This window comes from Corynebacterium segmentosum, assembly GCF_900637825.1.
GTDB classification, from domain to species: domain Bacteria; phylum Actinomycetota; class Actinomycetes; order Mycobacteriales; family Mycobacteriaceae; genus Corynebacterium; species Corynebacterium accolens.
In genome coordinates this window covers 2,189,507-2,304,849 of sequence record NZ_LR134408.1, presented here as the reverse complement: position 1 = coordinate 2,304,849, position 115,343 = coordinate 2,189,507, and the positions used below count along the sequence as shown (strand labels likewise).

104 protein-coding genes, 3 rRNA genes and 1 pseudogene (2 of these 108 running past the window's edge) are annotated in these 115,343 nt (G+C 58.8%); 64 read left to right on the top strand and 44 right to left on the bottom strand.

The genetic code is table 11. The features are described 5' to 3' along the window. The 7 genes from EL217_RS10865 to dnaB all read left to right on the top strand — a co-directional run. Window positions 1-1,276 carry the 3' portion of a transglycosylase domain-containing protein gene (locus EL217_RS10865; protein WP_126319962.1) on the top strand. 983 nt of this gene lie to the left of the window's left edge, so the window shows 1,276 of its 2,259 coding nt (coding positions 984-2,259); its start codon lies beyond the left edge, outside the window; it ends in the stop codon at window positions 1,274-1,276. A gap of 16 nt (window positions 1,277-1,292) precedes the next feature. After that, on the top strand, window positions 1,293-2,684 hold the full coding sequence (locus tag EL217_RS10860; protein ID WP_126319961.1) for a glycosyltransferase family 87 protein: 1,392 nt from the start codon (window positions 1,293-1,295) through the stop codon (window positions 2,682-2,684). Further along, window positions 2,681-2,869, top strand: coding sequence for a hypothetical protein (locus tag EL217_RS10855; RefSeq protein WP_005275803.1), 189 nt, complete (start codon window positions 2,681-2,683; stop codon window positions 2,867-2,869). Before EL217_RS10860 ends, EL217_RS10855 begins: the two co-directional genes overlap by 4 nt. Before the next feature lie 122 nt (window positions 2,870-2,991). Further along, window positions 2,992-3,282: a 30S ribosomal protein S6 gene (gene rpsF, locus EL217_RS10850; RefSeq protein ID WP_023016353.1), complete on the top strand. Its 291-nt coding sequence runs from the start codon at window positions 2,992-2,994 to the stop codon at window positions 3,280-3,282. 49 nt (window positions 3,283-3,331) lie between these two features. After that, window positions 3,332-3,883: a single-stranded DNA-binding protein gene (locus tag EL217_RS10845; protein WP_005275799.1), complete on the top strand. Its 552-nt coding sequence runs from the start codon at window positions 3,332-3,334 to the stop codon at window positions 3,881-3,883. A gap of 48 nt (window positions 3,884-3,931) precedes the next feature. Then, the gene (gene rplI / locus EL217_RS10840; RefSeq protein WP_005275797.1) at window positions 3,932-4,384 is read left to right on the top strand and encodes a 50S ribosomal protein L9; all 453 of its coding nucleotides are present in this window, start codon (window positions 3,932-3,934) and stop codon (window positions 4,382-4,384) included. Window positions 4,385-4,845: 461 nt separating this feature from the next. Further along, window positions 4,846-6,279, top strand: coding sequence for a replicative DNA helicase (dnaB, locus tag EL217_RS10835; protein WP_005275794.1), 1,434 nt, complete (start codon window positions 4,846-4,848; stop codon window positions 6,277-6,279). Between the two features lie 9 nt (window positions 6,280-6,288). Here the strand turns inward: dnaB and EL217_RS10830 are convergent, their stop codons facing one another. The 4 genes from EL217_RS10830 to EL217_RS10815 are packed head-to-tail and all read right to left on the bottom strand — an operon-like array spanning window position 6,289 to window position 10,486. After that, window positions 6,289-6,753 carry a VanZ family protein gene (locus EL217_RS10830; RefSeq protein ID WP_126320065.1) on the bottom strand — a complete coding sequence of 155 codons (465 nt, stop codon included), beginning with the start codon at window positions 6,751-6,753 and terminating at the stop codon, window positions 6,289-6,291. Between the two features lie 28 nt (window positions 6,754-6,781). Continuing rightward, window positions 6,782-8,083: an MFS transporter gene (locus tag EL217_RS10825; RefSeq protein ID WP_126319960.1), complete on the bottom strand. Its 1,302-nt coding sequence runs from the start codon at window positions 8,081-8,083 to the stop codon at window positions 6,782-6,784. Window positions 8,084-8,086: 3 nt separating this feature from the next. Then, a complete protein-coding gene (locus EL217_RS10820) occupies window positions 8,087-10,276 on the bottom strand; it encodes a heavy metal translocating P-type ATPase (protein WP_126319959.1) in 2,190 nt (729 codons plus the stop codon). Window positions 10,277-10,285: 9 nt separating this feature from the next. Next, window positions 10,286-10,486: a heavy-metal-associated domain-containing protein gene (locus tag EL217_RS10815; protein ID WP_005280400.1), complete on the bottom strand. Its 201-nt coding sequence runs from the start codon at window positions 10,484-10,486 to the stop codon at window positions 10,286-10,288. 119 nt (window positions 10,487-10,605) lie between these two features. Here EL217_RS10815 and trxA point away from each other — a divergent pair, with 119 nt between their 5' ends. Both trxA and EL217_RS10805 read left to right on the top strand, forming a co-directional pair. Then, complete coding sequence (gene trxA, locus EL217_RS10810; protein WP_005275779.1) at window positions 10,606-10,977, top strand: thioredoxin; 372 nt, start codon at window positions 10,606-10,608, stop codon at window positions 10,975-10,977. Between the two features lie 91 nt (window positions 10,978-11,068). Then, window positions 11,069-11,806, top strand: coding sequence for a PspA/IM30 family protein (locus EL217_RS10805; protein ID WP_126319958.1), 738 nt, complete (start codon window positions 11,069-11,071; stop codon window positions 11,804-11,806). Here EL217_RS10805 and EL217_RS10800 read toward each other — a convergent pair. Continuing rightward, window positions 11,803-12,957, bottom strand: a complete 1,155-nt coding sequence (locus tag EL217_RS10800; protein ID WP_005280398.1) for an NYN domain-containing protein — start codon at window positions 12,955-12,957, stop codon at window positions 11,803-11,805. The genes EL217_RS10805 and EL217_RS10800 overlap by 4 nt on opposite strands. Window positions 12,958-13,165: 208 nt before the next feature. On the opposite strand from EL217_RS10800, the gene EL217_RS10795 reads away from it, so the two are divergent. From EL217_RS10795 to rrf, 6 genes are all read left to right on the top strand, one after another. Continuing rightward, a complete protein-coding gene (locus tag EL217_RS10795) occupies window positions 13,166-13,540 on the top strand; it encodes a GntR family transcriptional regulator (RefSeq protein ID WP_034653268.1) in 375 nt (124 codons plus the stop codon). After that, window positions 13,537-14,340: an ATP-binding cassette domain-containing protein gene (locus EL217_RS10790; RefSeq protein ID WP_126319957.1), complete on the top strand. Its 804-nt coding sequence runs from the start codon at window positions 13,537-13,539 to the stop codon at window positions 14,338-14,340. The genes EL217_RS10795 and EL217_RS10790 overlap by 4 nt, the downstream gene beginning before the upstream one ends. Further along, on the top strand, window positions 14,337-15,317 hold the full coding sequence (locus EL217_RS10785) for a hypothetical protein (RefSeq protein WP_023016347.1): 981 nt from the start codon (window positions 14,337-14,339) through the stop codon (window positions 15,315-15,317). The genes EL217_RS10790 and EL217_RS10785 overlap by 4 nt, the downstream gene beginning before the upstream one ends. Window positions 15,318-15,902: 585 nt before the next feature. Further along, window positions 15,903-17,421, top strand: a 16S ribosomal RNA gene (locus EL217_RS10780). A 510-nt stretch (window positions 17,422-17,931) separates the two neighbouring features. Further along, window positions 17,932-21,012, top strand: a 23S ribosomal RNA gene (locus tag EL217_RS10775). Between the two features lie 147 nt (window positions 21,013-21,159). After that, window positions 21,160-21,277, top strand: a 5S ribosomal RNA gene (rrf, locus tag EL217_RS10770). The 16S, 23S and 5S rRNA genes sit together here, the layout of an rRNA operon. Before the next feature lie 243 nt (window positions 21,278-21,520). Here the strand turns inward: rrf and EL217_RS10765 are convergent. The 6 genes from EL217_RS10765 to EL217_RS10730 form a co-directional block, all read right to left on the bottom strand. Then, window positions 21,521-21,703, bottom strand: coding sequence for an integrase core domain-containing protein (locus EL217_RS10765; protein WP_420026266.1), 183 nt, complete (start codon window positions 21,701-21,703; stop codon window positions 21,521-21,523). 516 nt (window positions 21,704-22,219) lie between these two features. Next, window positions 22,220-22,660, bottom strand: coding sequence for a DDE-type integrase/transposase/recombinase (locus tag EL217_RS11500; protein WP_420026265.1), 441 nt, complete (start codon window positions 22,658-22,660; stop codon window positions 22,220-22,222). 388 nt (window positions 22,661-23,048) lie between these two features. Further along, entirely contained in the window at window positions 23,049-23,837 is a 789-nt protein-coding gene (locus EL217_RS10745) for an ABC transporter permease (RefSeq protein WP_126319956.1), read from the bottom strand. Beyond that, window positions 23,837-24,553, bottom strand: a complete 717-nt coding sequence (locus EL217_RS10740) for an ATP-binding cassette domain-containing protein (protein WP_126319955.1) — start codon at window positions 24,551-24,553, stop codon at window positions 23,837-23,839. Before EL217_RS10740 ends, EL217_RS10745 begins: the two co-directional genes overlap by 1 nt. 118 nt (window positions 24,554-24,671) lie before the next feature. Continuing rightward, window positions 24,672-25,427: a hypothetical protein gene (locus tag EL217_RS10735; RefSeq protein WP_126319954.1), complete on the bottom strand. Its 756-nt coding sequence runs from the start codon at window positions 25,425-25,427 to the stop codon at window positions 24,672-24,674. 387 nt (window positions 25,428-25,814) lie between these two features. Continuing rightward, entirely contained in the window at window positions 25,815-26,798 is a 984-nt protein-coding gene (locus tag EL217_RS10730) for a pseudouridine synthase (protein ID WP_126319953.1), read from the bottom strand. Here EL217_RS10730 and EL217_RS11270 point away from each other — a divergent pair. From EL217_RS11270 to EL217_RS10715, 4 genes are all read left to right on the top strand, one after another. Further along, the gene (locus tag EL217_RS11270) at window positions 26,797-26,934 is read left to right on the top strand and encodes a hypothetical protein (RefSeq protein WP_005285362.1); all 138 of its coding nucleotides are present in this window, start codon (window positions 26,797-26,799) and stop codon (window positions 26,932-26,934) included. The genes EL217_RS10730 and EL217_RS11270 overlap by 2 nt on opposite strands. A gap of 47 nt (window positions 26,935-26,981) precedes the next feature. Beyond that, window positions 26,982-27,881: a universal stress protein gene (locus EL217_RS10725; RefSeq protein WP_023029486.1), complete on the top strand. Its 900-nt coding sequence runs from the start codon at window positions 26,982-26,984 to the stop codon at window positions 27,879-27,881. 178 nt (window positions 27,882-28,059) lie between these two features. Next, window positions 28,060-28,311, top strand: coding sequence for a GlsB/YeaQ/YmgE family stress response membrane protein (locus tag EL217_RS10720; protein ID WP_005285357.1), 252 nt, complete (start codon window positions 28,060-28,062; stop codon window positions 28,309-28,311). 78 nt (window positions 28,312-28,389) lie between these two features. Then, window positions 28,390-28,998, top strand: a complete 609-nt coding sequence (locus EL217_RS10715; protein WP_005279669.1) for a TetR/AcrR family transcriptional regulator — start codon at window positions 28,390-28,392, stop codon at window positions 28,996-28,998. On the opposite strand, the gene yidC is transcribed toward EL217_RS10715, so the two are convergent. Beyond that, window positions 28,955-29,899: a membrane protein insertase YidC gene (gene yidC, locus EL217_RS10710; RefSeq protein WP_126319952.1), complete on the bottom strand. Its 945-nt coding sequence runs from the start codon at window positions 29,897-29,899 to the stop codon at window positions 28,955-28,957. The two genes, EL217_RS10715 and yidC, sit on opposite strands and share 44 nt — an antisense overlap. Before the next feature lie 43 nt (window positions 29,900-29,942). Between yidC and EL217_RS10705 the strand changes: the two genes are divergently transcribed. Together EL217_RS10705 and EL217_RS11265 are read left to right on the top strand one after the other, a co-directional pair. After that, on the top strand, window positions 29,943-30,605 hold the full coding sequence (locus EL217_RS10705) for a class E sortase (protein ID WP_126319951.1): 663 nt from the start codon (window positions 29,943-29,945) through the stop codon (window positions 30,603-30,605). Next, on the top strand, window positions 30,605-30,757 hold the full coding sequence (locus tag EL217_RS11265) for a hypothetical protein (RefSeq protein WP_005285347.1): 153 nt from the start codon (window positions 30,605-30,607) through the stop codon (window positions 30,755-30,757). The genes EL217_RS10705 and EL217_RS11265 overlap by 1 nt, the downstream gene beginning before the upstream one ends. Here EL217_RS11265 and EL217_RS10700 read toward each other — a convergent pair. Continuing rightward, complete coding sequence (locus EL217_RS10700) at window positions 30,754-31,284, bottom strand: DUF2020 domain-containing protein (protein ID WP_126319950.1); 531 nt, start codon at window positions 31,282-31,284, stop codon at window positions 30,754-30,756. The two genes, EL217_RS11265 and EL217_RS10700, sit on opposite strands and share 4 nt — an antisense overlap. Between EL217_RS10700 and EL217_RS10695 the strand changes: the two genes are divergently transcribed. Together EL217_RS10695 and EL217_RS10690 are read left to right on the top strand one after the other, a co-directional pair. Further along, the gene (locus EL217_RS10695) at window positions 31,283-32,446 is read left to right on the top strand and encodes a sensor histidine kinase (protein WP_126319949.1); all 1,164 of its coding nucleotides are present in this window, start codon (window positions 31,283-31,285) and stop codon (window positions 32,444-32,446) included. The two genes, EL217_RS10700 and EL217_RS10695, sit on opposite strands and share 2 nt — an antisense overlap. Before the next feature lie 37 nt (window positions 32,447-32,483). Next, complete coding sequence (locus EL217_RS10690) at window positions 32,484-33,122, top strand: response regulator (RefSeq protein WP_023018163.1); 639 nt, start codon at window positions 32,484-32,486, stop codon at window positions 33,120-33,122. Between the two features lies 1 nt (window position 33,123). Here the strand turns inward: EL217_RS10690 and EL217_RS10685 are convergent, their stop codons facing one another. Together EL217_RS10685 and EL217_RS10680 are read right to left on the bottom strand one after the other, a co-directional pair. Beyond that, entirely contained in the window at window positions 33,124-33,435 is a 312-nt protein-coding gene (locus tag EL217_RS10685) for a histone-like nucleoid-structuring protein Lsr2 (RefSeq protein ID WP_005279679.1), read from the bottom strand. A 185-nt stretch (window positions 33,436-33,620) separates the two neighbouring features. Further along, on the bottom strand, window positions 33,621-34,253 hold the full coding sequence (locus tag EL217_RS10680; RefSeq protein ID WP_126319948.1) for a DUF6474 family protein: 633 nt from the start codon (window positions 34,251-34,253) through the stop codon (window positions 33,621-33,623). Between the two features lie 68 nt (window positions 34,254-34,321). Here EL217_RS10680 and EL217_RS10675 point away from each other — a divergent pair, with 68 nt between their 5' ends. Further along, window positions 34,322-35,755 carry a TM0106 family RecB-like putative nuclease gene (locus EL217_RS10675; RefSeq protein WP_126319947.1) on the top strand — a complete coding sequence of 478 codons (1,434 nt, stop codon included), beginning with the start codon at window positions 34,322-34,324 and terminating at the stop codon, window positions 35,753-35,755. Here EL217_RS10675 and EL217_RS10670 read toward each other — a convergent pair. From EL217_RS10670 to EL217_RS10660, 3 genes are all read right to left on the bottom strand, one after another. Continuing rightward, window positions 35,752-37,050, bottom strand: coding sequence for a copper oxidase (locus EL217_RS10670; RefSeq protein WP_232018308.1), 1,299 nt, complete (start codon window positions 37,048-37,050; stop codon window positions 35,752-35,754). The genes EL217_RS10675 and EL217_RS10670 overlap by 4 nt on opposite strands. A 10-nt stretch (window positions 37,051-37,060) precedes the next feature. Continuing rightward, complete coding sequence (locus tag EL217_RS10665) at window positions 37,061-38,212, bottom strand: MFS transporter (RefSeq protein ID WP_023018159.1); 1,152 nt, start codon at window positions 38,210-38,212, stop codon at window positions 37,061-37,063. Window positions 38,213-38,337: 125 nt separating this feature from the next. Beyond that, the gene (locus EL217_RS10660; protein WP_005279684.1) at window positions 38,338-38,940 is read right to left on the bottom strand and encodes a superoxide dismutase; all 603 of its coding nucleotides are present in this window, start codon (window positions 38,938-38,940) and stop codon (window positions 38,338-38,340) included. A gap of 164 nt (window positions 38,941-39,104) precedes the next feature. Here EL217_RS10660 and msrA point away from each other — a divergent pair, with 164 nt between their 5' ends. Then, window positions 39,105-39,752, top strand: coding sequence for a peptide-methionine (S)-S-oxide reductase MsrA (msrA, locus tag EL217_RS10655; protein WP_023018158.1), 648 nt, complete (start codon window positions 39,105-39,107; stop codon window positions 39,750-39,752). On the opposite strand, the gene EL217_RS10650 is transcribed toward msrA, so the two are convergent. Continuing rightward, complete coding sequence (locus EL217_RS10650; RefSeq protein ID WP_126319946.1) at window positions 39,749-41,491, bottom strand: alpha/beta-hydrolase family protein; 1,743 nt, start codon at window positions 41,489-41,491, stop codon at window positions 39,749-39,751. The genes msrA and EL217_RS10650 overlap by 4 nt on opposite strands. Before the next feature lie 87 nt (window positions 41,492-41,578). On the opposite strand from EL217_RS10650, the gene EL217_RS10645 reads away from it, so the two are divergent. From EL217_RS10645 to EL217_RS10635, 3 genes are read left to right on the top strand one after another with little or no spacing between them, the layout of a single operon-like run. Beyond that, window positions 41,579-42,526, top strand: coding sequence for an L-lactate dehydrogenase (locus tag EL217_RS10645; RefSeq protein WP_005285324.1), 948 nt, complete (start codon window positions 41,579-41,581; stop codon window positions 42,524-42,526). Then, on the top strand, window positions 42,526-43,230 hold the full coding sequence (locus tag EL217_RS10640; RefSeq protein ID WP_126319945.1) for a glycerophosphodiester phosphodiesterase family protein: 705 nt from the start codon (window positions 42,526-42,528) through the stop codon (window positions 43,228-43,230). The genes EL217_RS10645 and EL217_RS10640 overlap by 1 nt, the downstream gene beginning before the upstream one ends. A 20-nt stretch (window positions 43,231-43,250) precedes the next feature. Further along, window positions 43,251-44,171 carry a DUF5926 family protein gene (locus tag EL217_RS10635; protein ID WP_023029696.1) on the top strand — a complete coding sequence of 307 codons (921 nt, stop codon included), beginning with the start codon at window positions 43,251-43,253 and terminating at the stop codon, window positions 44,169-44,171. Between the two features lie 283 nt (window positions 44,172-44,454). Here EL217_RS10635 and EL217_RS10630 read toward each other — a convergent pair whose 3' ends face one another. From EL217_RS10630 to EL217_RS10620, 3 genes are read right to left on the bottom strand one after another with little or no spacing between them, the layout of a single operon-like run. Beyond that, a complete protein-coding gene (locus tag EL217_RS10630) occupies window positions 44,455-45,735 on the bottom strand; it encodes an LCP family protein (protein WP_023029695.1) in 1,281 nt (426 codons plus the stop codon). 59 nt (window positions 45,736-45,794) lie between these two features. Then, on the bottom strand, window positions 45,795-46,505 hold the full coding sequence (locus EL217_RS10625) for a CPBP family intramembrane glutamic endopeptidase (RefSeq protein WP_023029694.1): 711 nt from the start codon (window positions 46,503-46,505) through the stop codon (window positions 45,795-45,797). Continuing rightward, entirely contained in the window at window positions 46,502-47,638 is a 1,137-nt protein-coding gene (locus EL217_RS10620; RefSeq protein WP_023029693.1) for an amidase, read from the bottom strand. Before EL217_RS10620 ends, EL217_RS10625 begins: the two co-directional genes overlap by 4 nt. A gap of 33 nt (window positions 47,639-47,671) precedes the next feature. On the opposite strand from EL217_RS10620, the gene pheA reads away from it, so the two are divergent. Continuing rightward, window positions 47,672-48,580: a prephenate dehydratase gene (gene pheA / locus EL217_RS10615; protein ID WP_023029692.1), complete on the top strand. Its 909-nt coding sequence runs from the start codon at window positions 47,672-47,674 to the stop codon at window positions 48,578-48,580. A 9-nt stretch (window positions 48,581-48,589) separates the two neighbouring features. Further along, entirely contained in the window at window positions 48,590-49,243 is a 654-nt protein-coding gene (locus tag EL217_RS10610) for a histidine phosphatase family protein (RefSeq protein WP_023018151.1), read from the top strand. Here EL217_RS10610 and EL217_RS10605 read toward each other — a convergent pair. From EL217_RS10605 to EL217_RS10595, 3 genes are read right to left on the bottom strand one after another with little or no spacing between them, the layout of a single operon-like run. Next, the gene (locus EL217_RS10605) at window positions 49,240-49,587 is read right to left on the bottom strand and encodes a metallopeptidase family protein (RefSeq protein WP_005279702.1); all 348 of its coding nucleotides are present in this window, start codon (window positions 49,585-49,587) and stop codon (window positions 49,240-49,242) included. The two genes, EL217_RS10610 and EL217_RS10605, sit on opposite strands and share 4 nt — an antisense overlap. Beyond that, a complete protein-coding gene (locus tag EL217_RS10600; protein ID WP_005285303.1) occupies window positions 49,588-50,637 on the bottom strand; it encodes a septum formation family protein in 1,050 nt (349 codons plus the stop codon). It lies immediately after the preceding gene. Window positions 50,638-50,664: 27 nt separating this feature from the next. Next, the gene (locus tag EL217_RS10595; RefSeq protein WP_023029691.1) at window positions 50,665-51,414 is read right to left on the bottom strand and encodes a GntR family transcriptional regulator; all 750 of its coding nucleotides are present in this window, start codon (window positions 51,412-51,414) and stop codon (window positions 50,665-50,667) included. Between the two features lie 65 nt (window positions 51,415-51,479). Between EL217_RS10595 and serS the strand changes: the two genes are divergently transcribed. The 6 genes from serS to EL217_RS10565 all read left to right on the top strand — a co-directional run bounded on the left by serS (window position 51,480) and on the right by EL217_RS10565 (window position 59,601). Beyond that, a complete protein-coding gene (gene serS / locus EL217_RS10590; RefSeq protein ID WP_005285300.1) occupies window positions 51,480-52,736 on the top strand; it encodes a serine--tRNA ligase in 1,257 nt (418 codons plus the stop codon). A gap of 27 nt (window positions 52,737-52,763) precedes the next feature. Continuing rightward, entirely contained in the window at window positions 52,764-54,395 is a 1,632-nt protein-coding gene (locus tag EL217_RS10585) for a lysophospholipid acyltransferase family protein (RefSeq protein ID WP_126319944.1), read from the top strand. Window positions 54,396-54,695: 300 nt separating this feature from the next. Next, entirely contained in the window at window positions 54,696-56,420 is a 1,725-nt protein-coding gene (locus EL217_RS10580; protein ID WP_005279711.1) for a glycerol-3-phosphate dehydrogenase/oxidase, read from the top strand. A 12-nt stretch (window positions 56,421-56,432) separates the two neighbouring features. Beyond that, window positions 56,433-57,170, top strand: coding sequence for an MIP/aquaporin family protein (locus tag EL217_RS10575; protein WP_005285290.1), 738 nt, complete (start codon window positions 56,433-56,435; stop codon window positions 57,168-57,170). 30 nt (window positions 57,171-57,200) lie between these two features. After that, entirely contained in the window at window positions 57,201-58,748 is a 1,548-nt protein-coding gene (gene glpK / locus EL217_RS10570) for a glycerol kinase GlpK (RefSeq protein ID WP_005279713.1), read from the top strand. 22 nt (window positions 58,749-58,770) lie between these two features. Beyond that, window positions 58,771-59,601: a Cof-type HAD-IIB family hydrolase gene (locus EL217_RS10565; RefSeq protein WP_023029688.1), complete on the top strand. Its 831-nt coding sequence runs from the start codon at window positions 58,771-58,773 to the stop codon at window positions 59,599-59,601. Between the two features lie 22 nt (window positions 59,602-59,623). On the opposite strand, the gene EL217_RS10560 is transcribed toward EL217_RS10565, so the two are convergent. After that, on the bottom strand, window positions 59,624-61,522 hold the full coding sequence (locus EL217_RS10560) for an N-acetylmuramoyl-L-alanine amidase (protein ID WP_023029687.1): 1,899 nt from the start codon (window positions 61,520-61,522) through the stop codon (window positions 59,624-59,626). Window positions 61,523-61,680: 158 nt separating this feature from the next. Between EL217_RS10560 and glf the strand changes: the two genes are divergently transcribed. The 3 genes from glf to EL217_RS10545 all read left to right on the top strand — a co-directional run bounded on the left by glf (window position 61,681) and on the right by EL217_RS10545 (window position 64,108). Next, window positions 61,681-62,877, top strand: coding sequence for a UDP-galactopyranose mutase (glf, locus tag EL217_RS10555; RefSeq protein WP_023029686.1), 1,197 nt, complete (start codon window positions 61,681-61,683; stop codon window positions 62,875-62,877). A gap of 62 nt (window positions 62,878-62,939) precedes the next feature. Next, window positions 62,940-63,155 (top strand): hypothetical protein, encoded by a 216-nt coding sequence (locus EL217_RS10550; protein WP_023029685.1) that lies wholly within the window; start codon window positions 62,940-62,942, stop codon window positions 63,153-63,155. Between the two features lie 23 nt (window positions 63,156-63,178). Continuing rightward, the gene (locus EL217_RS10545) at window positions 63,179-64,108 is read left to right on the top strand and encodes an alpha/beta hydrolase (protein ID WP_126319943.1); all 930 of its coding nucleotides are present in this window, start codon (window positions 63,179-63,181) and stop codon (window positions 64,106-64,108) included. Between the two features lie 102 nt (window positions 64,109-64,210). Here the strand turns inward: EL217_RS10545 and EL217_RS10540 are convergent, their stop codons facing one another. Together EL217_RS10540 and EL217_RS10535 are read right to left on the bottom strand one after the other, a co-directional pair. Beyond that, entirely contained in the window at window positions 64,211-64,963 is a 753-nt protein-coding gene (locus EL217_RS10540) for an aminotransferase class IV (RefSeq protein ID WP_023029683.1), read from the bottom strand. Next, on the bottom strand, window positions 64,960-66,810 hold the full coding sequence (locus EL217_RS10535) for a chorismate-binding protein (RefSeq protein ID WP_023029682.1): 1,851 nt from the start codon (window positions 66,808-66,810) through the stop codon (window positions 64,960-64,962). Before EL217_RS10535 ends, EL217_RS10540 begins: the two co-directional genes overlap by 4 nt. A gap of 166 nt (window positions 66,811-66,976) precedes the next feature. Here EL217_RS10535 and EL217_RS10530 point away from each other — a divergent pair, with 166 nt between their 5' ends. From EL217_RS10530 to EL217_RS10475, 12 genes are all read left to right on the top strand, one after another. Next, window positions 66,977-67,564, top strand: coding sequence for a three-helix bundle dimerization domain-containing protein (locus EL217_RS10530; RefSeq protein ID WP_023029681.1), 588 nt, complete (start codon window positions 66,977-66,979; stop codon window positions 67,562-67,564). A 140-nt stretch (window positions 67,565-67,704) separates the two neighbouring features. Next, complete coding sequence (locus EL217_RS10525; RefSeq protein WP_023029680.1) at window positions 67,705-69,657, top strand: glycosyltransferase; 1,953 nt, start codon at window positions 67,705-67,707, stop codon at window positions 69,655-69,657. Beyond that, on the top strand, window positions 69,647-70,159 hold the full coding sequence (locus EL217_RS10520; protein ID WP_005285243.1) for a phosphatase PAP2 family protein: 513 nt from the start codon (window positions 69,647-69,649) through the stop codon (window positions 70,157-70,159). Before EL217_RS10525 ends, EL217_RS10520 begins: the two co-directional genes overlap by 11 nt. Further along, window positions 70,156-71,136, top strand: a complete 981-nt coding sequence (locus EL217_RS10515) for a decaprenyl-phosphate phosphoribosyltransferase (protein ID WP_023029679.1) — start codon at window positions 70,156-70,158, stop codon at window positions 71,134-71,136. Before EL217_RS10520 ends, EL217_RS10515 begins: the two co-directional genes overlap by 4 nt. A 56-nt stretch (window positions 71,137-71,192) precedes the next feature. Beyond that, on the top strand, window positions 71,193-72,887 hold the full coding sequence (locus EL217_RS10510; protein ID WP_126319942.1) for a hypothetical protein: 1,695 nt from the start codon (window positions 71,193-71,195) through the stop codon (window positions 72,885-72,887). Between the two features lie 140 nt (window positions 72,888-73,027). Next, window positions 73,028-74,047 carry an alpha/beta hydrolase gene (locus tag EL217_RS10505; RefSeq protein ID WP_005279732.1) on the top strand — a complete coding sequence of 340 codons (1,020 nt, stop codon included), beginning with the start codon at window positions 73,028-73,030 and terminating at the stop codon, window positions 74,045-74,047. Window positions 74,048-74,297: 250 nt separating this feature from the next. Beyond that, on the top strand, window positions 74,298-76,253 hold the full coding sequence (locus tag EL217_RS10500) for an alpha/beta hydrolase-fold protein (RefSeq protein ID WP_126319941.1): 1,956 nt from the start codon (window positions 74,298-74,300) through the stop codon (window positions 76,251-76,253). Between the two features lie 2 nt (window positions 76,254-76,255). Further along, complete coding sequence (locus EL217_RS10495) at window positions 76,256-76,783, top strand: hypothetical protein (protein ID WP_005279734.1); 528 nt, start codon at window positions 76,256-76,258, stop codon at window positions 76,781-76,783. A gap of 33 nt (window positions 76,784-76,816) precedes the next feature. Further along, on the top strand, window positions 76,817-77,737 hold the full coding sequence (locus tag EL217_RS10490; RefSeq protein ID WP_126319940.1) for a cutinase family protein: 921 nt from the start codon (window positions 76,817-76,819) through the stop codon (window positions 77,735-77,737). Between the two features lie 59 nt (window positions 77,738-77,796). Further along, window positions 77,797-79,542, top strand: a complete 1,746-nt coding sequence (locus EL217_RS10485) for a FadD32-like long-chain-fatty-acid--AMP ligase (RefSeq protein ID WP_126319939.1) — start codon at window positions 77,797-77,799, stop codon at window positions 79,540-79,542. A 90-nt stretch (window positions 79,543-79,632) separates the two neighbouring features. Further along, window positions 79,633-84,393, top strand: coding sequence for a type I polyketide synthase (locus tag EL217_RS10480; RefSeq protein WP_126319938.1), 4,761 nt, complete (start codon window positions 79,633-79,635; stop codon window positions 84,391-84,393). After that, on the top strand, window positions 84,368-85,924 hold the full coding sequence (locus EL217_RS10475) for an acyl-CoA carboxylase subunit beta (protein ID WP_023029672.1): 1,557 nt from the start codon (window positions 84,368-84,370) through the stop codon (window positions 85,922-85,924). Before EL217_RS10480 ends, EL217_RS10475 begins: the two co-directional genes overlap by 26 nt. 405 nt (window positions 85,925-86,329) lie before the next feature. On the opposite strand, the pseudogene EL217_RS10470 reads toward EL217_RS10475, so the two are convergent. Next, window positions 86,330-86,518 (bottom strand): annotated as a pseudogene (locus EL217_RS10470) (transposase); the annotation flags it as partial. Between EL217_RS10470 and EL217_RS11260 the strand changes: the two are divergent. The 7 genes from EL217_RS11260 to EL217_RS10435 all read left to right on the top strand — a co-directional run bounded on the left by EL217_RS11260 (window position 86,475) and on the right by EL217_RS10435 (window position 90,410). Beyond that, window positions 86,475-86,720: a hypothetical protein gene (locus EL217_RS11260; RefSeq protein WP_172596686.1), complete on the top strand. Its 246-nt coding sequence runs from the start codon at window positions 86,475-86,477 to the stop codon at window positions 86,718-86,720. The pseudogene EL217_RS10470 and the gene EL217_RS11260 sit on opposite strands and share 44 nt — an antisense overlap. A 584-nt stretch (window positions 86,721-87,304) precedes the next feature. Then, window positions 87,305-87,604 carry a transposase gene (locus EL217_RS10460; RefSeq protein WP_126319937.1) on the top strand — a complete coding sequence of 100 codons (300 nt, stop codon included), beginning with the start codon at window positions 87,305-87,307 and terminating at the stop codon, window positions 87,602-87,604. A 50-nt stretch (window positions 87,605-87,654) separates the two neighbouring features. Next, window positions 87,655-88,101: an IS3 family transposase gene (locus EL217_RS10455; RefSeq protein WP_420026264.1), complete on the top strand. Its 447-nt coding sequence runs from the start codon at window positions 87,655-87,657 to the stop codon at window positions 88,099-88,101. Further along, window positions 88,062-89,254, top strand: a protein-coding gene (locus EL217_RS10450; RefSeq protein ID WP_126319935.1) for an IS3 family transposase whose coding sequence is annotated in 2 segments (ribosomal slippage) — window positions 88,062-88,341 and window positions 88,341-89,254 — 1,194 coding nt in all. Because the reading frame shifts where the segments join, the coding sequence is not laid out codon by codon here. The genes EL217_RS10455 and EL217_RS10450 overlap by 40 nt, the downstream gene beginning before the upstream one ends. Window positions 89,255-89,266: 12 nt before the next feature. Further along, window positions 89,267-89,554 carry a hypothetical protein gene (locus tag EL217_RS10445; RefSeq protein ID WP_232018307.1) on the top strand — a complete coding sequence of 96 codons (288 nt, stop codon included), beginning with the start codon at window positions 89,267-89,269 and terminating at the stop codon, window positions 89,552-89,554. Between the two features lie 12 nt (window positions 89,555-89,566). Beyond that, complete coding sequence (locus EL217_RS10440) at window positions 89,567-89,986, top strand: hypothetical protein (RefSeq protein ID WP_126319934.1); 420 nt, start codon at window positions 89,567-89,569, stop codon at window positions 89,984-89,986. 4 nt (window positions 89,987-89,990) lie between these two features. Further along, complete coding sequence (locus EL217_RS10435) at window positions 89,991-90,410, top strand: hypothetical protein (protein WP_005279748.1); 420 nt, start codon at window positions 89,991-89,993, stop codon at window positions 90,408-90,410. Window positions 90,411-90,851: 441 nt separating this feature from the next. On the opposite strand, the gene EL217_RS10430 is transcribed toward EL217_RS10435, so the two are convergent. Beyond that, on the bottom strand, window positions 90,852-91,511 hold the full coding sequence (locus EL217_RS10430) for a lipase family protein (RefSeq protein WP_232018306.1): 660 nt from the start codon (window positions 91,509-91,511) through the stop codon (window positions 90,852-90,854). Here EL217_RS10430 and EL217_RS10425 point away from each other — a divergent pair. Continuing rightward, window positions 91,510-92,702 (top strand): IS3 family transposase gene (locus tag EL217_RS10425; protein ID WP_126319933.1). Its coding sequence is split into 2 segments (ribosomal slippage): window positions 91,510-91,789 and window positions 91,789-92,702, totalling 1,194 coding nucleotides; the frame shifts between segments, so codons are not numbered across the junction. The genes EL217_RS10430 and EL217_RS10425 overlap by 2 nt on opposite strands. On the opposite strand, the gene EL217_RS10420 is transcribed toward EL217_RS10425, so the two are convergent. From EL217_RS10420 to trmB, 6 genes are all read right to left on the bottom strand, one after another. Then, entirely contained in the window at window positions 92,680-93,552 is an 873-nt protein-coding gene (locus EL217_RS10420; RefSeq protein ID WP_232018305.1) for a lipase family protein, read from the bottom strand. The two genes, EL217_RS10425 and EL217_RS10420, sit on opposite strands and share 23 nt — an antisense overlap. 231 nt (window positions 93,553-93,783) lie before the next feature. Continuing rightward, entirely contained in the window at window positions 93,784-94,122 is a 339-nt protein-coding gene (locus EL217_RS10415; RefSeq protein WP_005279751.1) for a DUF3054 domain-containing protein, read from the bottom strand. Next, window positions 94,119-95,147, bottom strand: coding sequence for a lysylphosphatidylglycerol synthase transmembrane domain-containing protein (locus EL217_RS10410; RefSeq protein ID WP_005279752.1), 1,029 nt, complete (start codon window positions 95,145-95,147; stop codon window positions 94,119-94,121). Before EL217_RS10410 ends, EL217_RS10415 begins: the two co-directional genes overlap by 4 nt. Continuing rightward, window positions 95,148-97,301, bottom strand: a complete 2,154-nt coding sequence (locus tag EL217_RS10405; protein WP_126319932.1) for an MMPL family transporter — start codon at window positions 97,299-97,301, stop codon at window positions 95,148-95,150. A 14-nt stretch (window positions 97,302-97,315) separates the two neighbouring features. Further along, window positions 97,316-97,909, bottom strand: coding sequence for an NYN domain-containing protein (locus EL217_RS10400; RefSeq protein ID WP_005279754.1), 594 nt, complete (start codon window positions 97,907-97,909; stop codon window positions 97,316-97,318). Then, window positions 97,910-98,686: a tRNA (guanosine(46)-N7)-methyltransferase TrmB gene (trmB, locus tag EL217_RS10395; RefSeq protein WP_126319931.1), complete on the bottom strand. Its 777-nt coding sequence runs from the start codon at window positions 98,684-98,686 to the stop codon at window positions 97,910-97,912. Between the two features lie 361 nt (window positions 98,687-99,047). Here trmB and EL217_RS10385 point away from each other — a divergent pair, with 361 nt between their 5' ends. Continuing rightward, window positions 99,048-100,874, top strand: coding sequence for a phosphoenolpyruvate carboxykinase (GTP) (locus EL217_RS10385; RefSeq protein WP_126319930.1), 1,827 nt, complete (start codon window positions 99,048-99,050; stop codon window positions 100,872-100,874). A gap of 1,011 nt (window positions 100,875-101,885) precedes the next feature. Here EL217_RS10385 and EL217_RS10380 read toward each other — a convergent pair. From EL217_RS10380 to EL217_RS10370, 3 genes are all read right to left on the bottom strand, one after another. Beyond that, on the bottom strand, window positions 101,886-102,614 hold the full coding sequence (locus EL217_RS10380) for a hypothetical protein (RefSeq protein WP_232018304.1): 729 nt from the start codon (window positions 102,612-102,614) through the stop codon (window positions 101,886-101,888). Window positions 102,615-102,753: 139 nt separating this feature from the next. Further along, a complete protein-coding gene (locus tag EL217_RS10375; protein ID WP_232018302.1) occupies window positions 102,754-103,455 on the bottom strand; it encodes a CPBP family intramembrane glutamic endopeptidase in 702 nt (233 codons plus the stop codon). A 46-nt stretch (window positions 103,456-103,501) separates the two neighbouring features. Next, window positions 103,502-104,248 carry a class I SAM-dependent methyltransferase gene (locus tag EL217_RS10370; RefSeq protein ID WP_005279794.1) on the bottom strand — a complete coding sequence of 249 codons (747 nt, stop codon included), beginning with the start codon at window positions 104,246-104,248 and terminating at the stop codon, window positions 103,502-103,504. A 24-nt stretch (window positions 104,249-104,272) separates the two neighbouring features. On the opposite strand from EL217_RS10370, the gene EL217_RS10365 reads away from it, so the two are divergent. Beyond that, window positions 104,273-105,382 (top strand): glycosyltransferase family 4 protein, encoded by a 1,110-nt coding sequence (locus EL217_RS10365; RefSeq protein WP_126319928.1) that lies wholly within the window; start codon window positions 104,273-104,275, stop codon window positions 105,380-105,382. Here the strand turns inward: EL217_RS10365 and EL217_RS10360 are convergent. Both EL217_RS10360 and EL217_RS10355 read right to left on the bottom strand, forming a co-directional pair. Then, window positions 105,276-106,757, bottom strand: coding sequence for a hypothetical protein (locus EL217_RS10360; RefSeq protein WP_126319927.1), 1,482 nt, complete (start codon window positions 106,755-106,757; stop codon window positions 105,276-105,278). The genes EL217_RS10365 and EL217_RS10360 overlap by 107 nt on opposite strands. Then, entirely contained in the window at window positions 106,738-107,931 is a 1,194-nt protein-coding gene (locus EL217_RS10355; protein ID WP_126319926.1) for a porin PorA family protein, read from the bottom strand. Before EL217_RS10355 ends, EL217_RS10360 begins: the two co-directional genes overlap by 20 nt. Window positions 107,932-107,981: 50 nt before the next feature. Between EL217_RS10355 and EL217_RS10350 the strand changes: the two genes are divergently transcribed. Further along, window positions 107,982-109,127 (top strand): acyltransferase family protein, encoded by a 1,146-nt coding sequence (locus EL217_RS10350; protein WP_126319925.1) that lies wholly within the window; start codon window positions 107,982-107,984, stop codon window positions 109,125-109,127. Here EL217_RS10350 and EL217_RS10345 read toward each other — a convergent pair. Genes EL217_RS10345 through EL217_RS10335 form a run of 3 tightly spaced genes read right to left on the bottom strand, consistent with a single transcriptional unit; the run spans window position 109,021 to window position 112,938 of the window. Continuing rightward, on the bottom strand, window positions 109,021-112,197 hold the full coding sequence (locus EL217_RS10345) for an alpha-(1->3)-arabinofuranosyltransferase domain-containing protein (RefSeq protein ID WP_126319924.1): 3,177 nt from the start codon (window positions 112,195-112,197) through the stop codon (window positions 109,021-109,023). The genes EL217_RS10350 and EL217_RS10345 overlap by 107 nt on opposite strands. A gap of 14 nt (window positions 112,198-112,211) precedes the next feature. Beyond that, window positions 112,212-112,409 carry a DUF2613 domain-containing protein gene (locus EL217_RS10340; RefSeq protein WP_126319923.1) on the bottom strand — a complete coding sequence of 66 codons (198 nt, stop codon included), beginning with the start codon at window positions 112,407-112,409 and terminating at the stop codon, window positions 112,212-112,214. 22 nt (window positions 112,410-112,431) lie between these two features. Continuing rightward, window positions 112,432-112,938 (bottom strand): universal stress protein, encoded by a 507-nt coding sequence (locus EL217_RS10335; RefSeq protein ID WP_005285155.1) that lies wholly within the window; start codon window positions 112,936-112,938, stop codon window positions 112,432-112,434. A gap of 58 nt (window positions 112,939-112,996) precedes the next feature. On the opposite strand from EL217_RS10335, the gene EL217_RS10330 reads away from it, so the two are divergent. Beyond that, entirely contained in the window at window positions 112,997-114,136 is a 1,140-nt protein-coding gene (locus tag EL217_RS10330; RefSeq protein WP_126319922.1) for a glycoside hydrolase family 3 N-terminal domain-containing protein, read from the top strand. Window positions 114,137-114,170: 34 nt separating this feature from the next. After that, a protein-coding gene (locus EL217_RS10325; RefSeq protein WP_126319921.1) for a VanW family protein crosses the window boundary here: on the top strand, window positions 114,171-115,343 show its 5' portion. 516 nt of this gene lie beyond the right edge of the window; 1,173 of the gene's 1,689 nt are visible here — the first part of the coding sequence; it begins with the start codon at window positions 114,171-114,173; the stop codon falls past the right edge of the window.

Below are 115,343 nucleotides of genomic sequence, written 5' to 3'. Positions count from 1 at the left end.
TCAGGCAGTCGATGACCAGCTGGCGCCGCTGCAAGAAGACGCGCGCGCGGCCTCTGTGACCATCGACCCGAAGACGGGTGCGGTGCGCGGTTACTTTGGCGGGCATGATTCCAACGGTTGGGACTACGCCAACTCCCCGCTGCAGACCGGTTCGACCTTCAAGATTATGGCGCTCGCCGCTGCGCTGCAGCAGGGCATTAGCTTGGATACCAACTACTCCTCGGCGCCGTACCAGCTGCCGGGCTCCGATCTGGTTACCAACGTGGGCGGCGGCTGTGGCGTCTGCGACCTGCGCGAGGCCACCAAGCAGTCCCTGAACACCTCTTACCTGCGCCTGCAGAGCGATCTGAAAAATGGCACCCAGGACACCGCGGATATGGCCCACGCCTTGGGCGTTGCCCGCTCGTTGCCGGGCATCGAAGAGACGCTGACTGAAAACGGCAAGCAGCCTTTTGAAGGCGTGGTCTTGGGCCAGTACCAGTCCCGTCCGCTGGACATGGCAACCGCGATGTCCACCCTCGCGAACCAGGGCGTCTGGCACAACCCGCACTTTGTGCAGCGCGTAGAAAATGCCGCCGGGGAAGTTCTGTATGAACACCCAACCGATGAGGGCGAGCGCCGCGTTTCCGCGAATGTGGCCAATAACGTCCTTGAGGCCATGGCGCCGGTAGCGGCATGGTCCAATGGCTCGCTGGCTGGCGGCCGCACTTCGGCTTCCAAGACCGGTACGACCCAGCTGGGCGATTCCGGAACCAACAAGGACACCTGGATGGTTGGTGCCACCCCGCAGCTTGCTACCTCCGTGTGGGTCGGTACCGCGGACAACACCTCGGCCATCTTCGACCAGTACGGCGGAATCATGTACGGTGCCGGCGCGCCAACCAAGATCTGGAAGTCCGTATTGGATAACTCCTTGGCGGATCAGGAATTCCAGCAATTCCCCTCGGCTTACCCCGTTCGCTTCGGCACGGTATCTGCCGGCGGTGGTGCCCCGGCCTATAACCCAGGCGGCGGTTCCGGTGGGCAGGGTACACAGAACTACACTGGCCCAGCCCAGGACGGCGCCCCAGAAGAAGAGGCCAGCCCAGCACCTGCCGAGACCCCGGATGCGGGCCACGATGCCCCGCCGCAGCCGCCTGAGAACCAGGGCGGCAATAACGGAAACGGCGGCAACCGGGGCAATGGCGGCGGTAATAATGAGCCGGCCCGGCCTGAGGCCCCGTCTTTAGATGACTTCTTCGGCCGCGAAGGCGGCCTGGCTGACCTCTTAGGCTAAGCAAGGAGCGGTACGCGTGAGCCACGATCAGCGCATGTCCGCCGCAGACGAACCGATGGCGCGCGGCGTCATCGAGTTCCTGGGCGGGCCAAGGGGGCGCTTTGCCCGGGATGGCCACACACAGTGGTGGACCCCTCTGCGCGCGCTGATCGCAGTAGCCTGGGTTTTCTTGGCCGGCGGGTTCTTATCCAAGGCGAATTGCGCTGGTGGCACCCGCGGCGAAGACGGCACCATCAACCTGGATTGGTCCGCCAACCGCCAGTACACCTCCTTTTGCTATAACGACATCGTCCCGCTGTATGAAGGCCGCGGCCTCGATCAACCGGGCTTTCCCTACGCCTTTTCCTGGCAGGAAGATGGCCTGACCCGCTATATGGAATACCCGGTATTGGCGGGCATGTTCCAGGGCCTGATGGGCTGGATTTCGCGCCATACCTATGGCCTCGTGGAATGGGCCGGGGTGCCCGCCGCCGGCTGGTACTTTGGGCTCACCGCCTTGGTCATGGCTTGCATCTGGGTCGGCGTCATCTACATGGTCTACCTCTTGGTGGGAAACCGCACGTGGGACACCATTTTGGTGGCCGCCAGCCCGCTGATTATCATCCATGCCTTTAGCAATTGGGATATACCTGCCATCGCCTTCGCCGTCGGCGCGCTGCTGGCCATTAGCCGCCACCGCCCCTGGCTCGCCGGCATCCTCATCGGCCTTGGCACCGCATTCAAATTATGGCCGATATTTTTGCTGGGCGCGTTTTTCGTCCTTGCCTGGCGCAATCGCCGCTGGGACGCTTTTGCAAAGGTCGCCGTCGCTACGGCCGCCGCGTGGCTTGCGGTCAACCTTCCCATCGCCCTGAAATACCCGGCCGCCTGGGCGGAATTTTTCCGTTTGAACCAAGAACGCGGTGCGGAATGGACCACCCTGTATGCCCTGATTAGCCGGAATCTGGGTATTTCTTTCAGCCAGGACTTTTTAAATACCTTCTCCCTCGTGGCGTTCATCCTTTTATGCGCAGGTATTGCCCTGGCCGGCTGGCGCAGCCCGCTTAACCCGCGGGTAGCGGAGTTGGTATTCCTCATCGTCGCGGCGTTCCTGCTGGTCAATAAGGTATGGTCCCCGCAGTATTCGCTCTGGCTGGTGGTTCCGGCGGCCTTGGCCGTGCCGCGTTGGCGGTTGGTTCTGGGCTGGGCGCTTGCCGATGCCCTCGTATGGCCCCTGCTCATGTGGCACATGCTGGGCATCGATAATAAGGGCATTCCACACGAGCTCTTGGACGTGGCAATCCTCGTGCGCGATGGCTTCATCATTGCGATGGCGGTGATTGTGCTGCGGCAAATGTGGAATAGAACGGAAGATAAAGTGCGTGCGGCGCATATGGGCCGCGACCCAGTGGTGGGAGTATTTCAATGATTGTGACATTAATCGGCATGGTGTCGATCTTGTTGGGCTTTATCTGCGTCATGGCGGCCTTTTGGCTGTTTCATAACAGGGAAGATAAGCGCGGGCCCATCATCTTGGGCATCCTTGCCATCGTTTTCCTCACCATCATCCCCGCGACGGGAGCTATCTTTTTCGCCGCCACCACGACGGGATAGATTTCTTTTCGCCGGTCATATGCGGTACTGTGGTGGGGTTGCTTGACGCAACGTACCCTCCTGCTGCATCCGCAAAGGTGATGCAGCCGAAAACGACTAGACCATAGGAGGTGATGAGGTCCGTGCGTCACTACGAAGTCATGATCATTCTGGATCCTAATCAGGATGAGCGCACCGTAACCCCGTCCCTAGATAAGTACCTCGACATCGTCCGCAAGGACGGCGGCAAGGTTGAGAACCTCGATGTATGGGGCAAGCGTCGCCTTGCATACCCCATCGAGAAGAAGGAAGAGGGCATTTACGCCGTCGTTAACCTGGAGTGCGAGCACCCTTCGGTTTCCGAGCTCGACCGTCGCCTGAACCTGAACGACACCATCCTGCGTACCAAGGTTCTGCGCACCGACAGCAAGTAGCGGATACTGGGATCAGGCATAATCCACGTAACCGATAAGGAGTAAAGACATGGCACAGGGAGATACCAATATTACGGTGGTGGGCAACATAGTTGCTGACCCCGAGCTTCGCTTCACCCCGGCGGGTGCGGCGGTAGCTAACTTCCGCGTCGCCTCCACGCCTCGTCGCTATAATTCGCAGACGAACCAGTGGGAAGACGGCGAAGCTATGTTCCTGACCTGCAACGTATGGCGCCAGGCGGCGGAGAACGTCGCCGAGACCCTGAGCAAGGGCATGCGCATCATCGTTACCGGCCGCTTGAAGCAGCGTTCCTTCCAGACCCGCGAGGGTGAAAACCGCACCGTGTTTGAGATCGACGTCGATGAGGTCGGTCCGTCGCTCCGCTACGCCACCGCACAGGTAAACCGCAATCCCCGTGAGGGTGGCGGCAACTATGGCGGCGGCCAGCAGCAGCGCTCGAATAACAATAATCAGGGCGGCTTTGGAGGACAGCAACAGCAGCAGTCGCAGCAGCAGAACCAGGCTCCTGCAGAGGATCCGTGGAACTCCGCACCGCCAGCTGGTGGTTTCGGAGGCGCTGATTCTGAACCCCCGTTCTAAGTCTGTTACCCGCAACTATTCAACTAACTCAATTGAAAGGCAGGGATCATGAAGCTGATCCTCACCGCTGCCGTTGAGAACCTCGGCGCCGCTGGCGAAATTGTTGAGGTTAAGGACGGCTACGGACGTAACTACCTGCTTCCCCGCGGCTTGGCCATCGTGGCTTCCCGCGGCGCTGAGAAGCAGATTGAGGGCATCAAGCGCGCCCAGGAAGCTCGCGAAATTCGCGACCTGGACCACGCACGCGAGGTCCGCAACCAGCTTGAGCAGCTGACGAACGTTGAGGTCAAGGTTAAGACCTCCACTTCCGGCAAGCTCTTCGGTTCCGTTAACGCAGAAGACATTGTCAAGGCCGTCTCCAAGGCCGGTGGCCCTAACTTGGATAAGCGTATCGTTGATATGCCCAAGGGCCTGGTCAAGAAGACCGGCAACTACCAGGTCGAGCTGAAGCTGCACGCTGACGTGCTCGGCAAGGTGAACTTCTCGGTCGTCGCTGCCTAAGCAGCGCACGACGGTCCACAGACCCAAAGACAACAGCACGGCTTAAGGCCCCACGAATTCTCTATGTGAGGTGGAGAATTCCTGGGGCCTTTTGCCTACCCAACTGGCCTGTGGATAACTGTGAAAATCTGTGGATGAATGTGGAATTCGGCGTTCTTTCCCACCAAGATTTTTGCTTGCCTTACCCGCTGGTCACAGGCCATATTCCACTATCATGTGGTAATTTTCACACCTGCAAATAGCTCCCTGACCAGCAGTTATTATCGCCGCAGGTCAGAAAGGTGGCAAGTTATCCACAGTCGTGACCTCGGTAAATGGAAAGCGATGATTGGACTACCTGGTAATTCCACAATCCCCTGTGGATAACTGTGGAAGTTATACCCAGGCGGGTAGTGTCTGGGCGCTGGTCTACACTTGGACAGCGTTACACAAGGTCGCTTCACGGACACCAAGGGGGACACATGACCAACGCGAGCTTTGATGATGAACAGCTTCCACCGGAACCGCCTGCGCCGGATAACGCCGTAGCGCGCCGGCCGCGGTACCAACAGGACCAACCGCAGCGCTACGAGGAGTATCGCCAGCCGCCGTCGGACCGGGAAGCCGAGCAAGGCGTATTGGGTGCAATGCTGCTTAGCCCCAATACGGTCATGGAAGTTATTGAAGAGCTCGAGCCCGATGACTTTTATTATCCGGCCCACGCGCTAATTTATGGCGCGATGCTGGACCTTTACGCGGCGGGCCAAGACATTGACCCGCTTATCCTTTCCTCGCGGTTGGATAGGTTTAATAACCTCGAGCGCGTTGGCGGCGCACCTTATCTGCACACCCTATTGGCCACCGTTCCTACCGCCGCCAATGCCCGCTATTACGCGGAAATCGTGGCGGAGAAGGCTGTCCTGCGCCGGCTAGTGGATGCCGGTACGCGCGTGGTCCAACTAGGGTTTTCTGGCACCGAGGATGCCGAGATTGAATCGGTGATTGACCGGGCCCAGCAGGAAGTCTTTGCTATCGCCCAGCGCAAGACTGCCGAAGACTACCGCGTGCTGGGGGATCTGATTGACCCCACCATTGATGAATTGGCGGCGCTGCAGCAGGCTGGTGGCGTTGAATTGGGCGTGCCCACCGGGTTTATTGATCTAGATAAGCTCACTAATGGCTTGCATGCCGGCCAGATGATTATTGTGGCGGCGCGCCCCGGTGTGGGTAAGTCCACGCTGGCGATGGACTTTATCCGCTCGTGCTCGCTGCAGCACGGTAAGTCCTCGGTCATCTTTTCTTTGGAGATGTCCGCGTCAGAGATCGTGATGCGCCTGCTCTCCGCGGAATCTGAGGTTAAGCTCACCGATATGCGCAGTGGTGGAGTCTCCACGGAGGACTGGGCGAAGATCGATGACACGCTCAACCGCATTCAGGATGCACCGCTATTTATTGATGATTCCCCGAACCTGACGATGATGGAGATTCGTTCGAAGGCCCGCAGGCTCAAGCAGCAGCACGGCCTCGACCTCATCGTTTTGGACTATCTGCAGCTGATGTCCTCGGGCAAAAAGGTGGAATCGCGCCAGCAAGAGGTTTCGGAGTTCTCGCGCCAGCTCAAGCTATTGGCCAAGGAACTTGAGGTTCCGGTGATTGCCATTTCGCAGCTGAACCGTGGGCCAGAAGCCCGTAATGATAAGAAACCGCAATTGGCTGACCTGCGTGAGTCAGGTTCCTTGGAGCAGGACGCCGATATGGTAATGCTGCTTTACCGCCCAGATTCGCAGGACCGCGATAATGAGCGCGCCGGTGAGGCGGATATTATTTTGGCCAAGCACCGCGGCGGGCCCATTGACACGGTGCAGGTGGCCCACCAGCTGCACTATTCCAAGTTCGTCAACATGGCGCACGGATAACAAGGGGGCTTATAAGTCTACGACGGCTGCGGGATCGCCTAAGCGGGGACCTAAAATCACCAGCACGATAAAGACTCCTGTCGCAGCCAAGGACAGCCACCGCCACACTGGGAAGAAGCGTTGCCCGCCCCAGTTGGCGATCGCTGCACCGATGAGCGCGCCGAGGGTGTTGAAGAGCAGATCATCGACATCCGTGCGGCCCAGTGCAAAGACGTATTGGGCCGTCTCCAGCGTTAAACTAAGCGCAAATCCCCAGGCCGTCGAAGCTTTTACGGAACGGCATAGGGTAAATACCAGGACCCCGAAGGGGATGAAGAAGGCGGTATTACCGGCGTATTCGAAAAGCGGGGCAAACCAACTAGTGCCGGAGAATTCATCGAAGGGAACTAGATGTAGCTCGCGGACGCGTTGATTTTCGGGCTTCCACAAGTAACCAATCTGGAAGAAGGCTTTCAGCGTGGTCAGAGCCACCATGACGCCGATCCACGCCCCAAGGGCTAATTTATTGAGCAAGTGCTTTACCTTTCAACTCGGGTAGTGTAAATGCCGCCACGGCGGCGATGGCGAATGCCGCTGCAAAGAGTACGAAAAGGAATCCAGCGCCGGTCGCCGCGATCAACGGCGGCACAATAAGTGGTGCCACGATGGAGGCGATGCGGCCAAAACCCGCCGCGGCGCCCGTACCGCGCCCGCGCAGCGCGGTGGGGTAGAGCTCGGGACCAATGGCGTACAGGGCACCCCAGGCACCGAGGTTGAAGAAGGACAACATGCACCCGGCGATGATGATGAATACCTCGGAGCTTGCGGTTCCATAGAGCCCGGCGGAGACGGCAGAGCCGACCAAGAATACGGCGAGGGTGATCCGCCGGCCCCAGACCTCAATGAGCCAGGCGGCGGTGGCGTAGCCCGGCAGCTGTGCCAGGGTAATGATGAGGGTGAAGCTGAAGGATTTTACGAGCGAGAAACCATCGGCAACCAGCAGGGACGGAATCCAGATGAAGGCGCCGTAATAGGAAAAATTAACGCAAAACCAAATGGTCCACAGCGCCGCCGTGCGGCGGCGCAGGCCCGTCCCCCAAATGGAGGTCTCGGTAGAGGCGGTGGGTTCCGGGTGGGCATCGTCAAGCGGCTGCCCCGCGGCGGCCTCTTCGAAGGACGCCACGATCTTTTCGGCCTCGTCGTGGCGTCCCTTGGATTCGAGGAAGCGCACCGATTCCGGCAAGCCCAAGCGCACGTAAACCGAATAAGCGGCGGGGATGAGCCCCACGGCAAAGCCCCAGCGCCAGCCGTTTTCGCCGGCGCCCACGATGAAGGTGCCGATGAGTGCGGCGAGGATCCAGCCGAGCGCCCAGAAGGCCTCGAGGAGGACCACCATGCGCCCGCGGATGCGGCGCGGCGAGAACTCGGAGATGAGCGTGGAGGCGACCGGCAGCTCCGCGCCCAAGCCGAGCCCGACGATGAAGCGGAAGATGATAAGCATGGTCAGCCCACCGGCCAGGGCGGAGGCGCCGGTGGCCAGGCCATAGACCAAGAGGGTGAGGGAGAAGATGTGGCGGCGGCCGTATTTATCCGCAAGGAGCCCGCCGAATGTCGCACCCAGAGCCATGCCGAGGAAGCCAACAGAGGCGAGCCAGGAGGTTTGGGTACTACTCAAATCCCAATGCACGGCCAAGGCAGCCATGATGAAGGAAATGAGCCCGACATCCATAGCATCGAGCGCCCACCCTAGGCCGGAGCCCAAGAGTAGGCGCTTGTGTTTGCTGGTGACCGGGAGCCGGTCTAATCGTTCATTGCGGCTGAGCATGCGCTAATCATAGCGCTGGCTAGAAAATTTCCGGAGACGCAGGGAATTAGAGACGACGAATACGGAGCTCAATGCCATGGCGATGCCTGCAAATAGCGGGTTGAGCAGGCCAAAGGCCGCCACGGGGATGAGAATGATATTGTAGGCAAAGGCCCAGAACAGATTGCCCTTAATGATCTGCAGCGTGCGGCGGGACAGGCGAATGGCATCGGCGGCGGACCGCAGGTCCCCATTCATCAAGGTGATATCGGAGGCCTCGATGGCAACGTCGGTACCGGCGCCCATCGCCAAGCCAAGGTCCGCTTGGGCCAAGGCCGCGGCATCGTTGACGCCGTCACCAACCATCGCCACATTGTGTCCCTCGGACTGCAGCTTCTTGATGACGTCGACCTTTTCCTCCGGAATCACGCCGGCCGTAACCTCGGTAATGCCAACTTCCTCGGCCACGCGCTTCGCAGCGCCCTCGTTATCGCCGGTCAGCAGGTGCGAGGTCAGGCCCAGCTGCTTCATCTGCTGGACGGCCTCAGCGGAGGTGGGCTTGACGGTGTCGCGGACCTCAATGAGCCCAGCGAGCTCATCGTCTAGGTACACCGCCACCGGGGTAGCGCCCGCGGCCTCTGCCTCGCGGAAGGCCTCAGCGTACGGGCCTAGGTCTCCACGCGGCTTGCCGACGCCCACGCGGACCCCATCCACCGTTGCTTCCACGCCAGCGGTGCTGGTGGAAAAATCGGTGCCGGGCTCCACGTCGCGCTCGCGGGCAATCGCTTGGGCGATGGGGTGCTCGGAGTTCCGCTCGACGGCGGCGGCATAATCGAGGACATCGCCATGCACGGCCGTAACGGACATTTCACCGGCGGTAACCGTGCCGGTCTTATCCATCACGATGGTATCGACCTGCTTGGTGGACTCAAGGATCTCCGGGCCTTTAATGAGCAGGCCTAACTGGGCGCCGCGGCCGGTGCCGACCAAGATGGCGGTCGGGGTGGCAAGGCCCAGTGCACATGGGCAGGCGATGATCAGCACGGAGACAGCGGCGATAAACGCCGGCGCCACGCCGCCAAAGATGAGGTGTACCAGCAGCGTGAGGACGGAAATGCCGATGACTACCGGCACGAAGACCTGCGCGATGCGGTCCACCAGGCGCTGCACGGGAGCCTTGGAGGCCTGCGCGTTGGTGACCAAGGTGGCCATTTGGGAAAGGACCGTGTCCTCGCCCACCTGGGTGGCCTTGACCTCCAACTTGCCGGAAGCGTTAATGGTGGCGCCGGTAACGGTATCGCCCACGCCCACTTCTTCCGGGACGGATTCACCGGTGATCATGGAGGCATCGACTGCAGAATTGCCGGAGACGACCTCACCATCGGTGGCAATCTTTTCGCCCGGGCGCACAACGAAGATATCGCCCACCTGCAATTGGGAGATGGGGATGCGCTTTTCCTTGCCATCCCGCAGCACGGAGGCTTCCTTCGCGCCCATGGATAGCAGGGTGCGCAGCGCCTCAGAAGACTGCCCCTTGGCCTTGACCTCGAACCAGCGGCCGAGGAGCAGGAAGGTAATGACCATTCCCACAGACTCAAAGTAGATATGGTCCATCTCGGCCGAGCTGGAGGACCATGACATGCTCATCGTCATGCCGGGCTCGCCGGCGTTGCCAAAGAATAGCGCGTACAGGGACCACAGGTAGGCGGCCGAGGTACCCATGGAAATCAAGGTATCCATGGTGAACGAGCCGTGCTTCAGGTTGGTCCACGTAGCGGAGTGGAAGGGGGCGCCACCAAAGATGAAGACGATGGTGGCCAGCATGGCGCAGGCCCACTGCCAGTTCTGGAACTGGAGGGCAGGCACCATGGAGACGACCATGATGGGGGCAGACAATACCGCGGAGATGATGGTGCGCCGCAGCAGGCTCTGTTGTTCGGCAGCGCGGGCATCATCAACCGGCGTGCCCTCTGCGTCCTCGTCCTGGTCGCCGTCATCGCTGCCGGACATATCGAAGGCGCTGTATCCGGCGCCTTCGACGACCTTGATCAGATCCGCGGGCGTAGAAGTCTCCGGATCGAACTCAATAGAGGCGGATTCGGTGGCGAAGTTAACGCTCGCCTCAACGCCGTCTACCTTGTTGAGCTTTCGTTCTACCCGGGAAGAGCAGGACGTGCAGGTCATGCCCGAGACCCCGAGATCAACGTGTGACATAGTATTCGCCTACTTAAGGGTGTATCCGGCTTCGGCTACGGCGGCTGCTACTTGCTCATCGGTGAAATCGCTGCCGGAGACAGACACTGCGCCGGTGGTGTGGTCTGCGGAAACCGCCTCAACGCCGGCGATTTCGCCTACCTCTTCGCGGATGGACATTTCGCAGTGTCCGCAGCTCATTCCTTCTACGGTGTAGTTCTTCGTTGCCATGACTATCATCCTTTCTCGGTTGCTTATGCCTCCATACTATACCCCCTAGGGGTATCAGGCAAGGAAGAAATTTAGGTACGGTGGGGAATAGACCACAATCTAAAGGAGTTACAACGAGTATGGCTACTATTGATGTCACTGAAGAGAACTTTGAACAGACCGTAACCGGCGAAGGCATTACGCTTGTCGATGCCTGGGCGGACTGGTGCGGCCCATGTAAGCGCTTTGCCCCTGTCTACGAGAAGGCATCCGAGGAGCACACGGATGCTACCTTTGCCAAGCTGGACACCGAGGCAAACCAGGGCCTTGCTTCCGCGCTGCAGATTCAGTCCATTCCTACCCTGATGATCTTCCGCGATGGCATCCTCGTCTTCCGTGAGGCCGGCGCACTGCCGCCCGCAGCACTGGAGGATCTGCTCAAGCAGGTCAAGGACCTGGACATGGCTGAGGTTCGCCGCCAGGTTGAAGAGCAGAACGCACAGCAGGCATAGAATCTGAATTTTCAGAGCTTCCACGGCGCTTTCTGGTGAGTATCGCTAAACTCGCTAGAAAGCGTCTTTTTTATGACCAAAGGAGATAGTGATGGCTAACCCCTTCAGCAAGGGCTGGAAGTACGTGATGAGTTCTCTCGATCAAAAGATTGATGAGAACGCCGATCCAAAGGTCCAAATCCAGCAGGCGGTTAAGGCCGCCAAGGAACAGCACCAAGAGATTTCTGATCATGCGGCAGAGATCATCGGGCACAAGTCTCAGTTGGAAATGCAGATGAACCGCCTGGTGAAGTCCCAGCAGGATTACCAGTCCCAAACCCAGCGCGCACTGGAGCTTGCGGATTCCGCCGAGGACCCACAGAAGGCGAATGAGTACAACCAAGCCGCTGAGGTAGTGGCCTCCCAGCTCGTTGCGGTGGAACAGGAACTGGAAGACGTCAAGCAGCAGTACGCGGCGGCGGAGCAGGCGGCAGAGCAAGCCAAGAACCAGCAAAAACAGTCCGAGGCCCGCCTGAAGGAGCAGCTGGCCCAGGTGAGCCAGCTAGAAGCGCAGGCGGATCAGGCTGCAATGCAGGAAAAGAACGCGGAAGCGCTCGATTCCATGAACGAGCTCAAGCCCGATGATTCCGTGCCGAGCCTGGATTCCGTCCGCTCCAAGATTGAAAAGCGCTATGCCGATGCCCTTGGTGCACAAGAGTTGCAGCAGGCAACCGGTGGCGACCGCATGAGCGAGATTCAAGCGGCCGGCAACGACATGAAGGCCAGCGCGCGGCTCGATGCGCTGCGCGCCGATATGGCCAAAAAGAAGGAAATCGAATCCGGGGATTAATTCTCGCGGCGGATATTAATTAGCACGCCGCGAATCCCTGAGTGGAACCCATCGCGTAAATTCACGCGCTGGGTTTCCGTCAGCGTGTATTCATGCAGGGTTTCGCAGGCGAACTGCAGCAGCGGGCGGTCGATTTCCGGTGGCAATCCGCCGCCAGACAGTAAGTGGGCTTGGTCGCGCTGCTCTGAGTTGGCGGCATTATCAAACCACCACGATGCGTATTGCTGGCCTACATCGAATGGGGACTGGAACCCGGCAGAGCTCCACACCTCTTCTGGCAGCGGGACGTACTTCGAGCGCAGCTTGCGCCGCGGTGCCATCATTGACGGTTTCGGCGCAGGCTTTGGTGCTGCTTGATCGGTAGCCTCGGCCTCTTCCGCGGCGGGCTTTTCCTGCTCTTGTTGGGCTGGTGGCGCAGCCTGCTGTGCGCTTTGAGGCGGCGCTGGCTTTGGGGTAGGTGCCGGCGTGGGCTTTTCTGGGGTGCCGAATGCGGTTTCTACCTCGGAGGGCTCTTCGCACTCGTCGCAGTGTTCGGTGCCCGGAAGCTCCTCTTCTGCTCCCTCTGCCTTCTGCGCTGCATCGCGCACAACTGGGGGAAGCGGTCCCTCGAGGACCTGCAGCTCCATGGAATCCGCGAAGTCCTCGCGCGGATCCAAGATGGTGGTGGAATCACACGTATGGCGCAGCGCTGCGGACATCGAGTCCCAGCCAAAGCCGTACAGGTGCACGCGGATGCCATTGTCTACGGCGGTCTGCGCGCCGGGGATCATGTCAGCATCGCCGCTGACCAGCACGAAGTCGGTGAACTGGTTCTTCACGGCGGCCATGACCATATCGGCCACAAGCCGGGTGTCGACGCCCTTTTGGGTGCGTCGCTCACCCCATTCAATGAGTTGTCCCGTGCGCAATTGCACGCCCTCGCAGGTGCGAAGGGCGCGTTGGTAGCGGTGCGGACCGGTATCCGGGATTCCGTCGTACCAGTATTGGCGTTGAATCGGGTTGCCTAATTGCTCTTCGATCATTCCGCCCATGGTGCTGACCACCTCGGGCAGATCGATTTCTAGCTGCGCGCGGGCCCCCGTTTCCCAAGAGTTATAAAAGCTCGCGAGCAGGTATGAGGTATCGACAAAGACAAGTGTGCGTTCAAGCATGGCTCCTAAGTTCCGTTCTAATTGTTCTAAATAAAATTCTTTGTTACCTCCAGTGTGCCTTATTCACCCCGAAACGTCGATCACAATTCGCTAATTCCCAGCATATTGGCTGCAAATGAAAAGAATTCGGTGACCATTGCGGCGTCGGCAAGCGTGTTATATGGTTAGTTACACAACTAACTAAGTAGCTAACGAGCCGAAGGTGATGATGGATAACTCCACGCAGCCGCTCTTTCGGCAGATTGCGTCCTTGGTGGAAGACACCATTGTGGACGGCACTCTGGCGGAGGGCGATAAGGCACCTTCCACCAATGAGCTGGCGGATTTCCACAACATCAACCCCGCAACCGCGCGAAAGGGGATCACCCTCTTGGTGGACTTAGGAGTGCTGGAAAAGCGGCGGGGCATCGGCATGTTTGTGGCCGAGGGTGCATCGGGTGCCATTCGCGAGCGCAGGCGAGGTGACTTTGCCGCGGAGTATATGGCCCCGCTTGTCGATGAAGCAGTGCGCCTGGGCTACAACCGGGCCCAGCTCCATGACCTTTTCGATCGGGTTGCAGAAAGCAGAGGAATGTACTCATGATTACTACCCGCGACTTCACCTTTTCCGCAGGTCTTACCCATGGCTTGGTCGGCCGCAACGGAATTGGCAAGACCACCTTATTGCGAAAAATCGCCGGCCAAATTCAATCCGGCCGCATCACGGTCTTTGACCGCCAGCCCTTTGATAACCAATCCGTGCTCAACCGGGTAATCCTCATGGGCATCGACAATCCGCTGCCGGATTCGTGGGGAAGCAAGAAACTCGGCGCCGTCGGTCAGGCGCGATGGCCCAACTGGAATGCGGACCGCTACGACGACCTCATCGCCGGCTTCGACATCCCCAATAAGGCGTATTCTGCGCTCTCGCGAGGGCAAAAATCGGCGTTGGGATTTGTCTTCGCCGTTGCCTCTGGTTGCGAAATAATGCTTTTGGACGAGCCTTATCTGGGCCTCGACCTGCCGCGTCGCGAACTCTTTTACCAGGTACTCCGGGAAGAGCACGGTCGTACCATCGTGGTATCCACCCATCACCTCAACGAGATAGAGGGCTTGCTGGACACTATTTCCCTTATGGGGGAGCACCCCATTAGCGGTCCCGTGGACGAATTTGTTGATTCCTTCCTGGAAATCAGCGGGCCCGAAGAGGCGATCTCCGCGGCCATTTCCGCACTGGACCTGCCGGTATTGGAGCACGCTTCAACCAGCCTGGGAGACCAGGTGCTTGTCGATGCCCGCACTACCTCGCCCGATCCCGTCTTCCACTATGCCAACGAACATCACCTCCGGGTAACAGAGGTATCACTTGAAAAGGCTGTCCGAGCATTGGAGGAGCAGTCATGAAACTTCTATGGCACACAACGGAATGGGTTGGGGTTACAGTCCTATTCTTCATCGCGCTTTACCCTGTACTTTTTGGCGAAAAGTGGGGAACTGTCACCTTGCTCTTGCCCCTTGTGCCCATCCTGACGTATCAACCCAGTTTTGATAAGTACCAAGTACTTGGCCTGAGCTCACAGATATGGAATGAGCACCGTCGGATCATCGTCACGGTTTTCGCTGTCGTGGCCATGGCAGGAACGGCTGCACGGCAGGGCTGGTGGGCGTTGGCTGTTTATGCGGCGGCATTGGCATGGGCACTGTGGCGCGAACCAACCCCAACCAGGACGGGCTACTCGACGACTCCTTTGGGAATTGCATCCAAGCTTGGGCGTTTCCCGCCGACGCTCGACGCGCAGGCTGTATACCGCCGCCAGGTCCGCATGTGGGTGCTGGTCGTCGTATTTTTAGCCATCAACGTTGTGCTTTCGCTAATGAGCACGCTGTGGGGACCGATGGAATTCATCGCTTTCATTGCTTGGGTATTCTTCGCCTTCTTTAGCAGCCAGCCCATGGGCATGTTGCGCGATACGCTCAGGGATTACGTCACGCTCGGCGGCACGCGTCGCCGCTGGGCTTCCATGACCGCAATGACCGGGCTCATCCCCATCCTTGGTTGCGCCGCCGTGGGCTTGGCCCTTTCTTTCTGGGGGAACACAATCGAGGTCGCCGCCGGCATCACCGCAATCGCGGCCGTCACCGTACCTGGGCTTACGTACCTCGAGTTCCTAGAGAAGAGGACCCTTGGAGTCTTTGTCGCGTACCTCCTCGGTATCGCAGTGCTGGTCTGGCTTTTCGCCCAAGGCTATGTCTCGGCCGCGGTGGGGATGTTTATAAGCCTTGGCATCTACGCCGTATGGGCCGTAACCCTGCCGATGTATGCACGCCGCATAAGCAGCCTGTGGGAGAAAGGCCTTGCGGGCTGGCTTGGCATGAAATAAAAGTGTCCGAAATTCGTGCTGAACAGCGAGTTTGTGAAAATTTAAAGCGGTGTGTAACTTAATACGAGTCAGCGCGACCGACAGCGCCCCACAGAGACAGACACTGTCTCTGGCTGAAGTGGCGATAGGAAAACAGGCCCTGACGAAAACAATTTTTTACTCGCAACGAGTTCCATGCTTTTAGGCATGTAGCTGTTGTGTGGTGATGATGTCTGAGAACTCAATAGTGTGCCAATGTACTTATTTTTATTTTTGTGTGCATGGTTGTGTGTTGATTGGTCTGTTGGCCGGCGAACCTAATGGTGGTTTGTTGGTTGGTGTGTGCCGGTAAGGTGTTGGAATACGCATCTTTTTGAATACTGTTTAGTGTTTCGGCTGCATTGATGGATTGGTTGGCATGTGATTGTGTTCAACTTTTTTGTCTCCCTTTTTTGTGCCCCGTCGGGTTGGGGGAGGCAGTTTATTTTTTCTTTGTAGTAATTTTTGGACGCCAGCATGGGCCTGCTTTTGTGGGTTTGTGGTGGTTTGTTCTTTTGGTTAGGTTTGGGCTTTTCACGGCCTTTTCAGTGTTGTGCTGAAATTCTTTTTGTGGAGAGTTTGATCCTGGCTCAGGACGAACGCTGGCGGCGTGCTTAACACATGCAAGTCGAACGGAAAGGCCCTGCTTGCAGGGTACTCGAGTGGCGAACGGGTGAGTAACACGTGGGTGATCTGCCCTGCACTTCGGGATAAGCTTGGGAAACTGGGTCTAATACCGGATAGGAGCCATCTTTAGTGTGGTGGTTGGAAAGTTTTTTCGGTGTAGGATGAGCTCGCGGCCTATCAGCTTGTTGGTGGGGTAATGGCCTACCAAGGCGGCGACGGGTAGCCGGCCTGAGAGGGTGTACGGCCACATTGGGACTGAGATACGGCCCAGACTCCTACGGGAGGCAGCAGTGGGGAATATTGCACAATGGGCGCAAGCCTGATGCAGCGACGCCGCGTGGGGGATGAAGGCCTTCGGGTTGTAAACTCCTTTCGCTAGGGACGAAGCTTTGTTGTGACGGTACCTAGATAAGAAGCACCGGCTAACTACGTGCCAGCAGCCGCGGTAATACGTAGGGTGCGAGCGTTGTCCGGAATTACTGGGCGTAAAGGGCTCGTAGGTGGTTTGTCGCGTCGTCTGTGAAATTCTGGGGCTTAACTCCGGGCGTGCAGGCGATACGGGCATAACTTGAGTGCTGTAGGGGTAACTGGAATTCCTGGTGTAGCGGTGAAATGCGCAGATATCAGGAGGAACACCGATGGCGAAGGCAGGTTACTGGGCAGTTACTGACGCTGAGGAGCGAAAGCATGGGTAGCGAACAGGATTAGATACCCTGGTAGTCCATGCCGTAAACGGTGGGCGCTAGGTGTGAGGGTCTTTCTACGACTTTCGTGCCGTAGCTAACGCATTAAGCGCCCCGCCTGGGGAGTACGGCCGCAAGGCTAAAACTCAAAGGAATTGACGGGGGCCCGCACAAGCGGCGGAGCATGTGGATTAATTCGATGCAACGCGAAGAACCTTACCTGGGCTTGACATACACCAGATTGGGCTAGAGATAGTTCGTCCCTTTGTGGTTGGTGTACAGGTGGTGCATGGTTGTCGTCAGCTCGTGTCGTGAGATGTTGGGTTAAGTCCCGCAACGAGCGCAACCCTTGTCTTATGTTGCCAGCATTTGGTTGGGGACTCATGAGAGACTGCCGGGGTTAACTCGGAGGAAGGTGGGGATGACGTCAAATCATCATGCCCCTTATGTCCAGGGCTTCACACATGCTACAATGGTCGGTACAACGCGCTGCGACACTGTGAGGTGGAGCGAATCGCTGAAAGCCGGCCTTAGTTCGGATTGGGGTCTGCAACTCGACCCCATGAAGTCGGAGTCGCTAGTAATCGCAGATCAGCAATGCTGCGGTGAATACGTTCCCGGGCCTTGTACACACCGCCCGTCACGTCATGAAAGTTGGTAACACCCGAAGCCGGTGGCCTAAACGTGTTAGGGAGCCGTCGAAGGTGGGATCGGCGATTGGGACGAAGTCGTAACAAGGTACCCGTACCGGAAGGTGCGGGTGGATCACCTCCTTTCTAAGGAGCTTTTACTAGGCTGCAGTTGCAGCCATGACCCACAGTTGTGGGTTGTCCACTGTTGTTTGATGGTGGGTTGGTGGTTGAGTGGGCGAGTGTTCTGCTGCCACCGAATTTGGAAATTCCGGGTAGGACATACACCTTAATCAGCAGGGTCTAAGTGTTGAGACAGTGCTTTGTGACATGCGTAAAAGTGTCCATGCAGGCAAAAATGAGTGTTGATTGTACGTTGGTGCATTGTTGGGTGTCTGGGGCATTATCCCCCTTTTTTGTGTGCCTGACTGGTTGATGGATGCCATTCATTGTGGTGGTGTTTGTTGCTGGTTTGGGGTGTTGTGTGAGAACTGTATAGTGGACGCGAGCATCTCACATGATGCCATCTGCTTGTGTGTGGGTGGTGTTGTGTGTGTGATGTGATTTTTCTTTTTGTTTATTTTGTCAAGTTCACTTGTTGCTGCCACATGCTGGCTGCATGGCTTCGTGTTGTGTGGTTTGTGTGTGGTGGTTGGTGTGTTCGTTATTTAGGGCGCATGGTGGATGCCTTGGCATGCTGAGCCGATGAAGGACGTGTAAGGCTGCGTTAAGCCTCGGGGAGTTGTCAATAAAGCGTTGATCCGAGGATGTCCGAATGGGGAAACCTGGCCCTGGTTATGTGGGGTTACCCTTCAGTGAATTCATAGCTGTTGTGGGGGTTACGCGGGGAAGTGAAACATCTCAGTACCCGTAGGAGGAGAAAATAATAATGATTCTGCTAGTAGTGGCGAACGAACGTGGATGAGGCTAAACCGTGTGCATGTGATACCTGGTAGGGGTTGTGTGTGCGGTGTTGTGGGGCCTGATTTTGTGTCATCTACCAGTGGCACGCCCTTTTTGCATTGTTGTTAGGTGAAGTGGTTTGGAATGGCCTACCGGAGTAGGTGAGAGTCCTGTAGCTGAAGATGATGATGTGGGGGTTGTTGGGTTCCCGAGTAGCAACGGGCTCGTGGAATCTGTTGTGAATCTGCCGGGACCACCCGGTAAGCCTAAATACTCAGTGTGACCGATAGTGGATAGTACCGTGAGGGAATGGTGAAAAGTACCCCGGGAGGGGAGTGAAATAGTTCCTGAAACCATGTGCTTACAATCCGTCAGAGCACTTTTTATAGTGTGATGGCGTGCCTTTTGAAGAATGAGCCTGCGAGTCAGCGGCATGTCGCGAGGTTAACCCGTGTGGGGTAGCCGTAGGGAAACCGAATCCTAATGGGGTGATAAGTGGCATGTCCTGGACCCGAAGCGGGGTGATCTACCCATGGCCAGTGTGAAGCAGCTGTAAGAGGTTGTGGAGGCGCGAACCCACGTAGGTTGAAAACTGCGGGGATGAGCTGTGGGTAGGGGTGAAAGGCCAATCAAACTCCGTGATAGCTGGTTCTCCCCGAAATGCATTTAGGTGCAGCGTCGTATTAGCTTGGTGGAGGTAGAGCGACTGGTTGGTTGAGCGGGACTACAATCTTAGCAATGTCAGCCAAACTCCGAATGCCATCAATTGTGTTGTGCGGCAGTGAGACTGTGGGGGATAAGCTTCATAGTCGAGAGGGAAACAGCCCAGATCGCCGGTTAAGGCCCCTAAGGGTGTACTAAGTGGAAAAGGATGTGGGATCGCGAAGACAGCCAGGAGGTTGGCTTAGAAGCAGCCATCCTTGAAAGAGTGCGTAATAGCTCACTGGTCGAGTGGTTCTGCGCCGACAATGTAGTGGGGCTCAAGTACACCGCCGAAGCCGCGGCAAGCAACATTTTTTTGTTGTTTGGGTAGGGGAGCGTCGTGCATGGGTGGAAGCGTTACCGTGAGGAGGCGTGGACTGTGTGCGAGTGAGAATGCAGGCATGAGTAACGAATTGTAAGGTGAGAATCCTTACCGCCGGATGACTAAGGGTTCCTGGGTCAAGTTCGTCTTCCCAGGGTGAGTCGGGACCTAAGGCGAGGCCGACAGGCGTAGTCGATGGATAACCAGTTGATATTCTGGTACCCGTACATGTGCGCCCATGATAAAGCACGGATACTAACCACTGCGGATACGCTACCTTTTCACTTTTTTGAGTGTTGGTGGTGTTGATGTCGTGGGGCCTGATGTGTGGTTCAAGTGATGGGGTGACGCAGTGAGGTAGCCGCGCCACTTAGTGGATTGGTGGTGTAAGCGTGTAGGCCGTGTGGTAGGTAAATCCGCCACACATAGAGGTTGAGGCGTGATGCGTAGACCCTAAAAGGGTTGATGGTGGTGATCCTGTACTGTCGAGAAAAGCCTCTAGCGAGTGTGTGTATGGCCCGTACCCTAAACCGACACAGGTGGTCAGGTTGAAGATACTAAGGCGTTCGGGTGAACTGTGGTTAAGGAATTCGGCAAAATGCCCCCGTAACTTCGGGAGAAGGGGGGCCCTGTGACGTGAAGACCCTGTGCGGTTGGAGTGTTGTGGGGTCGCAGAGAATAGAGGGAAGCGACTGTTTATCAAAAACACAGGTCCATGCGAAGACGTTAAGTTGATGTATATGGACTGACGCCTGCCCGGTGCTGGAAGGTTAAGAGGACCGGTTAGTTAACGTTTGTTAGCGAAGCTGAGAATTTAAGCCCCAGTAAACGGCGGTGGTAACTATAACCATCCTAAGGTAGCGAAATTCCTTGTCGGGTAAGTTCCGACCTGCACGAATGGCGTAACGACTTCTCTGCTGTCTCGACCACAGGCCCGGTGAAATTGCATTACGAGTAAAGATGCTCGTTACGCGCGGCAGGACGAAAAGACCCCGGGACCTTCACTATAGCTTGGTATTGGTGTTTGGTTCGGTTTGTGTAGGATAGGTGGGAGACGTTGAGGCTATCACGCTAGTGGTGGTGGAGTCGTTGTTGAAATACCACTCTGATCGGATTGAGCATCTAACCTTGGCCCATGATCTGGGTTGGGGACAGTGCCTGGTGGGTAGTTTAACTGGGGCGGTTGCCTCCCAAAATGTAACGGAGGCGCCCAAAGGTTCCCTCAGCCTGGTTGGCAATCAGGTGGTGAGTGTAAGTGCACAAGGGAGCTTGACTGTGAGACAGACATGTCGAGCAGGGACGAAAGTCGGGACTAGTGATCCGGCACCTACTTGTGGATGTGGTGTCGCTCAACGGATAAAAGGTACCCCGGGGATAACAGGCTGATCTTCCCCAAGAGTCCATATCGACGGGATGGTTTGGCACCTCGATGTCGGCTCGTCGCATCCTGGGGCTGGAGTAGGTCCCAAGGGTTGGGCTGTTCGCCCATTAAAGCGGCACGCGAGCTGGGTTCAGAACGTCGTGAGACAGTTCGGTCTCTATCCGCCGCGCGCGTTGAAACTTGAAGAAGGCTGTCCCTAGTACGAGAGGACCGGGACGGACGTACCTCTAGTGTGCCAGTTATCCCGCCAGGGGTATCGCTGGTTGGCTACGTACGGAAGGGATAACCGCTGAAAGCATCTAAGCGGGAAGCCTGTTTTAAGATGAGGTTTCATTTGAGGTCCCCTAAAGACTATGGGGTAGATAGGCCAGACTTGGAAGCACTGTAAGGTGTGAAGGCTACTGGTACTAATTGACCAAAACAAACACACCACAACAACCCAAACACTGTTTGGTTATGTTGGGTGGACTTGTTCTAGCGAGTAAACAAACAACAAACACATTCACTTGTGTGTCGCGTCCACTATGCAGTATCTGACACAACACCCACACACAGTGGGTAGTGTTCTGATAGGTTTGTCGGTGGTTCATAGCTACAGGGAAACGCCCGGTCCCATTCCGAACCCGGAAGCTAAGCCTGTACGCGCTGATGGTACTGCAACCGGGAGGTTGTGGGAGAGTAAGTCACCGCCGACACCAAACAACAAAACAACAACATAGTGATTTTGGTAGTCCCCGAAAGACCACCACCCCAAATAATTGTGGGTGGTTGGTGTTTCGGGGATTATTTGTCGTTTTACCCCCCGCATGCATTTGCGACTTGTACTCTGGGCCTGACCCCGGAAAGTGGACACGTCGGGGTTAGCTATCCTGCTTTAGTCAGTGTAGCTGAAGTCTCGGCTTCAAAGACATCGATTTGAAGTGTCCCGAGTTTTGTTCCTAGGCATGTGCCTTGATTTCTATTATTCCTTGTTGCGGGTTTTTCTTCCACAATTCGGTTTCCACCTCGACCGGGGTTCGATATCCCAGGCTTTGGTGGAGCCTTACCTCGTTCCACCATGACACCCACTCAAACGTCGCGATTTCTACCTCGACAACGTCATTCCACCTGCGAGTATGGATCAGCTCGTTCTTGTAAGAGCCGTTAACGTTTTCAGCCAGAGCATTGCCATTTCAGTGTCGATTTGGGGTAGTTGGTACCGTGAGTCCGCGTAGTTGGTACCAGGGTTGCGCGTACCTGGTACTGCAAGGGTTTTCTTTCATAGTTGATGCGACACCACGATTCGTTGGTGTCGCATCAACTTCTACTTGGAAAGAAGCTCATTGTTGTGGCTAACTTCAAACAGATCCTTGCGATGTGCCTTGACGGTGCTAGCTATACGCAGATCGCACATACATTGGGGTGGGGCCTAACCCCCGACGTGTCCATTTTCCGGGGGTCAGGCCTTCACTCGTGAGCCGTCTCAACAACGGCTACCGAATCCGCATAGGAGACTTTGCCATGCGCAAAGCCACCTCCCCAATAGGACCGGACAAATAGTGCAAAAAGCCGGGCCGACTCAGTCGGGCCACCCCAGAACACGGCAGTACCGAGTCCCCAGAACACCGGTACCAAAAACTCGCATCTGACAATTTCAGTCACCGACAGTCCCAGTAGAAGCGACAATCCCGTGCTGGGCGAGACGCTGGTTGTAGACAACGCTGACGTACTATAAGCCGTGATCCGAATGGTGAATGAGACCTGTTGTTTCCCTCGCACACTTGGGTCGCTTGATTGAGTGCTTGCAGCGGCAATGCCTCGGTGCGCATGGAATCTGATAACGCCCACCCAACGATCCGCCGGGAGTAAACGTCAGTGGCAAACGCGGTGTACACAAAGCCTTTCTTCGTACGAACATACGTAATGTCGGCCACCCACAGCTTGTTCGGGCCTTGGGCTTTGAAGGTTACGTCCACTAGTGTGGGGTAACCTTTCACAGCGCGTTCTACTGCCGCTTTGTCACGAGGCTTGCCAGGTCTTGTCGGCACAATTGTGACCCCATAATAGTCGGCAACCGCTGCGTAGCGGTCAGTGACCATTCGATATGTAGAATTCTTCTTTGGCCGGTAGGTCGCCGTAGAAGCATTATCCGGCACGATGATCGCCGGTATTTTGCCGAGATAGTTCAACGCTTTGACGTGGCACTCAATCCACGCCGGCATCTTCTCATTCGCAGCAGCAGTAACATACATCAGCCCTGAGTATGGGTTGACCCGCGTTTCCCACCGTGGAAAGCTGCGATATGGGTCGGAGGCGACATTATGTTGCGAGTCCAGTCGGGTAAGAGAGACGGACAATGGATAAGCACTCATTGGGTACACTCAGCCATAAAGGAAAAGACCCTGAAACCACTTCCGGAAGGAAGTTGGAGTGGCAATCAGGGTCGTAGCTCCTATCACTACTTTCGTGCAAAAGACTGCACGAGGACTAAACCGCCTTTTTGGAAGCCCGTTTAAATAGAAAAAGCGTGGAGACCAAGAGGATTAGTGAGAGTAAGAGCCACATTAAGGTGTAAAGCGTCTGCGTTTGCCAGAACGCTGAATTTGGATAAAACTCAACCAAGTATTTTCCGTTTTCGATTGGCTCTGATTCAAGAATATCGCCGGGGACTAGAAGAAGGGCTGGATCTGGGTGCGGTCCTGAAAATTCCCCCTTTTCAACGGGAAGGAGAGGATTAAGCCAAGAGGCTCCTGTCGTTCCCACCAATAGGCCTAATGCAAAAGTTATGGCCACGGCAGGAATTGATTTTTTAAAAACTACGCCAGCAATAGAAGCAATAGACACCATTAGTACCGTCACCACAGCTGGGTACAGGGCGTGACCAGCGATGTAGGAGTATGACATCATGTTTTTGACTTGGTTCAACCCGCTCGCACGTAGCTGACTGACTTCCACAATCCCCCATACGCAAACTCCAAAGATTAGTGCTGAGATTAAAGGGCTAATAATACGGCAGAAAAACCACTTGGAGGATGATAGATCTTGGCTTAAAGCCCAGACAACAGATTTCGTCTCAAATTCTTTTGAAAATAGAGCCACTGCCCACACAATTCCAGCGAACATGGGGACAATACCCGCCAGCATTTCTGTCATGCCAAGATAAGGCTTGAAATTGACTTCGTATGTCGCTAGTAATGCTAATAGCACAAGAATTGCCGCACATGATAGCCAAGCGGGTCGGTCGATTTTGAAGTAGTGCAAAGCTACTTTTAGCATTAGATGCCTTTCCTAGTCAGATGTTCAAGCACAAATTCTTCAAAGGCGCCATCTTTCTGCGATTCAATTTCTTCCCTCGCTACAGACGCAAGAAGATTCCCTTCTTCAATTACCCAAAGGTGGGTAAGTATTGCAGATAAATCAGACACGGTATGTGACGATACTAGTATCCCAACACCGTCTTCTTTCGCTGCCTGTTCCAAGAGTTCTCGAACCCAGATTTTGACTACTGGATCTAGATCAGCCATGGGCTCATCGAGAATCATGAATTTCTTATTCCTAGCGAGAGAAATAATCAGCGCAACTTGAGTGTGCTGCCCACCAGATAATTGAGATACTTTTGATTTACCGGATATTCCAAGTGACTCAATTCTCTCTTTTGCCCACTGATAGTTAAAAGAATCGTTAATATCACGGGCTAGTCGAGTATGCTGTTCTACCGTAATACTTGAATAAAGCGGACGACCTTGTGATACGAAAGCGACCGAAGAAGATAGATCGCCATTTTCCTCTTTTTTATCCGACAGGACGTGAATCTTTCCTTCTGTAGGTATGAGATGACCTGTCAGTGCTGACATAATGGTTGATTTTCCAGCCCCATTTCTCCCTACCATTGCCACGATGTCACTGGACCTCAGCTTTGACGAAAAATCGTCGACAATGACTCTATTCCCACGGATTATTTTTATTCCGTCGGCGACAAGCAAGCTTGTCATCTTCCCTCCTTTAAAAGTGATTTAGAACATGAAAAATATCTTTCGAGACTTGTTACAACTGGACAAACGAAAATCCGGTCAAAACTATCTTTATAAGTCCTTCGGATAAACTCTCTTCTTACTGAAGGAGAAGCAACCGCGATTCCCAGTTTTTAAACAAAATCTCTGCATATATAGTTTTCTTACCAGAAATTACGCTTTCAAATACATTGTTGCCACTATGCACCCAGTCCTTAGCACCGATTAAAGATTCAATTTCTTGTCGAAGTATGTCAGTATCATCCTGCCACAGGCACCGTAAAGCTACCGATGACTCCCCTTTACGCTGTCGCGCGATACTTATTACCTCAGAAGACGGCGGACGAATAAAACCTGGATAGCACCATCGCTCTTCCAAAGCTGACGGAGAAAAGGAATCCATACGGAAGTAAAGTTCTAGTTCATCCATTGGATAGCCAAATTTTTCAGTTTCCCACCCACATTCGCTTCGCGTAAGTTGCCTGCTCTGAGGGATACTGAAATTTTGATTTTCGGAGATTCCTCCATATCCATTGCCTATTCCAAATTCCCACTCTCCACCAAAAGCACTCATAAGTGCTGCAGTTCTACGAATTATCTCAGCCCCATCATGGAACCGGGATAAAATAGATCCAGTACCTAGCGTGAACCCCTGTGGCCGCCTTTTCACAGCTAGCGGAACCAAAGTCTGTAGCGCATCCATCCCCCAGAACTGTCCATCAAAATGCTCCCCTACAATAAATTCGTCTGCTTTGCAGGAAATAGCAATATCAAAAAGAACATCTGAAGCTTCTCGACTCTCTTGCGCTGACCTAACAAGACGCGAAGATAGCTGATCAAAAAGCAGTTCCTTCATAGCCAAATCATCTCTCTTTAATCCCTATAGCCCCTGATATCTCGCGCTACCAATAGCGATTATCTCGTCTGCCATTGCTTCCATCTCCGGATCATGAGAAGGAACTACCACTAACGCTTTTCTGCTTAGCATACGGATCATACGCATGAGTTCATATGTATGAATAGAGTCTAAGTTAGAACTTGGTTCATCCAATATGTAAACTGATGATAGCTGAGAAAAGTTCGGATAATTCCCAGGCGCTGCCACTGACCCCCGCTTAAGTTAATTGATTGCGGTGTCAATGACCCTAATTTAACTTCTTGCGCCCGGCTAGATGAGTTCCCAACTGAAGTGTTCCAGATTTTCCCATCTACTCAAACGGAACTAAACCTGGGACACTTCAGCTTAACGCAATTGGTACATGGCCAATGGAAGGCCTGAGGTGAAATGGCGCGGCTTTCCGCTGAGTGGATCCGTGAATTCTAAGTCCGTCGCTGTTAAGTGCATGGGTATGGCCATGTCTTCGGCCTCCTCGGGGAAAATAGTGGGGTAGACCGGATCGCCGAGGATCGGTATGCCCGCCTGCCACATGTGCAGCCGCAATTGATGGGTCTTTCCAGTCTGTGGTTTGAGGGTGTAGAGACCAAGATCTGGCAGCGGACCGTGAACTTTTTCGTAAGGGGCCTTATCAATGGGTTGTACCGATTCTAGTGTGGTGAAAGCATTCGGTTCACCATCTGCTATCCGGCCCTGGATTTCACCGGGGGTTTTAGTCAGGTGGGAGGACCATTGGAGGGGCGTCGGCAAGCGGCGGAATTCCGCGACCGCCTGGTAGGTCTTGTGGACTTTCTTTTCCGCGAAGAGGGACTGGTAGGCGCCGCGGACATCCTTGTGCTTAGTGAATAGAAGGAGGCCGGAGGTAAGGCGGTCGAGGCGGTGTGCCGGCACTAATTCGTTATTTCCGGTGGAACGGCGGAGGCGAACGGTAGCGGTTTCGACGATGTGCCGGGCGCGCGGCATGGTGGCCATGAATGGGGGCTTATCTGCTACCAGGATGTTGTCATCTTCATAGATGATGGGGATGTCGTAGGATACGGGTATTTCTGGTGCGGGGATGCGGTAGAAGAAGACATCGACATCCTTGCCGAGCACGGTACCTGGCTTCAGGGGAGTTTGATCGCGCAGGACCACCTCGCCCGCGGCAAATCGCTCGCGCAGTGCCTGTGCATCATCATTGGGGTGGCGGTGGCGCTGGGAGGAGATGACTTCGCTGAGAAAATCCCAGGTGCTAAGGCCTGCCTCCGGCGTGCGCACGCGCGTAGGGTTGAGCCCATTTTTGATGGGCAAAGGGGTGAATCCTTTTCTGCGATGTATTAGTGTGTTTGGCATGGATATTAATTCTCTCGCGGACCAGGTGATGGCTTTTTTCTCTGACGGAATTGGCGCGGTGTTAAGGGACGTATTCCGGATGCTCCTCGAAATTTTCTCTCCGTCCAATTCTGATCCTGCAACCGTCAACCGTTAAGCCTAATCCGTACTATAATTAAGTTATAACCACTGAAAGGAAAGATCATGGCTAAGGAAGACATTGTAGTCGTCGCCGTCGACGGCTCTGACGCCTCAAAGAACGCCGTCCGTTGGGCAGCAAATACGGCGATGAAGAGGGAAATCCCCCTGCGCATCGCTTCGAGCTACACCATACCGCAGTTCCTGTATGCAGAAGGTATGGTCCCGCCGAAGGATCTCTACGATGATTTGCAGGACGAGACCCTGGAAAAGATCGAGGAAGCTCGTGCAATCGCTCACGAGGTAGCCCCAGAGCTCAAGATTGGGCACACCATCGCAGAGGGTTCTCCTATCGACATGCTGCTGGAAATGTCCCATGACGTCACCATGGTCGTGATGGGCTCGCGCGGTATGGGCGGCCTGTCCGGCATGGTTATGGGCTCTGTTTCCGCCGCGGTTGTTTCACACGCTGCGTGCCCGGTAGTGGTGGTTCGTGAAGATAATAACGTCACCGATTCCACCAAGTATGGCCCGGTGGTCGTTGGTGTGGACGGTTCCGAGGTCTCTCAGAAGGCCACCTCCTATGCTTTCCGCGAGGCTCAGGCTCGCGGCGCGGCCCTCGTTGCCGTGCACACCTGGATGGATATGCAAATCCAGGCATCCCTGGCCGGCCTTTCTGCAGCTCAATCTGAGTGGGCAGAAATTGAAAAGGAACAGACCGAGGTACTGGAAGAAAACCTGAAGGAGCCGCGCGAAGAGTTCCCAGATGTTGAGGTGAAGAAGCAGATCACCCGTGACCGCCCCGTCCGTGCGCTGACGGAGGCTGCCGAGGGTGCGCAGCTTCTCGTCGTTGGTTCCCACGGACGCGGTGGCTTCAAGGGCATGGTCCTGGGCTCTACTTCCCGCGCATTGCTGCAGTCTGCACCGTGCCCGATGATGGTGGTACGTCCAGACGACGAAGGCTAAATCTTTCGCTAGCCTGACTTCCCAGCGCTCTTCTCCCCAGCTTTGAAGCGAGGGGGTGGAGCGCTTCTGGTGTTTTAGAGCCACTTTGCTATACAAATGTGTCGTATTTGTTATCCCTACTTGAGTCACAGGGGTTTACACTGGGAAATACTCGATACGTTTATATTAGGAGGAAATCATGGGACTAGGTTTAGGTCTATTCACCTCAATCATTGTTGGTATCATCGCCGGTTGGCTGGCAGAGAAGATTATGAAGCGTGACCACGGGTTGTTTACCAACCTAGTGGTGGGTGTTGTCGGCGGCCTCATCGGTGGCATCATCATCCAGCTGCTGAATATTGAGGCTAGCGGTGGGTGGATCTTCTCCATCGTCGCGGCCACCGCGGGTGCTTGTATTTTGCTGTGGATTGTGGACAAAGTGAAGCAATAATCCGCATTTAATTAGCGTACATACCGGTTTGTCTATAAAGTATAGATGAACCGGTTTTGTCGTTGTAGAGAGGAATCCATGGCAGAGAAGAAGTCGCGCCGCAATCGGCCCAGCCCGCGAAGCAGGCTGCTGGAATCTGCAACCAAGCTCTTTAAAACCGAGGGCATTCGCGTCATTGGTATTGACCGCATCTTGCGTGAAGCGGATGTAGCCAAGGCGTCCCTATATTCTTTGTTTGGGTCCAAGGATGCCTTGGTCATTGCCTATGTAGAGTCTTTGGACGAGCAGTTCCGCCAAGACTGGGAGCAGCGCACGGCTGCCATGCAGGATCCGGATCAGAAGATTTTGGCCTTTTTTGACAAGGTTATTGAGGAAGAGCCGGAAGAAGGTTTTCGCGGCTCGCACTTCTTGAATGCAGCGGGCGAGTACCCGCGGCCGGAAACGGATTCAGAGCGCGGCATCGTTGCGGCTTGCATGCAGCATCGCAATTGGGTGCACTCCACCTTGACGGCGCTGTTGACGGAGCGCAATGGCTATCCCTCGGCTTCTCAAGCAAGCCAGCTCTTGATTTTCCTTGATGGAGGTCTTGCCGGAGCCCGCTTGACCAAGGAAGCCGGGCCGCTATATACGGCCCGCGAGCTGGCTACTCAGATGCTGTCGGCCCCTCCTGCTGATTATTCGATCTAAGGTATTTCCGCGCTTCTACGCGCAGCCGGTTGACCCGCTTCTTTTCCTCCTTGGAAAGGGCGGGCTTTTTATCTTTCTGGCGCCATGCGCGGATGCTCTCGCGGCGCATCTCGTGGACTTCTTCCGTGAGCGGGTAGCGCTTGTGCAGCATGATCTCAAAGACGATGGTTTGGACCAGCGTGAACAGGTAAGCCCAGCCCCAGTACAGGATGATGGCGACGGGAAGCGGACCGCTATGGGCCAGGTACCAGAGCAAGATGGGCGCCACAATCAGCAGGATGCCGATGATAATGAAGATCCGCCGGTTGACCTTTTGATCAAATTGCGTGGTGAGGAAGCTGCGCACCACGGAAATGATGGAGTTGGCCAGGGTAAAGGCAATGGCGGCAAAAACGATTGGGTTGAGCAGATCGCCGTGATCGCGGGCGAAGTCCGTGATGGGGACCCCGGAGTAGGTGGTCTCCCGGAAGGCTGCGACATCGGCAGCGTCAAGCATGCCCACCGTGGACGAGCCCTGTTCGATATTCGACATGCGCAAGATGACTTGGTACAAGCCAAGGAAGGCGGGGATCGTAATCAGTGGGGGAATACAGCCGGCGGCAGGCTTGTAGTTATAGCTCTTGGACAAATCCTGCTGTTTTTGGATGAGCTCCGCCATCTCCTCGGTAGTTTCGGCGTGATTCATCTGCTCGTTAATCCGCGTGCTTTCTGGGCGCATGAGGACGCTGATGCGGCCAGAGCGCAGCGCCATCCAGTTCAGCGGGGAGACGATACCGCGGACGGTAATCACCAGCAGGATAATGGAAACAAGCCAGGCGGTGGATTCATCGACGAAGCTACCGATAAGCCAATGCCAGAATTTCATGATTCCGGAAACCGGGTACATGAAGACTTCGAACATGCTTAACCTTTCGATGTGGCGGTATATATTAGGGTGTTAAAGCATGACTAAAGTTCTTGGGGAACTCATGCTTACCATTGGCGTGGTTTTGGTCCTCTTTGCATTCTATGAAGCCTATTGGACAAATGTGGAATCAGGGCGGCTACAGGACGAGGCCAATGCGAAGCTGGAACAGCAGTGGCGCAACCCACGGGAGAAAATGGATCCTGATTTGGGAGAGGCTTTCGCGCAGATGCGCATCCCTGCCTTTGGTTCGGATTATCACTTTGCCATCATCCAAGGCACGGATGACGATGATCTTCTGCGCGGCCCCGGCCACTATGAAGACACACAAATGCCAGGTGAGGTGGGGAATGTTGCGGTGGCTGGGCACCGCGTGGGCAAGGGCGCCCCATTCAATGACTTGGGTTCCTTGCACACCTGCGATGACATCATCATCGAAACCCAAACGGAAAAGATTACCTACAAGGTGCTGCCCATTGATGGCGAGCACGCGGATTGCTTCGATGAAGTACCGGAAGAATATAGCCACGTTGCCGGCAGGCATATCACCACGCCTGGCGATGTCTCAGTGATCGACCCCGTGCCAGGAACTGAAGCGGACCCTACGCGGGGAATGCTGACCCTCACCACTTGTCACCCACAATTTTCCAACGCCGAGCGCATGATCGTGCACGCGATGGAAGTTGGAAAGGAAGCTAAGTAATGTATCGCGCTTTGTGGAACCTATTGCCGGGGCCGAAGCCAGTGAAGGCGCTGCTCGCCATCGCCATTGCGGTGGGAGTGTTCTTCCTCCTCATGGAGGTCGTCTTCCCCTGGGTTTCGCCGATGATGCCCTATAACGACGTCGCGGTTTAAAGCCCTAAATTGGCAATGGCTTCTTGGGCAATCTGCTCGGACTTGAAGGTTTGTTGCTGGTTGCTCCACACCAGCACCGCGTGGGTATCCTTTTGTACGGCGTAGACGGCCTGCTCATTGACGATGCCCCGTCCGCCCTCCCAGCCTGCAAAGGAGGCGGGCTCGGTGGCATCGATTGGCGCGGCCCAATCCACCGCGGCGCGGGCGTCTTCTACGCTGGGCATATCGCGCACGATGACGGTAGCTTGCGGGTGGTCCTGATAGGACCAAAAGACGCAGGCGGGGGTGGGAAAGCGCGTGTCGATGCCCTGCTTGGTAAGGCGCTCGCCGTTGGTATTTTCCAGCCAACCGGGATGGATATAGGGACAATCGCTCCACTCGTTGACCTCGGCGGTCTGTGCGACGTTGACGGCGGCGCTTTCCGATGCCACCTCGCTTTCCGGGTTGGTCTGGTCTGCTTGTTCGGTCTGGCATCCCGCGATCCCTATTCCGGTCACGGCGAGAAGGACAAGTAGGCTTTTGCGCATGAGCTCCACATTAGATCGGGATTCCGATGCGCTGCGCACCGGCATTCATTTCTTAACGGCGGTCCTGTTGGTGGTGGGTATTTTTACCTCGGTGAAAATGCCGCTATCCCAGTCCCTTATCAACCTATTGCTATTGGTAGGGTTCGCGGCGGTCTACTTTGCGGGATCGATCTATGCGGAGCAATGGCCGCGGCCCATGCACTACCTGTGGATAAGCATCCTCACGGTGTTATGGGGCGCGGATCTATTCGTGGCTCCCGCCGCCATCTATCTGGTATTCGTCATGTACTTTTTGTACCTGACCGTGTTGGATATGACCGCAGGTATCCTGTGCGTTATCGGCGCTACCGTGCTTACCATCGTGGTGCAGATACCGGGAGGGCTGACCTTTGGCGGGGTGATGGGCCCTGCGGTCTCGGCACTGGTAACCGTGGCGATTACGTATGCGTTTCGCACCCTATCGCGCATGAACCGGGAGCTCATAGAAACCCGCACGCAATTGGCGGCCACGGAAAGAGACGCCGGCATGGTGGCCGAGCGCCAGCGCATTGCCCACGAGATTCATGACACCTTGGCCCAGGGGCTGTCATCGATTCAGATGCTCCTGCATTCCGCCGACCGGGATCTCGATAAAGAAGATATTGCTGCCGCGCGCAGGCGCATTGAGCTTGCGCGGCGGGCCGCGGCGGATAACCTACACGAGGCGCGGGCCATGATTGCGGCGCTGCAGCCGCCCACACTAACGGAGACGTCCCTCGAGGCGGCGCTGACGCGCATGGCGGAAAACTTCGCCGCTACGGCTGGCTTCCAAGTGGAGGTGGACAGCGAGGGCGCGGAGCAGCAGCTGCCGATGAAGGTGGAGGCGGCGTTATTGCGGATTGCACAGGGGGCGGTGGGGAACATCGTCAAGCATGCCGGTGCCAGCCGCGCCCGGATCACCGTCACCTATGAAACCCACGAGGTGCGCGTGGATGTGGTGGATAATGGGCAGGGTTTTGAGCCCGCGACGGTGGAAAGCGCGCCTGCGGGGCTGGGGCATATTGGCCTATCTGCCATGCGGCGCCGCGCGCAGGAGCTAGGCGGCGATGTGGTCATAGAATCCGCGCCGGGGGAGGGCACGGCTGTGTCAGTTAGTATGCCCTTGGATAAGGCGGTAGATTAAACTTTTGGTTGAGAAAAACATCGATAGGAGGGATGTCGTGATTCGGGTCCTTTTGGCAGATGACCACGAGATCGTGCGGCTGGGGCTGCGTTCGGTGCTCGAAGGCGCAGAAGATATCGACGTCGTGGGTGAGGTCGCGACGGCGGAGGCCGCTGTGTCCGCGGCGCAAGCAGGTGGTATCGATGTCATCCTCATGGACCTGCGATTCGGGGCGGGCCTCGAGGGAACGCGCGTGATGGGTGGCGTCGAAGCCACCGCGCAGATTCGCTCCTCCATGAGCACGCCGCCCAAGGTGCTGGTCATCACCAATTACGACACCGATGCGGATATCCTCGGCGCCATCGAAGCAGGCGCGGTAGGCTACCTCCTAAAAGACGCCCCGCCGCAGGAGCTTTTGGATGCCGTCCATTCGACGGCGGAGGGGGACTCGGCGCTTTCGCCCATCGTGGCCGATCGCCTCATGACCCGGGTCCGCACGCCCCGCACCTCGTTGACCCCGCGCGAGCTAGAGGTTTTGCAATTGGTGGCGGCGGGGGCCTCGAACCGGCAGATCGGCCATGACCTCATGCTTTCTGAGGCCACGGTGAAATCCCACCTAGTGCACATTTATGACAAATTGGGCGTTCGCTCGCGTACCTCCGCGGTGGCGGCCGCCAGGGAGCAGGGCGTGCTCTAATCTAGTGGGCTGCGTTGTATGCGTCGATGATGTTCTGAGGGATCTTGCCGCGGCGCGCTACGTCATGGCCCTGTTTTTGCGCCCATTCGCGGACCTTGCGCGGATCGACCTGTGGGGATTCCGCATCGGGGGCGGCATGTGCTGCCTCGACAAAGGGGGCGATTGCCTCGTGGAAGCGGCGGGCATTGTCGCGGGATAGATCCATCAAGTAGCTGCGCCCATTGACGCTGAAGCGGACTACCTCTAATTCATCCTCACCAATGAGTTGATTATCAAGGTCATCATAAAATTGCGTGATTTCGCGGCGTGCCATAGTACCTCCATGGTTTATTGGCTAGATATGTTTACCTAATACCGGTATTTGGATTCTAAATTAACTCTAATTCAATTCTACCAGTGTGGAAAATAGTAGACAATAAAGTTTTAGTTAGTGGCCCTCGCGCATAAAAATATCGCCGCCACCAAAAAGGTGAACGGCGATGGGAGGCGGAGGAGAAATTATTCGCCCAGGCGCTGTTGAATCTCCGCGGTAACGGAATCGATCTCTCCGCTAATGGTCTTATGGGCACGGCGGCGCTGCTGTTCCGTCATGAATTCGGCGTTATCGATCGCGGCATCAACCTCTTCGAGGCGCTCGCGCACGTCCCGCTTGAAGCCGGCGGGCAGATCTACGTCCTTGAGGGAATTACGGATGCTGGCGGTGCGGGCCTTGAGCGGCGCGCCGTAACCGGAAAAGGAGGCCATTTCTGCCGAACTTACGCCCGCCTTGTGGGCCTTGCGCTTTTCTTTTTCGGACTTAAGGCTCACAAATGCGCGATAAACGAGGGGAAGCAAAAGCGGGGCGGCGGTGCGCAGTGCGCCGGCATAGCGCTTGACCTTGCCGGCATTAAAGTGGCCCTCGCGCAACTTTTCCAGTTCTTTTTCCGCCATTTTCTGTTCGTGTTTACGGCGCTTTTTAAGGCCCTTTTCTTCGGCCTTAACGAGGTGCTTTTCTTGCTTGGCAAGGAGCTTTTGTTGGCGGCGACGATCCTTCGACTGGGCCTTTACCTCAGCCTTGGCGCGCGCCTTCGCCGCCTTGGCCTGCGCGCGTGCTTCCTGGCGAGCCTTTTTCAATTTCTTGAGGATACTCATTATTTTCCCTTACGTTCGATCGAGTCTGGATTCAACATTACCTTGCTGTTCTATTAAGCTCACCCGGTGTGGAGGATGTCGTTGTAGCTTCGGATCTCGTTGGGTGCCGCTATCGCTTGGTGCAGCGGCGCGCCCACCCGGAGATTCCGCGCACCCGATCCTCGATTGCTCGGGCCGAGCGCCACAGCGCCGCCGTAGACGCGGTCATGGAATTATTCCCGCGCAAAGCCCCTGGCCGTTTCCGGCGCATCGATTTAGAAGGCGATGATTGGGAACGCGCCATGGCCACGCTGGAGGCCATTGCCTCCGGCTATACCCACATCACCAATGCGGTCTTTGCCACCGAAAAGTGGAAAGTGCACGTGGAATTGCTGTTGCGGGAGGCGGGTTCTTATACCCCCATTATTGTGAGCAACCACCGCGTCGCGCGCAAGGACCCAAAGAAAACTACGCTTGCCGTGCCCACCCACCGCCTTGGGTTGAGCGAGCCCATGGAGGTTCCGTATAAGGCCCGCCACCATGCCGTCGATGGCTATCGTTTGGCGCTAGCCGCCGAGGCCCTAGAGGACATGGGCCTGAATTCCGGGCGGGGCGGGGCCATCGGTCAGGATCGCCAACAGGCCTTCTTCACGGAGACGGCGAAGTTTGACGTGCAGCGCGCCTGGGATAAGCCGCTGCCCACCGCGCCGGTGCGGGTCAAAGAGTGCACTAGCTGCAGGTTCTGGCCCTTGTGCGAACAAGAACTGGTGGCGGCGGACGATATTTCCCTTTTCTTACCGGGCGATCGCGCCCGCCCCTTTCGCGAGCGCGGCATTACCACGGTGCAGGCGCTTATCGATGCCAATGTGGGCGAGCCCTCCCGCCTCGCCGCCGCGTGGCGTGCCGGGCAGACGCTGCTGCGCCGCGGGGATACGTCGGTGCCGCGGGCGGATGTCGAGGTGGATGTGGACATGGAGGCCTACATGGACCAAGGCGCTTACCTGTGGGGCGCGTGGTTTGAGGGCGAGTACCACCCCTTCGTGACGTGGGAGCCGCTGGGCGGGCGCGCCGAGGCGGAGAACTTCGCCGAATTTTGGCGGTGGTTAATGCGGCTGCGCGATAAAGCGCACACGGAGGGCAAGACCTTTGCCGCTTATTGCTATTCCGCCCACGGCGAGAACCACTGGATGCGCCGCTCCGCGCAGCGCTTCCGGGAGGTGGATGAACGGGAAGTAGAAGACTTTATCTCTTCCCCAGAGTGGGTGGATATGTTTGCCTACGTGAAGAGATCCTTCGCGGGGCCCTTTGGGCTGGGGCTCAAAGTGGTGGCCCCAGTGGCGGGATTCCGGTGGCCGGAAGAGGACTTTGATGGCGAAGAATCCGTCAACGCGCGCCGGGAGGCCCTGGCCGGTGACATGAGCGTCCGGCAGCGCCTTTTGGACTATAACGCCGGCGATGTCCACGCCACCCGGATAGTGCGCGAGTGGATGGGCGCCGGCGCGCCGGGAATCCCGGAGCTCTAGAGCGCCGCGAACAGGGCGTAGATTACCGCCAGGATGGCGATGCCGATATAGATTTGGTTCCAGTCCGCGGTGGTTTTCGGTGCGGGACCTTCCGCCTTTTTCATCAACACCTGCTTTTGGGCCTTGACCGCACGGGCAATGAATATGGGGTAGACCGCCAAAGAACCGATGCATAGCAGCGAGGCCACCACCTTGAGCAAGGAGATATCCGTGCCCATCCAGATGAGCAGCCCCCCATTGACGAATGTGGCGCGCAACAGGCCCCACCGATCCAGCTCCTGAAGCCCTGCGCGGACCGCGCCGGGGCCACCGCCCATGGTGGTGGGAAGGAGATAGCTCATGACTCCGATGAGCAGCTGCGCCGCAAAGCCTACGACGAGGCCGAGCGTAGGAAGCCCTGGTTCTGCCACGAGGAAGTGCTGCGTGGTGTAGTACGCCAGGGATAGCACCAGCCAGAGCGCGGCCATGAGCACCGAGACGGAGGCAAAGTTAACGCGGTCGCGCGGTGCGCGGGCGACGTCGATGACATTGCCAAGCCACTGCTGCAGGCTCAAGATCCAGCCGATGCAATAGATGATCAGCCCAAGCTGCGGGAAGTTCAGAAACGCGCCGATGGTCGTTGCCACCACGCCCAAGGTAAGCAGCAGGAACGAGGAGGACATGCGCTCATTGGTGCCCTGCGTGCGCCAGATGGTGGGAAAGAGAATGGTCAACGAACCTGCCGCGGCAAGGCCGATGAAACCGCCGATATTGGCGGCGATATGGGCCAAGAGCAACTGCGGATCGCCCGGGTGAATGGCCAGGATCGCGCCGAAGACCGCACCGACCGGCAAGCACAGCGCGGATAGCACGTAGGCGCCGACAACTGGGCGGAAGCGCTTATCCTTAGCTGTTCGCCACTGGGCAAACAGGGACACCGCGTGCCATAAAACGGTAAGCGCGATAAGCGTGGCGCCGATCTGGGTCAGTATCCAGTGGTGAGCCCAGAATTGCACGAGGATTTGGCCCGCGACGGCGATGACGATGCCGATATTGAGGATGTAGATGCGCGCGAGCTGTTTGGGGCGGGCGGAATCGGGCAATTTTTGTTGCACGAATTTCTCCGTCAGGTGCTGCGACCACACCAGGATGCTGTTGGTGACTAGGCCCAACGTGAAGAGGTGGATAAGTACCCAGCGATAATTGGGCACGAAAATGTGTGCTGCGCCCACTACGATGAAGACCATCATCCAGATGGACACGGGGCGTGAGGCTTTGCGGTGCCAGGTGCGGCTCGACCACTTATCTTGAGGCATAAAACCGAGTTTAGTCGGATTTAATCTTGGTCCAAGTCAGCGCCGTGAGCGCGAGCGCGAAGGCGGTGAAGCAGGCGATGAATTGGTGCCAGGTGAGGGCATCGAAAAGCACGCCTGCCAAGGCGCCCACGATGGAAGAGCCCAGGTAGTAGCAGAAAACGTACATCGAGGACGCCTCGGCGCGGTCGTGGGTGGCCAGTTGCCCCACCCAGCCAGACGCTGTGGAGTGGACCGCGAAGAAACCGACGGTCAGGCACACCATGCCGATAAGAGTCATGGCCAGGTTGCCGGCGCAGAGGATAATGCCCACGGTAAAAAGCACGGCGGACCCAGCCATCGTTTTACCGTGCCCAATGCGCGCGACCAGCGTGCCCGCCCTGGCCGAGGACCACGTGCCGGAGAGATAAAACAGGAAGGTAAAACCAGCCAGTGCCGGTGATAGGCCGAAATCCCCGGTTAGGCGGAAGGTGAGGAAGTTATACATGGACACGAACGTGCCCATGGATAAAAAGGCAACGATAAATAACGTGGCGAGATCCTTATTCGCCCAGTGCCCAAAGACCGCACTCAGCTCCGAGCGGAAGTGAATTTCCTTGGGGTGAAAGTTTTGCTGGGCGGGCAGGAGGAGCCAACAGGTAATGGCAAAGGCCAGGGACACCACGGCGGAGCCAAGCAGAGCCCAGCGCCACGAGGAAAACTCCACCAAGCCAGCGGGAATGATGCGGCCGGTGAGCCCGCCTACGGAATTGCCGGCGATATAAAGGCCCATCGCCTTAGGCAAGGCATTGTCCTCGAGCTCTTCTGATAACCAGGCCATCGCCGTTGCCGGTGCTCCAGACAACATTGCGCCCTGCAGCCCGCGCAGGGCAATGAGCTGCCAGCCCTCTTGGGCCAGGGGCACCACGAGGCCCAAGATGGTGGCGGCGATGGCGGAAATGAGGAGGATGCGCCCGCGCCCATAGCGCTCAGAAAGGATGGATGCCGGAACCACGCAGATGGCCAACGCGCCGGTGGCGGCCGAAACGGTCATGGCCGCCTCGGTGTGCGAGATGCCCATATCCGTTACCAACGTGGGCAAAATTGCTTGGGTGGTATAGAGGCTAGAAAACACCGCCAAACCCAACAGGAGCATGGCGATGGTGGCGCGCCGGTTTCTGGTCATGCGTACCAGCATTCTCTTCACAGGCGGCGGTGTAAATTGCGCCACACCCTTGATGGGGTTAGTGCAAGCATAAAAATGCCGCCCTTCCAGTAGGGAAAGGCGGCAGAAAGTAACTAAGTTAGAAGTTACTTCTTAGCTGCAGCGAAACGCTCTGCAACGTCGTCCCAGTTGAAGACGTTCCAAGCGGCCTTGACGTAGTCGCCCTTCACGTTCTTGTACTGCAGGTAGTAAGCGTGCTCCCACATATCGAGCATGAGCAGCGGGGTGAAGTCAACGGAAACGTTGCCCTGCTGGTCAGTGAGCTGCTCGATGATCAGGCGGTCAGCGATGTGGTCGTAACCCAGCACTGCCCAGCCGGAACCCTGCAGGGAGGTAGCAGCACCAGCGAAGTGTGCCTGGAACTTCTCGAAGGAACCGAAGTCGCGGTCGATAGCCTCTGCCAGCTCACCGGTGGGCTGGCCGCCACCGTTCGGGGACAGGTTCTTCCAGAAGATGGAGTGGTTGGTGTGGCCACCCAGGTTGAAAGCCAAGTTCTTGGACAAGGCGCGGATGCGGTCTGGGTTAGCCTCGCCGTTGCGCTCTTCTTCCAGTGCCTCGAGGGCAGCGTTAGCACCCTTCACGTAGGTTGCGTGGTGCTTGTCGTGGTGGAGCTCCATAATCTCTGCGGAGATGTGTGGCTCCAGTGCGTCGTATGCGTATGGGAGATCAGGAAGTTCGTAAACAGCCATTTGTGTAATCCTTTCTTCGGGTACGTGTCCCGATGATAGGCACGATCGAAAGATTTCGCCATGATTAATTTGAAATCTGCAATTACCGCGAATATTTAGTGGCCCGGGAATCTATTAGCCCAGTACAACGTTATTTAGGGAAATAGAGAAAGGAGCTTTACCTGATGTGGATGTTTAAACCAGAGCCGAAGATGGTGGCTGCGGAAGATGCCCTGCCGGGCCGCAGCGAGCCGGTCTTGGACCCAGCCCCGCACGCGGTGCTGAATACCCCAATTACCGGTCCGTGGAAGGACGGCCAGAAATCGATCTTGATTGCCCTGGGTTGTTTCTGGGGTGCAGAAAAGATGTTTTGGGAGACCGATGGTGTTGAGTCCACCTCCGTTGGCTATGCCGGCGGCACCACCCCGAACCCCACGTATTACGAGGTCTGTCGTGGGCAAACCAACCATGCAGAAACCGTCGAGGTCACCTATGACCCGGAGAAGATCTCCTTGCGCGACCTCGTGGTGAAGGCACTGGAAGCCCACGATCCGACGCAGGGCTTCCGCCAAGGAAACGACGTGGGTACGCAGTACCGTTCCGCGTTTTATCCCCGCACCGAAGAAGAGCGGGAGGAAATCCAGGAAATCGTGGATAGCTACGCGGATAAGCTGAAAGAATTTGGTTTTGGGGAAACTACGACCGAAGTAAAACGCTTAGCCGATACGGACTCTGGCGAGTACTACTTGGCCGAAGACGAGCACCAGCAGTACCTGCACAAGGTGCCGAATGGGTACTGCCCGCACCACAGCACCGGTGTGAAGTGCGATTAGGCATCGAGCCGGATAAAACCGGCGATTTTCCGGGCTAATTTAGGAGTGAGGTTCAGGCGCGATTGGGAGCCTAGGACCTCATTCCAGTACCAGAGCATCTCCTGAAAGTAGTTATGCCCGTGGCCACCTGGGACGTTCAGGGAGTTGATCTGGTCTAGGCCAATCTGCCACCAGGTAATAAACGGTGCCCAGCGCAGGTGGCGGAGCGTATCCGCTCGGAGTGTCTCTGGTTGGGGTTCGTGCATCCAGGTGGGGCGGCGGAACATGAGGTTCAGGTCCCACCACACGATGGCATCGGAAGCATGCTGGGCAATGAGCACGCGGGGCCGGCGCCAGCTGGAAGGAAAATCGTTGCCAAAGGCATCGTGGCGCGAGTGCTCCGGTAGGGCGACAAAGCGGACGTGTTGCCCACCATCGATGACGGGGAGCCGCTCGAGCGAGCCGATATCGCGGCGCAGGCGCTGGGTAAAGCGCGTCATCCGCGGCGGGCCAGAAAAGACCGCGCCGCTGCAGGCAGCGAGGAGTTCGTCCTTGTTCTGGAAATTATCCATAATGGCGTAGGCACCCAGGGATTCCCCTGCAAGGTAGAGCCGCGGGCGATCTTCTTCTGGGAGCTTGTCAATTTCTTCTTGCACCACGGAAATGAGCTCGGCCGCAGCGCGCTTGGGCGCGTTTTTATCCACGAGGTAGGCGAAAACCGAGGGCAGGTAGGAATACTGCATGGTGACGGTGACGCAATCACCGGCGGTCAAAAACTCATAGGAGCTCGCGCTCCAGTTATTAATCCACCCGGATCCCGCGGGCATCTGAATGACGATGGTCTCCCGGCGCAGCGCACCGGTGCGCCGCAATTCTGAGCGCACCTTCTTCGCCGCCTGGGCAAAAGAACGCCCTGGGATATAGCCAGCATAAATGCGGATGGGTTCTTTGGTGGGAGCACCGGTGATGGTGCGAATATCGCGGGCGCGCGGGCCGTTGGAGACAAAACGCCGCCCTTGTTGCCCCAGCGCGGACCAAGGTTCAAGCGACCACGGGCTGCCGGAGCGCTCCGGCTCCCAGGGCATCGACGTGCCGGGAAAAATTTGTTTATTCAGGCGCTGCGCCTTGTGGGAGAGCGAACGGATCCAGCGCCGGAATACCACGCGGTCCGATAGCCCCACCGCGGCCACGGTGAGCCCGGCGGTAACGACCGGCCAGGCCACGAGTGCTGGAACCCAACGGCCCAATTGGCGCGATAATTTGGTCACGGTCAGCTGTGCCGCCTCGCCCACCAGTAGTAGCGCGCCGTATCCGGCGGTGCCGGCGGCTAGGCCGATGGCCGCGGTAGCCGGACCGCGAACCAGTTGTTTATTGACCAGACCCGCCTGCTTTTCCTGGTTGCGCAGCGAGAGAGCCGCATTGAAGGCGGTGCCGGCGCCAATAGCTAAGTGCAAGATTTGGCGGTGCTGCGGGCCCAAGCGGTCTTGCGGGCGCTTGCCCAGCCGGTTGAGCACAAAGCTCGTCGAGGCCGCCCCGAGGTGCCCGATGGCCTGCCCGATAGATACATTGGCCGCCGTCACCCACCACGGGCGGGGCAGCAGGGACGGCGATACCGCGGCCCACGTGGCCAGCTCTGCGCCTAAGATTCCGGCCGACATATGGGGCGGCAACGTCTGCCGACTGGTCATGCGGACGACGGGCGTGAGATCCGCGACTACGCCAAGAGAAATTAGTGCAGCGCGGCTGAAGGCGCGTTTCATGGTTGCCCATTATCCCAGAACGTACCGCGTTGTGCAGTGTGAAACATTACGCATGCAAAACCCCGCTGGGCGTTGCACAATAGGGTCATGGCAAAGCATGTAGGAAATAAAGTCGTTCTCATTGGCGCGGGTGACGTGGGAGTCGCTTACGCCTACGCACTGGTCAACCAGAGCATCGTCGACCACCTGGCCATCATCGACATCGATGAGCGGAAGCTGGAAGGCAATGTCATGGACCTCAACCACGGTGTGGTCTGGTCGCCACAGCGTACCCGCGTCACCAAGGGAACCTACGCGGATTGCGCGGACGCTGACATGGTCGTCATCTGCGCCGGCGCCGCCCAAAAGCCCGGCGAAACCCGCCTTGACCTGGTGGATAAGAACGTCAAGATCATGAACAGCATCGTCGCGGATGTCATTGCTAATGACTTCGACGGCATCTTCTTGGTCGCCTCCAACCCGGTCGATATCCTGACCTACGCGGTATGGAAGGCCTCCGGCTTTGACCACAAGCGGGTCATCGGCTCCGGTACGATTCTGGACTCCGCGCGCTTCCGCTACATGCTGGGTGAATTGGAAGGCGTGGCACCGAAGTCCGTGCACGCTTACATCATTGGTGAGCACGGCGATTCTGAGCTACCGGCCGTCTCCACCGCGAATGTTGCCGGTGTGCCGCTTTCGCAGAAGCTGGAAAAAGATCCGGAATACGCCGAGCGCATTGAAAAGATCTTTGAAGAAACCCGCGACGCCGCCTACTCCATTATCGATGCAAAGGGATCGACCTCCTACGGCATCGGCATGGGGCTTGCACGCATTACCGCCGCGATTATCCAGAACCAAGACGTGGCGCTTCCCGTCTCTGCTTACCTGCAGGGCGAGTACGGCGTGGAGGACCTCTACATCGGCACCGCGGCCATCGTAAACCGCACCGGCATCGTGCGCCCGGTAGAGTTGCAGCTCAACGAGCACGAAAAGGAGCGTTTCGACGCTTCTGCCAAGACGCTCAATGACATCAAAGAAAAGTTCTTTGGCTAGTGCACATCGTCGCGCATAGGGGATATTCCGGAAAATACCCGGAGCTATCCCCCTTAGCTTTTGAAAAGGCCATGGAGCTTCCCATCCATGGCGTGGAGTGCGATGTGCGGTTAAGCCGCGACGGCAAGGTGGTAGTCCAGCACGATCCCACCTTGGAGCGAATGACGGGGCGCGCCGGGCGAGTTTCGGCGATGGACTGGCGGGAGCTGAGCGAGGTCGACATCGGCAAGGGGCAGCGCATGATGCTTCTCGATGACCTCCTGGCCATGCTGGGGGACAAGCCCCACCACCTTTATATTGAAACCAAGCACCCCTCCGGGCAAGGTAGTGCCTTGGAAAAGCGGGTCATGGAACGGCTGCGCGCCGCCGGGCTCGATGAGGATCCGCGCATGCACGTTATTTCCTTTTCCCATAAAGCCATCCGGCGCATGAAGATTTTGGCACCGCACATTGACCGCATTTACCTGCGCCGAGATTGGGAACGCCATTTTAATCGTTCGGATTTCATGTGGTCGCGGCCGAGCGCCCTGGGGGTTTCCCTGCTGCGCGCCAAGATGCAGGCGGCCATTATTGGTGCGCAGGGCTTGCCCACGTATATGTGGACCGTTGATAAGCCGGAGGACATGAAGTGGGCTTGGTCCAATGGCGTGGACATGCTTGCCACCAATCAGCCGGAGGTGGCCCTGCGCGCTATTGAGCTGTAGAAAGCAGGTATCTTGGAGGCATGGCCAAGAAGAAAAAGAAACAAGAAGACCTGCCTGAGGGCATGTCCCGCCGTCAGGCGAAGCTTGCTGCCCGTGCCAAAGAGCGCGCCGCCTTGGAAAAAGACCCGCGCCCCTATAGCGGCCTCGCGGCGGAGGCTTCCCTCGTTGCCATGCAAGAGTTCGTGCCCTCCGCTTTTGCGAAGCTTGACGTGAAGGGCTGCGATAGGAACGTCTACGTCTCCACCGTCCTCCCGGGCGCCACCGCGGCGCTGATCCGCGATGAGGAATTCGGCGGCGATGCTTTTGTGGCACTGCAGGTGCAGTCCCACACCCACAACCCTGGCCGGGATCTGGCCTTCGCCCTGAACTGGGTCAAGAACAACGAGCCAGGTTCTACCTTGGAATCGACCGCGGCCGATGGCTCGCAGCCGGAGCTTAGTGAGCTTATCGATGCCGCAACCACCGTCGACATTGAAGTCCACCAGGACTTCAGCTGGTGGATTCCGGAAGGCGCGCAGGTCACCCCTGAGGTATCGCAGTCCATGCGCGCCGCCAATGACTCGGTCATCGAATCCCACCAGGTGGGCAACGACATTACCGGCACCGCCTTTTGGGCCAATGCCGGCGGCGGCAAAGCGCACGTGCGCTGGGTGCGCCCGAACGACGATGAGGCCGCGTTCCTCAACGCCTTGGCGCGAGTCGCCGCGCGCGGCGAGCTGAACTTGGGCGAGGACACCAAGTTCGCCGGAGTATTCCGCACCCACGGCCTCATCGCTCCCGTCTTTGACGTGCAGCCCGAGGTTGATTACTCCTCTTATGAGGACAAGCTCGCGGGCGTAGATAAGGCCTTGGCAGAAGAAATCTCCAATGACGCGCAATTGAACGCAGAAGAGCGCAAGCAGTTAGAAAACATCAAGTCCCGCCAGGTGACGTTGCGCTAAACGCACCACAACAAAGAGGCCCTTTCCCGACAATACGAGGAGGAAAGGGCCGCTTTCTTCGCAATCTAGCTAAAACGAGTTAAGGCATGAATAAGAAAAACTCAGGGCCGCGGCGCATAGCCTGGGCTTTCGCAGCCGCCAGCGCAGTAGCCTTCATGCTTGGCATAATTAGGATGCTTTCTATGGATCCTGTGGAATGGAGAATTTACCCTGAATTCTTCATAGCAACCACACTTGCTGGTTTCTCAATAACGTTTTTCCGATACGAAGATTGAGTTCAGGCCTATTTCATAGAGTCCCATAGCTGTTGGGCGCCTTCATCGTCCCAGAGCACGACATTGCCCACGACGGTGTCCTGGAACCCGCCAATGGGGACGGTTTCCGTGTCCACGCCGGAGCCCATCGCAAGTGCCACGCGGGCTAGGTGCCATACGTGGTCGCCATCGCCGACGATGAAGGAAGAGGCGGTCTGATTAATCAGGGAAATCGACCGGAAGGGGTTAATCAGCGTGGCCGGGGAAGTGATCTTATCTAGGAGCGCCGCGAAGAACTCGCGCTGGCGCTGCACGCGGTCGAGATCGCCCATTGCGGTGGCGCGGGTGCGCACATAGCCCAGCGCATCGCTTCCCTCTAGCTTCTGGCAGCCTTCCTGCAGATCGATGCCCGCCAGCGGGTCATTGATGGGCTCTGCAACGCAAATATCAACGCCGCCGACGGAATCGACCACATTGGCCAAACCACCCATGCCGATTTCGGCATAGTGGTCAATGTGCAGGCCGGTATTGCCCTCCACGGTTTGCGTGAGGAGCTTTGGCCCGCCGTAGGCAAAGGCGGCGTTGATCTTATCCATGCCGAAGCCTGGTACTTCCACGTAGCTATCGCGCGGAATGGAGACCAGCTGGGCTTGGCCGGAGCGCGGGATATGCAGGAGCATGATGGTATCGGTGCGTCCCTCGCCCACATCGCCACCGGTGCCGAGCGCTTGTTGGTCTTCTTCGGACAGGCCCTGGCGGGAATCGGATCCCACCAACAGCCAATTGGTGCCAGAGGTATTGGCCACCTGCTCATCCGGGAGGGCATCTACGCGGGTCAGGCGCGTATCGGCCCACAGTGCGAAGATGAGGCTGCAGACCACGACGACGAGGATAAAGATGCCGGCGCAGCCAAAGAATCGTTTGACTGGATTGGTCTTTTTCCGGCGGCTGTGCGGCTTAGAGTGGCGGCGGGGCGGTTGCTGCGCTTGTTGTGGCTGGTAGCGCTGTTGCAGCTGCTGCGGCGATTGCGGCTGCGATCGCTGTGGCGGTCGCTGCTGCGGCGGCCGTTGCTGTGGTGGTTGCTGCGCGGAACGCTGCTGGGCCCGGTACTGGCTGGGGTAGCGGGTAGGGGTTTCCTGGCGCGGGATGTGCTGCTGCGGCTCGGCACGATTCGTGCGCGGCCGGCGGCGAATGGGCCGACCGTAGCGGTCCTTGAGGGGACGGCCATCGGCCCCAAGGACGAACTCACTGGATGAGCTATCGCCAGCGCGGCGCGCCTCCCGATGCGGATCTCGTCCTGATTCAGTCATGCGCTATACCTTACAAGGCGCCGGCCAATTCCCCCGCTTTCCTCGCGAGCACGCCACACTTAAAGTACGGAAAGGCCGAAGGAATAGCCGAGGAAAGCGATCGCATCGATAAGAAAGTGCGCGATGACAAGCGGCCACACGCGGCCGGTGCGGTGATAGTAGTAGCCGTAGATTACGCCCATGATGATATTGCCAAAGCCGGCCGATACCCCCTGGTACAGGTGATATGAACCGCGCAGGATGGAGCTTGCCGCCAAGGCGGCGGGCAGCGACCAGCGCGCTTGGCGCAGCCTGGTCATTAGCCACATGACCACCACGGTTTCTTCCGCAAAGGCATTGGCGGCGGCCTTGATGAGGGAGACCGGAATCTCTAACCACGCATTATCGAAGTCACCGGGAATGACCTCTTTGCTCCAGCCAAACTGCACCGCGACGAAATACAAAACTAAGCCCGGGATGCCGATGAGCGCGGCGAGTCCCGCGCCGTGCAACCAATCAGAGGCGCGGTAGGCCGCCGGTTTAATGTGGTCTTTCGCCAGCAGGAAAAGTACTAGCGCACCATAGGCAAAAAGGACCGCCGCCGAGCACAATTGCAGGCCCAAATCCACCCACGCCAGGGCGGATTGGCTGGAGTTGAGCGTGACGGATTGCTCATTGAGCGGCTGCGGGGCTGCCAGCGAATTGATAAGCCGCAGCACCGCCCTGACCCCGGAAATACCGAAGGTCAGGGTGAGGACGATGAGCAGCTCGGCGCGTAGGTTCTTGGTCATGGGTGCAAGATGTGGGCGAGGCCTAAAAGCTGGGCATCGGAAAGCGTAATGCCTCCCACATGCACGCCGACGGGCGGGTGCGCGGGGATGGCCCAAGGTACAGAGATGGCGGGCAATTGGGCCATATTAAACAGCGAAGCCCACGGGGACCAGCGCGTTTGGGCGTTGAAATTCTCCGCGTGCGGAAGGGACAGGAAATGCCCCCGCGGCGGGGGATCCGCGGTGAGCATGGGCGTGATAATGGCATCGACCCGCCACTGCTGCGCTAGGAGCTCCGGGAGGTGGCGGACATGGCGCTGCGCGGCGCTTAGCTCGGCGGCGGATACGGTAGCGCCTTGCTGGGCCACCCAAGCCGCGTAGCCCTCTGCCTGTGGCAGACCCACAAACCGGGAGGTAAAGATCTCGCGGAAGTGCGCAAACGTGGCCCCTGCCTGCGGATAAGGCGCAATGGGGACGACCTCAAACCCCGCGGTGCGCAGCCGATCTGCGGCCTCGCGTGCCGCCCGCAGGTGGTGGGCTTCCACCCGGGCCGCGGCAAACAGGGGCTCAAGCAAGAGCCCAATGCGGGCGCGCGGGGTGATCATGCGGTGGCCGTGCAGGAACGCATTATCGGCCACGGTGCGGGTGATAAAACCCTCCGCGCCAAGATGGCTGCCCGCAGGCTTAAACCCCACGACCCCGCAGGCCGCCGCGGGAACGCGGATGGAACCGCCGCCATCGCTGGCCTGGGCCGCGCGCACGAGGCCGCGGGCTACCTGGACGGCCGCGCCGCCAGAAGAACCGCCCGGGGTGCGGCCTGGATAAAGAGGATTATCGGGGTGGGGAAGATCCACCGGCTCGGTATCGACGCGCAAGCCCAACTCCGGCGTGGAGGACTTGCCAATGAATATGGCGCCCTGCTTTTCCAATGTCGCGATGAACGGCTCGCTGACCGCGGGATAGTACGTGCGCTTGGCATTGCCCAAAGTGGTGGGCATACCCGCGACATCGTTGAGATCTTTTGCAGATAGGACCCACCCGCGCAGCCGGCCGGTGCGGGCGGGGGTGCGCTGCAGATCCAGGTAGGTAAAACCGTGCTCTGCGGGGCCCATGCCCTGCACATCCGCGCGGAGTCGTTCTATGGAAAAGTCCATGGCGCACCAGTCTAGTGGGCTAAGGTGACGGGCATGACTACAACCATCGCTTTCTTAGGCCCCGCCGGTACGTTCACGGAGGCCGCCGTGCACAAATTCGCTACCGAGTGGGAAGCGCGCGGGGAGACCGTGGAGACCCTGCCGGTGGACTCGCCATCAGCGGCGGTGGCGGCCGTGCGCGCCGGGCAGGCCGATTATGCCTGCGTCGCCATTGAAAATTCCGTGGATGGGGCGGTGACGACGACCTTTGACGCGCTGGTAGAAGGCGATCCCGTACAGATTTACCGCGAGGTAGATATCCCCGTTACCTTCAGCATCATGACAAGGCCGGGAACGAAAGACATCACGCGCCTCAGTACGCACCCGGTGGCCTTCCAACAAATCCGCGGCTGGGTAGCGGAGAACGCGCCGGGCGTGGAATTCGTGCCGGCTAGTTCGAATGCGGCGGCGGCGCAGGCCGTAGCGCGCGGGGAGGTCGACGCGGCGGCGGCGCCAGCGCGGGCGGCTGAAATCTTCGGCCTAGAAACCAGGGCGAGCGGCGTGGCCGACGTGCAGGGAGCGGCCACCCGCTTTGTGTTGGTGGGCCTGCCGGGGCGCCCGACCGCGCGCACCGGCCAGGATCGCACCAGCGTCATTTTCACCCTGCCCAACCAGCCGGGAACCCTAGTGGGGGCGTTACAAGATTTCGCCCACCGCGGGGTGGATCTCTCCCGGATTGAGTCGCGGCCGACGCGCCAAACCTTTGGTAACTACCGCTTCTATGTGGACTTGATTGGGCATATCGATGACCAGCCGGTTGCTGAGGCCCTGCGTGCGGTGTGGTTGCGGGCGGAGGAACTGCGGTTTTTGGGCTCCTGGCCCACCGCGACGCCCGCCGGCCACCCACCGCGGGACTTGGCGGAGGCGGATGCCTGGGTGGCGAGGGCGCGCAGGGGTCAATAATCTGGACGCATGACTGGAAGAATCATCCTGCTGCGCCATGGCCAAACCCATTCCAATGTCTCCCGGCTGCTTGATACCCGGCCGCCGGGCGCGGAGCTTACGGATCTGGGGCGCAACCAGGCCACGGAGGTGGGCCGGGAATTAGCAGGCTTTGTGGGCGAGCGCGAGGTCGACTTCAAGTGCTCGATTGCGCTGCGGGCGCAGCAGACCGCCACCTTGGCGGCGCGCGCCTTTGAACAGGAGCGGAACCTGCCGCGCTTTTCCATTCCCATCGATGTCATCCCGAATGTGCAGGAGATTTTCGCCGGCGATTGGGAGCTCGATGCCAGCGAGGCCGCCCACCGCAGCCACGATACGGCCATGCGCGGCTGGTGCTACGGCGATAGCCAGGCCGCCATGGAAGGCGGCGAGCGGCTCCAGGACGTGCTTTCGCGTTTCCAGCCCGCGTTGGAAGAGATTGCGGCGCAGCTTGCCGATGACCGCGATGTCATCCTCGTCAGCCACGGCGCCGCCATCCGGGTGGTAACCAAGCACGCCACCGGGGCGGACGCGGACTTTGCCTATACCGGTTATATGCCCAATTGCCGCTTTACCGTGATGGAGCCGCGCGGCAAGAAATTTGGCGAGTGGACGCTTACCCGCTGGGCCGATATTGAGCTCTAGCCCCAGCCCAGCTGGTGCAGTTCGTGTTCTTCCATGCCAAAGTAATGGCCTAGCTCGTGGAAGACCGTGACCTTGACCTGCTCGGCCAAGTCTTCTTCTGACGCGGCCCAGCGCTGCAAAGTGCTGCGGTAGATGAAGATGGCATCGGGCAAATACCCGGTGTGGTCGAAGGTGCGCTGGGGCAGGGCGACGCCCTCATAGAGCCCTAGCAAGGTGGGATCATCGGGGTTTTCTTCTTCCACCATGATCACCAGGTTGCGCATCTTGCGCACGAATTCATCGGGCACCTGATCGAGGGCGTCATTGACCATTTCCTCGAAGCGTTCTTCCGATACGGAATACATTTACGGTGCCGGCTTATTATCGCGAATCGGGTTGCGCTCCGGGCGCTCCTCCGGCGGGTTGCCGTCGATGGAGAGCGCCTGGCGGCCGCCGGTGGCGGCACCGGTGATGGAGGAAAAGCCGCCATCATCGCGGGCGTGGACGAGCGAGCAGTTCACGGACTTGGTGCCGCCATTCCAGGACTCTTCAGACACGGTGCCCCAGAACGGCTGCAGCGTGGATTGGTAGAGCTGTTCTTCCCCGCCCAGGTAGTCCTCGGCGGCAGCGGTGCAGGAATCCGAGAGGAATTTATCCATCTCCTTGCCATCCGGGTACGCGTCGGGGAATTTCTTGCCCAGGTCGATGACGGATACCGTCTCCAGCTGGTGCGGCTGGGCGCAGTCCACCACATGCGGTACTTGCTGATCATCGATGGCCAGGCACTCGCCCGGCTTGGCCAGGTTGGCCTGCTCGGAGGCCTCAACATTGCCGGTGGTCAACTGCGGCACGCCGTGATCATCGGTGGTCTGTAGGCCGCACAGCAGGGTGCGGTCACCGTTATTCCACGCGGATTCCGGCGGCAAGATGGAGGCAATATCGTACTTGCCGTGCGGATCCCACTTGCTGTGCAGGTAGCTCACCGTGGCGGACTCACAGAGCTCATCGCGCAGCTGGTGCTGGCGGGTAAGCGCGGGCCGCGAGGCATCCGGGCCGAATTCACTGGTGGGGTAGACGCTGAGATCCTCCACTGTGGAGACCTCGAAGCGGTGCTGCTCCGAGCATTCCACCTCCTTGAAGGAAGCGGCAGAGCCATCCTCATTGATATCCCACGTCACGCAGGACCCAGCGGAAGCGGAGGTAAAAGGCTCCACCTTTGCATCGGAGGATCCTGAGCCATCGGCACCGCCCGCAGAGGACTGTTCGGACGCGGCGGTAGTATCGCCCCCGTTAGACCCGTGGTTGCTGACAATGCCGTAGATGCCCATGAAAACGGCCGCCGCGATTGCTGAGATCAAGGCAATCTGGACGGCCACAGCGGAACGCCACGCAGGTGATTTCTTCATAAGGCCCATTATCTTACCCTTTAAGCAGGGTGTTTTCTAGATTGAGGTATCCCGGGAAACGCGGGTATTCAGGTGGTACCTATCGGTGCGGTAGACCGAGGAACACCATTCCACGGGCTTATCCCCCGAGCGCGAGCAGCGCACGATGTGCAGCAGTGGGGAACCCACGGGGACATCGAGAAGCGGCGCGATCTCCTCGTTGGCGGCAATGGCGGAGACGGTCTGGTCCGCGTCCGTGATGGGGACGCCAAACGTCTTATCCAAAATGGAATACACCGAATTATAGGTGTCATTTTCCAGCAGGCTCGGCGCAAAAGCGGAGTTATACCAGCCATCATCGATGGAATAAGGCTCGCCATCGCCCAAGCGCAGCCGGCGCAAATGAATCTGTTCTTCCGTGGCAGGGGCCCCAAAGAAGTGGGTGGCCGCCTCCGGGGCGCTCGCGCGGCCGCTGTTGAGGATCTTGGAGGAAGCCACCACATCCTGGGCGCTCATTTCATCAGAAAAAGAAGCCAGGTGCAGGCGCGATACCAAGGGGTTGGGGGCTACGAAGGTGCCCTTACCGCGCACGCGGCGCAATCTTCCGGCGGCAACGAGATCCCCGATGGCCCGGCGCACCGTAATGCGGGAGACGCCGTAGGTTTCCTCCAAGAGCCTCTCACCGGGGAGGATATCACCGGGTTTGAGGGTGGTATTACATAATTCCTCCAGAATATCGTGCAATTGAGCGTGCTTTGGGGTGGGGCCATCGCTGATTTCGCGGGCCGGTAATTCTAGGGAGGACATGATTCCATAATAATTCGCTGGTTATTACCACGGCAAGGCAATGGCAGTGCGCTAGAATCAGTTCCGTGATTGATCTCAAGCTACTCCGTGAAAACCCAGACGTTGTCCGCGCCTCCCAGGTCACCCGTGGGGAAGACCCCTCGCTCGTGGATCAGCTCCTCGCTGCCGATGAGAAGCGCCGCCTTGCCATCCAGAAGGCAGATGAGGTGCGCTCCCAGCAGAAATCCCTGGGCAAGAAGATTGGTCAGGCCTCCCCGGAAGAGCGCCCGGCGTTGCTGGAAGGCGCAGATGAGCTGAAAGCCAAGGTCAAAGAGGCCGAAGAGGCTCGGTCCGCGGCTGAGGCCACGGTGGAAGAGTTGCAGTACAAGATCGATAACGTCGTTGAAGGCGCACCCGCCGGCGGCGAGGATGACTTCGTCCTCGTTGAAGAGGTAGGCGAGATCCCGCACTTCGATTTCGAACCTAAGGACCACCTTGAACTCGGCGAGTCCCTGGGACTCATTGACGTCAAGCGCGGTGCGAAGGTCGGCGGTGCCCGCTTCTACTACCTCACCGGCGATGGTGCATTCCTGCAGCTGGGCATGCTGATGTTGGCTGCACAAAAGGCGCGGGAAGCCGGTTTCCAGCTGATGATCCCGCCGGTTCTGGTGCGCCCAGAGATCATGTCCGGCACGGGCTTTTTGGGCCAGCACTCCGATGAGATCTACTACCTTCCGGCCGATGATCGCTACCTCGTGGGCACCTCCGAAGTCGCGCTGGCTGGCTACCACAAGGATGAGATCATCGATCTATCCAATGGTCCCCTGCAGTACGCGGGTTGGTCCTCCTGCTTCCGCCGGGAGGCGGGTTCCCACGGCAAGGACACCCGCGGCATCCTGCGCGTGCACCAATTCGACAAGCTAGAAATGTTTGTCTACTGCAAGCCGGAAGACGCCGAGGACATGCACCAAAAGCTCCTCGATATGGAAAAGGAAATGCTGGCTGCGATGGAATTGCCGTACCGCACCATCGATATCGCCGGCGGTGACTTGGGCTCTTCGGCGGCCCGCAAATTCGATAACGAGGCGTGGGTGCCAACCCAAGGCACCTACCGCGAGCTGACTTCCACTTCCAATTGCACCACCTTCCAGGCCCGCCGTCTGTCCACCCGCTACCGTGATGAGAACGGGAAGACGCAGGTGGCCGCCACCTTGAACGGCACCCTGGCCACCACCCGTTGGATCGTGGCGATCTTGGAAAACCACCAGCAAGCCGATGGCTCCGTCGTTGTTCCAGAGGCCCTGCGCCCATTCGTGGGCAAGGATGTCCTCACGCCGCAGTAGCCTGCGGAACAAAGCTAAAGGAGCACCATGAACGCTGCGACGAATTTCTTGTACCGCCAGATCACCCACATCGGGCGCGGCCTCACCTTGGCCCAAGGCCTGCAGATGCGCCTGTCTGGGGAGGAGAATATTCCCGATGACGGCGGTGCCGTCCTTGTGTGCAATCACACCGGGTATATGGATTTTCTGTTCGGCGCGTTCATTGCCTATCGCAAAAAACGGCTGGTGCGCTTTCTAGCCAAGGCCAGCATCTTTAGCACCCCAGGCGTGGGCGCCCTGCTGCGCGCTATGGGGCACGTGCCGGTAGACCGCATCGATGGCAAAGAGTCCTTGCGCAAGGCGGTAGAGCTTGCCGAGGCCGGCGAGCTCGTCGGCGTCTTTTCTGAAGGCACGATTTCCCGCAGCTTTGAAATTCGCAGCATGAAAACCGGCGCCTCCCGCATCGCTTTTGAAGCGGGCGTGCCAATTGTTCCGCAGGTGATGTTCGGCTCGCAGCGCCTGTGGACAAAGGGTCACAAGAAGAACTTGGGCCGCACCAAGACTCCGGTCTTTATTACCGCGCTCGAGCCGTATTACCCCACCGGGGATCCGGAGGCCGATACCGCAGAAATCCGCCGCCGCATGCAGGAGGCCTTGGAGGGACTCTGGGAGGATTACGAGGCGGAGTTCGGCCCCATGCCCGCCGGCGAATATTGGGTTCCTGCGCGCAAGGGTGGTTCCGCCCCGACGCTGGAAGAGGCCGAAGCCCGCGATGCGGAGGTGGAAACGGAGCGGCACCGAGTGCGTCGCCTGCGCGATGACTTGGTGGGACTCAAAGATCGCGTTTCCGTTTCCACCGTTGAACTCGTGCGCAACCACATGGCCTCTGCCAAGGATGAGGAAGGGCAGGATGAGCACGATGGCAAAGAGCCGCAGGAAAAGAAGCACATCGCGGCCGATACCTTGGAGTGGGTCAAGACCAACCTCAATGCCGTGGTGGAAGAGGCAACCCGCGGCTTGGATGAGGGCAAGGATAAGGTCGCCGATGTTATGGCCCAGCTGAAGACGGATGTGGCGCAGGCCCAAGCCTCTATTGCCGCAAGCAGCAAGGAGATCTGGGAAGGATCCGTGGTAGAGCAGGGATTGCTCGCCGCGGCGACCCAGTCCCGCCTGATAGTTTCCCGTCTGCCGCACCGGCTCAAGGCCCAGTTTTCTGCCATCCCGCGCGTAGTGGTGGCGCATCAAAGCACGCTGAACTGGGAAGACGATGCCCTGACCCCGCGGTTGAAGGCGGCGCTAGAAAGCATCTACCCCGCAGCGGAGGTGCTCATCGTGGTCTCGTGCGATGCGGATCTCGATGTCCCGCAGGCGGTGTGGCATATCCAGCTTGATGAGCAGGCCGAAAAGCCGCTTTTGGATAAAGAAGCGATGAAGGTTACCTCGGTCACGGCCGCCGCCGGCGTGGATTGCATCCTGGATGATTTGGAAGCCAAGCCGAGCGAGGCGCTGGTCTTTGGCAATGAGCCGGGCGATGAAGAATTCTTGAATTACATCCCGGTCGTTGCCCTGGAGACCGCGCCCATCGAGGTGGTCAAGGATGCGCAGGCTGTGACGTATTCCGCCGAGCGCGCAGGTATGTCCGAGGTTTTGGAAGCGATGGCCCGGTTACAAAAAGACTAGGCGCGTGCAAACGTTGGCGTTACCACCCCCGCGAGGGGGTGGTTTTCTTTTTGGTTGGCTAATCAAAGGGCGGGAATTGACTGCTTACGGGGCCGGAAGTTACGTGTGAGAAACCTCTAGTGAATGTTTAAGCGGTGACCTCTACCATAGGAGATAGGAGATATTGGCTCTACTTTTTAGAGCGCAATAGTCGCCATCATGAATCATCCAAAACTTGCTTTTAGCTGTGCTTACGCCATCTCATTCATTGTTTGTCGGAGCAAGCACACATGAGCACCAAGGAAGGAGATGCGGTCTCTAATGACCCAGCAAAGCAATCAATCCTTTAACCCCGAATATTTTGAAAATGTGTGGAATGGCTACGCGGATGAGGACTACGACGTCGTCATCATCGGTGGTGGCTCCGTAGGTGCCGGCGCGGCACTGGATGCGGCAACCCGTGGTTTGAAGACCGCGGTGCTGGAGTCCCGCGACTTCGCCGCTGGTACCTCTTCCCGCTCTTCCAAGATGTTCCATGGTGGCCTGCGCTACCTTGCAATGTTTGACTTCCGCCTCGTGGCAGAGTCACTGAAGGAGCGCGAGCTCAACATGTCCACGTTGGCTCCCCACCTAGTTAAGCCGCTGAAGTTCATCTTCCCGCTCACCCACCACGTATGGGAGCGCGTCATGATGTTCGGTGGCTTTACCCTTTATGACCTCATGGGCGGTGCAAAGAGCGTGCCGATGCAAAAGCACCTCACCCGCAAGGGCGCCCTCAAGGTCACCCCTGGCCTGAAGGAAGACGCCATCGTCGGCGGTGTGCGCTACTACGACACCCTGGTGGACGATGCCCGCCACACGATGACCGTGCTGCGCAGCGCCGCTGAATACGGCGCCGATGTGCGCACCAATACCGAGGTCATCGGTTTTGATAAGGACCGCGGCGGCCGCGTCGTTGGCGCCAAGGTTCGCGATACCGCCACCGGCCGCGAGGCCACCGTGCGCGGTAAGGTCTTCATCAACGCTACCGGTGTCTGGAACGACAAAATCCAGGAGCTGGCCGGCGTGGAAGGCAAGTTCACCGTTCACGCTTCCAAGGGTGTGCACATCGTCGTGCCAAAGGATGCCCTGGATGCAGAAGCAGCCCTGTGCTTCGTGACCGAAAAGTCCGTCCTCTTCGTCATCCCATGGGGTGACTACTGGATCATCGGTACCACCGATACCGACTGGGAGAAGGGCCTATCCCTTCCGGATCCCGCCCCTACAAAGGCGGATATTGACTACATCCTGGATGAGGTCAACCAGCGCGTGCGCCGCCAGATCACCCGTGATGACATCGTCGGTGTTTACTCCGGCCTGCGCCCGCTGCTGTCCGGCAAGTCCGATTCCACCACCAACCTGTCCCGTAACCACGCCGTGGCTCGCGTGGCCCCGGGTATGGTCTCCGTTGCCGGTGGTAAGTACACCACCTACCGCGTCATCGGTAAGGATGCCGTTGACCTAGCCGTGGAAGAACTCGGCGGCAAGGTGCCAGAGTCCATCACCGAGCACACCCCGATCCTGGGCGCTGCCGGCTACCACGCGCTGGCCAACCAGATTCCTACCTTGGCCCGCCGCTACAACCTGAGCGAGGACTTCATCGAGCACCTGCTCGGCCGCTACGGTTCGCTTTTGGGCGAGGTTCTGGCTCCTGCGCAGGACGATGAGTCCCTGCTCGAGCCCGTTCCCGGTGCTGAAACCTACCTCTGGGCTGAGGTGCGCTACGCCGTCACCCACGAGGGCGCGCTGCACTTGGACGATATCTTGACCCGTCGCCTCCGCGTCGCCATCGAGTTTGGTGACCGTGGCGTCAACGCAGCTCCTGCCGTGGCAGACTTCGTTGCTCCGCTGCTGGATTGGAGCGAGGAAGACAAGCAGCTCGAGGTGGATACCTTCACCAAGCACACCGAGGCAGAGCTGGCCGCTGAGGCAGCTGTGACCGACCGCGAAGCTAACGACATTCTGGTCCGCGCTGGCTCCGCTCGTCCGACCGAGACTCAAGGATAAGGGGAGGCGCTAATGGCTGGATCTGATGCATTTTTGTGGGAGTTTATCGGCACCACGCTGCTGCTGCTTCTTGGTAACGGCGTGTGTGCGCTGGTGAACCTCCGCACCTCGGGTGCGCGTGGCTCCGACTGGATAGTTATCGCCTTGGGCTGGGGCATGGGCGTCTTCGTCGGCGCCAGCGTCGCCGACCCGACTGGGGGCCACTTGAACCCTGCGGTAACGCTCATGCTCGCGCTCAATGGTTCGCTTGAATGGAACCTGGTTCCGTTCTACGCGCTAGGCCAAATCCTGGGTGCTATGTTCGGTGCCTTCCTGGCATGGGCCGCGTTCAAGCAACTCTTCGATGCGAATAACTACGACGAAGAGGGCAAGGTTACCGGCGCCAATTCTGAAACCGGGGGAATCTTCTTCACCGCCCCCGCACACCCACACAATGGCTGGAATACGGTAACCGAGTTCATCGCCACCACCGTATTGTTGATGTTCATCGCCTTCGGTCCTGCCGGTGGCGAGCTGGGCCCACTGAGCTACTTCGGCGTGGCATTCGTCGTTGTTGCCGTCGGCCTGTCCCTTGGTACGCCTACGGGATACGCCATCAACCCGGTCCGTGACTTGGGACCGCGTTTGATGTACGCCTTCGTCCTTCCCATTAAGGACAAGGGCAGCGCTAACTGGGGCTATGCATGGGTGCCGATTGTTGGCCCGCTGCTTTCGGCTGTTGCCGTTGGCCTATTGTCCATTGCGCTTTAATCCACCCCCTATACAGGAGAAATTAGACACATGAGTGATAAGAAATACGTCGCAGCTATTGACCAAGGAACCACCTCAACCCGCTGCATCATCTTCAACCACGATGGCGATCAGGTATCCGTGGGCCAGCTCGAGCACGAGCAGATCTTCCCAGAAAAGGGCTGGGTAGAACACGACCCGCAGGAGATCTGGAGCAACACCCGCCGTGCTGTGGGGGAGGCTTTGGCCAATGGCGATATAACAGTAGAAGATATCGACTCCGTCGGTATCACCAACCAGCGCGAAACCACCGTGGTGTGGGATAAGAACACTGGTGAGCCCGTCTACAACGCCATCGTCTGGCAGGACACCCGCACCTCCGCCATCTGTAAGGAACTGGCAGGTGAAGAGGGCCCGGATAAGTGGCGCCGCCGCACCGGCCTGCTGATCAACTCCTACCCAGCGGGCCCGAAGGTCAAGTGGATCCTCGATAATGTTGATGGTGTCCGCGAGCGCGCCGAAAAGGGCGAGCTGCTCTTCGGCACCATTGACTCCTGGCTGCTGTGGAACCTGACCGGCGGTGCCGAGGGCGACGGCGACAAGGAAGCGCTGCACGCAACGGACGTGACCAACGCTTCGCGTACGCTGCTCATGGACATCGAAAAGCTGGAGTGGGACGAAGATCTGTGCAAGGAAATGGGCATTCCGATGTCCATGCTGCCGGAGATTCGCCCGTCCCTGGGTGATTTCCGCACCGTCCGCGAGCGCGGTTCCCTCGCCGGCGTTCCCATTCGCGCCATCTTGGGTGACCAGCAGTCCGCTATGTTTGGCCAGGGCTGCTTCCGCGCGGGTTCGGCCAAGAACACCTACGGCACCGGCCTCTTCCTGCTGCTGAACACCGGTACCACCCCGAAGTTCTCCGAAAACGGCCTGCTGACCACCGTCTGCTTCCAGCGCGAGGGCGAGCGCCCCGTGTACGCACTGGAAGGCTCCGTTTCCATGGGTGGCTCCCTCGTGCAGTGGCTGCGCGATAACCTGCAGCTCATCCCCAACTCCTCTGCCATCGAGAACCTGGCACGCGAGACCAAGGACAACGGTGGCGTGTACATCGTCCCAGCGTTCTCTGGTCTCTTCGCTCCGCACTGGCGTTCCGATGCCCGCGGCGTCATCGTCGGCCTGACCCGCTTTGCCAACCGTGGACACCTGGCACGCGCCGTCCTCGAGGCAACCGCTTACCAGACCCGCGATGTGGCGGATGCCATGGTGGCGGACTCCGGCGTGGAGATCACCGAGCTGCGCGTGGACGGCGGCATGACCACCAACGAGCTGCTCATGCAGTTCCAGTCTGACATCTTGGGCGTGGAGGTGCACCGCCCGAAGAACATTGAGACCACCGCAACCGGCGCCGCTGTTGCTGCCGGCTTGGACAATGGCTTCTGGGAGGACCTCAGCATCCTGGATACCCAGCGCGGTGACCTCACCGTATTCAAGCCCAAGATGGAGCAAGAAGAGGTGGACTACCTCTACGGTGAATGGAAGCGCGCTATCAAGCGTTCCTTGAACTGGGAAGACTCCGATGAGGATGAGATGGACTTCTAAATCCTGAAGTAAACTCGCGGGTATGGATACTTTCCCTACCCGGGCCCCTCGGCTCATCGCGAGCGATATTGACGGCACCCTGTTGGACCGCAATCATCGCGTCCCGCGTCGCAACCGCGACGCAGTGGCGCGGGCGGTGCAGCAGGGTGCTTATTTTGCGTTATCCACCGGCAGGCCCTTTCGCTGGATAGAGCCGGTGCTGGAGCAGCTCACGGTGCGCCCGGTATGCGTGACATCTAATGGGGCGGTGCTCTATGATTCCGCGGAGGACTGCGTCTTATCCGCGCGCGAGCTGTACCCGGACGCGTTAGAAGAGGTGGTGACGGTTGCGCAGCGCGTCCTTGGTACCGTCGGCTTTGGCGCGGAACGCGCGGGCGGTTCGCTTGCCGATGCCCCCGAGGAGCTCTTCGTCGTCGACCCGCACTACTCCGAAAATGCCCTCTTTGAGGGTTTTGGCGTCGTCAGCGTGGGCGAGCTGGTGGCGCAGCCAGTGGTCAAGCTGCTTATCCGGAATACGGAATATTCCGCACCGGAACTCTATGACTTGATTGCTCCCCATATTGATTCGGAGCTGGCGCATATCACCTACTCCATGCAGGAGGGCGTGCTTGAGGTTGCGGCCCCCAACGTCACCAAGCGCCGCGGCGTGGAGTGGTTGGCCAAGCAGCATGGGATAGCGCAGGAAGAGACCATTGCCTTTGGTGATATGCCCAATGACATTGAGATGCTCACCTGGGCCGGCTGCGGGGTGGCAATGGAAAACGCCCTCCCGGCGGTCAAGGCGGCCGCTGATGCGGTCACCGTGGCCAACCACCAGGCGGGCGTGGCAAAGGTTTTGGAGCGCTGGTTCTAGCGCCTCGTCTCCATGGAGGAGACTATTTGGTGTAGATGTCTACCTTTTCGGTGTCGATGTTGTAGACAATCTCGCCGCCCTGGAACTGGACGCGGATTTCCTTGCCGTTCTTAATCTCATTGGTCGTGGGCAGGCCGAGCTTGGAGGCGTTATCGCCCTCTGCCCACTTCTTAGCAATCTCCCCGGTCAGGGCCTTGGCTCCGGAGTCCTTGGAGGAGAGGACCACGCCGTTTTGGAAGAGCTGGTACATGATCTTGCCGGAATCGGTGGAGTTCGGTCCACCAACGGCGAGTCCCAGGACTGGGCCAAAGGCGTTGAGGACGGAGGTCCAGGATTCCTTGAGGCCTTCGTTATTAGAAAGCTGCACAACCTTGTTGACGATATTCGGAATATCGCCCGCGGTCAGGTTACCGGCAACCTTCTTATCAGTATCCGGCTGTGCCACGCGGTCGTTGGCAACCAGGACGCCGAAGACCGCGGCGGCGATGCCAGCCAAGGCCTGGATGGTCGATACTGGAATGTCGACACCGCCGATGGAGGAGGTGGTCCCGCCCGGGGTGGACTGACCGCCGCTAATCGATGGCTTCTTATCCCAGTTCATTGCAGCGGCGCTGCCGCCGACCTTAACCGCGTTGTACTTCTGCTTAGTGTTATCGCGGATCTCTTTCCAGTGCTGCACGGTGTGGCTACCCGGGCACTGGGTGTAGTGGAAATCATTGTGTCCGCTGAAGGCAGGCACGGTTGCCTGCGCGCCGGCCGCATATTTGGACCCGCCGAAGCCACCAGAGGTCAGGGTAGCGGTGCCGGTGGGATCGATGCCTGAGATAGCGGCCTTCCACCCGGCGATTTCTGCTACCGAGTTCAGCATCTTCTGTGATGGTTCCGCAATTTCGTAGTTACCAATCATGGAAATGCCCCAGTTATGGGAGTTGAAGCCACCAACGTGGGCGCCCTGGACGGCCTTGTCGAGTCCGCCGTAACGGCCTTCGTAGATGGTGCCGAACTTATCCACGAGCACGTTGTATCCAATATCGCACCAGCCCAGGTTCTGTGCGTGGTATTCGTAGGCAGCGCGAACCTGCGCGGCGGCCTGTGCCGGGGTGTAGTTATTGGAGCCCGCGGTGTGGTGCAGCGTCATCGCCTTGATGCCGTCATCGTAGGTGGGCTGCTGGCAGCGCTTGGATTCATCGGCGCCCCATCCGGAGCGAGAAACTACCTTTGGCATGCCATCGGTGGTGGCAGTTGGTTCGATGGCGTGGCCTTCTTGGGCATTGCCGTCCATGAAGACGGCATCTAGGTCCGACACGGTGGTGCGGTCGGTGTTGTTCTCATCAGCTACAGGGGCGATATCGCCGACGTTATAGGGCAGCGGTGCGGCACGGTTGGCATCCGCAGCGCCGGCTGCTTTTTCGAGCAATTCAGCATCGTCATCCAGGTTGGAGCCGGTCACGAGGTCCACATTGGCCATGGATACCTGCACATCGTTGGTATCGCCCACGTAAATAAGCTCGGTACCGTTCTTGCCATCGCCGTAGTTCATGGCATCCATATCGAACCACTCGCTCCAGGAGCCGTCCTCCTGCTTGGAGCGGACGAAGGAGTGCACGTCGCGCTTGCCCTCCCAGGTCACAGCGAACATGTTGAATGGTTCGTCGCGGTGGAAGTGCTTGACGGCACGCGGGCCCTCGCCATCGCCTTGCGCTGCCACGGCGGGATCATCAACGACGACGGAGTCGGCGTCGCTAAAGCTTTCTGAGGCGTTTTTCACCTCGATGGGGCCGCCGGAACCGGAGTCCTGGGTTTTGAGGACCTGCTGGCCGCCGAATGCGGCCGCCATGACGAGGGCAATGGAGGAAACCGTCGCGATGACGGGTGTGGTCCACGGTGACCTCGTGGGGACTAGTCGACGTCGTTGCTTCACTCTATTCTCCCTGGGTTGAGTTAGGTGCCGATGTAGCTGTAAAAACGGTTGCCAAAAGTTAACAGTTGATAGTGATGCTACGAGTGTGACAACTGTGAATCTTGTTGCGACACGCCGATGACCCGTGTTCCTCGCTGGCGTGCAATAAAGTGGGAGCCATGACTTCTTATGACCTCATCGTTGTTGGTTCCGGATTCTTTGGTCTGACCGTTGCGGAAAGGGCCGCTAGCCAGCTGGGAAAGAAGGTGCTCATCGTTGAGCGCCGCGAGCACCTGGGCGGCAATGCCTACTCCGAGGCGGAACCCACCACCGGAATTGAAGTGCACAAATACGGCGCGCACCTCTTCCACACCTCCAATAAGCGCGTGTGGGAGTACTGCAACCAGTTCACCGATTTCACCGACTACCAGCACCGCGTCTTTGCCATGCACGATGGCACGGCCTACCAATTCCCCATGGGGCTGGGGCTTATCAACCAATTCTTCGGCCGTTATTACTCGCCCGATGAGGCCCGCGAACTGATCAAGGACCAAGCCGGCGAATTCTCTGTGGATGAGGCCAAGAACCTGGAGGAAAAAGCCATCGCGCTTATCGGCCGCCCGCTCTATGAGGCGTTCATCCGCGACTACACTGCCAAGCAATGGCAGACCGACCCCAAGGAACTGCCGGCCAGCAATATCACCCGCCTGCCGGTGCGCTATACCTTCAATAACCGCTACTTCAACGACACCTTTGAAGGCCTGCCCGTCGATGGCTATGCGGCGTGGCTAGAAAACATGGCGGATCATGAAAACATCGAGGTCCGCCTGGACACCGACTGGTTCGATGTCCGCGAGGATCTGCGCGCTGAGTCCCCGGAAGCCCCGGTTATCTACACCGGCCCGCTGGACCGCTACTTCGACTTTGCTGAAGGCGAGCTCGGCTGGCGCACCTTGGACTTCGACCTCGAGGTCCTCGATACCGGTGACTTCCAGGGGACCCCGGTGATGAACTACAACGATGCCGATGTGGACTTCACCCGCATCCACGAGTTCCGCCACTTCCACCCAGAGCGCAAGGACCGCTACCCCTCCGATAAGACGGTCATCATGAAGGAGTACTCGCGCTTTGCCGATAAGGGCGATGAGCCGTATTACCCCATCAATACGCCGGAGGACCGCGCCAAGCTGGAGGCGTACCGCAAACTAGCCGCCCAAGAAGCCAAGGAGAACAAGGTGTTGTTCGGCGGCCGCCTGGGCACCTACCAGTACTTGGATATGCACATGGCCATCGGCGCCGCGCTGTCCCTATTCGATAATAAGCTCGTGCCCTTCTGGAACGAGGGCAAGGCCATCGAGCAAGAGCGTGGACACTAAGAGCTGCTAATCCGCCCTGGGCACGCTATGCTTAGTCACCTCACAGGTTAGGAGGTGACGGCATGGCGCAACGCAAGAAATACACCAAGCCCGGGCACGCGGACCGCAGCATGTGGAAGATGTCCCCGGAGCGGCTCCAGGAGCATTTGAAACTGCGCAGCCGCGCAACGCGCATTCCCGATAAGAAAAAGCAGCAAGCAAAGAAGGCCTGCCGGAACACCCGGCGGGCCTTTCCGCTATCCAACCCAGCTATGATGAGTGCTCGCATCGCTTACTAGGTGCAGTACTGGAAAGTATTTTTATGGTGTTTATTCAGCCCGAAGCCCAAAAATTCCTCGAGCTGAACAGGGATGCCTCGCAGCTGGACACGCGCACCCCAGAGGAAAACCGTTCCACCCAGCTGAAAACGGCATCGGCGTGGGGCAAGAAAACCCCGATGGCTTCCGTGTACGAGACCTCGGTGCGCGGTGTCACGGTGCGGGTTTATATACCACAGGAGCCCGCGCTTTCCGATGCCCCACCAGCAGAGCCTGCCTTCATCTTCTTCCACGGCGGCGGCTGGGTGCTGGGGGATTTAGAGACCACGGATACAACCGTGCGGGACATTGCCGCAGAATCGGGAATCATCTGTATCAGCGTGCACTATCGCCGTGCACCGGAACACCCCTTCCCAGCACCACTAGATGATTGCCGTGCAGTAGTAGACGGGGTGTTACAAGGAGAACTGGGGATTGGCATCGATCCAACGCGCGTTGCCGTGGGCGGAGACAGTGCGGGCGGCAATATCGCAGCGGTGATTGCACAAGAACTGCGCGATAAGCTGGCTCATCAAGTGTTGATCTATCCCGTCATGGATTTATCCACCTTTGACACGCAATCCCATTCGGATTTTAGTGACGGCTACTACCTCACCCGGCGGCGCCTTAACTATTTTTATGATTCTTACGCGGGCACCGCAGACCGCACGGATATCCGCATGTCTCCCGGCAGGAATGGCTATCTGGCGGGGCTGCCTCCAGCGACGGTGATCACCGGTGAACTTGATCCGTTGGTCTCTGAGGTAAGTGACTACGTTGGGCGGATGCTCAATGCGGGAAATGTAGTGAGCTCTATTGAATTTAAGGGCCAAGTCCATCCGTTCGTCCAGATGGGCGGGATCATTTCGGATGCGTTGGTTGCGCGCACCATTATCGGCAGCGAATTAAAGCGTGCGCTGCGGGGCCGAGGCTAAAGGCCGCGATCTGCCCGAGCTAATAGAAATCTCGGCGTGAACACTCAACACAACACCCAACACTCAACACAACACTGCACATGTTGAGTGTTGTGTTGAGTGTTATGTGTAGTGTTCACCCATAGTTTCGGAACTAAAACCCTGCCACCACCAGTTTTGCCAGCTTGCGGCCTCCGGGTGCGGCGGCGGAGTGATGGTGCCGTGTGGTGTGTGTATGGAGCTGACGGGGCTAATGCCGTGCAGTGAGTTGATAAACCACAGGGGACATTCCGCAGCGAGTGCCGGGGTCAACGGGCGCTGCGCGGTGGAAAGCCCTAAGTCTTCGCAGCGGTGCAGGACCTGGCGCAGGGTCACGCTGGGCAGGCGCACGCCGGTGGGAAGCAGGAGGGTGTCGCCGTCCCAGGCGATGAGCGCGCCGGTGGTGGTTTCTGCGATAGCGCCGTGGGCATCGACAATCGCGGTGTCATCGGTGCCGCTTACCTGATACTGCTCGCGGTAGGCGGCCAGGGCGGGCAGGTCCGGGCCTTTAACTAGAGGCTGTGCGCGGGGATCGGGGGCCTTAGCATAAGTAAGGCGCGTGTGGGCGCGCGGGGCCGGGGCAGGCCGGATATCGAGGTATAGGTTGCCGGCTATGAGGGCGATGCGGGGGAAAAGCTCGCCGCCTGAAAGCAGCTCCAGCATGGCGGGGACGAAGCCGGCGGGCAAGGCTCCAGCCACGGATTCGAAGCGCTTCAGGTGGAGCTGGAGGCCGTGCGTGCGGCCTTGCGAATGGCGCCAGGAATCGGCCACGGTGCAGGAAGCGGTTGGTGGGGTGCAGGGGATAAAGGCGCCGTCGCGCCAGATATAGGAGCTCATGACCACGCCCCTATGACAGATTGGGCCTTGAGATTTCTTTCGGCCAGCTCGGCTGCGGGATCGGAATCGAGGACGATGGCCCCGCCGGCGCCGACGGTGACCTCGGAACCCGCGCGCACCGCGGTGCGGATGACCACGCTGAAATCCGCCTCGCCGGAATAGCCGAGGTAGCCCACGATGCCGGAATAGACGCCGCGGGGTCCGGCCTCGAGGGCATCGATAATCTGGCAGGTGCGCAGCTTCGGCGCGCCAGTCATGGAGCCGGGCGGGAAGGCGGCGCGGATGGCATCGAGCGCGGTGGCACCGGGGCGCAGCTGGCCGGTAATCGTGGAGACGAGCTGGTGCACGGTGGCGTAGCTTTCCACGTTCATCAGCCCTGGAACGCGCACGGTGCCGGGCTCGCACACGCGGGATAAATCGTTGCGCAAAAGGTCCACGATCATAAGGTTCTCGGCGCGGGTCTTGGGGTCATCGCGAAGCAGGGAGGGGTCCTGGTGGGCTGGAATGGTGCCCTTGATGGGCTTGGCCTCGACGCGGTTATCGCGCACGCTGAGGAAACGCTCGGGCGAGGCGCTGCAGATTTCCACACCGTCGAATATCAGATGTGCCGCGTACGGTGCCGGGTTGTGCCGGCGCAGCGCCGCATAAATATCGCCGGTCGCCTGCGCGGTATAGGTATCGGTCAGGCATACCTCGTAGCTTTCCCCGGCGTGCAAGAGCTCTTGGGCGCGCTGGATGCGGTCCAGATAGTCGGTGGTGCGCCAGGCACCCGCGCTTGCCGATGCCGCCCCCTCGCTTCCCACCTGCCCGCCTTCCAGGGCTTCCTCCAGCCGGTCGAGCAGGCTCTGCGCGCCGTCGCCGTCGAGGCAACACAGGTGCGCCACTTGCCGGTGGTGATCGTAGACGAGGAAGGACTGCGGCCGGATGAAGTAGGCATCGGGATAAGGCGAGCGGTGGCGCAGCTGGATGGGCAGGGTAAGCTGCGCGCATTCGTAGCCCAAGTAACCGATTACCCCGCCGGTAAACGGCAGATCCGGCGCGTCAAAGACCTGCGTGGATAGCTCGCGCTCGAGGGTGGTGAGGATATCGGGGGCATCGCCAAGCCGGTAGCGAAAGGAGCGGCTAAGCGGACCGGTGGCATCGCCAAGAATGCTATAGCGCCCGCGCGCGTCGGCGGAGTCCAAGAAGAAGGCGTCGTTGCCGTCTGCCTGCAGCGCCGCGAAGACCCGTGGGCAGTCAATCGCGCCGGGGACCTCGCGGTGGAGGAGGCGAAAACCGCCGAGGAAATTGCGTAGCAGGGTCGCGCCGTGCTGGGTGAGTACCGATTCGGGGTGGAATTGCACGCCCCAATGTGGCAGACCATCGACCTTGAGGGCCTGGACGGTGCCGTCTTCGCTGCGGGCGTGCACGGTGATGCCGGGGGTTGGCTCAATGTGTAGCGAGTGGTAGCGCACCGCCTGAAAATCCTGCGGGATGGTGGCAAAAATCCCCTCGCCGGAGTGGCTAATGGTGGATACGAAGCCGTGGCGCGGTTCGGGCGCGCGGCGTACGCGGGCGCCGGCGAGCATCGCCAGACCCTGGTGGCCAAGGCAGACGCCGAGCAGGGGAATTCGCGCTGCGGCGGCCGCCTCGATAACGCGCCGGGACATGCCAAAGTCGTTGTCTTCCTCCGGGGTTCCGGGGCCAGGGGAGATAACCACGTGGTTGAACTCGCCGGCGCGCACGCGCTCTGGGATGCCGGCGGCCTCGCCCGCGGGAATGACGAGGGGCTCGGTTCCAGAGACCTCTGCGATGAGGTGCGCGAGGTTAAACGTGTACGAGTCGTAATTATCAATGAGCAGGATCATCAAAGGCAGAGTCTATAGCCCAGTGCGCCCCACGCGTAACTTGCTCCACGCGAGGGCTAACTACTGGGTTATGACCAACCAATTGACGTATGTCACACCGCGTTGTAAAGTTAACTTTAAGTTAACAAAAAGCAAACGGGGAAAGAATCCAGGAAAGGGGATAACAATGAACCAGTTTGAAACCCTCCGTCATGACCTACATACCAAGTACGGTCACGGATATACCCGTGCTGACATCGATGCGAAGCTGGACGAGGTCATCGCCAAGCACACCGCCAACGCCGGGCTCGTGGAATTCATCCCCGTGCTGGTAGAGCGCGAGGTGCGCGAGTTCTTCGGAGCCCACCGCATCCACGTTCGCTTCGCCGCGGGCAATAACCACGCCCTGGCCAAGGCCGCCGCGGACCTCACCAAAAAGCACGCGGGGGAGGCGCTCTACGTCGATACCGCCGCCGCACACCCGGAAAATGACGGCAATGACCACTTAGCCCACGTCATGAGCGAGCGCGGCATGGGCCAGGCTCCCAAGAAGTACCTCGAAGAGGTGCGGACCGTGGCCATGCCGGATTACATCGTTTACCTGGGCCGCGAGGTCGAGCGCGATGAAGCCGGCAAGGACATCAAGATCTGGGACATCGCTCCGGCTGAGACCGTTGAGCAGGCCCGCGAGCTTGCCGATGACCTAGAGGCCCGCGTCTACTACATGCTGAACAAGCTGGGCATCGACCCGGTAACCGAGCGCGTGAGCGCATAAGGTGCCTCATTAACCCTGGGCCGAGGAGGAATTCCTCGGCCCTTCTTTTATTGTCCGCGTGTAAACCCGAGCAGTCGCGCGAAAACAACTACGCTAGGTCGCTGACTACTGTTTAAATCGTTTGGAGAATCGAAGCAATCGTGACTGCCAACAACACCACGGCTTATGAGCCCCTGCAGCGAATCTTGCTGCCCAAGCGCGGCGAACCCTTTGACGTACGCATGCTCTACCTCATCGAGGCGGAGCAAAACCGCGAGCGCTTGAGCTGGACAAACCGGACCGCCGTGACCATCCCGGCCGGCGAGGAAGCCTCCTTTGAAACCTACTTCAACGCCTTCCCAGCCTCCTACTGGCGCCGCTGGTCGCAATTGCGCTCGGTGGTTCTAAGCCTGGAGATCGAGGGTCAGGCAAATATTTCTTTGTACCGCTCCAAGCAGGATGGCCAGCGCATTTCCGTGGCCAACCACCTCGTGGGCACCGGCCACCACGAGTTTGAGCTGCCGCTCAAAAACTTCGAGGACGGCGGCTGGCTGTGGTTCGATATCACCGCGGAAAAGGAAACCACCTTAGCGGATGCTGCCTGGTGCTCCCCGCAGGCCCCAGCGGCGCAGACGCTTCCCGATGGCACCGAGCTCGCCCCTTCCGAAAAGCGCGTCGCCGTTGGCATCCCCACCTTCAACCGCCCCACGGACGCCGTCGCAGCCCTGCAGGCGCTGGCAGAAGATCCGGTGGTGGATGAGATCATCGACTTCGTCCTCATGCCGGACCAGGGCAATCAGCACCCGGCCGATGAGCCCGGATACGACGAGGCGGTAGCGCACTTTGGCGATCGCTTCCGCGAATTCCGCCAGGGTAACCTCGGCGGTTCCGGCGGTTATTCCCGCATCATGTACGAGGCGCTGGAGAACACCGATTCGCCCTTCATCTTGTACATGGACGATGACATCGCCATCGAACCGGATTCGGTGCTGCGTGCCGTCCAGGCTGCACGCTACGCCGCCAGGCCCATCATCGTGGGCGGGCAGATGCTCAACCTGCAGGAGCGTTCCCAGCTGCGCACCACCGGTGAGCAGGTCAATCGCTCCGATTTCATGTGGGGCGCCGCCCCGCACGCCGTGTATGACCACGACTTTGCCAAGTACCCGCTGCGCGCCATTGGCACGCCAGAAACTCGCTTGGATCCAAAGAAGTACGATTCCCGCGACCTACACCGCCGCGTGGACGTGGAATATAACGGCTGGTGGATGTGCCTCTTCCCGCGCGTGGTGGCAGAGACCAACGGCCAGCCACTGCCGCTCTTTATCAAGTGGGACGATACCGAGTACTCCCTGCGCGCCGCCCGCAATGGGTTCCCAACCGTGACTTGGCCAGGCGCGGCCATCTGGCACATGGCCTGGGCGGATAAGGACGATGCCATTGACTGGCAGGCCTATTTCCACCTGCGCAACCGCCTGATCGTGGCCTCGCTGTACCACGATGGCGCAGTATCTGGCATTACTAGGTCTATCTTTAAATCCACGCTCAAGCACACTATGTGCATGGAATACTCCACCATGGCCATCCAAATTGAGGCCATGAAGGACTTCCTTGCGGGGCCAGACCGCCTCTTCGATATCTTGGATACCTCGTTGCCGCGCATCGCGGAGATCCGCAAGAACTACTCGGATGCGGTCATCATCGAATCCGCGGATCAGCTGCCAGCGCCGACCGGCGCGCCCGGCGTTCCCACCCGCAATGTGGGCGGCCGCCTGGGCAAGGTCAAAAAGCTGCCGTGGGCGGCCAAGGGCCTTAAGCACCTGCTGAGCAAGGAGGATCCGGCGCACCACGCGGCACCGCAGCTGAACCTCACCCCAGAAGAGGCGCGCTGGTTCACTCTGTCCCGCCTGGATTCCGCCACCGTGTCCACGGCCGGCGGCACGGGCGTAGCCTTCCGCAAGCGCGACCGCGATTTGGCCAAGGAGCTTATCGCCGAAACCCGCGGCCTACTAAAGGAAATTGAAGAAAACTTCGATGACCTGCGGGCGCACTACCGCGCCGCGTTGCCGGAATTGACTGCGCGGTCCTCCTGGAAGAAGGTTTTTGATGCCCAATAAGCTTTCCATCGCAGAATCCCGCGTCCTGGAATCCATCCAGAACGCCGCCTTTGACGTGCCGGGCGTAGTGCCCACCGCCCGCGGTTTAAGCCACCTGGGTGAGCACGCCCTGGGCTGGATGGGCAGCGCGGCCCTCGGGGCCAGCCTGGACAAAAAACGCCGGGAAGGTTGGGTTCGGATCGGTGCCGCAGCGTTTACCGCGCATGCGGCAAGCGTGGTGCTCAAGCGCATCGTGCGGCGCAAGCGGCCCGACTATTCCTACGTGCGCGTTGGGGTGAAAACCCCCTCGCGCCTGTCCTTCCCGTCCTCGCATGCCACCTCCACCACCGCCTTCTTGGTGGGCCTTTCCCGCCTGACGGGGTCCAAGGCCCCGCTCGTGGGAGTGCCGGTGATGATGGCATCGCGTATGGTGCTCGGGGTGCATTATCCAACCGATACCGTCGCGGGCGCAGCCATTGGCGCTGCCACCGCGCGGGCAATGACGAAGGAGAAAGACGCATGAGTGAGGCTGAAAATCAGCACTTTCTCTATTCGGAGCCGCATACGTCCGGCGTCGATACCGGCCGCAAGCGCAAGCCGCCGAAGAATTTGGTCGATGGCATGGTCAAGGCCCTGCGCCCGAAGCAATGGGTAAAAAACATCCTCGTGCTGGCCGCGCCCGCCGCGGCCGGTGCGGAGTCGCTCTTTCACGGGCGCGTGCTTGTCGATGTCCTCCTAGCCTTCATCGTCTTCTGCCTCGGCGCCTCTTCCATCTACCTAATCAATGACGCCAAGGATTGGCGCGAGGACCAGGAGCACCCGACTAAGCGCTTCCGCCCGATCGCCTCGGGCGTGCTGCCCATCAAGGTGGCCTATGTCATGGCCGTGGTGCTCGTTGGCCTGTCCATCGGGCTGTCCTTCTTGGCCACCGCGGGGCTAGAGCTGGCCATCGTCATGGCGGTCTACATCGCCCTGCAGCTGGGCTATTGCTTTGGCTGGAAGCACATTCCGGTTATCGATATCGCGCTGGTTTCCTCTGGATTCATGCTGCGCACCATGGCTGGCGGCGTGGCGGCCGATATTGAGCTTTCACAATGGTTCTTGCTGGTCGCCGCCTTTGGCTCGCTGTTTATGGCCTCCGGTAAGCGCTATGCCGAAATCCTGCTGGTGGAAAAGACCGGTGCGAAAATCCGCAAGTCCCTGCAGGGCTATACGCCGACCTACCTGCGCTTTGTGTGGACGCTAGCGGCCACCGCCGTGGTGGTCTTCTACTCCCTGTGGGGCTTTGAGCTGGCGAATGCCGCAACCTCCGGTGGCGTGTGGTACCAGATTTCCATGGTGCCGTTTACCATCGCCATCCTGCGCTATGCCGCCGACGTGGACCGCGGTCAAGGTGGTGCGCCGGAAGAAATCGCGTTGGGGGACCGCACCCTGCAATTCCTCGCCATCGCCTGGCTGGCGTGTATCGCCATGGCCGTCTACGTCATGCCATTGGTCTAGGCAGCGGCGGATTTTCGATGTAGCAAATTCCGATCGGACTGATACACTCGATCCTCGTGTTTAACACCGATAACAAGGCCCTCGCGCGCTGGAGCATTCCAGCCTCGGCTCTTGTCATCGGTGTTTTGTCTTTGTGGGGCGGTTTCGCCCGCCGCTGGATCTCCGATGATGGACTTATCGTCCTGCGCACCGTCCGCAACCTAGAGGCCGGCAACGGTCCGGTATTCAATGTGGGCGAGCGCGTTGAGGCCAATACCTCCACGCTGTGGCAATACCTCATCTTAGCGGTGCGGTGGGTCAGCAATGCTGAACTAGAATCCATCGCCATCTACCTCGGGCTGGTCCTGGCCGTGGCGGCGATGGTGCTGGGCACGTGGGCATCGGCAAGCATGCACTCCGGCATCGTGCTTCCGGCTGGCGCCTTGGTTTATGTGGCGCTGCCGCCGGCGCGTGACTTTTTTACCTCTGGCCTGGAATGGGGGCTCTGCCTGTTCTACCTGGCCATGTTGTGGTGGCTGCTGCTGCAGTGGGTGCGCCCGCACCGCCACGCGCGCGGGAATTCCGCCGCGTATTGGCTCGCCTTCTGGGCCGGGCTGTCCTGGCTGATCCGCCCCGAGCTGGCGCTGTACGGCGGCATCGTGGGGATCGTGCTGTTGATTTCCACGCGCTCGTGGAAGGTGCTGGCCATCGCCCTGCCGCTGCCCTTGGGCTACCAGATTTTCCGCATGGGATACTACGGCCTATTGACCCCGCATACGGCGGTGGCGAAATCCGCCAGCGGCTCCGAATGGGGAAAGGGCTTTACCTACCTCGGTGACTTCATTGGGCCCTATTGGCTGGTGCTGCCGCTTGCCGTGCTGGTGGTAGCCGCACTCTGGAAGGCTGAGCTGCGCCCGCCGCAGCTGCGCTCTACCGCAAGCGCCGTCTACATCTTCGTTGGTACTGCGGTGCTGCACACCCTCTATGTCCTGCGCGTGGGCGGCGATTTCATGCATGGGCGCATGCTGCTGCTTCCGCTTTTTGCCGCGCTGCTTCCCATTTTTGTGGTGAACATGCGGGTATGGGTGGCTTCTGTCGCTTGCGCCGTGTGGGCCATTGTCATTGCGCTGCGCGGGCACCCGGTGGATCCAGCCGTCTATGACAGTGATATTTCCATTGTGGACGAGCGCGATTTTTGGACCCACGCCACGCAGATGGATACACCGCCCCGCCACCACGAAGAATTCCTGCGCAGGGAGATGATGCACGGCTATACGGACGCGATTAAGGAGCTGGAGGACGGCGATGCCATGACCTTCCGCTACCTGCAAGACGATGGCAGCCCCTCCTGGCTGGCTACCGAGGGGGATCCTTCGCGCACGGATCCGCCCACGGTCTATTTCTTGAACCTGGGGCTTACCTCCATGAATGCCCCGTTGGATGTGCGCGTGCTCGATGAGATTGGCCTGAGCAACCCGTTGGCCGCGCGCCAGCCCCGCATCGAGGGCGGGCGGATTGGCCACGATAAGAGCCTGGGCATGCCGTGGCAGGTGGCGGATTCCGCGGCCGATATTGATTCCGTACCGTTCTGGATTGATAAGGACGCGGCCCGCAAGGCCCGCACCGCGCTTAACGATGCCGATTTTCAGGAACTCTTTGCTACGTACAGGGATCCCTTAACTTGGGGCCGATTCTGGGAAAATATTAAATTTTCCCTGACAGACGGGCGGACGCTTTCCTTCTCTTCCGATCCGGGGTCTTACCTGGACTGATGGGGGAAGATGCAACATTTGGCCCGGGAGTGCATTAGACTGCTTGCTAGTTAGGCTTCTCGCGTCGGGATGTTAACGGTTCACAGATTCCGAGCGATAAAGCTAAGTGACAATTACCAAATACTTTGTGAAGGAGAAAGATGACTGCATCTATTAGGGGTCGCGTCCTTTCGGTCATCATGGCAGTCGCCGTAGCGCTGGGTCTTGCCGTAGTGGCAGGCGGCACCCAGCAGGCGCACGCAGCTCACCGCGATTTCTTGCGTGCGGACAATACTGGCACGTGCGAGTGGGACCAGGTGGGCTGGTGGGTCCAGCGCTGCGACGTGTGGTCTCAGTCGATGGGCCGCAATATCCCAGTGCAGATCCAGCCCGCAAAGAATGGCGGCAACGCTGGCCTGTACCTCTTGGACGGACTGCGTGCGACCGACCGCACCAACGCGTGGGTCAATGACGTCAACGCGGCACGTACCTACGAGCCGCACAACATCACCCTGGTCATGCCGGTAGGCGGCGAGTCCTCCTTCTACGCTGACTGGCAGGCACCCGCTAAGTACGACCCGAACGAGCCGGTCAACTACAAGTGGGAGACCTTCCTGACCAGCGAGCTTCCCGCCTACTTGGAGAGCAACTTTGGTGTGGCCCGCAATAATAACTCTATTGCTGGCCTGTCCATGGGCGCTGGTTCTGCCTTGACCTTGGCCGCAAAGCACAATGACCAGTTCCGCCAGGCGCTGTCCTTCTCTGGCTACCTGACCACGACGGTGCCGGGCGCGCAGACCTTCATGCGCTTTGCCATGCTGGATGCCGGTGGGTTCAACATCAACGCGATGTACGGCTCGCTGTTTAACCCGAAGCGTTTCCAGAATGACCCCTTGCTGCTCATCCCGCAGCTGCGCAATACCGATGTCTACATCTCCGCCGCAACCGGTATCCCGGGCGACCTTGACCGCCAGCGCTACCTCCCAGAGCACCAAGCAGCCGGTGCTGCCCTTGAGGTTGGTTCCCGCATCACCACCCACGTCTGGGAAGGTGCAGCTCGCCTGCAGGGCCTGAACCCGACCGTGGACTACCCGGCACAGGGGCTGCACAACTGGCTACAGTTTGGCTACCAGCTGGAGAAGTCGAAGCCGCAGGTTCTCAACGTTATGAACGCTTGGTAAAAGCCTTTTGACGCTTTCGTCCCCTACCTTGTGGTAGGGGACTTTTTGCGTCTGTAATAGGGCTTGAGTTCAGCCTCGTCCGAACCGCAATAAATGGTGATATAAATTGCCTCCGGCGTGTCAGCCTTTCTTAAGCCTCAAGTTCAACTTAAACTTAAGCGCACAATAGACAGCTCACGCCGCAGGCGGCAGTCCGGAGGAGGGGAACCTTCGGAATGTAGCCGCGGTAAATCTTCAAGGACGTTTACCTATGCGCAAAAACACTTCCCCGGGCAAGGCCCGCAAGGGGCTTGCGGTAGCAGCCGTACCGACCGCCATCGCCGTTGGACTGGCCCTGCTGCCCAATGCCACAGCCCAAAGCTCACTTGGTGATATTAGCTCTGCTCAGCCAGGCGGTGGCGGCAGCCTGTCTGACCACTTTGCGCCCAAGGATCCGCCGGCTCGTACCCCAGTGGAGACCGAGTACCCAGAGGTAGAGGGCCTGCCGGATGGCGTAAAGATCAACCGTGTGGAGTACCTGTCCAACCGCCACCTGATGGTCTATATCAAGTCCGCAGCGATGCCGGATCAAGAGCAAAAGGTGCAGATCCAGCTCGCGCGCGACTGGTATTCGCAGCCGGAAAAGAAGTTCCCTGAGGTATGGGCACTCGACGGCCTGCGCGCCCGCGATGACGAGTCCGGCTGGACCATTGAGACCAATATCCTCAACCAGTACGCGGACCGCAACGTCAACCTCATCATGCCGGTGGGCGGCGAATCCTCCTTCTACTCCGACTGGCAGCAGCCGGATGCAGGCAAGAACTACAAGTGGGAGACCTTCCTGACCAAGGAATTGGTTCCCATCTTGGATAAGGAATACCGCTCCAACCAGAAGCGCGCGGTCACTGGGCTGTCCATGGGCGGTACCGCTGCGATCAACTTGGCGGAGCGCAACCCGTACCTGTTTGGTTTCGTGGGCTCGTTCTCCGGCTACCTTGATACGACCACCCGCGGCATGCCGCAGGCCATCATGGCTGCGCAGCGCGATGCCGGTGGCTTCGATTCCCGCAAGATGTGGGGCGAGCCGGGCTCGCAGGACTGGATCGACCACGATCCAAAGCTGGGCATCGAAAACCTCAAGGACATGCAGGTCTATGTCTCTGCCGGTAACGGCAAGGATGACTTTGGCAATGCCACCTCCGTGGCCAAGGGCCAGGCAAGCTTGGCCGGCATGGGCTTGGAGGTCATCTCCCGTATGTCCACCCAGACCTTCGTGGATTACGCGAAGCGCGCCAATGTGGAGCCTGTGGTGCAATTCCGCCCCTCCGGCGTGCACAGCTGGGAATTCTGGCAATTTGAGATGCAAAATGCATGGCCCTACATTGCGGATGCCCTCAACATTGACAAGGCCGACCGCGGTGCGGACTGCCAGACCGAAGGCGAGATCGCCAAGGCCACCAAGGAAGGCCACATCGGTTCCTGCCTGAATAACGAATATGATGTTGCCGATAAGGGCAAGGCACAAGACTTCGAAACCGGTACGGCGTACTGGTCCCCGGAGACCGGTGCGCACGCCCTGCACGGCCGCATTGGTGCCCGTTATGCGGAAATCGGTGGCCCTACCTCCTGGTTGGGCTTCCCGAAGTCCGATGAACTTAAGACGCCAGATGGCAAGGGACGCTTCGTGCACTTCGAACACGGTTCCATTTACTGGAGCCCAGAGACCGGCGCCTGGGAAATTACCAGCGACATGTTTAAGAAGTGGGGCGAGAAGGGCTACGAAGGCGGCGATCTGAAGTACCCGACCGGCGCGGTCAAGAAGGTGGGCGAAGGCTATACCCAGGAATTCCAAAACGGAGTTTTGACCCGCAACCCGGACGGCAAGAACCAGGTGTCCTTTGGTGCCATTGGCAAAAAGTACAAGGATATGGGCGGTGTCGAATCCCCACTGGGCTTCCCCACAGATGGTGAGAAGAAGGTCAAGGACGGCAATGGCTTCTTCCAGGAGTTTGAACATGGCTCCATCTACTGGTCCCCAGAATCCGGCGCGCATTACATCTTGAAGGGCGCCATCATGGATGAATGGGGTAAGAAAGGCTGGGAGCACGGCGAATTTGGCTGGCCCACCTCTGATTACTCCGAAATCGCAGCTGGTGGATTGAAGCAGGAGTTCCAGCACGGAACGATCAGTGAAGTCATGGGCCGCGTACAGACTGAAAAGAAGTAAGCATGCGTAAATTAGCCATCGTAGGAGCGGTCTTATGCCTCGGCTTGGCAGGGTGTGACTCTGCCACCGTGGATAGTGACTCCGGCAATGACACTTCGGTGGCGCCGCTGTCGCGCGAAAAGACCTCCGAGGAATCGACCACGAGCAGTAGCGAGTCTGCATCTAGCAGTGCTTCCTCCTCGCAGGAGCCCTCCGAGTCCAAGGACGATTCCAAGGATTCCGCGGAGCCGCGGAACGGCTCTGGTTCCGCGAACTCCCCGGAGGACCGCGGCGCCCGTGAGATCTCTGAAATCCCATCCGCGCAGCTGCCCAAGGAAGAGGCTGCGTATCTGGATTCGTTGAAGGATGCAGGCGTGAACGTCAATGGGGTAGAAGATCAGCTCCTCGGTGCTGGCCAGGGCGCTTGCGGCGAGGATGAAATCACCATTCCCGCAGTGGCCGGGCAACTGATTGAACAGCAACGCTCTGATAAGGACTTTGACGAGCTCACCAAGCTGCTGCAGGACAACGCACGTTCAGCCCTTTGCTAGCTTCCTTTGAGGTTTTCCGGGTACAACTAGTTCATGCGAAAAATCATTACCGTCGTTGCCGTCCTCGCCCTCCTCGTTGTGATCGGCGCGGGGGCGGTGCACTACCTCACGACCTCGGACTCGGCGGGGCCTAGCGCCCCCGAGGAGTCAGAGTCTGCGGCACCACCGGAACCATCTCAACCGGATTGGTGCCCAGCAGTGGAGTTTATTTCCGCGCCAGGCACCTGGGAATCCGCGGCAGACGATGATCCCTTGAACCCTTCTGCTAATCCGCGCTCGTTCATGCTGTCTATTACGCAGCCGTTGCGGGAGGCCTACGGGGATGATGTGAAGGTGTGGACCCTTCCTTATACTGCGCAATTTAAAAATATCAATGCGCAGGAGGAGATGAGCTACGACGATTCCCGCAATGAGGGCACCGCGAAGATGAATGAAGAGCTGCGCGGCATGCACGATAGCTGCCCACAGACCAAGTTCATTTTGAGCGGATTTTCCCAAGGTGCGGTCATCGCCGGCGATGTGGCCGATGATATTGGCGGTGGCGAAGGCGTGATCCCCGCGGAAAATATCGCGGGCGTGGCGCTGATCGCAGATGGCCGGCGTGAAAACGGCGTGGGCCAAAATCCAGGCCACGCGCTCGGCGGAATCGGTGCCGAAATTGCCTTGGAGCCCGTCTCCGGGCTCGTCCAGCCCATCGTGCCTGGAGCGACCATGCGCGGCGCGCGCCCGCATGGCTTCGGCGAGCTCGCGGATAGGACCTACCAGATCTGTGCCCCGGATGACTCCGTGTGTGATGCTCCCACCGGCGTGGGCAATGGTTTGGAACGCGCCAAGGATTTGATCGGGGCCAATGGGGTGCATGCGCAGTACGCCAGCAATGACGGCGTGATTGATGGGACTACTGCAAACCAGTGGGTCGTGGACTGGGCCCACCGGGTCATCGACGCCGTGTAACATGAGGCGCTAACACATCGATATTTTTTAAGACAAAACCATTTACCAAAGGAGAATCGATGGATATACAGCAACTCATGGGGAAGTTCTTTGATGCCGAGGGCAATATCGCCCTCCCCGCAGAACTCACCTTGGCGGGCCTGGCAGAGACCCTCTACCAGGCAGAAACGGATACCTCGCAGGTAGTAATCCGCCAGTGGCTCTACGATGAGGGAGACACCTCCCGCGAGCTCAACCGCCAAGAGATCAATACCCGGATCAAAGTGGTGGCAGCGCGCCTGCAACAGGTCGCAGAACCCGGTACCCGCGTGGCCATCCTGGCGGGCAACTCCCCCGAGTACCTCTTTGGTTTCTTGGGTGCGATGTATGCGGGAATGACCCCGATTCCGCTCTATGATCCGAATGAGCCGGGGCACGCGGATCACCTCAAAGCGGTCTTTGCTGACTGTGAGCCCACCGTTGTGTTGACCAACCGCGTATCGGCCGCGGCGGTGCGCACCTATTTCTCCACCGAGCGCGAGCGCCCGCGCGTCATCTCCACCAATGCGCTGCCAGATTCCTTGGCGGCGTCGTGGAAGCCGGTCGTCAGTGAGGGCGTGGAGTCCACCGCCTTCTTGCAGTACACCTCTGGCTCAACGCGCACCCCTGCCGGCGTGGAGCTGAGCAACCGCGCGATCCTGGTTAATGTGCTGCAGATCTTCCGCGCGATCAACATGCAGTTCCCGCCGCGCGTGGTCTCGTGGCTGCCGATGCACCATGATATGGGCATCATCTTGGCGCTATTCACCACGATTCTGGGCATCGAATTGGATTTGATGACCCCGCGCGATTTCATCCAACACCCCAACCGGTGGGTTGAGCGCATCAGCCGCCAGCCGGGGGATGAGAAGAAGACCTATACCGCCGTGCCCAATTTCGCCCTGGAATTGGCCGCGCGCTACGGCAAGGACGCGGATTTCTCCAACGTCGATGGCATCCTCATTGGTTCTGAGCCGGTGACGGAACCAGCCGTGCAGAAATTCCTGGACACCTTCAGCGTCGAGCGCTCCGTGCTGCGCCCTTCCTATGGTTTGGCGGAAGCCACCCTCATCGTTTCTACCGCACAGGGTGACAAGCGCCCGATCATCTCCCACTTCAACCGCGAGAAATTGGCGGACGGTAAGGCGGTTATTGAAGAAAAGTCTGCGGCAACGGTTGCCTTCGCCTCGAATGGCCAGGGCGTCTCGTTCCAGCACCTAGCCATCGTGGATCCTGAAACCAAGGCCGAGGTCCCAGAGGGCACCATTGGTGAAATCTGGGTGCATGGGCAAAATATGGCAACGGGCTATCTCAACCGCCCAGAAGAAACCGCAACTACCTTCCGCAATACCCTGGGCGAGCGCATCCAGGATGGCTTGCCGGAGGATGATTGGTGGATGGCCACCGGCGATCTCGCCACCATCATCGAGGGCGAACTGTATATCACCGGCCGCCTTAAGGATCTCATCGTCATCGCCGGGCGCAATCACTACCCGCAAGATATTGAAGGCACCGTGCAGGACGCATCCGCGCACGTGCGCCCAGATTCCATCGCCGCCTTTGCCGTGGAGGGTGAGAGCTCAGAGTCCTTGGTGCTCTTGGTGGAGCGCGCTGATGACGCGGATCCATCTGGCGACGCCGCCGCCGGCGAGGCGATTCGCACGGCCGTGACGAAGAATCACGGCATTACCCCGAGCGATATCGTGTGGAAGGCGCCGGGAGAAATTAAGCGCACCTCCTCGCATAAGATTGCCCGCCGCGTGGCAAAAAAGGACTACCAAGCTTAAAGCCGGATTCGGACGTTAAGTTAACAAGGTGACAAAATAGAGCGATATAGGTATTTGTCGTTCTATTAACCCCACTAGGAAAGACGGTTTATGACCATCGAGCAACTTCGTGCATGGCTGCGTGACTGGGTATCCCAGGCCACGGGCGTTGCCGCTACAGAGATTTTAGATTCCACCCCACTGGAAAATTATGGTCTTTCCTCACGAGATGCCGTAGTGCTATCGGGTGAATTAGAAAATCTCTTAGGCACGCGGCTCGATGCCACGGTGGCGTATGAGTACCCCACGATTGAGCTCCTAGCCAATCGCCTGCTCACTGAGCCCGCGGGGCGGCGCGACGATGCCCCGCGCGTGCAGCGCTCGACTCGCGCTGCGCAGGGTACTGATATTGCGGTTATCGGCTTGTCCGGTCGTTTCCCAGGTGCCAAAGACGTGCCGGAATTTTGGACCATGCTCGCGGAATCGCGCGCGGGTACTGGTCCGCTGCCGGTGGGGCGGTGGTCTGAATACAGCGCCGATCCGGTAATGAGCGAGAAGATCGCGCAGCAAAATACCGATGGCGGTTATATCGACGATGTTGCATCCTTTGATGCGGAGTTCTTCGGCCTATCGCCGTTGGAGGCCGCGAACATGGATCCGCAGCAGCGCATCCTGCTCGAGTTGGTATGGCACGCGCTGGAGAACGCTGGTCTTCCTGCCAATGAGCTGCGCGGCACGCACACGGGCGTGTACATGGGCTCAACCAATAATGATTACGGCATGCTGATTACGGCCGATCCCACGGAGATGCACCCTTATGCGCTTACGGGTAATTCCTCGGCAATTGTTGCCAACCGCATTTCTTATGCCCTGGATTTCCGCGGCCCGTCTATCAATGTGGATACGGCTTGCTCGTCTTCCTTGGTTGCGGTCGACCATGCCATCAAGGATCTGCGCACCGGCGCCGCCGATGTAGCGCTGGCAGGTGGCGTGAATATCTTGGCCGCTCCGCACGCCTCCACCGCCTTTTCGGAATTGGGTGTCACCTCTCCTACCAGCGCCATTCATGCTTTTTCCGATGACGCCGATGGCATCGTGCGTGCCGATGCCGCCGGCGTGCTGGTGCTCAAGCGCCTAGAGGACGCGGAGGCCGATGGCGATGAAATCCTAGCCGTCCTCAAGGGCTCTGCCGTCAATTCTGATGGCCACTCGAATGGCCTGACCGCACCGAACCCAGAAGCGCAAGAAGACGTGCTGCGCCGCGCCTACGCGGATGCGGGCGTGGCGCCCGAGGACGTGGATTATGTGGAGGCCCACGGTACGGGCACCATCTTGGGCGATCCCATCGAGGCCAGCGCGCTCGGCCGCGTGCTGGGCGCTGGGCGCGGCATTGAATCGCCCGTGCTCTTGGGCTCTGCCAAGACCAATATCGGCCACTCCGAATCCGCCGCGGGCGTCGTGGGCCTCATCAAGGTCATCGAGGCCATGCGGCACGATATTATTCCCGCGAATATCAATTACGCTGGCCCGAACCGCTATATCGATTTCGTGGCCGAGCGCCTCGAGGTCGTTGAAGACCCGCGCGAGTGGCCGGAATACTCCGGGAAAAAGGTGGCCGGCGTGTCGGGCTTTGGCTTTGGCGGCACGAATGCCCACGTCGTCTTGACGGATTACCCGGGCACCCCGCGTACCAGCGAGCCGCAGCTATCCACCGGCACGGTGGCGTTGCCTGTCTCCGGCCTCTTGCCTTCTCGCCGCGCGCGTGCGGCGGGGCTGCTCGCGGATTTCTTAGAGGCAGAACAGCCAGACTTGGCCGATGTAGCGCGCACGGTCGCGCGCCGCAACCACGCGCGCTCGCGCGCCGTCGTCATGGCCAGCTCCATTGAAGAGGCCATTAAGCGCCTGCGCCAGGTGGCCGAGGGCAAGGTGTCTGTAGGCATCGCCGCGGCGGATTCCCCGCAGGTGCAGGGACCGGTCTTCGTGTATTCCGGCTTCGGCTCCCAACACCGCAAGATGGCGAAGGACATGATTGCCCTGTCGCCGCTGTTTAGTGCGCGGCTGAAAGAACTCGACGAGGTCGTTGATTTCGAATCTGGCTGGTCGATCCTGGACATTGTTGAGGACGATTCCCAAACCTATGACACGGAAACCGCGCAGGTTGCCATCACCGCCATCCAGATCGCGCTAACGGATCTATTGGCCTCCTTCGGCGTGCGCCCGGCGGGCGTTATGGGCATGTCCATGGGTGAGATCGCCGCGGCCTATGCCGCGGGTGGCATTTCCGCGCGGGACGCGATGACCATCGCCTGCCACCGCGCGCGCTTGATGGGCGAGGGAGAGGCATCGCTAAGCGAGGCCGACCAAGGCGCCATGGCAGTAGTTGAACTGTCCGCCGAAGACATCGCTGCCCTCGATGCATCCATCGAACCAGCCGTCTATACCGGCCCCGGCATGACCACCGTGGGTGGGCCGCGCCAGGCGGTACTGGACCTGGTGGAAAAACTCGATGGGGAAGGAAAATTCGCCCGCGCCCTCAACGTGAAGGCGGCGGGGCATACCTCCGCCGTCGATCCGATCTTGGGCGAGCTCGAAGCAGCCATCGCCGGTATGGAAGCCCGCCCGCTGCATACGACGCTCTTTTCCTCCGTGGATAAGGGTGAGGTCTACCGCCCCGGCGCCACCGTCCACGATGAGGATTACTGGCTGCGCATGACCCGCTACCCTGTGTATCTGCAGGACGCTACGGAACAGGCCTTTGCCGCAGGCCACACCCAGCTGGTGGAGATTTCGCCGAACCCGGTGGCGCTCATGGGGCTTATGTCTACCGCGTTTGCCGTGGGCAAGGCCGATGCGCAATTGCTGTATAGCCTAAAGCGCAAGGTGGATCCCACCGAGTCCTTGTTGGATCTATTGAGCAAGCTCTACGTAACCGGAACCCCGGTGAATTTCGCCGCCGTAGTGGGCTCGGGCGCGCAGACGGAAGCGCCGTATACCCAGTTCAACCGCCAGCGCTTCTGGACCAATGCGCGGCCCTCGGCTGGGGTCTCCGGCCTGCCCGGTACCCGCGTGAACCTGCCGGAGGGCAAGGTGGCCTTTTCCACCAACGCCGACCAAGCCCCGTCCGCGCTGGCTATCGTGGAGGCCGCCGCAGAAGCAGTGCAGCCTGGGGCACATATCGTGGCCGCGGAGGAACACCGCGATCTCCCGCCGTACGGGGAAATTACCACCGTCGTCACCACGTCCATCGGCGGCATGTCCATCGCCGTCTATAGCGTGCAGGACACCAGGACGGAGCTCTTGGCGGAAGGTTTTGCCTCCGGCCTGGACTTGGGCGCGGGTGCGATCCCTGGGGTTGCAGCGGTGCCAGAGGGCAGCGCCGCCCCGGAGCCGACTGCCGATGACGCGGATGTAGACGCGGTGCGCTGGGATCCGCGCCAAGAGACCGTCGAGGACCGCCTGGCGCTTATCGTGTCCGAATCCATGGGCTATGACGTCTCGGATCTGCCGCGCGAGCTGCCGCTGATTGACCTGGGATTGGATTCCCTGATGGGCATGCGCATTAAAAACCGCGTGGAAAATGACTTTCAGATTCCACCGCTGCAGGTGCAGGCGCTTCGCGATGCCTCCTTAGCAGACGTCATCACCATGGTCGAGGAGGCCGTTGCCGGCGGCCGCATAGATAACAGTGACGCTAGCGCCGACGTTGCACCGACAGCTACAGAGCCCGCGTCCGCAGCAGACGAGACTGTGGAGGCCTCCGAGCAAGGTGTGGGCGTTGCCCCTCGCGATGCCTCTGAGCGCATGGTCTTTGGCACATGGGCAAGCATTACCGGCAAGGCCCCGGCGGGCGTGACCTCGCCGCTTCCGGAAATCTCTGAGGAGGTGGCCGCGCAGATTGCCAAGCGCTTGCGCGAGCGCGCCCACATCGACGTCACCGCGCAGCAGGTCCTCGACGCTGAGGCGCTGGAAACCTTGGCTGATCTGGTCCGTGAGGGCCTTGAGACCGAGGTGGAGGGAAATATTCGCGTCCTGCGCGAGGCCGATGGGCCAGCCGTATTCATGTTCCACCCGGCCGGTGGAACCACGGTGGTCTATCAGCCACTGACCCGCCGGTTGCCAGCGGATGTCGCCGTCTACGGCGTCGAAAGGATTGAAGGCTCCTTAGAAGAGCGAGCCGCCGCCTATATCGAGGACATCGTCCACTATGCGCGCGGCCGCAAGGTCGTCCTAGGCGGTTGGTCCTTTGGCGGCGCCTTGGCCTATGAGGTGGCCTACCAGCTGGCAGAGCGCAGCAAGCGCGGGGAGGAGAGCGCCGAGGTCGCGTTCATCGCCTTGCTCGATACCACGCAGCCTTCCCACCCGGCACCGGATACGCCGGAAGAAACCCGCGCCCGGTGGGAGCGCTACGCCGCCTTTGCCAAGAAGACCTATGGCCTGGATTTCGAGCCTCCGTACGAGATGCTGGAAACCATGGGCGAGGATGCCCTGATGACCATGCTGGCGGAATTCTTGGCCACGACGGATGCCTCCGAACACGGCCTGTCCGCCGGCGTCTTGGAGCACCAGCGGGCGTCCTTCGTAGATAACCAGATTCTGGCCAAGATCGATTTCCACCGCTGGGCCGATGTCAGCGTTCCCGTGCTGCTCTTCCGCTCCGAGCGGATGCATGACGGTGCGATCGAGCTGGAGCCGCGCTACGCTGAGGTTGATCCGGATGGCGGCTGGGGCGTTATCGTTAAGGATCTAGATATTGTGCAGCTGCCCGGCGATCACTTGGCAGTGCCGGACGAGCCAGCCATTGGCACCGTGGGCAAGCATATGAACGATTGGATCGAGGAGAAGATACGTGGCGGCCAAGCAAACAACCGCTGAGAAACTCGCTGACCTGCGCAAGCGCCTAGAAGAGGCGCAAGATCCAGGCAGCGAGCGTTCCCGCACACGCCGCGACGAGGCAGGCCGTACCACCCCTCGCCAGCGCATCAACGAGCTCTTGGATGAAGGTTCCTTTGTCGAAACCGGCTCCTTGGGCAAGACCCCGGGTGACCCGGAGGCCATCTATTCCGATGGCGTGGTCACAGGCTATGGCCGCGTATCCGGCCGGCCCGTGTGCATCTATGCCCACGATAAGACGGTCTACGGCGGTTCCGTGGGTGTGACTTTTGGTAAGAAGGTCACTGAGATCATGGATATGGCCATCAAGATTGGCTGCCCGGTCATCGGTATCCAAGATTCCGGCGGCGCCCGCATTCAAGACGCGGTGACTTCGCTAGCCATGTACTCCGAAATCGCCCGCCGCCAGCTGCCGCTATCTGGCCGCAGCCCGCAGATTTCCATCATGATGGGTAAATCCGCCGGCGGCGCGGTCTACGCGCCGGTGACCACTGACTTTGTCATCGCCGTGGATGAGGAAGCGGAAATGTATGTCACCGGCCCCAATGTCATCCGTGAGGTTACCGGTGAAGACGTCACCTCCGCTGAGTTGGGCGGCGCCCGCCAGCAGGAGCTCAACGGCAACGTCTCCGCCGTGGTGGATTCTGAAGAAGACGCCTTTGACATGGTGCGCGATATTTTGGATCACCTGCCGCTGACCTGCTTTGATGAGTCGCCGACCTTTCCCGCGCCTTCCGATGCCGAAATTACCGAAGACGAGGATCTAAATTCCTTCATGCCGGATGACACCAACGCCGGCTACGACATGATGGATTTGCTCACCCAGCTTGGCGATGACGATGAGCTCATCGAAATCCAAGAAAACTTCGCGCCGAATATGATCACCGCCTTTGGCCGCATCGACGGCAAAACGGTGGGCTTTGTGGCCAATAACCCCATGCACTTGGCCGGCTGCATCGATGCCGATGCCGCCGATAAGGGCGCGCGCTTCATTCGCATCTGCGATGCCTACAATGTCCCGCTCGTCTTCGTCGTCGATACGCCGGGCTACCTGCCGGGCGTGGAGCAGGAGAAGGTGGGTCTGATTCACCGCGGTGCGAAATTCGCCTTCGCCGTCGTGGAAGCGACCGTGCCGAAGGTCTCGCTCATCGTGCGCAAGGCCTACGGCGGCGCCTATGCCGTCATGGGGTCGAAGAACTTGAGCGGCGATATTAACTTGGCGTGGCCTACCGCGCAGATCGCCGTCATGGGTGCGGCCGCGGCAGTCGTGATGATTGCAGGCAAGCAGCTCGAGGCCGCTGAGACCCCAGAGCAGCGCGAGATGACCAAGAAGATGTTCATGGACTTCTACGATGAGACCATGACGGCACCCTACGTGGCAGCGGAACGCGGCTACTTGGATGCCATGATTCAACCGAATCAATCGCGCATTGCCCTGCGCCAGGCGCTGCGGCAATTGGCCACAAAGTCTGCGCATGACCTGCCCAAAAAGCACAATATTGCACCGATGTAACGCGGTGCTATGGCGTTACGATACCCAAATAAGAGTTTCGTGACAGTTGAAGGAGAAAACCTTGTTTGCTTTGTCCAGCGCATTCGACCTGATTGGTGAAATCATCGGCTACATTTACTGGGCCTACAACCAGATCGCAGCAGGCGTGCCATTCAAGCTGCCGTTCTAAGCTGAGAACGTTCGCACAGATTTAAGGCTCCGAGGCTAGACGGCAGGATGCGTGGTTGAGGTTGGCTCGTTAGTGGGTCTGGGCTAGTGGTACTAGCCCTTTTCACTCTTCTACGGTGATAACCGGTCTTTGACTGGGAAATACCGTACACAACTTCCTGCTGTGCTAGCCGGTTCGGATCACGATGAAAGGATGAGTAAAAATCATCCTCGATACTCTGTTTGTGGCGGGGATGGTCAAGTCCGTAGAAGTGGTGTATCTGTTCTTTCTGAATCGAGGACAGACATGTAGCGCTTTTGCTGGATCCAATCATCATGTTGTTCGGCTAGAATAGAGCCGACCGCGCGGATCACAGACCTGCGGCTAAGGAAGAGCCCTACAATGTCGGTACGCCGCCGGATTTCCGAATTCAGTCGTTTTGTCGGTGGTCAGGCCCATTTAACGATCAAGTGTGAAGGAGGCCTAATGAACAGGCATAAAATATCTCCTAATGCGATTGTCGTTGCACTATTTGGGCTGGCAATTTCAGGTTATGTCGGTATCGCAAACAAGTCGATCCTCGGGTTTCTCATCCTCATACTGCTCACCATAGTTGGAGCGGTACTGGTCAATCGCATCAAAAAATAGTCATCAGGAATAACCGGTGAGTAAAATCGCCTGCCGGGCGCTAAGCCTTGTCGTCAACCTGGCGTAACGCTTTGGCATCGTTTATTTCTGCGTTGTTTGGCGTGGATTCCGTGCTCTCCTGCCCTCGGAGATGAACCCTGTTTGGTGGAGCTACCTGATACCTGGCTCGGTCGGGTTGGCACAATTGTAATCTACGCCCATGTCTACGTACTGGGAACAATTCACACGCGATGGTGTGGCCGTCTAAGAGAACAATGCGTTTACTTTCCGGGGTCAGGCCCAAATTCTGAAGTGCGGAATGGAAGATCTATGTGGATAGATATCGAACAAATCGATATTGGCCGATTAGCAATAAAGCTGTCGGTGGCACTAAACAAATGGATAGCTGAAGAAAACAGCTATAAAAACAAGACAGATATAGCTCCATTATTCATAGTGCAATGTCCTTCTCATTTCGAGATCGCCCTTATCCTCCGTGTTAAAGCCCTAAAACAGACGGCAATCGTAGGATAGGACCTGACCCCCATTCGGTGGACACCTGATATCCAGCCCAGTCGGGCTGGGAAGAAAGGTAATCTACCACCATGTCCAGGTACTCCGAACAGTTCAAACGCGATGCCGTAGCCCTCTATGAGAACAACGAGGACCTCTCGCTGAACAAAGCATCAGCAGAGCTCGGCATCAACCGAGCCTCGCTGCATTCATGGGTCAAGAAGTACGGCACCGGCAAACGTGCCCGCATAAAAGCAGTGCACGATCAAGCCCAAGCGGCGAATGATTCTGCGCGAATCCGCCAGCTGGAAAAAGAAGTCTCTAAGCTGCGCGAAGAACGCGATATCCTGCGTAAGGCTGCTAAGTATTTTGCCGAAGAGACTCACTGGTGATCCGCTTCCAGTTTGTCGATGACCACCGAACCGAGTACTCGGTTAAGCGGATGTGCCACGTGTTAAAGCTCAATCGCTCCTCGTTTTACAAATGGGTCAAAACCCGCGAAAAACGCAGGTTAAAGATGTATTCCGATGGTCTTATAGGTGCAAGAATAAAGACCATCTTCGATGATGAGCATGGTCTTTACGGGGCTAAACGCATCGCCGCAAGCCTTAAGGAAGACCCGGCGTATACCCCGGTCAATCACAAGAAAGTTGCACGCATCATGAAAGCCATGGGACTTCAAGGCTTTACTAAACGGCGTCGATGCATCACTACCAGGCGTAAGCCTGGTCACCGCGTCATGCCAGATCTAGTAGGCCGCAAGTTCACAGCTAAAGAGGACCTGACCCCCATTCGGTGGACACCTGATATCCAGCCCAGTCGGGCTGGGAAGAAAGGTAATCTACCACCATGTCCAGGTACTCCGAACAGTTCAAACGCGATGCCGTAGCCCTCTATGAGAACAACGAGGACCTCTCGCTGAACAAAGCATCAGCAGAGCTCGGCATCAACCGAGCCTCGCTGCATTCATGGGTCAAGAAGTACGGCACCGGCAAACGTGCCCGCATAAAAGCAGTGCACGATCAAGCCCAAGCGGCGAATGATTCTGCGCGAATCCGCCAGCTGGAAAAAGAAGTCTCTAAGCTGCGCGAAGAACGCGATATCCTGCGTAAGGCTGCTAAGTATTTTGCCGAAGAGACTCACTGGTGATCCGCTTCCAGTTTGTCGATGACCACCGAACCGAGTACTCGGTTAAGCGGATGTGCCACGTGTTAAAGCTCAATCGCTCCTCGTTTTACAAATGGGTCAAAACCCGCGAAAAACGCAGGTTAAAGATGTATTCCGATGGTCTTATAGGTGCAAGAATAAAGACCATCTTCGATGATGAGCATGGTCTTTACGGGGCTAAACGCATCGCCGCAAGCCTTAAGGAAGACACGGCGTATACCCCGGTCAATCACAAGAAAGTTGCACGCATCATGAAAGCCATGGGACTTCAAGGCTTTACTAAACGGCGTCGATGCATCACTACCAAGCGTAAGCCTGGTCACCGCGTCATGCCAGATCTAGTAGGCCGCAAGTTCACAGCTAAAGAGCCAAACCGCGTTTATGTCGGCGACATTACCTACCTGCCGTGTAAGGGTGGCAAGAACATGTACCTTGCCACGGTCATCGACGTCTACTCTCGCAAACTTGTCGGTCATGCACTCGCGGATCACATGCGGGTATCGCTGGTTATCGAAGCTTTGTCTCATGCCAGAAAAGTCCGCGGAAGCCTTAACGGGGCAATTTTCCATTCCGATCACGGCAGTGTGTATACCTCACAGGTATTTAGGGACCACTGCGCCCAACTTGGTGTACGCCAGTCCATGGGAGCGGTAGGTACGAGTGCTGATAACGCCCTGGCAGAATCGTTTAACGCCACCTTAAAGCGAGAAGTCTTGCGTGATCGGAAAGTCTTTGACAACCCAATTACCTGTCGCCAAGAGGTCTTCCGGTGGTGCATGCGCTATAACACGCGCAGGCGGCACTCCTGGTGCAATCTCGTAGCGCCTGATGTCTTTGAAACCAAGACTTCGGCTATACTGACCACAGCAGCATAGCTAGCCCCCGATGTGTCCACTTTCCGGGGGTCGGGCCCCTACCAACGCTATACATGGTCACCTTATTTATACGACGAAATCGCTGATTCGATTGTTTTCGATACATTAGCCGGCGACTATCCGATCCTTAAAGCAGATTTTTCCGAACCGGACAAAATTGTATGGGCTGGAGCAAAAGAAGCTACAGATGCAAAAGCGCAGTCCATCGGAGATTTCTTAAGCTACTATGAGGACTTAAATGAGCGTGCTAAGGAAAGAATCTGGATCAATAAGGATCTCCCTTTAGAGAACCTCTTGTAAAGTAGGAGCAAAATGAGTTCATATAAAGACATCACCACTTTCTCTACTCCCATGCTCGTCAAGTCTCTGAATACGTTGCAGATTTCTGCGGGAGAGGAAAACGGCGAGTGGGGCTCCCATTTTCCGCAAGGTGTTGCCATCTTCGTTCCCGAGGGTGAGTATTTCACTGTCCGCATTGAGTCTTTTGGAACAATCCCGTCGGACAAGAAGCTGGAGGCAATGAACGCTATTAATGCGACGAATGACAACCTGGCTTTCGGCAAAGTGGTTCCTAACCTCATCGAGGGACGCCGGACGATTGTCTTCCGCAATCACTTCAACTTCACCCAAGGTGTGTCCCAATTTCAGCTGGATGTGCTCATCGACGCTAGCCTGCAGGTTGGGTTCGATGCGTTGGGAAAGATTGAAGAACTTTTTGAAGGGGCGGAGTAAGACCATGGGATTGTTTGGAAAGAAGCAGCCAGCATTGCGTGAAGCATCCGTCGAATCTATTGGGGAGGCACTTTCTACTCAGGGGCTTAGCTGCTCGCAGCTGTCGACTGGTGGATTGCTGACTCAGGTCAATGGGGTTCCTGTCTACATCGTTGATCAGGACACGAACATTGGTATTGGTGGGATGATCCAGGCTCGTCAGTCCGAAGCAGCGGATCTTAATTGGATCAGCGACTTTAATAATCGTGCGCTGTGGCCGGTTGTTTTCCGTGCAGACCAGCAGACTGCGAGTGTTATCCACGCTGAGCATCGAATCATCAAAGGCGTTGAGTACTCCGAAGCACAGCTGCGTGACGAAGCTTTACTTGGAGCCCAGATTGTTGCGGAAACCTTGCTGCGCTATAGCGAAGAGCATCCACAGTAGGTCGCTAGCTAATAAAACTCTCCGTATGAGCAAATAAGTGCGATGAGTTTTTGAAAACAGGATGCGACGATTAATCCACTACGAGTAGTTATAGGTTTGGTGCTGCCGCGGAAGTCGCGCCCGCGACCTCCTTGCCCCGTGTGATTGCCACGTCCTAGTGCTCGTTTGCATGTGCACGCCCTAACGTTTTGAGCGCGTTCTGTTGCTCATACTGATACGCGAATGCGCCGGCGCATTGCCGGACAAAAGCGCCCTGCTATCTGCTCACAGGTGTTCACGCCCCTGATCGCGACCTATGGCCGCTAGTGCGCCTAGTTTCATGCTAGAGAAGAAAGACCGAGTTCAACTATTTCATGGTTACCCCACGAGATCGGAAAGGAAAGCTTTTTCACTTAACGGGCAACCCCATCGGAGCCTTTTCATGGCGTAAGGGAGCAGTATTTACTGGCTTCCCTCCTCGTGCTGTAGCGCAGCGTCAATAGCTTTTACTGATTCGATGATGTGCGGAATAGTGCCGGTCGGGTGAGTGTGGGCGTTATTTGGGATGAAAGTGACATCGGCGCCGCGCTCAGTCCATTCATTTACGAGCTGTTCAGCAGTAGAGTACGGAATCACGTCATCACCGCGGCCATGCGTAATGACGACTGGAATCGCGGGAGCAGCGTAGCCAATATGCTGCTCTGCCAGCATCGATTTGAAAGGCTCACTGTCAATGAAGTCTTGCACGGTTCTGCCATCGTTGCTGATCCGCTCAACGGTAGTGCCGGCGGTCTTAAGGAGCCCCATGGTACAAGTATTCGTCGCATCCTGTAGCTTTCTTGCGCCCCGGTCATTGAGATGCGAGTATAGATCCTCGCCATAGGAGTTGCTTAGCCCTAGAAGGGCATACGACTCGAAGAGGAAATACAAGGAGCCGTCGAGGGTAGAAGGCAACAGCGTAAGGTCTGTTGGCGCAGCACCGATAGTCGCAAGCTTGATGTTGAGCTCCGGAGCATAGTCATCATATAGCTCGGCAGCAGCGGCAGCAGGACCTGACCCCCATTCGGTGGACACCTGATATCCAGCCCAGTCGGGCTGGGAAGAAAGGTAATCTACCACCATGTCCAGGTACTCCGAACAGTTCAAACGCGATGCCGTAGCCCTCTATGAGAACAACGAGGACCTCTCGCTGAACAAAGCATCAGCAGAGCTCGGCATCAACCGAGCCTCGCTGCATTCATGGGTCAAGAAGTACGGCACCGGCAAACGTGCCCGCATAAAAGCAGTGCACGATCAAGCCCAAGCGGCGAATGATTCTGCGCGAATCCGCCAGCTGGAAAAAGAAGTCTCTAAGCTGCGCGAAGAACGCGATATCCTGCGTAAGGCTGCTAAGTATTTTGCCGAAGAGACTCACTGGTGATCCGCTTCCAGTTTGTCGATGACCACCGAACCGAGTACTCGGTTAAGCGGATGTGCCACGTGTTAAAGCTCAATCGCTCCTCGTTTTACAAATGGGTCAAAACCCGCGAAAAACGCAGGTTAAAGATGTATTCCGATGGTCTTATAGGTGCAAGAATAAAGACCATCTTCGATGATGAGCATGGTCTTTACGGGGCTAAACGCATCGCCGCAAGCCTTAAGGAAGACCCGGCGTATACCCCGGTCAATCACAAGAAAGTTGCACGCATCATGAAAGCCATGGGACTTCAAGGCTTTACTAAACGGCGTCGATGCATCACTACCAGGCGTAAGCCTGGTCACCGCGTCATGCCAGATCTAGTAGGCCGCAAGTTCACAGCTAAAGAGCCAAACCGCGTTTATGTCGGCGACATTACCTACCTGCCGTGTAAGGGTGGCAAGAACATGTACCTTGCCACGGTCATCGACGTCTACTCTCGCAAACTTGTCGGTCATGCACTCGCGGATCACATGCGGGTATCGCTGGTTATCGAAGCTTTGTCTCATGCCAGAAAAGTCCGCGGAAGCCTTAACGGGGCAATTTTCCATTCCGATCACGGCAGTGTGTATACCTCACAGGTATTTAGGGACCACTGCGCCCAACTTGGTGTACGCCAGTCCATGGGAGCGGTAGGTACGAGTGCTGATAACGCCCTGGCAGAATCGTTTAACGCCACCTTAAAGCGAGAAGTCTTGCGTGATCGGAAAGTCTTTGACAACCCAATTACCTGTCGCCAAGAGGTCTTCCGGTGGTGCATGCGCTATAACACGCGCAGGCGGCACTCCTGGTGCAATCTCGTAGCGCCTGATGTCTTTGAAACCAAGACTTCGGCTATACTGACCACAGCAGCATAGCTAGCCCCCGATGTGTCCACTTTCCGGGGGTCGGGCCCGCAGCTCCACCGCCTTGGGAGTAGCCATTGATAAATACTGGGTTGGTTTCGTTAATGTCCCAGCCTTCTAGTTGCTGCGCAGCTCGAATACTGTCGAGGACTGTATGGCCTTGGGATGCGCGATCCATGTACGTGTGCATGCCAGGGGTGCCAAGGCCCTCGTAGTCGGTGAATACTACAGCATAGCCCTTCTTAAGGTACTGATGGAAATAGAACTGCTCGTAGTCTCCAACCCCGTCTGCAATTTTACGAGATGCGGCACAGCGGTCCGCTAAACCTTGGGTTCCCGGCGCAAATGCTACGACAGGGCGTGGGCCTTCTCCGTCCCACTCGGCCTTGGGCTCAATGACCATCCCGCTTACTTGGATCTTTTCTCCAGAACGGTTGGTGGAAGAATAGAGTATGCGGTCTGCCTTATAGGGGCCGACGTTGCTGATGCCAAGTGGATTTTTGGGGTTGCGCACAGATTCTGATCGGAAGAGCTGTCCAGGCTCCGAGGAGTCGAGTTCTACTGGATCGTGGTAGAAAGCGGTGTATTGATCTCCGATATGGTCACCTGGGCCCAAGAGCCCTGATGAAAGGGGAGGGAGTTTGGAGGCTTCTTCGGCCATTGATTTCGCCTCTTGTGAATCTTCAGCGGATCCTGAGCCTTTAAGTGCCTCGTCAATAAAAGAGGATTCTGGAAGTTCTGAATGCTCTTCAACTGGTGGAGCCGATTCGGCGGAATCGATAGCGCCGGCGACAGGGGAAGCGGCAGTCATGAGAACCCCTGAAGCCACAAGCGCTAGATAATTACGTGTTGCAGCTTTCACTACGGGAACCTTTCAACTTCTTGTGGGGATAATTGAGTGGTATCCGATTTTGAAGTTCTGTACTCGGATACGGGCAATTATTCACTAAAAGCTTTTCCCGTACTATTAGTTGTAACTGCTATTTCGAGCTGATTACCCCCATAAGGGGTAGGGTTGACGGCTTGAAGTCAAAAATTTGCTGAATTGATTTGACTGATGCGCGTTCTAGGGTAAGTCGCTTTTTACGATCTGCTACTTGCGGGCAAATAGCCGCCAGCCAAAGAAGAACAGGGCGGACATCACGGTCGCAACGATGAGGAAGCTCCAGTGGGGCAGGCGGCCATTGACCATGATCCACAGCGCCATGCCGCCGATGATGGCAGACAGCCAGACTACAACGCCCTCTTTCCACTTGCCCTGGACCTTTGTGGCGAGGATGATGGCCCAGCCGATGAGCGCGCCTACCGCCCAGGGCCAGAAGGCATCGACCCAGCCGGAAAAGCTCAGGCCACCGTGGGCGAGGCGGGCGGCGATGGCGAAAATCATCAAGGCGATGATGTCAATGAGCGGTGCGATACGCGTGGAAGTCATACGGTTTCCTTTTCTTTTTCTTTACGGGATAGCGCGGCGTAGGTAATGCCCTTGCGGGCATAGTGCCAGAAATAAATGACCCAGCCAATAGCGGTGATGAAGGCAAAAGAGATAAGGCGGTAGATGATCGCCGTGCTGGTGGCATCGACCGCGGTCATGCCCGTGGCCACGAGCGTGGCGATGATCGCTGCTTCCACTGTGCCGAGACCCGCCGGGGTGACTTGAGCGGAGCCGGCCAGCTTGGCAGTGAGATAAGCCAGCGCGACGCCGGCGATGGTGGTGGTGTTATCGGCCGAATCGGTCGTGGGCATCTGGCCGGTTACGGCCCATACGCAGCCCCAGAGCGCGACCATGTCGATTAACCGGTTGGCCAAGGAGTAGAACGATGCCCAGGCGAATTGCCGGCGGGTGAGGTGCACTTCCTTGAGGCTTTCCACGTGCTCGAGCAGGGCTTCGCGCTTCGAGCCTTTTACCAGCCGCTGCTTTTTTACCCAGCGCTCCAGCGTTTCGGGGTTGTTGCTTAGCCAGAAGAGCCCGCCGGAGAGCGCCAGCATTACCGCCAACGTGCCGATGAGGGACCACAGGGCCATATCGGCGTTAAGGAAGAGCACGCCGCCAAGCCCAATAAGCACCAGCCACAAGGTGGAAATGGCCGATGACAGCACGAAGAACCAACCGCACAGGACCACCGAGGCGCCCCAGGTGCGCTGCACGTGGAAGGTCAAAATGGCAGAAAAGGCGGGGCCGGCGGGCATGGTGGTGGACCAGGAATTGGATGCAAAGGTAAGGGCGGCGGTTTCCGTGGCCTCAACCTCCACCCCACCGGCGCGGATGAGCAGGCGCATGACCTCGCCCATCGCCACGACGGAAATAATAGAGGCAACGACCACGAGGGTTACCGGCCCCGGTTCGGCGTGGGAGAGCCGTGAGAAGCCTTCGCTCAAAAAATCCAGCTCATCGCGGAAGACATAGATGAGGATGGCCAGGACTATGAGCGAGGCGATAACTTGCAGCCAATTTTTCAATTATTTATCTCCTTCAAGGCGCCGCTTTAATTCACTGAAGGGAATGGTCTTCCCACGGCGGGTGGAACCACCAGAAAGCCTAGTGGTCATGTGATGCAGCCAGCTAGGCGCCCACCAGTTATCTTCGCGCAGTAGGTGCATAACGGCGGGGACGAGGAGCATGCGGACAATTGTGGCATCGATAAGCAGCGCAAAAATCATGCCGTACGCGATGTATTTCATCATCACGATATCGGAGAAGCCGAACGCCCCCGCCACCACGATCATGATCAGGGCCGCAGCCGTGATGATGCCGCCGGTATGCGCGGTGCCTGCAGCGATGGCCTCGTCCGTGGAATCGCCGCGCCGCCGCGCCTCCACCATGCGGGAGACCAAAAAGACCTCGTAGTCGGTGGACAGGCCATAAATAATGGCGATGATCAGCACCAGAATGGGGCTCATGAGCGGGCCGGGCGAGAAGTTTAGCGCGCCGGAGCCCACGCCGATGACGAACATGAGCGTGAGGATGCCCAGGGTGGCGCCCAAGGTCAACAGCGTCATGACAATGGCCTTAATCGGCAGTACGAAGGAGCCAAAGACTAATGCCATGAGGATGAAGGTGGCGAGGACGACGTACAGTGCCATCCACGGCAGCTTGTGGAAGAGGGCATCGAGCGATTCGACCTCCATGGCTGGCGTGCCGCCGACATACAGGTTGACGCCCTCGGGCGCTTTGACATCCTCGAGCTCGTGGACGATTCGCGCGTAGTCCTCGCGGTCCTTAATGCCGGCCGAGAGGACCGTGGTCCCGTCCTTGGTAGCGGTCGATGGCCCCATGGGCTCGGTCAGGCCGTCGAGGCCGCGGACTTGCATGACGACATCGACAAGCTGCTCGTTGGTGGCATTTTCCACCACGAGCTTGACCGGCTCGGTGCGGAAGGCGGGGAACTCGTCGTTGAAGGTATCCTGCGCCACGCGGGTGTCGTGGTTGGGCGGCAGGTAGGTCTCGTTGATGCCGCCGAAGGTGATGCTCATGATCGGCAGTGCGAGCGCGATGAGGAGGCCGCAGATGGCCAGGGTCAGGCCTTTGGCGCGGCGCATGGCCCAGCGCGGCAGCTTGTACCACCAGGTGTCCTGAATGGTGCGGGCCGTGCGGGAGGTGCGGCGCACCGACCACAGGTCGATCTTGGGCCCGAGCATGCCAAACAGGGCCGGCAAGACGGTGACGGACAGCAGGGCCGCCAGGCCGACGGCGGAAATCGAGCCATAGGCAACGGACTTCAAGAAGGCCTGGGGGAAGAGGAAGAGCCCGGAGAGCGCGACGGCGACCATCGCCGCGGAAAAGACCACGGTCTGCCCGGCGGTGGCGGTGGTGGTGGCCACGGCATCCTTGGTGGAGCTTCCCTTATCCAGCTCCTCGCGGAAGCGGGAGACCATAAATAGGCCGTAATCGATGGCCAAGCCCAGCCCCAGCAGCGTGACCACTGCCTGGGCAAAGACGTTGACCTGCAGGAAACCGGCCAGGACGGCCAAAATACCCAGCGAGCCCAGGATGGATAGGCCACCGACGATAAGCGGCATGAACGCCGCTACCACGGAGCCAAAGACCACGAGGAGCAGCAGGCCAACGAGCGGAAGCGCCGCCTTTTCCGCGCGCGCAATATCTTCTGCCATGCCTTCATCGAGGGCGTCCGCCACGGCCGTGGCGCCGGCAACCTTGACCGGCGCGGAGGTATCCGTCAGCGCGCCCTCGATGGCGCGGAAATCCTTCAGGGTTTGTTCATCATCGCCCTTGAGCCCAATAGCGGCAAAGGCCAGCGAGTGATCATCATTGACCAGGTTGGGGTTCTTGCTATCGAAATAGCTGGTGACAGAGTCAATCTGATCCGGGTAATCCTCTTTGAGCTGCGCCAAGTGCTCCTTGGCGGCATCGAAGTTCTTATCGGGCGAGCTAAAGAGCAAAATCACGTCGCCGGAATTATCGCGGCCGAACGTTTCTTGTTCGATTTGCGCCGCGCTTGTCGATGCCGCATTCGGGTCCTCCCAGCCCTCCTGGCTCATGCGTTCCTCGAGCTGGGTTCCAAAGCCTACGAAGAGGGCAAGGGTGGCACTGAGGATGACGATGGGAATGACCTTGCGGTGCGCGTAGGAAAATCGTCCCCATTTTTCAAACATGTGGGGTAAGCCTCCTAGCTATTATTCAGTAGCGCAGCCAGCGGGCGGAATGGCTGGAGCCATGCACCACCTTCAGGCAGGTTATCCAGGTTGACGCGCGGCAGCGGCTCGCGGAAGACGCCGTCAATATCTTCTAAGTCAACAAAGTCGATCTCGGGGTGGCCCACGGCCCAGGAGGCGTGTTCGTGGAAACCCAGGACGGTAACGGGAAGGCCCTCATCAATGAGCTCTTCTAACAAGGGCTGAAAATTCTGGCCATCGGCAGAGGCCACCACGACGCCGGCGAGATCATCGCGCAGTTTTTCAATGTGGTCGATCATATCCGGATCCACGTCATCATCTTCGTGGATCTTCGGCTTGGCAAAGACTCCAAAGCCCACATTGCGGATGGCCTCTACCCACGGGCGAATCACATCGGCGCCGCCGGGGGAGACATTGGTAAATACTGCGGCCTGCGGATCAGCATCGACATCCACCGCGCGGTAGACCAGCCACCGGCCGATGGCATCAAAACGAGGGCGGTGCGCCGCGGTGGGGCGCCCGCCGAGCAGGGAGCCGAGCCCCATATCCATATTGGGTGCGTCCCACACCAGTAGATAGGTGCTCATTTACTTCTTCTCCCACAGGTATTCAGTAATGACGTGTTCTTTATCTAGGCCCTTGCCCTCAAACTTGGTGATGATCTGCCGATCCACCAATTGCGGGCAATCCGGCCACGGCCAGCCCTTGTACTCCAGGCTGGGCTCGACGTGTACGAGCTCATCTATCCATTCGGCATAGCCGGCGTGGTCGGTCGCAACGTGCAGGACGCCACCCTTCTTCAACCGGGAGGCAAAGAGGTTGAGCGTGCCGGATTGGATGATGCGTCGCTTGTGATGGCGCGCCTTGGGCCAGGGGTCCGGGAAGAAGACGCGGATGCCGTCGAGGGATTCCGGGGCAATCATGCGCACCATGACCTCCACGCCATCGCCACGGATCATGCGGATATTATCGATGCCCTCGCGCTCCACCTGCCCCATGAGCTTGGCCAAACCGGGCTTATAGAGCTCTACCGCGATGATATTGGTGTCCTGCTCCAGCGGCGCCATGGCCGCAGTGGAGGTACCGGTGCCGGAGCCGATTTCCACGATGGTCTTGGCGCCGGTGCGGCCGAACCACTCATCGACATCGATAAGCTCATCGCTTAAGACGCGGCCCAGCTCGGGCCAGCGCTGCTCAAAAAGCTGGTGCTGGTTATCCGTGAGCGTGCCGCGTCGGAAGGTGACATTGCCCAGGCGCGGGTAGTCCAGGTCATTATCAAAGACCGCGTTGAAGTCCGTTTGCGGCGGGCGACCCGGCGGCATTTCTCCGGCAGGGGTGTTTTGAGGATTATCCGTGCTATTCATCGCGCCCTATTTTTCCCTGTCCAGGCATGGCAAGCAATATGCCGCGCCGGGTATTTTCCCCGCCGTATGGGGGAGGGGGATAACCGGAGGCTTTGACGGGGGTGGTGTCTTGTGGCGCGGAACGGGCGAATGGGCAACTCTGCTACCCCCGAAATGGTGTGGAGGATATCACGCCTAATATCACAATTGTTCGTGGTGCGCTTGGTAAACGTCCGCTCACGGCGGTGGATATAACCGGAGTGGGAAAAATGACACTTAATGTGACCAATATTTTGGCTCTGCCGGTTAATCTGGAGGCGGAAGGCAAAGTTGGGCCGTGATGTGCCCCGATTTTCACATCCTATCCAGAGGAGAATTTTTAATGACCGCCACCATTCAGGGCCTCGTTGGAGAGCTGCCTACAGACAATCAAAAACTGATCGACTGGATTAATGAAAGCGTCGAGCTTTTCCAGCCGGACGAGGTGGCTTTTGTGGATGGCTCGCAGGAAGAGGCTGACCGCCTCGCCGCGGAGCTAGTAGAAAAAGGCACCCTCATCAAGCTCAATGAGGAAAAGCGCCCGAATTCCTACTTGGCGCGGTCCAACCCTGCGGACGTTGCCCGCGTGGAATCCCGCACCTTCATCTGCACCTCGAAGGAAGAAGATGCGGGCCCAACCAATAACTGGGCGCCGCCAAAGGCCATGAAGGAAGAAATGGCGGAGGCCTTCCGTGGATCCATGAAGGGCCGGACCATGTACGTCGTTCCTTTCTGCATGGGCCCGATCAGCGATCCAGAGCCCAAGCTCGGCGTGCAGCTGACCGATTCCGCTTATGTGGTCTTGTCCATGCGCATCATGACCCGCATGGGCGCAGAAGCACTGGACAAGATTGGTACGGACGGCGATTTCGTCCACGCCCTCCACTCCGTCGGTGCCCCGCTGCAGCCAGGCGAAGAGGACGTTGCTTGGCCGTGCAACGACAATAAGTACATCACCCAGTTCCCAGAGACCAAGGAGATTTGGTCCTACGGTTCCGGCTACGGCGGCAACGCCATCCTGGCCAAGAAGTGTTACGCGCTGCGCATCGCGTCCGTCATGGCCAAGGAAGAAGGCTGGATGGCTGAGCACATGCTCATCCTGAAGCTGACCAACCCTGAAGGAAAGAACTACCACGTCGCCGCCGCATTCCCATCCCAGTGCGGTAAGACCAACCTGGCCATGATCACCCCCACCATTCCAGGCTGGAAGGCTGAGGTCGTGGGCGATGACATCGCCTGGCTGCACCTGCGCGAGGATGGCCTTTACGCCGTGAACCCGGAAAACGGTTTCTTCGGCGTTGCCCCTGGCACCAACTACGATTCCAACCCAATTGCCATGGATACCATGAAGCCGGGCAATACCTTGTTCACCAACGTTGCGCTTACCGATGACGGCGATGTCTGGTGGGAGGACATGACCGACGAGGCACCAGAACACCTCATCTCCTGGACCGGTGAGGACTGGACGCCGGCATCGTCCACCAAGGCCGCCCACCCGAACTCCCGCTACTGCGTGCCGATTTCCCAGTGCCCAACCGCCGCGCCGGAATACGACGACTGGAAGGGCGTCAAGATTGATGCCATCCTCTTCGGCGGCCGCCGCAAGACCACGGTTCCGCTGGTGACCCAGTCCTTCGACTGGAACCACGGCACTATGATCGGTGCACTGCTATCCTCCGGCCAGACCGCAGCCGCAGAGGGCGAAGTTGGCGCGCTACGCCACGACCCGATGGCCATGCTGCCGTTCATGGGCTACAACGCCGGTGACTACCTGCAGCACTGGATTGACATGGGCAAAAAGGGCGGCGACCGCATGCCAGAGGTCTTCCTGGTTAACTGGTTCCGCCGCGGCGACGATGGCCGCTTCCTGTGGCCGGGCTTTGGCGAGAACTCCCGCGTTCTCAAGTGGATCATCGACCGCATCGAAGGCAACGTAGAGGCCGAGGACACGGTGGTCGGACGCACCGCCCGCGCCGAGGACATCGACTTGGAAGGCCTTGACTTCGATGTCGACGACGTTCGCGCCGCCCTTGCCGTTGACCCGAAGGAATGGGAAGGCGATATGCAAGACAACGCCGAGTACCTGAACTTCCTGGGCTCCCGTGTGCCCGAGGAAGTGTGGAACCAATTCCGCGCCCTGAAGAAGCGCGTGGAGGACGCCGCTTCCTAACGCGTTCAGCCGCGGTAATCCCCGCATAAAGCTAACCCCAGCAGCGTAAAGCTCTGGGGTTAGATCTTTGTTGGGGTTAAACCGATACCCCAGTTACAACGGAAAAGACCTCGCCACCAAAGGAGCTGCAATCCTTAACTTGATGAGCGGAGTCCTCAACTTTGTGACCGCTACCGTGAAGTTCGTTAGCGCGATTCTTCATGTGGGTGTTTAGACCCGAGGGTCACAATGAGCTGGCACTCGTTGGGGCCCTTATTATTCTACTACGACTTTTAAACCCCAAGAGGAATTTGCTTTCCAGGGCTGGTCCCGATGAAACCACTGGAATAGCGGTACTGAGGTCGATCTTGGATTGAAAATGCTAGTTTTTATCTTGAAAGCCTCGAAACGTTCCCTAGGATAAATTGGGAATCAAGGCAAATGTCTAGGGATAAAATCCGGGGTAGTTCAGTCACGGGCAAACAGATACTGTCCCAAGATTGTGAGGAAATATGCGCGAATCATCAATACTAATTGCAGCTTTGTTTGCGTTGACCATTGGAGTTGGGGTTTTTATTTTCTCAATATCCACATCTAATCCGTCTACGGGACTTTTGATCAGCTCCGGTGCGTGCGCGTTAATGGGCGCCTTCAGCACTTATCTTGCAACCAAAAGGTACCAGGAGTCTAAGAACAAAAAGCTCCAGGAGAATGAGAATCAAAAGCTATAGCTTTTGCTATAGCCCGAGATATCGAATTACGAGATACCCTACGCCCTCTCAATCTGCAGCCATTACTCGTCGTCTCGCTGCAGATCCTGAAGTGCTCCCGGCGGAGTAAAGTGTTCTGGGGTCAAATTAGCTAGCATTTCAGCGAAACTACCCCGAATAGTTTAGAGTTTCACCAACTTCGATGGTCGGTTTGGCACAGGTATGCAAATCATGTATGCTAAGGATCAGAGAAGGCAAGGACAGGTTCCCTTGTCATGAGTTGAAAAGGTCAACAGGACGAAAAGCGCCTGTTGGCCTTTTCTTATATCGGTCGTTTCTTGTGTACTGCACTAACAGTGCTAGTACTGGTCAACCAACTGGCTAATGCAGAATTAATACTTTCTGCTAGGGTAAAGGCATCCTTGGTAACGTCCAAAATATCTACGTTTAACAGACTGTCCATGTGTGAGACGCGATTCCGAAGATCGTGCAGGTGGGCAACTCTCCAGTAAGTCTTTTCGCCACTTAAATCATCTGCGAAAGGAAAAGCGTCCTTTACTGCCCCTTCCCATAAGGTGAAGCGGTTTTTATTTTCGGTCTTTTCCGGATCTGCGCCAGGTGCATGATTAGGGAGGATATCTTTCCACATCCCGAACATCGTGTGAGCAAGCACATCATCGTGTGTAATCGCCTGCCCATGCCGAAAATGACTAGCAGGGCGACGATCTGCTGACTTCTGAGCCCGCCTTTTAGCTTCTAACCTCTTGCCTTGCGTTAGGCTACGTAAAGGCCTTGCTGGGGCCTCGAGGAGCCAACTGGTACTGCGTTGTCCAAGTTGTTCGCTGTTCCACTTTTGCAATTGTGTATCAATGGAATTACGAAGAAAAACCTCGGTAATACCCAGTGTTTCTTGAACGGAGGCAGTCATCTCAACGCCCCAACGATAAAGAGCAAGTGCATGCTTCTCATTTCCATTTGCAGCCTCTAGATACGGCTCAATGCGGGGTTTGCCCAAATTTTCAATGATCTTCTTGCGGTTAGAGCTCTTCACTCTCTCCATGGTGCCAGAAGTTGTGTCCATAAAATACTGTAGAAACCTTTCCGTACTTCTGGGTACATTGAAGCATTCTGGACGTAGTTTCCACCTCGGCTACTGAACTAGCGTTTTTCTCCTGCTGCGCAGGGACTGCTTAGCCCGATAGTCCCGCCAGGGCCGTGATTGCCACGACCGTGTTATTTGCAATGTGAATGCATAGGGGAGCGGTAAGTGTCTTGAACCAGAGGCGCGCGAGCACCAAAAAGGTGCCAAAGAATGCGATGTAGAGCATTACTGCGGGGATGCCGTGTGCCAGGGCGAAGACGGCGGTGGTGATAAGCGCTGCTGCCCAGGTGGGCATGGAATTTTGCAGCCAATCCAATAGGACGCGGCGAAAGGCCACCTCTTCTACGAGGGGAATGACAAGCGCGGTGCTGAGTACCACCATGATGGTGGCGGCGGGGCTGATCTTTAGGCTGGCGGAAAGGTTATTGCCGGCTGGTTCGCTGCCCAGGAGTGCATTGACGGCGCCCGTGGCCGCACCAGAGCTCAGGATGGCGAGGGGAATCCACCACAGCAGGTGCCATAAGGAATGCTCGGATTTCACAAACCCGGCATCGCGCCACGACCAGCCCAAGCGGCGGGAAAATCCGTACCAGACTGTTCCCAAGCCGAAGAAGGCGCCGCCGATGGCGATGCCAAAGGCGACCCAGGAACCGCTCTTTGTAATGAGGCCACAGGCGATGCCAATGAGTGCCGCACCGGCAAATGTGGCGACGACGCTGGCTACGGCCCACCCCAGGTGAGCTGCGCGAACGGCGGGAGAGAGCTGTGAGCGCTGTAGTTGGTCCGGCATGCTGGGCAGCATAGCAGGTCAACCTCGGCGCGAGCTGTGGCGTGGCTTAGTCGGGCTGCAGTACCAGCGTCAGGTTGGACACGGCGAATTCGCGCAGACCAGGAACCTTGGTCAGCCACCACGCCCAGCTGGGGTGGTAGCGCGGAAAGGCGAGCTTTAGCGCGCCGGTGGACTCGGCCCAGGTAAGGCCGGTGGAGCAGGGGACATTAAATAGCGAGGTGCCAAAGACATTCTTGGGCGGGTGCCCGTGGCGGCGGGTATAGCGGTCGCGGGCGAAGGCGCCGCCTATGTAGTGCTCCCATAACCCGGTTTCGTGGCCGCCGAAGGGGCCCAGCCAGACGGTATAGCTCATGATGCACAGGCCGCCGGGGCGGGTAACGCGCAGCATTTCTTTGCCCATATCCCACGGGCGGGGGATGTGTTCGGCGACATTAGAGGAATAGACCACGTCGAAGGAATTGTCCGCGAAGGGCAGGCGCGTGCCATCGCCGCGCACGGAATTGCTGAGGCGGATATTGGCAGCGGACATTTCCCCCGCATCGGGCTCAAGGCCAACGTAGGACGCACCGCGGTCCGCGAAGGCGGCGGCAAAATAGCCGGGGCCGCCGCCTACGTCGAGCACGAGGGCATCGGCAAGCGGCACGCCCAAATCGCGGCCCAAGTTTTCTACCAGCGTGGCCGTATCTTCTGCCAGGCCGCCGTAGAAAATATCGGGGCGGGTTTGCTCGAAGCGGAACGAGCGCAGCAGCGCCCAGGAGCGGGAGAGCGTGGCCATGTCGCGGGTGTGTTTCATAAACCACTAGGCTAATACCCCACGATGAAAATTCTTTTACTATGCTGGCGCGATTCCACCCACCCGCAGGGCGGTGGCTCCGAGCGTTACCTCGAACGCGTGGGGGAGTACCTAGCGGCGCAGGGCCACGAGGTGGTCTTTCGCACCTCTAAGCACATGAATGCGGCGCGCCGGGAGGTCCGGGGTGGCGTGCGCTATAGCCGCGGCGGTGCCAAGTTTGGCGTGTATCCGCGCGCGTGGGCGGCCATCGCGACCGGGAGAATGGGCCTGGGGGATCTGCGCGGCATCGACGCGGTCATCGATACCCAAAACGGCATTCCCTTCTTCGCGCGCCTGATTTCCGGCGCGCCGACGGTGCTACTTACGCACCATTGCCACCACGAGCAATGGCCCGTGGCCGGTCCGGTGCTCGGGCGGCTGGGCTGGTTTTTGGAATCGCGCGTGGCACCGCGGGTATATCGGGATTCGACCTACGTCACGGTCTCGCAGGCCTCGCGCGAGGATTTGGACGCGCTCGGCATTGACGGCGCGCGGATCATCGCCAATGGCTTAGACCCCATTCCGGCGCACGTGCCTTCCCTCGAACGCGAGGCGGATAAACACTTAGTGACCCTCTCGCGGCTAGTCCCGCACAAGCAGATCGAGCACGCCATGGATACGGTGGCGCGCACACCGGGGGCGGTTTTGGATGTGATTGGCTCGGGCTGGTGGGAGTCGAACTTGCGCGATTATGCCGAAAAGCTCGGCGTGACCGATCGCGTGCGCTTTCGCGGCCAGGTTACGGAAGACTATAAGCACGCCTTGCTCGCGCGTGCCGATGCCCACCTCATGCCCTCCCGCAAAGAGGGATGGGGCCTTGCCGTTATGGAGGCCGCCCAACATGGGGTTCCCACAGTGGGTTATGCATTTGGCCTGCGTGATAGCGTAATCGATGGCGAGACCGGAATCCTTGTAGAAGAAGAGGGCGACTTCGTGGCGGCCACCCAAGAGTTATTAGAGAACGCGGAGTTGCGCCGGCGCTTAGGGTCTAATGCCCGGGAGTTTGCCGCGCGCTTTTCGTGGGAGAAGACCGGCGCTGCCTTTGCGCAATTGCTAGAAAACTTAGTAGCGGGTAAGCAATCCACAGGGCGGTAAGCGCCCACGGTAGTTCGGGGCGCGGGGCGGTGGTCTCTGCGGCGATGGCGCCATCTATCACAACGACGCCCACCCCAAGATCCGCAAGGCCCGCCATATCGCGGTCCTGCCAGGCGCGCAGCGCCGCGCGGTACTGCGGCGAGGCTTGATCGATGACGTCACCGTCCACGCTGAGCTCGCCGGATTCCACCATCGGCACGGCCTTGGAATAGGGATCGACCGCGACTCCCGGGGTGGCTTCTCCATGCGCGCGGCCATCAGGTGGGGGAACCTCCACCAAATTGGGCCGCTCCGGAAAGAACGCCAGGCGTCCGTCGATATCGCGCACCAACTGCTCATCCACCCCGGTATCGCGGGGAGAAAGCACGGCAAGGCGGGACGGGGCGGGAAGGACCTGAATCGTGGCGGCTACCAGCGCCAGTGCGGCTGGAATCTGCGGCAGTGCACCGATGGAGGCAACGTATAGCGGCAGCGCGAGCATCGTGAGTTTGTGGCTATCGCGCAAGAGTCCCGCCCCTGGAACGTTATCGATGGCCCATTCCAGCATGCCGGGCAGTAGCCAACATGCCAGCGCCCCACCTATGCCCAGCGCGGCTAGGACGGTCAAGCGCGCCGGGACGCGGTGCGCACCCGCCAGCGCGAGAACTGCGACGAAGAGGCCGAACACTGCCAGGCCAAGGGCGGCCTCGCCATTCCAGATTCCGCCGAGCCGCAATAGCGCACCCACCGTGCCCACGTGTTCTTCTGCGCGCGGGGAAAACGCCGCAACGGCCGCGGCGGTATCACCAGGCACGCTGGGCTGGAAAAGGCCTGGAACCAGCCAGGGAAGCCATAAGAGGAAACCTGCCATGCCCACCCGCTTCCGGCAGGTAAAAAGGGCCGTGACCACCGCGAATAGCCCACCGGTAGGGGTGAGGGACGCGCCCCACATGGCCAGCCACGCCAACCAGCTGTGGCGGCGCCCCGCCCAAGCAATGACCGGGAGCAGCCAGGCGGCAATGGCCAGTGACCACTGGCCCTGTAAGAGGCGTTCGAGGACAAAGGGATTGGCCACCGCGATGGTCATCGCGGCCAGCGCCGATACCGTGGTGCGAGACCACAGCGCGGCGGTGAGCGCGGCGGCCCCAGCGGCGCTAAAGATAAGCACCCGGGCGGCCCACGCGCCGCCGAGTATGGCCAAGAACCCATCTTGTGGTGCATTGCGGGCAGGCAGGCTTCCCCCTCCCAGCGCGGACGGGGTGATCCCCGGATCGCGCAAAAGCACCATATCCCGCCAGAGGAATTCACCGGGCAGCGCGAATGGCCAACACACCGCGGCCACCAGAACGATGCCCCACAGGCCGAGGAGGAGGCGCCTAGGAGTTCGGGGCATCATGGGCGTCACGGTGGCGGCGCATGTATTGGTAGGCGGCAAAAATCAGCAGGGAAACACCAATGGCCTTGCCCAGCCAGCCGACGGCCATAAGCCCCCGCATGGTATAGATCACCGGGCGGACCTCAGCGAGGCGCTGCGTGCGGGTGTCCTCAGACCACCGGAAATCCGCGGCCAACACGGAGCGATCTGCAGTGTCATCCTTTGCAATGAGGGTGCCTGCCTGCTGGATATCGGTAGCGAAAAAGACTTTGACGTTTTCGCGGACATCCACGATGGTGCCGGTGGTAGGCTCGACCGAAATATCGCGGCCCACGGTATAAAAGGGCTCGACAATGACGGTGGCATCGGCATCTAGATCTAAAAGCTCGCGCGAGTGGCGGTCATAAAAACGGCTGGCGGGGCCTTTTAACTGGAAATCGCCGGATTTCAGCTCATCCGTTTTGGTGGTGCTATCTAGCCCCGCGCTGATATTGCTAAAGGTGTTTTTCAGCGGCAGCGGCTGTAAATCCTGGTGATAGGAGTAGATGGGAATGCCATCTACTTTTGAGTCACCGGTAAAATCCATCGGCGTGGATTCTTGGGCCAGGACATCAAAAAATGCGTAGGAGCGCTGCTCCGTGCCGGAAGGGAAGAAATAGGTCAGGCCGTCTCGCTCGAAGTCCTCCCGGGTCAGATCAGCGTTGAATTCGGGCAAGGCGAGGACCCATTTATTGACAGGATCGGCTACCGGGAACGTGGATTCGCGGTTGAGCACGGAGTGCTGATCAATGGTGGCGATTTCCTCTTGGGAGTCCCCGTCTTTTCCAGCAAGCAGGCTGGTGACGGAATCGGTGGTGGCGATGGTGTCATCATCGTCGACCTCGCCGGTGGCAATGGTGCGCTCCAGGGTGAGCGGCTCGTGGTGCTGGTAGCACCACATCGGGGCGGATGTGTCGGCGCAGCGCGGGTCATCGCTGGATGCGGTATCAGAAGGGGCCTCGCCGGCCATGAGGGCGCGCACGTCCATCCACACCGCGTCGGTGGGCCCGCTTGAGGTGGAAAAATCCTTATCCAAGCCCAGCGGGCGGGTCCGATTATTGTAGAGCGTTGGCGCGAGGGTACCAATGAGGAGGAAAATGATTGCGGCAATGACAACCCACGCCCGTGGCGAGCGTGGCCAAAGGTAGCGGCTCATTGCAGTACTATATCCAATCAGTTTCAGGTTTCCGGGGTAAAGGAGCAAGCGTGCGCACGCAGGCATCTGTGAAAAGACTACCCCAGCACCTGCCGGAGCTAGACGGCCTACGCGCGGTTGCCGCATTAGGGATCATTGTCACCCACGTATCCTTCCAAACCGGCACTGGGTGGGGATTTGCCGGGCGCTTCGATTTCTTCGTCGCCGTCTTCTTCGCCCTCAGCGCCTTCCTCCTGTGGCGCCGGCGCGGGCTGCACACGGTGCGCGGCTATGCCCACTCCCGCATCGCGCGCTTGGCACCGGCCTATTATGCCTGCGTGGTATCGGTATTGCTGCTGCTTCCCGATGCCCACTCCATCACCCCCACCCAGATCCTTGCCAACCTGACCTCCACGCAGATCTATGTGGTCGATGGCCTTGCCCCGGGCCTTACCCACCTGTGGTCGCTGTGCGTGGAGTTCTTCTTTTACCTGGTACTACCGCTTCTGGTCTGGGCCATTGGCAGCCTGCCGCAGCGCTGGCGCATGGCCGTTATCGCCGGCGCCGCGGTGGTGAGCTGGGGGTGGGGCTTTATCCCCTTTGTCGCGGACTACTCCGAGGACCAGGTCAACTCGCAAATCTGGCCGCCAGCCTATGCCTCCTGGTTCGCGGTGGGCATGCTGGCGGCGGAGGTGGAAGAAAGGGGTATCGGCAAGCGCACGGCGCGCCTCCTGCAAGTGCGCTGGATCTGGGTTGTGCTGGCGGGGCTCGTGCTGTGGGTGGCGAGCCGGGATTGGTTTGGCCCGGCCGGGCTGGTGCATCCGGAGCCGGCGGAATTTGCCCGCCGCATCATCGCCGGGGCGATATTCGCGGCGTGCGTGGTGGTGCCGGTGGCCTTGGTTCCACGTGGAACCTCGTGGCTTACCTCGCCGCTGATGCAGGCGCTGGGCGCGTGGTCCTATTCCATTTTCTTGTGGCATGTGGCGGTGCTCGCCGTGGCCTTCCCGCTGACCGGGGTGGCGCTATTTAGCGGGAAACCGCTGGATTTTTGGGTCATCCTTGCCGTCACGGTGATAGGCACCATTGTGGTTTCTGCGGCGAGCTATACGCTTATCGAGCGCCCGGGCCGCGACCTTCTGATGGGCCGGGTCCGGGGCCGGGGCCAGGGCCGTCGGCGGCGAAAAGGCAGGCCAGCCCCGCGGCACATAAGCACATAAGCAGCACGGAATCTCCGGCATAGGCCCCTGATGTCCATGGGGCCCGGGCGAGGATGGCCCCGGCTGCTGCTACCGTCCCGCCGGCTAAAAAGGCCCGCGGGATGGTGGTCCACCGCACGATGATCCAGGCGGCCACGCCAGCCAGCGCCGCTGGCCATCCCACCAGTGCGAGGCAGACCAGCGAGTACACTGCAGAGGCCATGCCGCCAGGATGTGGGTTCCAGGTGGGCTGCGGGCCGCGGCGCGCGGCGAAAAGCAGGCAGAACCCCAGCGTGGCCAGGCCGAGCGCGCCCCCAAAGAGCAGGGCGGCGCGGTAGGCAGGCTGCGCCTTAAAGGTCATGCGGAATTCCCCATGAGTACCCGCGGGGACGATAAACGCCTGGGTGGCGGCATCGATCTCGTACGGGGCGAGCTCGGTATCGCCTATAAACCCGCGCAGGCCCTTATTAAAGGCGCGGCCGGTAATGAGCAGACGCTCATCCTCTGCAGCAGCGATAGAAAAATCGGTGAGGCGATAATCGCTCGGCGGGGTCCAGCCCTTCTCCGTCATGGACACCCACGCGCCGGTGGTGCGCACGCGGTGGACGCCGGGCTCGAGGCTCAGGGTGCTGCCGGGGGAGTACCGGTGGGAATCGATGAGCACCGGCTTGGTGGAATCCACGGTGACCTCCATGCGGCGCGGCACGGTGACATCGCGAATGAGCACACCGGTATCGTGCACCATCTGCTGGAAGAAGAATTGGTGCACATTCGGCGAGGTATCCGGTACGGTCACCACGCGCTCGATGGGGTGGCCTTCTACCTCCAGTTCCGCGATGCCGGTGCGGTGGGATAATTCCACGCGGATGGCCTGGGAATCCCCGCCGGGCACGCGCACCGTCTTGGAGCGGAAGGGCTGCAGATCCACTTCTACTGCAGCGCCGCCCGAGCGCACCGTAACCGTTGTGGAGCTGGTGGCCATGAGTTTTAGGCGCGGTTGGTTAAAGTCACCGCGCAGCTCGATCCAGCCCTCATCATCGCCGGGTGCGGGCCACCAGGCGGTGGAATGTTCCCCATCGACGGCGGCGGTGGCGGACTTTTCCGGCTGGGCTCCACCGAAGGCGGTGGCATCGGCGGCAGAAGAAGAGACCTCGACATCGCCGCCGTGGGTCTCCACCGTGGTCAGTGGGCCGGCGGAGGGATAATCGCGCAGGCGGTTATACACGTGGCTGGGATCGTCTGCGGCCAGCGGTGCCGAGGCGGCGCCGTGGAGCGTGCCGTAGTTGCGATCCACCAGCGTGGGAGTATCGGTGACGATATCGGCGTCCCTATCCACCAGCTCGCGGGCGGCAGGGCCATTATGGGCATCGAGGAAAGCGAGTGCCTCGCCGCCACCGGCCACGCGGACGGGATCGGCTGAGGTCAAAGCCATGGAATGCTGCTCGAGCATAATCACATCGACCTCGCCAAAAGTATGCACGTCACCGCCAAATTTACTGCTCAAGGTGTCATTATCGGCGGCGAAGAGATCGTGGCGTACCATCACCGCGCCGATGCCCAGGCGCTGCAGAGCGCGCACGCCGCTGGCCGGGTCCTCGTCTAGCGCTGCCATCACGCCGTCCAGGCCACGGATGGCCTCCGGCGGCACGAGGGGAATGGCATCGCGGACGGCCCAGGGGACATCAAGAAGCGGCTGCGCCGGCTCATCGCGGGTCCAACCCCACTCTTGGCGGGCGAAGGAGGCCTCGGGGTAAATCAGGGTGCGGGTATTTTCCGCATGCTCGTTGATGTAATCCGTGGCTTCATGCCAATAGCCCGGCACCTCGTCGTAGGCGCCTAAGGGCAGCAGCCGCTGCGACCACGCCGGGGAGAGCGCGCTGATGCACACGAGCAGTACCAGCGCGCCTACCGTCTGCTTCTTGGTGGGGCGAAGCCCCGTGGGCAGCGGCAGGCGTTGACAGGCGCGGGCAAAGCCCAACAGCAACGGGATGCGCACCAGCGGATCGAATTTGTGCAGGTTGCGCAGGGGGGCGAGCACCCCATCGAGCGCGTCGAGGTACCACGCCGCCTGGCAGCCCAATATCGCTACGCCGGTGATCAGCATGATGGACCACACGCGGGGCAACCGGCACAGGCCATATATTCCTATCGCGGCCACGGCCATGGTGATAAGGACAAAGAAAGCAGAGGTCGCGAGCTCGTTGCCAGCGATGCGCTCGGCATCAGCAAAGGGTGACCAGCTCGTTGTCCCGCGCAGGATCTCTGGCAGGTTCAGCCACCGGGTGGTCACGCGGGAGGATTCGATAAATTCCGTAAACGGTGGGGCGTAGCGGCCCAAGATTAAAAGCGGGCCAATCCACCACGCGGATACGCACAGGCAGCCAAGCAGCCAGGCCGCGCCGGGCTTGAAGGCGCGGCGGTAGGCCACGATGACAAGCGCCGGGGTGCACGCCGCGAGCGTGGCGGTGGCGTTGACCGCGCCCATCAGCGCCACGGGAATCGTGGCGGCGGCAGCATCGCGCCAGGTGAGTTTTTCCCGCAGGAAGGGCAGGATGACCCACGGGGCGAGCATGACCGGCCAGGTTTCAGAAGAAATGGCCGTCAGCGTGGACAGCGAGCGCGGGGACAGGGCATAGAGCATCGCCGCCACCCAGACCCACCGGCCGCGCAGGCCTATCCGGGTGGCCAGCTTGTAAAAGCCAATAAAGCCCACGCTTAAGACCAGCAGCCACCACAGGCGTTGGGCTATCCAATCCGGCAGAGGCTCGGTTAAAATAAAAAAGGGGCCCTGCGGGAAGAGGTAGCCATAGGCCTGGTTCTGCAGTTGGCCCAGGGTAAAGATATCGGTATAGGCATCAAGCGCGCCGCGCAGGAAGTGCCGCGGGTTGGCGACCAGATCGTGTTTGGTATCGGCGGCGGTCAGCCCCCACGGCTGCACCGCGAGGATGAGCGCCAAGGCAATAATGCCGAGCGGGTAGGGCCGGGCAAGGCGCGCACAGCGGTGGCGCAGGGCGCGGGCTAGTGCGCGGTAGCGGTGTACATAGGAACCGCTATGTGGGCCGCGGGGGAGCTGATCGGTCCGGTCATGCACGCCGGTGCGCCCATCTAAGTACGGGAACCGTATTCAGGCCCGCCCAGCACCGCATCATCGGGGGAGACCGCATCGCCTTCCGGCACGGTATCGCTGCCGGAGAACTGGGCGATGCCGATGATGGTGATAATGCCCAGGGCGATGCCCACAACAGCGCTACCCACGGCGGGGCCGAGGGTGCGCTTGTTTAAAGAATCGGATTCCAGAGCCATGGCTAAAGATACTAGCAGCTACTTAGAAGTATTCCGGATCGTCCTCTTCCGCGTCTTCGTCGTTTTCTTGCGGGACGATAAAGACGGGTAGGCCCGCATTGCGCACGATCTGGTCCGCCGTGGAGTTGGTCCACCAGGCGCGGAAGCCGGTGAGCGCGCGGGTGCCGGTCACGATGACATCCACGTCGAGCTCGTGTGCGGCATCCACGATGGCCGAAGAGATGGTGGTGGCGGATTCCACGAGGTGCGCGCGGCCGGCCAGGCCAAGGTTCTCGGCCAATTGGGTGCCCTGGCGGCAGATCTTCAGCGCCTCTTCGTAAGCCGGATCGTCTTCCACGCTATCGGGGGACACGGTGGATTGATGCATACCCGTGCGGCTGACGGCGCGCGCGGTTTGGCGGGCCACCGGCTCCCATGCGGTGAGGATTTCCACCGTGGAGGGGCGTAAAAGTTGGGCGGCGTACTCCAAGGCGCGGTCGGCGCGTTCGGTGCCATCATAGGCAATTAACATTGTTTTGCCGTTACTCATGTCACTAGTCTACCCACCGCCTAGGACAGTTCGCGAGGAATCCTGCACACTGGAAGGCATGACATATTCCCGCATCATTGTCAGTTTGGGCCTCGTGGCGGTGCTCAGCGCCTGCTCTAATTCCGCCTCGGACGAGGACAAGGCGCGCGAATCCGCGGCTCCCGCGTCCTCGTCACCCGGTACCTCCGCGCCCGCCACCGAGGCCGCCCCAGCCCCGGCACCAGCACCTGCGCCCGAGGATATTCGCGCCACCGCCGCCTCGGTGCTCATGCCGCCGGCAACAAGCTACGAGGATGCCAAGGCCAAGCTGGAGGCCGGCGTGGGAGGCATCTTCATCCCCAGCTGGGCGGATCCCGGTTTGCTGGAAGAAGAGGGCCGCAATATTAATGCCCTGCGCGCGGAACTAGGCCGCGATTTTGAGGTCGCTATCGACTTTGAGGGCGGGCGCGTGCAGCGTTTTTCTGAAATCTTGGGCCAATACCCCTCCGCGCAGCAGATGGCGGCGGAAAACTCGCCGGAGCAGGTGGAACAGCTGGCGGGGGACATCGGCAAGCGGCTCATGGACTACGGCATCAACGTGGACTTCGCGCCGGTGCTCGATGTCGATGGTGATGGCCTCGAAGTCGTGGGCGACCGCGCCTTTTCCACCGACCCCGCCCAAGCAGGCGATTACGGGGCTGCCTTTGCCCGCGGGCTGGATGCCGCCGGGGTCAAGGCCGTATTCAAGCACTTCCCGGGCCACGGTCGCGCCTCGGGCGATACCCACCTGGCAGAGGCCATTACCCCGCCGCTCGAAGAGCTTGAGAACCATGAATTCATTCCCTTCCGGAATGCCATTCCCGCAGCACCGAATGCGGCGCTGATGATGGGCCACCTCGCGGTGCCGGGCCTGGGCGATGGCCAGACTCCTGCCTCCATCCTGCCGGAGGCTTACGGCCTTGCCCGCGAGGCCTTGCAGTATGACGGCACCATCTATACCGATGACATTGGCGGCATGGCGGCCATTTCGGATTCGCTGCCGCTTGCCGATGCCGTCATTACCTCCCTCGCCGCCGGTGCCGACATGCCCCTGTGGTCCACCGAGGAAGATATCAATGCGGTGATCGATGCCGTCGTGGGCGCTGTGGATGAGGGCAGGTTGGCCCCTGAGCGCCTCGGCGATGCTGCCCGCCACGTACGCGATGGGGACAGCGACTAGGAAAAACGCCCCTTTACCCGTTAACCTTTAAGGCGTGAAGAAGGCAGAAGGAAAAAACGGTGCAAAGGGCTGGCTCATCACGCTTGGCGTGATCGTTGGCTTCGTCCTCATTACGGGCATCGCTTATGCCTGGGATGTCATAGCAAACCAGGACAAGATCCCGCGCAGTGTCTCCGTGGGCGGCGTGGATATTTCCGCCATGGAGCGCACCGCCGCCGTGGCCAAGCTCGAGGACGAGCTCAAGGGTGTTGAGACCCAGCCCGTGACCGTGACCGCAGGCGATCTGCAGTCTGAATTTACCCCTGCCGAATCCGGCCTGGCCCTGGATAATCAGGCCGCCGTCGATGGCATCGAGGAACCTTCCCTCAACCCAATTACCCGCCTGGCCAGCTTCTTTCGCTCCACCGAAGATATCCCGGTAGAAACCGATGTGGACGATAGCAAGCTGCAGCCCACCCTTGACCGCGTCAAAGACGAGCTTTCTACCGATCCCGTCGATGGCATGCTGGAGCTTAATAATGGCGAGCTCAAGGTCACCGATCCCACGTTGGGCCAGACCGTAGACGGCACCGAATTGCACGATGCGGTGGCAGCGAATTGGTTGGACAAAGACGGCGTGCAGGTGGAACCGGAAGAAATCGAGCCGGCCATTAATGAGGCGGCCATTGAAAAGATGCGCACCGGCGATGCCGCCAAGGCCCTGGATAATCCGTTGACCTTGAAGGCGAAAAATAACGTCACCGCCACGCTGAATAAGCCGGAGATCTCCCAGTTCACCAGCATTGAGAAAAAGGACGGCCAGCTGCACCTGGTGGTGGATAGCAACCGCGCGCAGCAATTGCTGCAAGAGCGCGCCGATGGCGCCGACGTGCCTGGCGTGAACGCCAAGGTGAAATTCGCCGGTGGCTCCAGGCAGGTCACCCCCTCCCAGGACGGCGAGATTATTGACTGGAAGCCCACCATGGAGGGCTTTGATAAGCGCGTGACTGGCGATGACCGCGAATGGGACGCTATCTACAAGCCTGACCCAGCCGAGTTCACCACCGAGGACGCCGAAAACGCGACGTTTAACGATACCGTGGGTGAGTTCACCACCGGCGGCTTTTCCTCCGCCTCTGGGCGCAATATCCAGCTCGTTGCCCAAGAGGTTAACGGCGCCGTTGTCAACCCCGGTGAGACTTTCTCCCTCAACGGTTACACCGGCCCC

Excerpts from the sequence above, each read along its gene's own strand:
- EL217_RS10855 (WP_005275803.1), top strand. The coding sequence starts at position 2,681 with ATGATTGTGACATTAATCGGCATGGTGTCGATCTTGTTGGGCTTTATC.
- EL217_RS10845 (WP_005275799.1), top strand. The coding sequence starts at position 3,332 with ATGGCACAGGGAGATACCAATATTACGGTGGTGGGCAACATAGTTGCT.
- rplI (WP_005275797.1), top strand. The coding sequence starts at position 3,932 with ATGAAGCTGATCCTCACCGCTGCCGTTGAGAACCTCGGCGCCGCTGGC.
- dnaB (WP_005275794.1), top strand. The coding sequence starts at position 4,846 with ATGACCAACGCGAGCTTTGATGATGAACAGCTTCCACCGGAACCGCCT.
- EL217_RS10830 (WP_126320065.1), bottom strand. The coding sequence starts at position 6,753 with ATGGTGGCTCTGACCACGCTGAAAGCCTTCTTCCAGATTGGTTACTTG.
- EL217_RS10825 (WP_126319960.1), bottom strand. The coding sequence starts at position 8,083 with ATGCTCAGCCGCAATGAACGATTAGACCGGCTCCCGGTCACCAGCAAA.
- EL217_RS10820 (WP_126319959.1), bottom strand. The coding sequence starts at position 10,276 with ATGTCACACGTTGATCTCGGGGTCTCGGGCATGACCTGCACGTCCTGC.
- EL217_RS10815 (WP_005280400.1), bottom strand. The coding sequence starts at position 10,486 with ATGGCAACGAAGAACTACACCGTAGAAGGAATGAGCTGCGGACACTGC.
- trxA (WP_005275779.1), top strand. The coding sequence starts at position 10,606 with ATGGCTACTATTGATGTCACTGAAGAGAACTTTGAACAGACCGTAACC.
- EL217_RS10805 (WP_126319958.1), top strand. The coding sequence starts at position 11,069 with ATGGCTAACCCCTTCAGCAAGGGCTGGAAGTACGTGATGAGTTCTCTC.
- EL217_RS10800 (WP_005280398.1), bottom strand. The coding sequence starts at position 12,957 with ATGCTTGAACGCACACTTGTCTTTGTCGATACCTCATACCTGCTCGCG.
- EL217_RS10795 (WP_034653268.1), top strand. The coding sequence starts at position 13,166 with ATGGATAACTCCACGCAGCCGCTCTTTCGGCAGATTGCGTCCTTGGTG.
- EL217_RS10790 (WP_126319957.1), top strand. The coding sequence starts at position 13,537 with ATGATTACTACCCGCGACTTCACCTTTTCCGCAGGTCTTACCCATGGC.
- EL217_RS10785 (WP_023016347.1), top strand. The coding sequence starts at position 14,337 with ATGAAACTTCTATGGCACACAACGGAATGGGTTGGGGTTACAGTCCTA.
- EL217_RS11500 (WP_420026265.1), bottom strand. The coding sequence starts at position 22,660 with ATGGTCACTGACCGCTACGCAGCGGTTGCCGACTATTATGGGGTCACA.
- EL217_RS10745 (WP_126319956.1), bottom strand. The coding sequence starts at position 23,837 with ATGCTAAAAGTAGCTTTGCACTACTTCAAAATCGACCGACCCGCTTGG.
- EL217_RS10740 (WP_126319955.1), bottom strand. The coding sequence starts at position 24,553 with ATGACAAGCTTGCTTGTCGCCGACGGAATAAAAATAATCCGTGGGAAT.
- EL217_RS10735 (WP_126319954.1), bottom strand. The coding sequence starts at position 25,427 with ATGAAGGAACTGCTTTTTGATCAGCTATCTTCGCGTCTTGTTAGGTCA.
- EL217_RS11270 (WP_005285362.1), top strand. The coding sequence starts at position 26,797 with ATGGATATTAATTCTCTCGCGGACCAGGTGATGGCTTTTTTCTCTGAC.
- EL217_RS10730 (WP_126319953.1), bottom strand. The coding sequence starts at position 26,798 with ATGCCAAACACACTAATACATCGCAGAAAAGGATTCACCCCTTTGCCC.
- EL217_RS10725 (WP_023029486.1), top strand. The coding sequence starts at position 26,982 with ATGGCTAAGGAAGACATTGTAGTCGTCGCCGTCGACGGCTCTGACGCC.
- EL217_RS10720 (WP_005285357.1), top strand. The coding sequence starts at position 28,060 with ATGGGACTAGGTTTAGGTCTATTCACCTCAATCATTGTTGGTATCATC.
- EL217_RS10715 (WP_005279669.1), top strand. The coding sequence starts at position 28,390 with ATGGCAGAGAAGAAGTCGCGCCGCAATCGGCCCAGCCCGCGAAGCAGG.
- yidC (WP_126319952.1), bottom strand. The coding sequence starts at position 29,899 with ATGTTCGAAGTCTTCATGTACCCGGTTTCCGGAATCATGAAATTCTGG.
- EL217_RS10705 (WP_126319951.1), top strand. The coding sequence starts at position 29,943 with ATGACTAAAGTTCTTGGGGAACTCATGCTTACCATTGGCGTGGTTTTG.
- EL217_RS11265 (WP_005285347.1), top strand. The coding sequence starts at position 30,605 with ATGTATCGCGCTTTGTGGAACCTATTGCCGGGGCCGAAGCCAGTGAAG.
- EL217_RS10695 (WP_126319949.1), top strand. The coding sequence starts at position 31,283 with ATGAGCTCCACATTAGATCGGGATTCCGATGCGCTGCGCACCGGCATT.
- EL217_RS10700 (WP_126319950.1), bottom strand. The coding sequence starts at position 31,284 with ATGCGCAAAAGCCTACTTGTCCTTCTCGCCGTGACCGGAATAGGGATC.
- EL217_RS10685 (WP_005279679.1), bottom strand. The coding sequence starts at position 33,435 with ATGGCACGCCGCGAAATCACGCAATTTTATGATGACCTTGATAATCAA.
- EL217_RS10680 (WP_126319948.1), bottom strand. The coding sequence starts at position 34,253 with ATGAGTATCCTCAAGAAATTGAAAAAGGCTCGCCAGGAAGCACGCGCG.
- EL217_RS10670 (WP_232018308.1), bottom strand. The coding sequence starts at position 37,050 with ATGCCTCAAGATAAGTGGTCGAGCCGCACCTGGCACCGCAAAGCCTCA.
- EL217_RS10665 (WP_023018159.1), bottom strand. The coding sequence starts at position 38,212 with ATGACCAGAAACCGGCGCGCCACCATCGCCATGCTCCTGTTGGGTTTG.
- EL217_RS10660 (WP_005279684.1), bottom strand. The coding sequence starts at position 38,940 with ATGGCTGTTTACGAACTTCCTGATCTCCCATACGCATACGACGCACTG.
- msrA (WP_023018158.1), top strand. The coding sequence starts at position 39,105 with ATGTGGATGTTTAAACCAGAGCCGAAGATGGTGGCTGCGGAAGATGCC.
- EL217_RS10650 (WP_126319946.1), bottom strand. The coding sequence starts at position 41,491 with ATGAAACGCGCCTTCAGCCGCGCTGCACTAATTTCTCTTGGCGTAGTC.
- EL217_RS10645 (WP_005285324.1), top strand. The coding sequence starts at position 41,579 with ATGGCAAAGCATGTAGGAAATAAAGTCGTTCTCATTGGCGCGGGTGAC.
- EL217_RS10635 (WP_023029696.1), top strand. The coding sequence starts at position 43,251 with ATGGCCAAGAAGAAAAAGAAACAAGAAGACCTGCCTGAGGGCATGTCC.
- EL217_RS10630 (WP_023029695.1), bottom strand. The coding sequence starts at position 45,735 with ATGACTGAATCAGGACGAGATCCGCATCGGGAGGCGCGCCGCGCTGGC.
- EL217_RS10625 (WP_023029694.1), bottom strand. The coding sequence starts at position 46,505 with ATGACCAAGAACCTACGCGCCGAGCTGCTCATCGTCCTCACCCTGACC.
- EL217_RS10620 (WP_023029693.1), bottom strand. The coding sequence starts at position 47,638 with ATGGACTTTTCCATAGAACGACTCCGCGCGGATGTGCAGGGCATGGGC.
- pheA (WP_023029692.1), top strand. The coding sequence starts at position 47,672 with ATGACTACAACCATCGCTTTCTTAGGCCCCGCCGGTACGTTCACGGAG.
- EL217_RS10610 (WP_023018151.1), top strand. The coding sequence starts at position 48,590 with ATGACTGGAAGAATCATCCTGCTGCGCCATGGCCAAACCCATTCCAAT.
- EL217_RS10605 (WP_005279702.1), bottom strand. The coding sequence starts at position 49,587 with ATGTATTCCGTATCGGAAGAACGCTTCGAGGAAATGGTCAATGACGCC.
- EL217_RS10600 (WP_005285303.1), bottom strand. The coding sequence starts at position 50,637 with ATGGGCCTTATGAAGAAATCACCTGCGTGGCGTTCCGCTGTGGCCGTC.
- EL217_RS10595 (WP_023029691.1), bottom strand. The coding sequence starts at position 51,414 with ATGTCCTCCCTAGAATTACCGGCCCGCGAAATCAGCGATGGCCCCACC.
- EL217_RS10585 (WP_126319944.1), top strand. The coding sequence starts at position 52,764 with ATGAACGCTGCGACGAATTTCTTGTACCGCCAGATCACCCACATCGGG.
- EL217_RS10580 (WP_005279711.1), top strand. The coding sequence starts at position 54,696 with ATGACCCAGCAAAGCAATCAATCCTTTAACCCCGAATATTTTGAAAAT.
- EL217_RS10575 (WP_005285290.1), top strand. The coding sequence starts at position 56,433 with ATGGCTGGATCTGATGCATTTTTGTGGGAGTTTATCGGCACCACGCTG.
- glpK (WP_005279713.1), top strand. The coding sequence starts at position 57,201 with ATGAGTGATAAGAAATACGTCGCAGCTATTGACCAAGGAACCACCTCA.
- EL217_RS10565 (WP_023029688.1), top strand. The coding sequence starts at position 58,771 with ATGGATACTTTCCCTACCCGGGCCCCTCGGCTCATCGCGAGCGATATT.
- glf (WP_023029686.1), top strand. The coding sequence starts at position 61,681 with ATGACTTCTTATGACCTCATCGTTGTTGGTTCCGGATTCTTTGGTCTG.
- EL217_RS10550 (WP_023029685.1), top strand. The coding sequence starts at position 62,940 with ATGGCGCAACGCAAGAAATACACCAAGCCCGGGCACGCGGACCGCAGC.
- EL217_RS10545 (WP_126319943.1), top strand. The coding sequence starts at position 63,179 with ATGGTGTTTATTCAGCCCGAAGCCCAAAAATTCCTCGAGCTGAACAGG.
- EL217_RS10540 (WP_023029683.1), bottom strand. The coding sequence starts at position 64,963 with ATGAGCTCCTATATCTGGCGCGACGGCGCCTTTATCCCCTGCACCCCA.
- EL217_RS10535 (WP_023029682.1), bottom strand. The coding sequence starts at position 66,810 with ATGATCCTGCTCATTGATAATTACGACTCGTACACGTTTAACCTCGCG.
- EL217_RS10530 (WP_023029681.1), top strand. The coding sequence starts at position 66,977 with ATGAACCAGTTTGAAACCCTCCGTCATGACCTACATACCAAGTACGGT.
- EL217_RS10520 (WP_005285243.1), top strand. The coding sequence starts at position 69,647 with ATGCCCAATAAGCTTTCCATCGCAGAATCCCGCGTCCTGGAATCCATC.
- EL217_RS10515 (WP_023029679.1), top strand. The coding sequence starts at position 70,156 with ATGAGTGAGGCTGAAAATCAGCACTTTCTCTATTCGGAGCCGCATACG.
- EL217_RS10505 (WP_005279732.1), top strand. The coding sequence starts at position 73,028 with ATGACTGCATCTATTAGGGGTCGCGTCCTTTCGGTCATCATGGCAGTC.
- EL217_RS10500 (WP_126319941.1), top strand. The coding sequence starts at position 74,298 with ATGCGCAAAAACACTTCCCCGGGCAAGGCCCGCAAGGGGCTTGCGGTA.
- EL217_RS10495 (WP_005279734.1), top strand. The coding sequence starts at position 76,256 with ATGCGTAAATTAGCCATCGTAGGAGCGGTCTTATGCCTCGGCTTGGCA.
- EL217_RS10490 (WP_126319940.1), top strand. The coding sequence starts at position 76,817 with ATGCGAAAAATCATTACCGTCGTTGCCGTCCTCGCCCTCCTCGTTGTG.
- EL217_RS10485 (WP_126319939.1), top strand. The coding sequence starts at position 77,797 with ATGGATATACAGCAACTCATGGGGAAGTTCTTTGATGCCGAGGGCAAT.
- EL217_RS10480 (WP_126319938.1), top strand. The coding sequence starts at position 79,633 with ATGACCATCGAGCAACTTCGTGCATGGCTGCGTGACTGGGTATCCCAG.
- EL217_RS11260 (WP_172596686.1), top strand. The coding sequence starts at position 86,475 with ATGTCGGTACGCCGCCGGATTTCCGAATTCAGTCGTTTTGTCGGTGGT.
- EL217_RS10460 (WP_126319937.1), top strand. The coding sequence starts at position 87,305 with ATGTCCAGGTACTCCGAACAGTTCAAACGCGATGCCGTAGCCCTCTAT.
- EL217_RS10455 (WP_420026264.1), top strand. The coding sequence starts at position 87,655 with ATGTGCCACGTGTTAAAGCTCAATCGCTCCTCGTTTTACAAATGGGTC.
- EL217_RS10440 (WP_126319934.1), top strand. The coding sequence starts at position 89,567 with ATGAGTTCATATAAAGACATCACCACTTTCTCTACTCCCATGCTCGTC.
- EL217_RS10435 (WP_005279748.1), top strand. The coding sequence starts at position 89,991 with ATGGGATTGTTTGGAAAGAAGCAGCCAGCATTGCGTGAAGCATCCGTC.
- EL217_RS10430 (WP_232018306.1), bottom strand. The coding sequence starts at position 91,511 with ATGGTGGTAGATTACCTTTCTTCCCAGCCCGACTGGGCTGGATATCAG.
- EL217_RS10415 (WP_005279751.1), bottom strand. The coding sequence starts at position 94,122 with ATGACTTCCACGCGTATCGCACCGCTCATTGACATCATCGCCTTGATG.
- EL217_RS10405 (WP_126319932.1), bottom strand. The coding sequence starts at position 97,301 with ATGTTTGAAAAATGGGGACGATTTTCCTACGCGCACCGCAAGGTCATT.
- EL217_RS10400 (WP_005279754.1), bottom strand. The coding sequence starts at position 97,909 with ATGAGCACCTATCTACTGGTGTGGGACGCACCCAATATGGATATGGGG.
- trmB (WP_126319931.1), bottom strand. The coding sequence starts at position 98,686 with ATGAATAGCACGGATAATCCTCAAAACACCCCTGCCGGAGAAATGCCG.
- EL217_RS10385 (WP_126319930.1), top strand. The coding sequence starts at position 99,048 with ATGACCGCCACCATTCAGGGCCTCGTTGGAGAGCTGCCTACAGACAAT.
- EL217_RS10375 (WP_232018302.1), bottom strand. The coding sequence starts at position 103,455 with ATGCCGGACCAACTACAGCGCTCACAGCTCTCTCCCGCCGTTCGCGCA.
- EL217_RS10370 (WP_005279794.1), bottom strand. The coding sequence starts at position 104,248 with ATGAAACACACCCGCGACATGGCCACGCTCTCCCGCTCCTGGGCGCTG.
- EL217_RS10365 (WP_126319928.1), top strand. The coding sequence starts at position 104,273 with ATGAAAATTCTTTTACTATGCTGGCGCGATTCCACCCACCCGCAGGGC.
- EL217_RS10360 (WP_126319927.1), bottom strand. The coding sequence starts at position 106,757 with ATGATGCCCCGAACTCCTAGGCGCCTCCTCCTCGGCCTGTGGGGCATC.
- EL217_RS10355 (WP_126319926.1), bottom strand. The coding sequence starts at position 107,931 with ATGAGCCGCTACCTTTGGCCACGCTCGCCACGGGCGTGGGTTGTCATT.
- EL217_RS10340 (WP_126319923.1), bottom strand. The coding sequence starts at position 112,409 with ATGGCTCTGGAATCCGATTCTTTAAACAAGCGCACCCTCGGCCCCGCC.
- EL217_RS10335 (WP_005285155.1), bottom strand. The coding sequence starts at position 112,938 with ATGAGTAACGGCAAAACAATGTTAATTGCCTATGATGGCACCGAACGC.
- EL217_RS10330 (WP_126319922.1), top strand. The coding sequence starts at position 112,997 with ATGACATATTCCCGCATCATTGTCAGTTTGGGCCTCGTGGCGGTGCTC.